This is a genomic window from Sphingomicrobium sp., from assembly GCA_036563485.1.
Taxonomy (GTDB): Bacteria; Pseudomonadota; Alphaproteobacteria; order Sphingomonadales; family Sphingomonadaceae; genus Sphingomicrobium.
Window position 1 is genome coordinate 500,259 of the sequence record DATCMI010000001.1, and the last position, 109,886, is coordinate 610,144.

The following is a 109,886-nucleotide window of genomic DNA, read 5'->3' on the forward strand; positions in this document are numbered from 1 at the left end:
GAGAATTCTTCAACGACGGAAAGGTCAAGCGCCATGGCACAGCACGGCTATTTGCACGACGAGTACGACAGCAACGATTTCGGCCGCGGAGACGACCGCGACGACCGTGAGCGTAACTGGCGAGACCGCGACCAGGAACGCAGCTGGCGCAGCCGGGACGACGATCAGAATTGGCGCAGCCGCGACGAGGATCAGAATTGGCGCAGCCGCGAATCCGGCTGGGGCAGCGGACGCGACCGCAGCTCGATGTTCGGCTGGGGTGGCGGCGATCGCGACTCGAGCCGGAGCCGTGAGCGTGGCGGCGACCAGGACCGCGGCTTCTTCGACCGCATGGGCGACCAGATGGGTTCGTGGTTCGGCAGCGACGATGACAATGACCGCAGCCACTACGAGCGCCAAGGCGGCGCCGGCCGCGAGCAGTGGGGCAGCCAGAGCCGAAGCGGCAGCAGCTACGGCCGCGAGGGCCGCAATTACGGCGGCTATCAGAGCGGTTGGGGCCAGCAGAATTTCGGCGGCGAGCAGAGCGGTCAACGCTACAGCGCCCACCCGGACGATCATTATCGCAGCTGGCGCGACAAGCAGATGCAGGCGCTCGATCGCGATTATCAGGACTATTGCCGCGAGCGCGAGCAACAGTTCCACAGCGACTTCGACACGTGGCGCCAGAGTCGCCAGGGCCAGAGCCAGAGCCAGAGCCAGAGCCAAGGCGAAAGCGGCGGCAGCAGCAGCCAGTCGCAGCAGAGCGGCTCGTCGAGCAGCACGATGGATCTCGACAACCCCGTTGCGCAGGGCGGCGAAATTCCAGGCGCGACGACTAGCGCAATGGGCGCCGCGACCATGGGCACCAACAATAGCGAAAATACCGACAGCGCTCCTTCGGCTACCGGCCGCGGCAGGCGCTAACTGACGGGCGGGCGGGGCTTCGGTCCCGCCCCTACCCTTCGACGATTACCTTCGAGCCGACCTTCGTCAGGCCGAACAGCTTCTCCGCGAATTTCATCGGCAGACGGATGCAACCGTGGCTCGCCGGATAGCCCGGGTTCGGCCCGCCATGGAGCGCAATGCCGTAGTCGTCGATGCGCTGCATGAACGGCATGGGCGCATTGTTATATTTGCGCGACCTGTGGAACTTGCGCTTGTCGAGCACCTTCCACTCGCCAAGCGGCGTAATCCGTCCCTTGCTTGCCGTCGACACGGATGCCGCCCCGACAAGCACGTCGCCGCGATAGGCGTAGGTCATCTGGGTCAGCCGATCGACCACGACGCGCGGTTCGCCCTCGGCCGGCACTTTTGCCGCCCAGACAAATTCGTTCGGCTTCAACCCGGCCCGGCCGAAGGTCGCGACCATGTCCTTGTGCGCTTTGGGCGCATTGCCGAGGGTCCACAGGTAGGGAGCGCCGGCCGGCTGCGGCGTGGGCGCACTCGCCACTTTTGCGGCCGGGACGGTCGAACAGCTGCTGGCGAACATGGCCGCGGCGACGATTGCGGCAGGAGCGAGAATCTTCATCGGCAACGAAACAGCCGAACCGCGATCCATCGTCAATCCATTGGTAAACAACAGTTTAGCGGTTAACCGCCGAACCTCATTCCCACTCGATCGTGCCGGGCGGTTTCGACGTATAATCGTACACGACGCGGTTGATGCCGTTGACCTCGTTGACGATGCGCGTCGCCACGCGGCTCAGGAACTCGGAGTCGAACGGGTAGACGTCGGCGGTCATGCCATCGACGCTGGTCACCGCGCGCAGGCCGCAGACATAATCGTAGGTGCGATAATCGCCCATGACGCCGACCGTGCGCACCGGCAGCAGCACCGCGAAGGCCTGCCAGATGGCGTCATACAGCCCGGCGTTGCGGATCTCTTCGAGATAGATGACGTCCGCCTTGCGCAGGATGTCGCACTTCTCGCGCGTGACCTCGCCGGGGATGCGGATTGCGAGGCCGGGGCCGGGGAACGGGTGCCGCCCGACGAAGGCTTCCGGCAGCCCGAGCTCCCGGCCGAGCTCGCGCACCTCGTCCTTGAACAGTTCGCGAAGCGGCTCGACGAGCTTCATGTTCATCCGCTCAGGCAGGCCGCCGACATTGTGGTGGCTCTTGATCGTCACCGAGGGGCCGCCCGTGAAGCTGACGCTTTCGATCACGTCGGGGTAGAGCGTGCCCTGCGCGAGGAAATCGGCGCCGCCGATCTTTTTCGCTTCTTCCTCGAAGACGTTGATGAATTCGGCGCCGATGAACTTCCGCTTCTTTTCCGGATCGTCGACGCCGGCGAGGCCGCCCAGGAAATCCTCGCTCGCATCCACGTGGACCAAGGGAATGTTGTAGCTGTTGCGGAACAGGCTCACGACCTGCTCGGCCTCGTTCGCGCGCATCAGGCCGTGGTCGACGAAAACGCAGGTCAGCTGCTCGCCGATGGCTTCGTGGATCAGCACCGCGGCGACGGCGCTGTCGACGCCGCCGGACAGGCCGCAGATCACGCGCCCATTGCCGACCTGCTCACGGATGTCCGCGATCTTGGCGTCCTTGAACCGCTCCATCGTCCAATCGCCGGCGCAGCCGCAGACGTGACGCACGAAGTTGGCGAGCAGCTTGCCGCCGTCCGGCGTGTGCACCACCTCCGGATGGAACATCAGGCTGTAGCGCTTCGCCTCTTCATTAGTGGCGATCGCGTAAGGCGCGCCTTCCGACCTAGCGACGACCTCGAACCCCGGCGCGAGCGTCTCGACGCGGTCGCCGTGGCTCATCCACACCTGGTGCCGCTCGCCGACTTCCCACAGGCCATCAAAAAGGGCGCTCGGCGCGACAACTTCGATGAAGGCACGTCCGAACTCGCGTTGGTCGGAGGAAACCACACGCCCGCCGAGTTGCTGGTGCAGCGTTTGCTGGCCGTAGCAGATGCCGAGCAGCGGAAGCCCGCTGTCGAACAGCACCTGCGGCGCACGCGGACTTTCCGCTTCGGTGACCGAAGCCGGTCCGCCGGAGAAGATTATGCCCATCGGCTGCAGCCGCTCGAAGGCCTCTTCGGCGGCGTTGAACGGGGCGATTTCACAATAGACCCCGGCCTCGCGGACCCGCCGCGCGATCAGCTGGGTGACCTGGCTGCCGAAGTCGACGACGAGGATGGCTTGGGTAGGCTGGACCGTCATGGCGGGCGGATAGGAAGGCCGCGCCGAAGAGTAAAGTTAGGCAGCCCGGAATCAAATGCGCCGGCCCCTTCCGGGGCCGGCGCACTCTTCAACGCTTGTAGCGCGTATCGCTTAGTAGCGGCGGTAGCCGTACTGCGAATAATCAGTGCCCCACGGCGTGTAGTTGTTCGTGTTGAACGTATAGCCGTAGTTCGACTGGACGGGATCGACGTCGATATCGATGATGCGACCCGCGTAGTCGGTGTTGCACTTCCAAACCAGGTCGACCTGGCTCTGGTTGTAGCCATAAGCGACGTTGCGGCCGCTGGTGGCGACGCCACGAACCTTGAGGCCGCCCGACGAACGGTTTTCGACCCGGCTGATGCCGAGCACGCGCCCGCCGGCGTAGCTGTTGTTGTAGCCGTAAGCGCCGTAGCCGTTGTAGCCGCCGCCGAGGCGAGCCTGCACGGCGTTGGCGCACTGGTTCACAACCGCCTGGCTGTTCACATTATAGCCGTAGGGCGCGTAGCCGTTGTAGCCATAGCCGCCGTTGCCGATCACACTATTGATGATCGCTCCGACGACGGCACCGCTGCCGTAAGGCGAGCCGTAGCCGTAGCCGTAGCCCGGATAATATTGCGCCGCTGCGGGCGCGGCGCTGGCAAGTGCGGCAACGGCGACGCCGCCCGCCAGAAACTTCGTGATGACCTTCATGGCCTAACTCCTCACAAACCGACTCGCCGACACAACGCACGGCGGCCCATGTCGGGTTATGTAGTTACGGCCGTGCACCGGTTCTGAACGCGCCGTTTGCTGCCGTTCAGGCAATCAGTCGAACTTGAGGCCCGTGAAATAACCGAGGAACGCCATGACGTCGGCGGCTTCCTCGATGACCTTGCTAGTCGGCTTGCCGGAGCCGTGGCCGGCACGGGTTTCGATCCTGATCAGGTGCGGCGCGCCTTTCGGGTCGGCGGCCTGGAGCGCGGCGGCATATTTGAAGCTGTGCCCCGGCACCACCCGGTCGTCGGTGTCGGCCGTCGTCACCAGGACCGGCGGATAATGAACGCCGGTCTTGATGTTATGGTAGGGCGAATAGGCAAGCAGGGTTTTGAAATCCGCTTCCTTGTTCGGATAGCCATAATCGTCGACCCAGCTGTGACCCTCGGTGAAGCGGTCGAAGCGCAGCATGTCCATCACGCCGACGGCCGGATGAGCGGCGTCGAACAAGTCCGGCCGCTGGTTGACGACCGCGCCGACGAGCAAGCCGCCGTTCGAGCCGCCCTCGATCGACAGGCCCTTGGGCGACGTGATCCCCTGCGCTTTCAGATATTCGCCGGCCGCGATGAAGTCGTCGAAGACGTTCTGCTTCTTGTCCAACCGCCCGGCATCGTGCCACGCCTTCCCATATTCGCCGCCGCCGCGGATGTTGGCGAGCACATAGACGCCACCCTTTTCGAGCCACGCCAGGCGGCTTGAGGAGAATGACGGCGGCATCGAGATGTCGAACCCGCCATAGCCGTACAGCAAGGTCGGCGCCGGGCCGGTGACGCTCTTCTTCTTGACGATGAACATCGGCACGCGCGTGCCGTCCTTGGACGCGAAGAAGCGCTGCTCGACCGAATAATCTTCAGGGTTGAACATCAGCTTCGGCTGCGCCCAGATGCTCTCCGCGCCCGTCACCACATTGTAGCGGTAAAGCGTCGTCGGCCGGTTGAAGCTGGTGAAGGCGAAGAAGGTCTCCGGATCGTCATCGTCGCCGGAAAATCCCAGCACGCTTCCGATACCCGGCAGATCCACGTTGCGGACGAGCGAGCCGTCCAGGTTCAGGATCCGGACCTCGCTCTTCACGTCGGCGAGGTAGCGCGCCGCGATCCGCCCGCCGACGACGTCGGCGCCTTGCAGGGTCGCTTCCGATTCCGGCACGACTGTTTTCTGGACGGGCTTGGCCGCCGACGTGTCGATGCTGACGATCTTCTGCTTCGGCGCACCCTTGTTGGTCGCGAGGTAGATCACCGGACCAACGCTGCCGACGTAATAATAATTGTCGGTCAGGGTCGGCACGAGCACCCGCGGCTTCGACCCTGGCTTGGCCAAGTCCACGACTGCGACCTGATAGCCGACGCCGGTCTCGCTCGAGGTGATGATCAGCCTTTTGCCGTCATCGCTGACCGCGGTGCCGTGATACAGGCCCGGCTGCGCTGGCGTCGAATAGACCAGCCGGTCAGCCGATTGCTTGGTGCCGAGCCGGTGAAAGTAGATCTGCTGGTCCTTGCTCGAGCCCTGGTATTGCTGGCCCGCGGCCGGCTCGGCGTAGCGGGCATAATAAAAGCCGCGGCCATCCTTTGCCCAAGTCAGGTCTGTGAACTTGGCCCATTTGATCTCGTCGGCATCATCCTTGCCGCTGGCGACATCCAGCACCATCAGCGTCCGCCAGTCGGTGCCGCCGTCCTGGACGGCGTAGAGCAGCTTCGTGCCCTGATCGTTCGCATTCCACTCGGCGAGCGCAGTGGCGCCGTCGGCCGACCAGCCGTTGGGGTCGATCAGCTGGCGCTCCTGCCCGTTCGCGCCGTCGCGGACGTACAGCACCGCCTGGTTCTGCAAACCGCTGTTGCGGGCGTAGAACAAGCGCTCGCCCTTCTTCTGGATGCCGGCATAGCGTTCGTAATTATAGAGTTCGGTCAGCCGGGCCTTGAGCACTTCGCGGCCGGGAAGCCTGGCAAGGAAGGCGCTGGTCACCGCATTCTGCCGGCTGACCCAATCGGCCACTTCCTTGTCGGTGCGGACGTCGTTCTCGAGCCAGCGGTAGGGATCGGCGATGCGGGTGCCGAACTGCGTTTCGACGAGGTCGACGCGGCGCGTGTCCGGATAGGCGACTTGCGTGGCAGCGGCGGCAGCAGGTTGTGCAGGAACGGGAGAAGACATCAGCGCCGAAGTGGCGAGCAACGGGACCAGGAACAAGCTCGGGCGCATGGAATACCTCTCAACAACGAAAAAGCGCGGCTGCTTGGTAGCAGCCGCGCCTCATTGTTCTCAAGGACGGTTCGGCAGCGCTTAGGCGGCCTCGAACTCTTCCTCGTTCATCACAGGTCCGCTGTCCTGGCCCTTCGCCGACACGTCCCGGTCAACCAGTTCGATGATCGCGATCGGCGCCGCGTCCGACATGCGGATGCCGGCCTTGATCACGCGGCAATAGCCGCCGTCGCGGTTCGCGTAGCGCGGGGCAAGCACGTCGAACAGCTTCACCAGCTGCGCGTCGTCCATCAGCCGCGCTTGGGCGAGGCGGCGGTTCGACAGGCCTCCACGCTTTGCGAGCGTGATCAGCTTCTCGACATAGGGCCGAAGCTCCTTCGCCTTCGCAACCGTGGTCGTGATCTGCTCATGCTTGATGAGCGCGGCAGCCATGTTCCGGAACAGGGCCGCGCGGTGGCTGGAGGTGCGCTGAAGCTTACGGCCGCCAACACGATGGCGCATGAGATCTTCCTTTCGTTCGTCTGGGCCCCGTATCAGGTAAGCCCGGCCACGCAGCACTTCGGGCGGCTGCGCTTTGCCCCTATACAGCAACGGCGAGCTGTTCAGCCCGCCGGACGCGCTGCCCTCAAGCGGAAATTCGGCCTTTCGTCAAGGTGCTGCGGCCCAGCCGCACGACCAGCGCCGACAGGTGACGGTGCGAGCTGTCGTGATAGACCGAGCCTTGCTCCAGCTCGCGGCACAGGCGGCGGTGCGCCTCTCCGAGGTTGTGATAGGGCAGGCCAGGCAGCAGGTGGTGGAGCGCGTGGTAGCGCAGGCCGACCGGCGCCCACAGCGCCGGCAGCGTCGCCGGCGGGGGCACGTTGACGCTGTCGAGGAACTGAGCGGTGACGCTCATCGCCTCGCCGTCATTCTCCCACAAGTGCGCGACCAAGGTGCGGACCTGGTTCAGGAACATCACGCCCGACGCGACCGCCAGGAAGACGAGGAACGCCTTGAGCGGGACCACGCCCGTTGCAACCATCGCCAGCAGCGCGATCGCCCAGATGCTGCACGCAGCCTCCTGCCATGCCCAATCGCGCGCGAACTCGCCTTCGGGCTTCGGCCGGACGAACTTGGGATTGATCTGCAGGCCGGAATAGCGGCCCACGACAATGCTCCGCAGCTTGGGCGACAGCATCGACAGCGGCGCCAGGATGCCGAAGCGGATCAGCATCCCGACCGGCGCAAGCGCCGCGGCGATCAGGAACACCGGCAGGGTCCAGGGCTGCATCAGCGCAAGCGGCAGATATTCGGGATCGTCGACGGTCCCATAATAGCGCTTCGCGTGGTGCTGATTGTGGACGCCTTCATAAAGGAAGCTCGGGACAAGCAGGGGGACGCCGACGACTAGGTTCCAGGTGAACCGAAAGCCCTTCACCGCGCCCTTCTTGATGTGCGTCAGCTCATGGATGAACGAACCGGCACGGTAGAGGGCGAGCACCGCCACAACAGCAGCCGCAACGGCCAGCCAGGTCGGCTGCACCAGCATCGCCGCGAACAGCCCCGCATAGCCGAGCAGCGCCGAACCGAGCATGTCGGTCCAGTAGATGGCCGCCTTCGGCACGTTGAGGTCGCGCGTCAGGTTCGCAGCCGCCTTCAGCATCGCCGCGTCATCCTTCGGACGGACGGGCGCGTGCTTGGCGGCGGCAGCCGGGATGCTGCGCTCGAGAGTCGCGGTCTGGGTCATAAGCTCTGCGATTGTCTGGGGTTACACGCAGATAATGGCCCCATCGTGGCGCTTCAATGGATAGGGAAAGCACCGTAGCTGGCGCTCGTCCGCATCAGCCGCTAGCCCTTGCGCATGAGCAGCAGCCCTGTCGCGATCCGTCCGGTCGAAAGCAAGAAGGACCGGCAGGCGTTCGTCGACTTGGCGTGGAAGGTCTACAAGGACGATCCGCACTGGGTTCCGCCGCTGAAGGACGAGGTCCACGGACTGATCACGCCCGGCAAGAACCCATGGTTCGAACATGCGCGGGCCCAGCTATGGCTTGCGGAACGCGGCGGCGAGACGGTCGGGCGGATCAGTGCCCAGGTCGACGATCTGGTCCAGGAGCATATGGGCGCCGGCACCGGCCAATGGGGCATGTTCGAGGCGCTCGACGAAGAGGCCGCGAAGGCGCTGATCGGAACCGCCGAAGACTGGCTGCGGGCGCAAGGGATGACGCGGGCGCTCGGACCCATCAGTCTCTCGATCTGGGACGAGCCGGGGCTCGAGGTCGAAGGGTTCGGCCAGGATCCCGCCGCGATGATGGGCCATCATCGTCCTGAATATCAGGGGTGGATCGAGGCAGCTCGTTTTTCCAAGGCCAAGGACCTGCTGACCTACGAAGTCGACATCGCGCACTGGAACGACCTCAAGATCGACCGGCTGATCGCGATGGGCGAGCGCAATCCGCGCATCCGCATCCGCAAGGTCGACAAATCGCGGTTCGACGAGGAAGCGCGGATCATCCTCAACATCCTCAACGACGCCTGGTCCGAAAATTGGGGTTATGTGCCGCTAACGCCCGCGGAGATCGCTTATGCCGGCAAGAAGCTGAAGCCGATCATCTACGAGGAGCTGGTGCGGATCGCCGAGCTCGACGGCGAACCTGTCGCGTTCATGATCACCATCCCGGACATCAACGAACTGACCAAGGACCTGAACGGCAAGCTGTTCCCGTTCAACTTCGTGAAGCTGCTGTGGCGCCTGCGCAATCCGCGCGTCCAGCGCGTGCGCGTGCCGCTGATGGGGGTCGCCAAAAGGCTTCACCAGACGCGCATGGCCAGCATGCTCGCCTTCATGCTGATCGAATATATCCGGCGCGACTGCGTCGGTAAGTTCGGGGTCGAGCTAGGCGAGTTCGGCTGGATCCTGGAAGACAATAAAGGGATGTTGTCGATCGCGGAGCTGCCGAGCGCCCGGGTCAACCACAGATACCGGATCTACGAAAAGCGCCTTGAGCGCAGCAGAGGCTGATCTATGTTGGCGGGCGGAACGTTGCGGTGCGCGGCGCGCTGCCCGGCCATGCCGACCTATTCAATCACAATAATCAACGATGAGTTCGAGACGTCGACCAACGCAGAGGCGGCCGATGACGCTCTTGCCATCCGCGACGCCCTGCAAGGCGCGCTGCAGATCGGTGTCGAACAAGTCGTCGGCGGAGCCTCGCTGTTTGCCGCCGAATTGACGGTCGCCATTGAAGAACGGCGGCGGCGCTTCGTCGTGAATGTCAGCGCGAGCGCCTTGAAGTGGTGATCGACAAGCACCTGATGAAGCTGCGCGCGCGCGACACGATCAGCGCCGCCGAGGAAGCCTTCATCCGCAGCGGCGTTCGGGAGATCATGAAGGTACGCGCCGGATCGACTGCGGTGCGCGAGGGCCAAAGGGTGAACTATTCGACCATCCTCATCTCGGGGATCGCTGCTCGAGTTCAGTCGATGCCCGACGGCACCAGCCAGATCCTCGAGCTGCACGTGCCGGGCGACTTCACCGACCTGCATAGCTTTACGCTGAAATATCTCGACCACGATGTCGTCGCGATCAGCGACTGCAGCCTGGCGGTTGTGCCGCATGCACATCTGCAGGAGATGACGGAGCGCTTTCCGCATCTGACGCGGGTCTATTGGTTCGGAACGAACCTCGACGCCTCGATCAACCGAGAATGGGAAGTTTCGCTGGGCAGCCGCGACGCGCTCAGCCGAATGGCCCACGTCTTTTGCGAATTGTACATCCGCTTCGATCTGGTGGACCTAGTGCGCGGCGGAACTTTTGATTTTCCCGTCACGCAACAGCAACTCGCCGAGATGGTCGGAATCACCCCTGTTCACGCCAACCGCACGCTTCAGCAACTGCGCGGCAAGGGCCTAGTCGAGTTTGCACGCGGGCTGGCGACGATCCCCGACCTTGATCGACTGATGGATGTCGCACGCTTCAACCCCGCTTATCTGTACCTTGAGCGGCACACGCGCGGTGAGTCTTAATTCAGTTCGATCCAGGTCGGCGCGTGGTCGGACGCCTTCTCTTCTCCCCGGGCCCACCTGTCGACACCGGCGCCCGCCAGGCGATCGGCCGCTTCGGGCGAGCAAAGCAGGTGATCGAGGCGGAAACCGAGATCCCGCTGCCAGCAGCCGGCCGTATAATCCCAGAACGTGTAGAGCTTGTCCTCATTCGGGTGCAGCGAACGGAGGGCATCGGTCCAGCCCTGGTGCATGATCCGTCGCCACAGCTGGCGCGTCTCTGGCCGGCATACCGCATCATTGGCGGTGGCCCGGATCGAAAACACGTCGCGGTCTTCGGGAACGACGTTCCAGTCCCCGCATAGCACCGTTGGACGTTCGTCCTTCAGCAGCTCGGCGGCGTGCGCTTCGAGGCGCTCCATCCAGCTTAGCTTGTAGGTGAACTTCTCGGTGCCGATCGGATTGCCGTTCGGCAGGTAAAGCGACCCGACAATGAAGTCGCCGACCTCAGCCTCGATATAACGGCTGTGGGTGTCGTCGGGATCGCCGGGCAAGCCAACTCGGCGGAGCTGCGGCGTGTCGCCGCGCACGAGGATCGCGACGCCATTGAAGCCCTTCTGCCCATGCCAGACGGCGCCATATCCGGCCGCTTCGATATCGGCGATCGGCAGCGATTCGTCGGCGCATTTGAGTTCCTGGAGGCAGGCGACGTCCGGCTTTTCACGGTCGAGCCATTCGATCAGCCGCGGAAGGCGCGCGCGAATGCCGTTGAGATTGTAGGTGGCGAGCTTCATCGCGCCCGCCCTACCCGCTGCAGGCTAGACGGAAAAGCTGCTGCCGCAGCCGCAGCCGGACTGGGCGTTGGGATTGAGCACCTTGAATGCCGCACCGCCAAGGTCTTCGACGAAATCTACCGCCGAGCCGCGCACCAGGTCGAGGCTCACCGGATCGACGACCAGCTTGACGCCGGCGGTCTCCGCCACCGAGTCATCGTCGCCGGCCTGGTCGGCAAGCTCGAACTTGTAGGTGAAGCCCGCGCAGCCGCCGCCGTCCACCGCAAGGCGCAGGATCGCCGGCTTGGACTGCCGCTCGGCAATCCATGCGACCCGCTTGGCCGCACTTTCTGTCAGGGTGACGTGGCTCACGAGAGCGAGATAGGAAGTGCCGCGCTAAGCGGCAACCGGCTTACTGCTGGCCCTTCGGTCCGCCGAGCGCAACCGCATCCATCGACGGCGAGCCCTGGCGCTTCTGCATGGCGAGGACATAGTCGGTCGACTTCATGAAGGGGATCGGGTTGACCGCGCGGCCGTCGATCCGGACTTCATAGTGGAGGTGGCTGCCGGTCGAACGGCCGGTCGAGCCCATGCGGCCGATCAGCTGGCCGCGGGTGATCTTGTCGCCCGGGCGGACAAGGATCGCGGAAAGGTGTCCGAAACGGGTCGTAATGCCGCGGCCGTGCTCGATTTCGACAAGATTGCCGTAGCCGCCGCTGTTCCAGCCAGAGCGCAGAACCTTCCCGTCGGCGGTCGCGTAGATCGGGGTGCCGAGCGGACCGGCGAGATCGATGCCCGGGTGCATGGCGGCGCTGCCCTTGAAGGGGTCGGAGCGGACGCCGAACGAGCTGGTGAAGGCGGCGGTGCGGACCGGCTTGTCGGACGGGATCGCAATGACGTCGTTCTGAAGCTGGTCGAGCTTTTTCCAGCTGTTGAACAGCGCCTTGAAGGTCGGGTTGCCGACGCTCTCGAACGGGCCCCCGACGGCGCCGGTCGCGCCCTTGGCCGGGTAGAAGCCGAGCTTGCGCAGCGAGGCAGCGTCGACGTTCACGTCTTCAAGCGCGGCGGCGAGCGCAAGCTGGCGCTGCTCGATCGCTTGCACGCGGCGCTCTGTCTCGGCGGCGAGCTGGGCGACTTCGGCCGAATAGCCCTTGGCCGGCATGACAACCGCGGCGGCCAATGTCTGCTGGGGACGGTTGAGGAGGCTGACGGTCGCGTAGCTGGCCCAGGCAAGGACCGCGAACAGAAGCGCGAACAAGACGCCCTGGGCCGAGGCGGTGACGCGGAAACGGCGGAGCTTCTTCCCATCATGGATGAAGAAGTCGCGGTCGCGGAACAATCCCGTCGTCGCTCCGGCCAGTGCTTGCGTCATGCGTTCCCGCTCCAAAAATCGTCACATCCGTCCCGAAGGGCGGCGCTGTTTCACCAATCCAAGGAGCTCCCCAGCCCCGAAGCCGAATGCACGCATTGCCCATCGCGCATCGGCAGGACTGACACTGCTTCTGGTTGGTTAATGAATTCAACCGCGACCCGCCTGAAGCGGGATGAACTGCAATGATGCCGCGATGAACCGTTGAAATGAGGGCAACGAATAAGGATTCGAAGAAAATCAACCTGTTGTGCAGTGCAACATCGGCCAGTCCGGCCCGGCGAATTGATTCTTGTCCTCGAGCTGTTGCCACAGCCCGAACAGTCGTTACACCCGGCTTCGGGCCACGCCGTCCCAACGCGGCGCGAGCTCTCTGTGAGGAGAGTGACATTGACTGACGCAACTGCCGCGACGCCACAGGTGCGCGCGGACAAACCTCCTACCAAACCCAGTCGCCCGTACTTCTCGTCCGGCCCCTGCGCGAAGCCGCCGGGCTGGAGCGCAGAACTTCTGGACACGTCGGCACTCGGCCGCTCGCATCGCGGCGCGATCGGCAAGGCGAAGCTCCAGGACGCGATCGACCGCACGCACGCACTGCTGCGCCTTCCCGCCGACTACCGGCTCGGGATCGTTCCCGCGTCCGACACCGGCGCGGTCGAGATGGCCTTGTGGTCGCTGCTCGGCACGCGCCCCGTCACCATGCTGGCGTGGGAAAGCTTCGGCGCCGGCTGGGTCACCGACGTCGCCAAGCAGCTGAAACTCGACGCGGACGTGCGCACCGCCGCTTACGGCGAGCTCCCCGACCTCGGCGGCATCGACGCGGGCAGCGACATCGTCTTCACCTGGAACGGAACCACGAGCGGAGTGCGGGTGCCGAATGCGGACTGGATCGCTGCGGACCGCACCGGCCTGACGATCTGCGACGGGACGTCGGCGGCCTTTGCGCAGGACATCGACTGGAAGAAGATCGATGTCGGCACCTTCAGCTGGCAGAAGGCTCTCGGCGGGGAGGCCGCCCATGGCATGCTGGTCCTCAGCCCCCGCGCGGTCGAGCGGCTGGAAAGCGAACCCGCGCCGCGCCCGCTCCCCAAGATCTTCCGCCTGACGAAAGGCGGCAAGCTGATCGACGGCGTCTTCAAAGGCGAGACGATCAACACGCCCTCGATGCTTGCGGTCGAAGATTGGCTGTTCGCGCTCGACTGGGCCGAGCGGATCGGCGGCCTCGACGCGTTGATCGCGCGCGCGGACGCCAACGCTGCTGCACTGCAGCAGTGGGTCGCGTCGGCCGGCTGGATCGAAAACTTGGCGGCGGACCAGGCAATCCGCTCGAATACCTCCGTCTGCCTGCAATTCGCCGACCGTTCGGACGAGGAGGCGAACCGCGCCCGCCAGAAAGCGGTCGCCAAGCTCCTCGAGCAGGAAGATGCCGCCTACGACATCGGCGCTTATCGCGACGCTCCGCCGGGGCTGCGCATCTGGTGCGGCGCAACCGTCGAGACGGCGGATATCGAGGCACTCGGGCCCTGGCTCAATTATGCGTGGGAGAAGACCGCATGAGCGTGCGCGTCCTGATTTCCGACAAGATGGATCCGAAAGCCGCCGCAATCTTCCGCGACCGCGGGATCGAGGTCGACGAGAGGCCGGGCTTGGCTCCCGACGAACTGGCCTCGATCATCGGCGACTATGACGGGCTGGCCATCCGGTCGGCGACGAAAGTCACCAAGGCGATCCTCGACGCCGGCGACCGGCTGAAGGTCGTCGGCCGCGCCGGCATAGGTGTCGACAATGTCGACATTCCCGCCGCCACCGCGCGCGGCGTGGTCGTCATGAACACGCCGTTCGGCAATTCGATCACGACCGCCGAGCATGCGATCGCACTGATGTTCGCACTCGCCCGCCAGCTGCCCGAAGCCGATGCTTCGACCCAGGCGGGCAAGTGGGAAAAGAACCGCTTCATGGGCGTCGAGGTGACCGGCAAGACGCTCGGCCTGATCGGCGCCGGTAACATCGGTTCGATAGTAGCTAGCCGCGCACTCGGCCTCCGGATGAAGGTTGTCGCTTACGATCCATTCCTGACGCCGGAGCGCGCGGTCGAGCTTGGCATTGAGAAGGTTGAGCTGGACGAACTGCTCGCCCGCGCCGACTTCATTACCCTCCACACGCCGCTGACCGACCAGACCCGCAACATCTTGAGCCGCGACAATCTCGCCAAGGCCAAGAAGGGCGTCCGAATCGTCAATTGTGCGCGCGGCGGGCTGATCGACGAGGCGGCGTTAAAGGACATGCTCGACAGCGGCCATGTCGCCGGCGCTGCGCTGGACGTATTCGAAAGCGAGCCCGCCAAGGACTCGCCTCTGTTCGGAACGCCCGGCTTCATTTCGACGCCTCACCTCGGCGCGTCGACCAGCGAAGCGCAGGTCAATGTCGCCATCCAGGTCGCCGAGCAGATGAGCGACTTCCTGCTTCTTGGCGGTGTCAGCAATGCGATCAACATGCCGTCCCTGTCCGCCGAGGAAGCACCGCGGCTCAGGCCCTACATGGCCTTGGCAGAAAAGCTCGGGCGGCTGGTCGGCCAGATCGTCGGCGAGGACGTGCGCTCGGTGGATGTCGAGGTCGAAGGCGCGGCTGCGGAGCTCAACATCAAGCCGATTACCGGCGCGGTGCTCGCCGGGCTGATGGGCACCTATTCGCAAAGCGTGAACATGGTGAACGCGCCCGTGCTGGCGAAGGAGCGCGGGCTCGACCTGCGCGAGATCCGCCACGACCGCGAAGGCGACTATCACACGCTCGTCGCGGTCGCGGTCGGCACGCCCGGCGGCAAGCGGCGCGTCGAAGGCACGCTCTTCGGGAACCGCGCGCCACGTCTCGTCAAGATTTTCGACGTGCCCGTCGAAGCGGAACTTGCCGGCCAGATGATCTACATCGTCAACACCGACGCACCCGGCTTCATCGGCGCTCTCGGTACCCAGCTCGGCGAGAACGGAATCAACATCGCGACGTTCAACCTCGGCCGCCGCAAGGAAAAGGGCGAGGCCATTGCCCTGGTTGCTGTCGACGATCCGATCACCTCAGAAATTGCGCGGCAGCTGCGCGAGCTGCCCGGCGTGCTCGAAGTCGTGCCGCTCAGCTTCTGAGCGATGGAGCTGATCTACGATGTCGGGGTCGAGAACGGCGACGACAGCGCATACTATCTGCACAAGGGCTTTCGCGTCGTCGGCGTCGAAGCGAGCCCCGTAGCCGTTGAAAAACTGCGCTCGCGATTTGCGGCGGAAATCGTCGATGGACGGTACGTGCTGCTCGCCGTCGCAATAGCTTCGGAGACTGGCCAAGCGCCTTTCTGGGTGTGCGACGATCATCCGCCCTGGAGCAGTTTCGACCGAGACATCGCCGCCCGCAACGGCTGCGGCCACCACGAAGTTCAAGTCGAGACCCGCACCTTCGCTTCGATCCTCCAGGAGTTCGGTCGCGCCGCCTATTGCAAGATCGACATCGAAGGGAACGACGATCTCTGCCTCGCCGCCTTCTCCGAAAACACGCGGGCGCGCTATGTGTCAGTCGAGCTGATCGACGGTGACGAGCAGCTCCGGTTGCTCCGCGACAACGGCTATTGCGACTTCAAGCTGATCTCTCAACGATCGTTTCGTCAGCCGTCGCCGGCGCTCCTGAGGCTCAAGGCGAAGCTGCCGCAGCTTGCGCGCCTGCCGATCTCCAAGGCTGAAGCGCTCGTGCGCCACCAGCCGGAGCCGGATTGGCGATTTCGCGGCGGCTCGTCGGGGCCGTTCGGCGAAGCAACAGCGGGACCATGGCAAGGCTTTGACGAGGCGCTCGACATGTGGCGCGCAATCGCGGATCTCGGGAACGACCTAAGCGACTGGCATGACATCCATGCCCGCCTCGGCGGCTAGGCATCTTCCTCAAGACGCGTGAACCGGACGGGCATGACCGCGCGCATCGACACGCTGCCATCTGCGGCTTTCTCAACGACGCTGAGCTGCTGCATGTCGGCGCCGCCGAGCGGGATCACCATACGCCCGCCGTTCGCCAGTTGATCGACCAGTGCGGTCGGAGGTTCGGCGGCAGCGGCGGTCACGAGGATGAGGTCGAACGGCGCATGCTCGGCCCAGCCGCGTGAGCCGTCGCCGACCCGCACCTGCACCGGATATCCAAGCGCGGCGAACCGCGCTTGGGCCGCTTCGGCGAATTCCTCCACCACTTCGACGCTCCACACCAGCGCGCCCATCTCGGCCATGACGGCAGCCTGGTAGCCGTAACCCGTGCCGATCTCGAGCACTCGGCTGCCCTCCTCGATGTCGAGCAATTCGATCATCACCGCGCCGATGAACGGCTGCGAGATCGTCTTGTCGAAGCCGATCGGAAGCGGCGTGTCCTGATAAGCAGCGAGGATCAGCTCCTGCGGCACGAACAGGTGGCGCGGAACTTCACTCAGCGCGCGTCGCAACTGCACGCCCAACTCGCTCATGCCCAACTCGTCGCTGGCAAGGTCGAAATGCATGTCGACGATCTCGACCATGTGGCGGCGAAAGATCGCCAGATGCTCTTCGGTCATCGGCTTCATGGGCCTGCGAACGGGCGCGCGGCTCCGCGCGTTCCCGCGGAGGTCAAAGAAAAGGGCGCCTTCCGTTCGGAAGGCACCCTTCGGCGATCCACCTGGGTGCGAGCGGTGGTCGAAACTTGAACGATCGTGGCTCGGCCTAGACGCGTGGCGGCTTGGCCCGTAACAGCCGCGAGGCCGCTCACAGCAAGGATATCATCGTGGCAAACGTCACCGTCATCGGCGCCCAATGGGGCGACGAAGGCAAGGGCAAGATCGTCGATTGGCTCGCTAGCCGGGCGGACATGGTCGTTCGCTTTCAGGGCGGCCACAATGCCGGGCACACGCTCGTCGTGCAGGGCAAGACCTACAAGCTGTCGCTGCTTCCGAGCGGGATCGTCACCGGCACACCGTCTATCATCGGCAATGGCGTCGTCCTCGACCCATGGGCGCTGAAGGCAGAGATCGAGCGCTTGTCCGAGCAGGGGGTGACCATCACGCCCGACCTGTTGATGATCGCCGACAATTGCCCGCTGATCCTGCCAATCCACCGCGATCTCGATGCCTTGCGGGAAGACGCTAGCGGCGCCGGCAAGATCGGCACGACCCGCCGCGGCATCGGCCCCGCTTACGAGGATAAGGTCGGCCGCCGCGCGATCCGCCTGTGCGACCTTGCGCACTTGGACCAGCTCGACCCGATGCTCGACCGCCTGTGCGCCCACCACGATGCGCTTCGTGCCGGGTTCAGCGAGCCGCCGGTCGACCGCGAACGCCTTCGCGGCGACCTGGCCGACATCGCCGAGTTCGTGCTGCCGTTTGCGAAGCCGGTCTGGCGTGCGCTCGACGAGGCGCGCGGCGCCGGCAAGCGGATCCTGTTCGAAGGCGCTCAGGGCGTGCTGCTAGACGTCGACCACGGCACCTATCCGTTCGTCACTTCGTCCAACAGCGTGTCCGGCACCGTGGCGTCGGGTAGCGGCACCGGACCGTCCGCGGCGGGGTTCGTCCTCGGCATCACCAAGGCTTACACCACCCGCGTCGGCTCGGGCCCCTTCCCGACCGAGCAGGACAATGACATCGGCCAGACGCTGGGAGAGCGGGGACGCGAGTTCGGAACCGTGACGGGACGCAAGCGCCGCTGCGGCTGGTTCGATGCCGTGCTGGTCCGCCAGGCCGTTGCAGTCGGCGGCGTTACCGGCATCGCGCTCACCAAGCTCGATGTGCTCGACACGGTGGAAACGGTGAAAGTTTGCACCGGATACCGCTTGGACGGGGCGGAGATCGACTATCTGCCGGCGCACGCCGCCGATCAGGCCCGGGTCGAGCCGATCTACGAAGAGATAAAGGGCTGGTGCGAATCGACCGAGGGCGCGCGCAGCTGGGCCGACCTGCCGGCGCGGGCAATCAAATACGTCCGCCGCATCGAGGAACTGATCCGCTGTCCGGTCGCGTTGGTCAGCACCTCGCCGGAGCGCGACGACACCATTCTCGTTCGGGATCCATTCGCCGGCTGATCGGCCGCAAGTTCGCATTGATCCGGTACCGATGAATGCGACAGGGCCTGTTCCCGGGTTTCGGCTCGGGATCGCCCGCCACGCATGCTAGCCAGACGTTGCCCACAGGGCGGCGCGGCTCGATTCATGTCCAGATGCCGAGGGCATCAGCGCGCGGAAATCGTCGGTGAAGTGCCCGTCGACGCGGATGCTCCACGCCAGCTCGCCGGTCGCATCTCCGCCATGATATTGGTTCACGGTATCGAACCACGCCGAGTGCCCGGCGACGTAAAGCTTCTCGCCCGTCACCGGGTCAAGCATGTAGAATGGCTTGGCCAGATTCGTGCGCAGCCAGATGAATTCGTGGCAGAGGTCGATGCTGTCGTGGTCGCGGTGCGGGGTGACCGCGCGACCTTCGGGATCGTACATGATCAGCATGCGCCCGGTCGCCTGGAACGGCAGCGTGGCGATGAAGTCCATCAGTTCCGCGAATCCTCGCGCTTCCTCGCTCGCGCTCCAAAGGTCCGGCCGGTCTAGCTCGTAATAATTATCCGGCCCGTCCGATCGCGACAAATAAACCATGCGCGAGCCGGGCAGCGTTGGTGCGTCCGCCTCAAGTGTGAACGGCCCGGTATAGAAATGCAGGTCCTCCTCGGCCGCGACGCGCCGTTCGAGCCGCTCGCGGATGTAGTGGTCGAGCCCGCGCAGCCGCGCGACATCGAGGAACGCGTCGAGGTCCTTGTACGACGGATAAATCGCGCCGCCGCTCACAGCTGCAGCAGCTCAGTGGAACCAGCTACGCCGATGGGGGTTCTTTTAATTAATAATCCCAATGATTTAACCTAGGTTAAGCACGTCAGTGCCGCCGGGGCGCGACACCTCCGCTTAACCACAGAAGTCCTTTTCCTGACAACAAATGGGTCGAAGCCTTGGCGCCGATCCCTCGGATCGGAGTGGCATGAAAGTATATGTGAGCGGGCTATATTCCGGCGGGAACCCCCAGCCGGGAGTGGGTATCGTCCGGTCCGTCCGGCAGGGCTTCCCGTTCGCGACAATCGTCGGCGTCGAATATTCGAACCGGGTCTCGGGCATCCATTGGGAGGATCTCGACGAGCTATGGATTCAGCGCCCGTGGAGCGAGCTCGATCTCGATGCGTACGGCGCGCAGGTCCGCGGCGTGCTCGACGAGGGTGGGCTTTGGATTTCCGGCAGCGACCTCGAAGCGATGTGGCTGGCCAGCATCTTCCCCGACGGACACCGCAACCTGCTTGCCCCGCCGAACGGCGCATTCAAGCGGATTACCAAACCCAGCGTGGAGGCCGCCGACAAGCTCCCGGTCGAGGTGCCGACCTTCATTTCGACCGACCTCCCAGATTGGGAGCTCCACGCCTTCTGCCGCGCCCACAATTGGCGCGTGTGGCTCAAGGGGCCTTATTATGACGCGGCGCGCACGCCGACCTGGGACAGGTTCATCGCGGCGCGCGACGCGCTGACCAAAGTCTGGTCGACCGATCGCCTGTTCCTCCAGGCGCACGTCAGCGGTTACGAAGAGTCGGTGATGCTCGCCGCTTACCAGGGCGAGCTGCTCGGCTGCGTCAGCATGCGCAAGCGCGACATCACGCCCGAAGGCAAAACCTGGGCCGGGGACGTCTCGCCTGTGGACCCGAAGTTCGAAGAACCGCTGCGCGAGATGGTGCGGGACCTGAACTGGACCGGCGGCGGCGAGCTCGAGATGGTCCGCGATGCGGCCGGCCAGCGCTGGCTGCTCGAGATGAACCCGCGCTTCCCCGCCTGGGTGCATGGCGCGACGATCGCGGGGCACAACCTGCCGGCGCTGCTGGTCCAGGCCGCCGCCGGCGTGAACGCGCGCAGGGCCAAGCCGCTCGCCAGCGAGTTCACCCGGGTGGTGCTCGAAGTGCCCGTGCGAGACGAATTCCCGCTGCCGGCGCTGCCAGAGCCCTTCGCGGGCGCCATTGGCCATTCGATGAAGCATCCGTCTGGTCTGACGTCGCTCGCGGAGCGACTGCACAAGGCAGACGCCGAACTGATCGGGATCGCGGAGGAGGAAGCGGTCGCCGACGGCATCCCTCAGGTGCCCGAGACCTTCCTGGACGACATCGCCGCCTACGACCTCGAGCGCCTGCAGACGCCGGAATTCCTCTACATGGGTTCGACTGCGGAACAGCTGTTCAGGCGTGCCGGCGAGCGGGCGCACCGGCTCAGCACCAATGAAGTGCAGGTGGTCAGCGGCTATTCGATCAAGACGAACCCCGACGAGCGGCTCATCGGCCTGGCGCTGGAAAACGGCTTCCTCGCCGAAGCGATCAGCCTGCTTGAGGTGCAAAAGGCGCTGAAGGTCGGCTTCCGCCCCGACCAGGTGATCCTCAACGGCCCCGGGAAATGGTGGCCGGAGGGGATGATGCCCAAGGAGCGGCTCCACGCCGTCTTCTGCGACAGCGTTGCGGACCTCGACCGCTGTGTCGACGCTCTTGCAACGGGCGAGATGGACTCGCGCCACGTCGGCATTCGCATCAGGACCCCTAATGTGGTGTCCCGCTTTGGCATCCCGCTCGACAGCCCGGGCACGTTCCGCGCGCTTGTGGAAGCTGTCGAGCGCCTCCCGGCGCACGTCGCGTTCGGCGTCCATTTCCACATGGCCAGCTCGAACATCGGCGTCGCGCAATGGTGGCACCTGTTCGAATCGATGCTCAAATGGTGCCGTGCGATCGAACAGCTCACGGGCAGGACGATCGAAATCCTCGACATGGGCGGCGGCTGGTTCCCCGACGATTGGCACTCGAGCGACGAAAGCAGGTTCGTTCGCGCTGTCGAACGCGTGAAAGCGGTGCTGCCGCGCGTCACGCAGATCGTGTCGGAGCCGGGCAAAGCCATGGCGCAGCCCTCGATGGCACTCGCCATGCGGATTTTAGAAATTCAGGAACACGAGGATGATTCGATCGAAGCGGTTGTCGACGGATCGATCGCGGAGCTGCCGATGTACGCTTTCCAGCCGCACCGGATCTTGCGGCAGTGCGGGGAATCCGGTGCGCTGCAGCCGCTCGGGCGCGGCAAGACGCATCTCATGGGCCGGCTCTGCATGGAGCATGACATCGTAGCCACCAACGTCGCTCTGCCCGAAGGCACGCGCGCCGGCGACGTTCTCATTTTCTGCGATGCCGGCGGCTACGACAGGAGCATGTCTTATGTATTTGGTAGAGGTTGAGTCCGCCGCGAAGGACCAGGCGGCGGAGGTCGTAGCCCCGGGCGCCCCGAGCGACCGTTGGGAGGAGTTCCCGTACAGCCGCTTGTCGCATCACGGTGATCGCTGCTGCGAAATGGCGCGTCAGTGGGTGGTCGCGATGGACTTCGCGCAGCTGAACGGCGCGTCGGTCGAAAGCGGCCCGCGCTGGTTGCGCGAGAAGTATAAGTGGGGCCCGTCGCCCTGGCCGATGCATTGGTGCGACGTCGTCGAGCGCGATACGATCGACTGCGGGGCGCACGCCGCGCTCGCACTCGAAGTGTTCGCCGCGCGCGGCCTGGCCGCGTTCCCCGCCCAGCTCGTGCAGAAGTACAGCAAGGAGGCGACGGACCAGTGGCGCGGCAGCTGGGAAGCCGAAGAGGTTTCCTGCCACTGGCTCGATGGCGAGCACATCTACCATGAGGCAACCGCGGTGCTGGTCGGCACCGGCGAGCTGAAGGTCTGGGACGGCAGCGCGGGCAGCTGGGTCAACCCGCGCCAGCGCGGCGGCTATGGCAGCGTCCTGTCGATTCGGGTGTTCGCCGACAGCCCGGAGGCGATCTCGAATGGGTTCCGCTGGGGTGAGCAGCGCATCGCCGCCAACCGCTGGCAGCAGATCGGCTAGGCGGCCCAGCGCTTCATCAGGAAATAGCGGGCACCGCCGAGCGGGTGGTCGGGAATCTGCCCGGCAATTGAATACCCGAGCCGCTCGTAAAAGCCTCGCGCCTGGAAGCTGAAGGTGTCTAGCCACGCGCCGATGCAGCCCCGCGCCCGCGACTCTTCCTCCGCGCGGCTTAGGAGGCGGGCGCCGAGGCCGTGCCGGCGATGTGCATCCGGCACGAACAGGAGCTCGATGGCCAGCCAGTCATAAAGCGTGTTGCCCCACAGGCCGCCCAGGCAGGCGCCGGCTTGGTCGCGGAGGGCGATGCAAAGCGGCCGAGCGACCGCCGGCGCCGCATTGTCCGAGTTGAATTCTATGAGGCCGCTGAGGATTGCTTGGCGAAGGTCTTGGCTCGGAGCGTCGACGATCTCGATCGTGCCGCTCCAGTAAGGCGTGGTGGGCGGTGCTCCAGCGGTCACACGGTTGCGATGTCGGGCGCGTCTTCGGCTTTCATGCCGACGACATTGTAGCCGGCGTCGACGTGGTGGATCTCGCCCGTGACTCCGCTGGCGAGATCGCTCAGCAGGTAGAGCCCGGCACCGCCGACATCCTCGATCGTGACATTGCGGCGGAGCGGTGAGTTAAACTCGTTCCACTTCATGATGTAGCGGAAGTCGCCGATGCCGCTCGCCGCCAGAGTTTTGATCGGGCCGGCAGAGATCGCGTTGACGCGGATGTTCTCGGGGCCGAGGTCCATGGCCAGATATTTGACGCTCGCCTCCAGGCCCGCCTTGGCGACGCCCATCACATTGTAGTGCGGGATCACCTTTTCGGCGCCGTAGTAGGTCAGCGTCAGGATCGAGCCGCCGTCGGCCATCAGCTTGCGTGCGCGCTGCGCGACCGCGACGAAGCTGTAGACCGAGATGTTCATGCTCATCAGGAAATTGTCCATCGACGTGTCGACGAACTTCCCGCGCAGCTCATTCTTGTCGGAAAAGCCGATTGCATGGACGACGAAGTCGAGCCTGCCCCAACGGTCGCGGATTTCGTCGAACGCCTTGTCGAGCGCGTCCATGCTGCTGACGTCGCAATCGATCAGGAAATCGGAGCCAAGCTCCGAAGCGAGCGGCCGCACCCGCTTTTCCAGCGCTTCGCCCTGGTAGGAGAATGCGAGTTCGGCACCCTGGCCGGCGAGCGCCCGCGCAATACCCCAGGCGAGCGATCGGTCGTTCGCCAGGCCCATGATCAGCCCACGCTTGCCTTCCATCAACTGGCTCAAAGTTGCGGTCCCTCTCTTTGCGGCTCGGCCTGCACATCTTCACCCGGCTGCGGCTCTTCGACCTCGAGCTGGTCGCTGTACGGGCCGGTGTAGATTTCGCCCTTTAGCGCCGTGGCGCCGCTTTCGGCTAGCGCCGCGTTCAACTCCGCGCCGATGACGACGCCCAGCCCGACGATGAAGAAGAACAGCAAGGCGATCATCACGCCCGCGAGGCTGCCATAGGTCAGGCTGTAGCCGCCGACGAGACCGATCGCGGCCGGCAGCAGCTCGACGGTTCCGATCCACCACAAGGTCACGAACAGCGCGCCTGGCCATTTCCGGCATCCGCGCCTGCGGTAGCGCTTCGGGGTGAGCGCCAGAAACAGCACGTAGAAGGTGAAGAAGAGCGTCAGCGCCGGGACCAGCCGGTAAAGTCCCAGGCTGTGGCCGACGTCCTGTGCGAGCGGGAATTTGACGATGATCACATGATGGATCGAGCTGAGCGCCAGGCTTGCCGCGAAAGCGATCATCAACAGCACGACCGCGGCGAGGATGATCAGCATCGACGCAAGCCGATATTCCCAGAAGGGAGCCGAGAATTTGACGCCGAACGCGCGCCGCAGGATGTCGCGGATGGTTTCGATGAAGCTCGCCGCCGTCCAGAGTCCGACCAGCGCACCGAACCACAGGAGCGGACCGGTGCGCGCGTCGAGCACTTCGGTGATTGGTTCGCGGAGTGTCTCGGCGACGCCCCGCGGCAGGCGCATGAGGATGTTGGCGACGGTCAGCTGCGCGTCCTGGCTTTGACCAAACAGGTGGGCGATCGCCGCCGCGAGGATGAAGAAGGGGAAAAGCGCTAGGATCGACAGATAAGCGAGATTCCCCGCGTGGATGAACCCGTCGTTGTAGACGCCGATCGAGACCCGCTTCACCACTTCCCACGCCGTGAGCCGCGGCTTGAGCTTCTCCTCGACTTCCGCGCCGAACGCCGCGCGAACGCTGGCGAGCCTTTTGCGCCTGGCTTCAGGAGATTGGGGAGACGGACCTGTCATCAGCGGAAGGGCTAAACCCCAAGCGATGCTCGCGGGTTGCCGCCGCCGTTCCAGTTCTCGGCAAAACGCTGAAGCTCGGCGTCGTCGGCCGGCAGCTCAATTTCGAGGCTAACCAACTGGTCGCCGCGCTTGCCATCCTTGGCCGTGAAGCCGCGGCCTTTAAGGCGGAGGACCTTGCCGGAACTGGTGCCTTTGGGAACGGTCAGCATCACCGGACCTTCGGGCGTCGGCACCTTCACCTTGGCGCCGAGCACGGCTTCCTTGAGAGTCACGGGCAAGTTCAGGCGAATGTTGGTTCCGTCGCGGGTGAAGAAGCGGTGAGGCGCAATTTCGATCGTGACGATTGCGTCGCCGCGTCCGCCGGGCCCGTCCTGCCCTTTGCCCGACAGCCGGATCTTGGTGCCGTCCTCCAGCCCCTGCGGAAGCTTCAGGTCGATCGTCTTGCCGTCGCCGAGCGTGATCCGCTGCGGCTTGAGGGCCACGGCATCCTCGAACGGCACGCGCAGGCGATAAGCGATGTCGGCGCCCTTTTGCGGCGGCTGCGCGCGCTGCCGGAACCCGCTGAACGGTCCGCCGCGGCTTCGTCCACCAGCGCCGCCGCCGCCGCCGAACAGGCCCTCGAAGAGGTCACTGAGGTCTGCGGTCTCGGCACCGCCGAAGTTGAAATTCTCGAACCCTTCAGGCGCCGCCCCGGGCCGCTGTCCGCCACCCGGGGAATAGCCGCCGAAGCCGCCGCCGAACGGCATCTTGGGATTGCCGTCCTCGTCGATTTCGCCCCGATCGTAGCGCGCGCGTTTATCCTTGTCGGACAGCAGGTCGTAGGCGGCGGTCACTTCGCCAAACCGCTTGGCGGCGTCGGGATTATCTTTGTTGCGGTCGGGGTGAAGCTGCTTGGCGAGGTTCCGGTAAGCCTTCTTGATCTCCGCCTCGCTGGCGCCGCGCTTCAGCCCCAAACGCTGGTAGAGGTCTAGTGCCATGCTGCTCCCATGCCGTAAGCTTTCCCTGCTGACCAGATGGGTTGCGGCACCGAGCGCTCCAAGCCTAAGCGGCGGTCGACATGGCTACCGACCCTTTCCAGCTGTTCGACGAGTGGTTCGCGGAAGCGCGCACAAGCGAGCCGAACGACCCAGAAGCCATGGCTTTCGCGACCGCCGACGAACGCGGCCGCCCCTCGGTGCGAATGGTCCTCCTCCGCCACGTCGGCGCCGACGGCTTCGGCTTTTTCACCAACCTCGACAGCCGCAAGGGGCGCGAGCTCGACGCCAACCCCTACGGTGCGCTCGCGCTCCACTGGAAATCCCTACGCCGGCAGGTGCGCGCGGAAGGCCCGGTGCGCCAGGTCTCAGACGAAGAAGCCGACGCATATTTCGCGTCGCGCAGCCGGGATTCGCGCATCGGCTCGTGGGCCTCGGACCAGTCCCGCCCGCTCGACAGCCGCGACACGTTCGAGCGGCGCATCTCCGAAGTCCAGCAGCGTTTCGAAGGCGCCGACGTGCCGCGGCCGCCGCGCTGGTCGGGCTTCCTGCTGATGCCGGAGAAGATCGAGTTCTGGAGCGACCGCGCGCATCGCCTGCATGAGCGCCGGCTGTTCACCCGCCATGGCGACGGCTGGTCGGAAGGCTTGCTCTACCCGTGACCGCGCTCACTGCCGAACAACGGTCGCGGCTGACGACGCGCGCAGCGCTGGCGTCGAGCGCGCTTGCGATCACCCTCATTGCGCTCAAGGCCTATGCCGCGCTCAAGACCTCGTCCATGGCGATGCTGGGTTCGCTCGCCGACAGCAGCCTCGACCTGGTCGCGAGCCTGATCGTTCTCTTCGCCGTCCGGATCGCCGCGGCGCCGGCGGACCGGGAGCATCGCTTCGGCCACGGCAAGGCCGAAGCGCTCGCCGCCCTCGTCCAGGTGATCATCATCACCATGTCGGCGGTCTTCATCGGCTATCGAGCGGTCCAGCGGCTGCTGAGCGGCGCCGAGACTGCCCAGGCCGAACTCGGCATCGGCGTTTCGCTGATCGCCATCGTGCTCACGGCCGCGCTGATCACCTACCAGCGCCACGTCGTTCGCCAGACCGGATCGGTCGCGATCGGCACCGACCGGCTGCATTATTCGTCCGATCTGCTGCTCAACGGCTCGGTCATCATTGCCCTAGCGCTCGAGCAATATGCCGGGCTGACCGGGGCCGATGCGGTGTTCGGCGTTCTGATCGCCGGCTGGCTGCTGTGGGGCGCATGGCGTGCATCGACGGACGCGCTTCACCAGCTGATGGACCGCGAATGGCCCGACGAGCTCCGCGACCAGTTCCTCGCCGCTACCAAGGAATATCCGGAGCTCGCCGGGCTCCACGATTTCCGCACACGGAGCAGCGGCACTCATAATTTCGCGCAATTCCACGTCTGGGTCCCTGGCCATTGGACGGTCCAGGAAGCGCACGATCGCCTGGACGCCGCCGAAGAGGCCCTTCAGGCGCGCTTCCCCGGCACCGAAATCCTCATTCACGTTGACCCCGAGGGGCAGACCGACCGCGAGACGATGCTGCCGTCGGAGATCACGGAGCGCCCGCTTTGACCACCTTGCCCTTCTTCCAAGTCGACGCCTTCGCCGAGACGCCGCTGACCGGCAATCCAGCGGCGGTCCTGCCGCTCGACCGCTGGCTTGACGACGCGCTGATGCAGGCCATCGCCGCCGAGAATAACCTCAGCGAGACCGCGTTCACGGTGCCGAGCGAAGGCGGTGACGCGGACTACGACCTTCGCTGGTTCACCCCGACGACCGAGGTCGACCTTTGCGGCCACGCGACCATGGCGACGGGCCATGTCCTCATCACCGGCGAGCGCGTCCGCTTCTCGACCCGCTCAGGCGTGCTCGCCGTCAGCCGCGCGGGCGACCTGCTCCAGCTCGACTTGCCGGCTTACGAAGTGCGGTCTGGCCGCTTGCCGGGCGTCCAGGAGGCGCTCGGCACCAGTGGCGAGCTGTTCCTCAGCGAAGGCGGCAACAACAGCGCGATCATCTTACTCGAAGACGAAGCTGCGGTTCGCGCGGTCAGCCCCGACTTCACGGCGCTGCGACAGTTCGACCGGCTGGTCATCGTCACTGCCCCCGGCGACGAGCATGCCGTCGCCAGCCGGGTCTTCGCCGCCTATCACGGCATCGACGAGGACCCGGTCACCGGCTCTGCCCATGCATCGCTGGTGCCCTTCTGGGCCCAGCGGCTCGGCCGGGACGATTTCACCGCGCTGCAGGCGAGCAAGCGGACCGGGCTTCTCCATTGCCGTGTGCACGGCGACCAGGTCCTGCTCGGCGGCCGCTGCCACACGGTGATCGCAGGCCAGTTCCAGCTTTAGCGGTTCAGCTTCTGCTCCAGCGCGTCGAGCAGCGGCAGCTGGCTGGGCAACATCATGGTCCGCGCTTCGTCGATGCTCATCCAGCGGGCTTCCGAGACCTCGGGGAAACGCTGGCGGCGGCCGCTCTTGGGTGGCCACTCCATCTCATAGTCGTTCGACCGCACGGCGGCAGCGTCCAGCTCGCCCTCGATGGCGAATGCCTCGACCTGCTTGCCGCCAGCCTGGCGGATACGCGCAAGTGGGATCGGCTCGGCGGTGAGCTTGGTGCCGGTTTCCTCTTCGAATTCCCGCAGGGCGGCTTCGGCGGAGCTTTCCCCCTCCTCCAGCCCGCCTTTCGGGATCATCCACGCGCCGGCGTCCTTGTTGCGCCAGAAGGGGCCGCCAGGCTTGATCAGCAAGACTTCGGTCCCGCTTCCGCGCGACCGGAACAGAAGCACGCCGGCGCTACGCGGCGACGGCATTCACCGCGCCCTCGCCGACCGGGTTCGTCTCGGCAATCCACCCGCCGCCGAGCAATCTCGTGCCTTCATAAGCCACCGCCGCCTGGCCCGGGGCCACGCCAAATTCCGGCTGGGCGAAGCGGATCCAGTCGCCGTCCCGCTCCGCTTCTACTGCCGGTGCAAGCGAGCGCACTTTCACGCTGACATCGCGCTGATCCTCGGCGATCCAGTTCCAATCGGCGACCCGCATCGTGCCGACCGCAAGCGCAAGGCGGGGGCCGACGACAATCCGCGCCTGATCCGGATCGATCCTGACGACGTACAGCGGCTCCTTCTGCCCGCCGATCTCGATCCCGCGGCGCTGGCCGACGGTGAAGTGAATGACCCCGCGGTGCTGGCCAAGGATTCGCCCCTCGATGTCCACGATCTCGCCGGGCGCCGAGGTCTCCGGGCGGAGGCGCTTCACTAGGCCCGCATAATCGCCGTCGGGCACGAAGCAGATGTCCTGGCTGTCAGGCTTGGCGGCGACCTCGAGCTCGAGCTCGGCCGCGATCTTGCGCACTTCGTCCTTCGGAAGGTCGCCGAGCGGGAAGCGGACGAAGTCGAGCTGCTCGCGCGTCGTGCCGTACAGGAAATAGCTTTGATCGCGGCGCGGGTCGGCGCCCTTGTGCAGCTCGACGCGGCCGTCGTTGACCACCCGCCGCACATAATGGCCGGTCGCGAGGCAGTCGGCGCCGAGTTCCCGGGCAAAAGCGACGAGGTCGACGAACTTCACGCCCTGGTTGCAGCTTGCGCAGGGCACCGGGGTGCGGCCCTGCGCATATTCATCGGCGAAGCGGTCGATCACGCCTTCGCGGAAGCGGCTTTCATAATCGAGAACGTAATGAGCGATGCCGAGCCGGTCGGCGACCTGCTTGGCGTCGTAGATGTCCTGCCCTGCGCAACAGGCCCCGGATCGGCGGACGGCTTCACCATGGTCGTAGAGCTGGAGCGTGACGCCGATCACTTCCGCGCCCGTCCGCGCGGCAAGCGCGGCCGTGACGGAGCTGTCGACGCCGCCGGACATGGCAACGACGATACGGGCGCCGTCCGCTGGACGGGCGAGCTGAAAATCGATCCGCATTGGAGTGTCTCTTTCGCGGGTCTTTACCCGAATTTCACTCATCACGCCTAGAGCGAAGGCAGGACTGACGAACAGGGAAGCAAGGGTTGGCGCGTCACGAACGGGATTTCGAAGCTGGCGCGGAAGCGCCGCTGAGCCTCGAAGAGCTGCTTGCGCTGCTCGGCTCCGGCGGCACCACCGACCAGCGCTCTCGAGAGGACGCCATCGCTTGCTATTTGTCGGGCAGCGACGGGTGGCGTGATGCTGTGAAAATGATCGGCGGCGCGTTCGCCGGTGAAGGGACAGGGTTAAAGGAACGTAAGGCTGATTAACCGTCAGGTTAACCACCGCGTTTCAGAAAGTTTTCAATCGGGCCCGGTTAAACCCGGCTCACGGCAATGATTAAGCAGGTGTGACGGAATGCTCGAGAACCAGAAGATTCGTCCGGCCCAGGTGATCGGTCCGCTCGGCGAGCCGCTGACGCTCGATTCGCTGCCGCCTGCGTCGACCACGCGCTGGGTCGTTCGCCGCAAGGCCGAGGTCGTCGCCGCTGTCGCCGGCGGGCTCCTGAGCGTCGACGAAGCGTGCAAGCGTTATTCGCTAAGTCTCGAGGAATTCACCAGCTGGCAGCGTGCTGTCGACCGTAGCGGAATGCCGGGACTTCGAGTCACGCGAATCAAGCAATATCGCGACCAGTACGAGCGGCAGCAGCGCTATTGAGGCTCGTTACGGCGGAGCATCCTTCCTGCTTTCCTGCCGATAATTACGTCTAGTTCTGGACAGACCCTTCCGATTCCGGAACAATCACCGCGCATCACGCGTCTGTGGTGACGGAACGCCGGTGCGGCAGCACGCGGCGAATAACGGAGGGAACGCTCATGGGAATCATCATTTGGCTGATCGTCGGCGGTATCTGCGGCTGGCTGGCCAGCATGATCATGCGGACCGACGCCCAGCAGGGCATCATTCTCAACATCGTCGTCGGCATCGTCGGCGCCGTCATTGCGGGGCTTCTGTTCGGCCAGAACATCAACTCCGGAATCACCATCGAGAGCTTTCTTTACTCTCTGATCGGTGCCGTCATCCTGCTTGCGATCGTCAACCTGATCCGCAGGGGTTCGGTGCGCTAAAGCGCTCGATCCACTAAAAGCATCGAAGGCCGCGCGGGGAGATCCGCGCGGCCTTTTTCATTCATTCACTGCAGCTCGAACGTCATTGCCAGATTGACCTCGAGCCGCTGCTCGCCCGCATCAATCTTGCTGTCGGCAGCCTCGCCGCGCGCCTGGGCCATCACCGCCATCGGACGCGGCGGCACCGGATAGCTGCCGCCACTTTCGCTGACCGCGACCACACGCACGACCCGCAGTCCCATTGATCGCGCGTAAAGCTCGGCACGTGCGCGGCCGGCGGCCACTGCGCGGGAGCGGGCTTCGTCGAGCGCCGCCTCGGGCTTGTCGATCGTCAGTGTCGGCCCGTTGATCTGGTTCGCGCCCTCGGCGACCAGCGCGTCGATGACTTTCCCAGCATTGGCGATGTTGCGGAACCGCACGTTCACTGTGTTGGACGCGGTATAGCCGGTCAGCCGCGGCGGCTGGTTGTTATCGTAGCGATATTCCGGGTTGAGGCTGATGTTGCTGGTCTGGATGTCGCGGTCCTCGATCCCGGCCGCCTTCAGCGCCGAGCGGACACGCGCCATCTTCGTCGATGCCTGCTGCAGCGCCGCACCGGCGGTCGCAGCACGCGTCACCACCCCGGCGCTGACGACCGCAATGTCCGGAACGCGAGTCACTTCTCCAGTCGCGGTGACATCGAGCCGAGTGCCGGCGATTGCCTGGGTGATCGTCGCCTGCTGAGCGGTTGCCGGCGTGGCGACGCCTGCCGCAAGCGCCAGCGCCGCGGCAATGACTGCCTTGTTCATCCTTGATACCTCGCTGTTCATTACAGGGGCGAGTCTTGGCCTCGCGCCATGGCTCTTCCCTGAACGGCCGCTCAGCGGCGCCGGGCCACCAAGCGATAGATGAAGAGCAGGATGAACGCGCCGATGATCGCCGCGATGAAACCCGCGCCCTCACCCGTGTCGTACCAGCCAATTGCCTTTCCGAGCCAGCCGGCGACCAGCGCACCGGCGATCCCGAGCAGAACGGTGATGATGCAGCCCCCCGGGTCCTTCCCCGGCATCAACAGCTTGGCGATCGCTCCGGCGAGGCCGCCGATCACGATCCACCCGATGATGCCATAACTTTCCATGTTGCTTCCCCTTTTTTGCTCTGAACCAGTGTCCAACCACGCTCGGTTGCCTTATGGCAACGCGCGCTCGTCCAACTTGTGCCGCCTTTGGTCGAAAAGGCCTAGCGCCAGCATATCGGCGCGCGTCTGTTGCTTCGGGTGAGTTATTAGTCTAATACAGCACGTGAAAGCGCGCAGGGAATAGCGTCCGTGAGGGCCAGCAGGCAGGGCAATATGAATATCGAATCGTCGATCCATTCTTCGGACAATCTCGTTGTCATCGATCGTTCGCGGTCACGGCGGCGGATGGTCATCATCGCGGCAATTGCCGCCGTGGTGCTTGCGGTGGTCGCCCTTGCGATCTTCATGGGCCGCGGTGCCGACGAAAAAGGCGCTGGCGCTGCCGGAGCTCGCGGTGGGGCAGGCCAGGCGCCAGCGGTCAGCGTGATGGTGCCGGGCCGCAGCCAGGTCGGCCGTGCCGTTACCGCGAGCGGTCCGCTCGCGGCGCGCCGCGACCAGCCTGTCGGCATTGCCGGCCAGGGCGGCCGCGTCGTGCGCGTGCTTGTCGACGCCGGCAGCTGGGTTCGCGCGGGACAGGTGCTTGCAGTCGTCGACCGCTCGGTCCAGGCGCAGCAGGCAGCGCAGCTTGCGGCCCAAGTCGACGCGGCGCGCGCTCAGGCCGGCCTTGCCCAAGCGAACTACGAACGTGCGGTCGCCCTCCAGGGGCGCGGCTTCATCTCGAAGGCGGAAATCGATGCCAAGCGCTCGGCACGCGATGCCGCCAACGCGCAGGTCCGTGTCGCCCAGGCTCAGCTCGGCGCGACGCGGGCGCAGATCGGCCAGCTCAATGTGACGGCGCCCGCTTCCGGGCTCGTGCTCGAGCGCAACGTAGAGCTCGGCCAGATCGTCTCCCCGGGTTCGGGCGCGCTGTTCCGTCTTGCCGAAGGCGGCGCGATGGAGATGCGGGCCCAGATCGCCCAGCAGGACCTCGCCAACGTTCACGTCGGCATGCCCGTGCAGGTGACCCCGATCGGCTCGGACCGTAGCTATTCGGGCTCGGTATGGCAGGTTGCGCCCGTGATCGACCCGCAGTCGCGCTTGGGTGAGGTGCGGATTTCGGTGCCTTACGATTCGACCATGCGTCCGGGGGGCTTCGCCGAAGCGCGGATCACCGCCGGCACCACGACCGCGCCGCTCCTTCCGCAAAGCGCGGTGCTCAGCGACGCCAAGGGCAATTATGTCTATGTCGTCAACGGCAAGAACCAGGTCGAACGCCGCGATATCAAGGTGGGCACCGTCAACGACGAAGGCGTGACCATCGCGTCGGGTCTTTCCGGCCAGGAAGCGGTGGTCGTCTCGGCCGGACCGTTCCTCAACCCGGGCCAGAAGGTAAACCCCAAGCGCCAGGCCGCCCGCTGATCTCCTTCTCTGGAAGCTGAACCGATATGAATTTCCGCAACATCTCCGCCTGGTGCATCCGCAACCCGGTTCCGCCGATCGTGCTGTTCGTGGCGCTGCTGCTCGCCGGCATCGTCTCGTTCATGCGGATGGACGTGACGGGCAATCCGGACATCGACTTCCCGGCGGCGGTTGTAGTCGTGTCGCAGCCCGGCGCCGCCCCGGCGGAGATGGAAAACCAGATCACCCAGCGGGTCGAATCGGCGATCCGCGGCGTCGACGGCGTCGATGAGATCAACAGCAGCGTTCGCGAAGGCAATAGTGAGACGTTCGTCCAGTTCCGGATCGGCACGCCGACCGACCGGGCAGTGACCGACGTGCGGGATGCGGTGGCGCAGATCCGCAGCGACCTTCCCGACGGCATCCTTGAGCCGCAGGTTCAGCGGGCGAACATCGGCGGCTCCGAAATCATGTTCGCGGCCGCTGAAACGACCGACATGACGCTGGAGCAGCTCAGCTGGTACATCGACGACACGGTGGCTCGCCGCCTGCTCGCGGTGGCCGGTGTCGCTGCCGTCACACGCGAAGGCGGCGTCGATCGCCAGATCCGCGTAATCCTCAACCCGGCCGCGCTTCAGGCACAGGGCATCACCGCCGCGCAGGTCAATCAGCAGCTTCGCCAGACGAACCTCAACGCGCCGGGCGGCCGCGCCGAAATCGCCGGTTCCGAACAATCGGTGCGCGTGCTCGGCAATGCTCAAAGTGCCTACGATCTGTCGCAGACCCAGATCTCGGTCGCCGGCGGCCGCGTCGTTCGTCTGGCCGACCTCGGCCAGGTGCAGGACAGCTATGGTGAGACCCGCTCCGCGGCGATCCTCGGCGACCGCCAGGTCGTCAGCTTCAACGTGCAGCGCGCGAAGGGCGAATCCGACCTCGTCGTCTATGACGCCGTCTGGAAAGAACTGAAGAAGATCCAGGAAGGCGACGACCGGATCAAGTTCACCGAGATCGACAACAATGTCGATTACATGAAGGCGCAGTACGATTCGTCGATGCATGCGCTGATCGAAGGCGCGGTGCTGGCCGTCCTCGTCGTGCTCCTGTTCCTCCGCGACATCCGCGCGACGGTGATCTCGGCCGTCGCCATCCCGCTCTCGGCCATTCCCGCATTCTGGTTCATGGACCTGATGTCCATCAACCTGAACTTTCTGTCGCTGCTCGCGCTTGCGCTGGTGGCCGGCGTGCTCGTCGACGACGCGATCGTGGAAATCGAGAACATCGTCAGGCACATGCGCATGGGCAAGAGCGCCTACCAGGCGTCGATCGACGCCGCGGACGAGATCGGCCTCGCCGTGCTTGCGACGACCATGTCGATCGTGGCGGTGTTCCTGCCCGTCGCTTTGATGCCCGGCATCTCGGGCCAGTTCTTCAAGAACTTCGGCTACACGGTTGTGGTCGCGGTGCTGATGAGCTTGCTGGTCGCGCGAATGATCACGCCATTGATGGCCGCCTACCTGCTCAAGTCGCATGGTGAGCAGGAGCATGCGTCCGGCAAGTGGATGATGCGCTATCTGGCGGTGCTGAAATGGACGCTCTCGACCGGCAAGGTCCGGGGCCTTCTGGATGCAATCCCGAACCGCCCGGGCCTGCGCCGCTATTATCTCGTCGAGGCGGGCTTTGCCGTCGCCCTCGTCGCCCTGTTCGTGGTGGTCATGAGCGCCCTCAAGGCGGGCCTGACGACGGCCGGCCTGCCTGGCCTCGCCGTCCTGTTGCTCGCGATCATTCTTGCCGCGGTTGTGGTCTTCTTCGCCGGCAAGCTGCTCAACGGCATACTGGCAAACCGCGACGGCGACTTCACGCAATGGCACACGACGTTCGTTGCCCGGATGAAGGCGCGGTTGCGCGACCACCGCCTGGTCATGGTCGGCGCCGGCTTCGGCATCCTCGCACTTACCGGCGTGCTCTTCAGCACCCTGTCGATGACCTTCGAACCGCAGCAGGACGTCGACAGCAGCCGCGTGCGGATCGGCATGGCTCCGGGCACCACTCTCGCGCAGACCCGCGAGGTCGCGCAGCGCGCGTCGGAGATCATCAAGCAGAACCCGAACGTGAAGGGCGTCTTCCAGCGCGTCTTCACGTCGACCGGCTACCTCCAGGTCATGTACAATGATGACCGCGAGAAGCCGAGCTATGAGATCGAGCGGGACATCTCGCCGAAGCTGGCGCAGATCGCCGACGCCCAGGTCAACTTCCTCAGCCAGAACGGCGGCGGCCCGGGCGGCGTGAGCCGCGACATCATGATCTTCCTGGGCAGCTCGGACCCGGTGAAGCTCAACAAGTTCGCCAATGATCTGGCCGAACAGATGGGCACGCTTCCCGAGCTCGTCGCGCCGCGCGTCCAGGGTGACAACGTTCGGCCGGAAATCGTTATCAAGCCGCGCTTCGACCTTGCCGCCGACCTCGGCGTCACGACCGCGGCGCTGTCCCAGACGATCCGCATCGCAACCATCGGCGATATCGCCCAGAACAGCGCGAAATTCTCGCTGTCGGACCGCCAGGTCCCGATCGCCGTCAGCCTGTCGGAGAACAGCCGCCGCGATCTTGCGACGCTCGAGAACCTGCCGGTGCCGACCACTGGCGGCGGATCGGTACCGCTGAAGGCGGTTGCCGACATCGGCTTCGGATCAGGCCCGGTCACCGTGCAGCGCACCAATCAGGTCCGCCGCATCGCGGTGGGCGCCGACCTCGCCCCAGGCCTCGTTACTGGCGACGCCTACAAGAAGATCGATCAGCTGCCGGCGATGAAAAACATGCCCGATGGCGTGTCGCGCCTGAACCTCGGTTCGCAAAAGTGGCAGGGGGAGCTGATCCAGAACTTCATCGTCGCGGTGATCGCCGGCGTGCTTCTGGTGTTCGCGGTGCTGGTGCTGCTCTATCGCCGCTTCCTGGCGCCGCTGGTCAACATGGGCTCGCTGCTGCTGGCGCCATTCGGTGCGGCAATCGCACTGCATGTGGTCGGCCAGCCGGTCTCGCTGCCGGTGTTCATCGGTCTTCTCATGCTGCTGGGCATCGTCGCCAAGAACTCGATCCTTCTGGTCGATTTCGCGGTCGAGATGATGAACCACGGCATGGACAAGGATGAAGCGATCTACGAGGCCGGTCACAAGCGCGCCCAGCCGATCGTCATGACCACCGTGGCGATGGTCGCCGGCATGCTTCCGACTGCATTGTCGCTGTCGGGTGACGGCAGCTGGCGCGCGCCGATGGGCGTGACCGTGATCGGCGGCCTGATCTTCTCGACCATCCTGACGCTGCTGCTTGTTCCCGCTTACTTCTCGATCGCCATCGACATCGAAAGCTGGCTCGGGCGGGGCGCGAGGAAGCTCATCATCACTGAAGACACCCCGCTGGCTGGCGCTCATCCGGTTCCTGCGGAGTAAGCCCGGCGGAGTGAACCCGAACGCCGGCTCGTCTATTGAGCCGGTATGAGGGTGGCGAACGGCGCATTGTCTCGCTTCAATCCTGCGCAACCCGGCGCACGCGGGATGAAGATCGTGGCGACCGGCCTATTGGTCGTGATGGCGGCGGTATTCGTCGCGGCCCGCGGGCTCGAGGCACAGCATCCGTGGCTCGGCTATGTGAAGGCCTTTGCCGAGGCGGCGATGGTCGGCGGGCTTGCCGACTGGTTCGCGGTGACGGCCTTGTTCCGCCACCCGCTCGGCCTGCCGATCCCCCATACGGCCATCATCCCGCGTAACAAGGACCGGATCGGCGAGACTCTCGCCTCCTTCATCCGTGACAATTTCCTGATCCCGCGCGTGGTCGCGCGGCGCATGCAGCGGCTCGATGTCGCCGCCGCCGCAGGGCGCTTCCTGCAGACACCTGCGGGTGAAGGCACCCGCATCCGCGCCGGCGCATCGCGGCTGATCGGCGACGTGTTCGAAAGCCTCGACGACGAACGCCTCGGCGGCATCGTCAAAAGCGCGGTCAGCACGCGCCTGCGCAATACCGAAGTGTCGCCGCTACTCGGCCATGCGCTCGCTTCTGCGATCAACGATGACCGCCATGTGCCGATGCTAGAGGCCGGCATTCGCTGGATGGCGCGGGCGCTCGAGGCCAATGAGCAGCTGATCCGGGAGATGGTGCACAAGAAGGCCAATTGGGTGCTCAAGCTCGCGGCGCTCGACACCAAGCTCGCCGACGCGATCATCGATGGGCTGCGCAAGCTCACGGCCGAAATGTCGACCGATCCTGCTCATCCTGTGCGGATCAAGGTCGAAGAAGCGCTCGCGCAGCTCGCTAACGACCTTCAGACCAAGCCGGAGACCCAGGCCAAGGTCGAGGCGATGAAAGAGCAGCTGCTCGACAACCGTTCGGTCGGCCTGTGGATCGACGCGATCTGGCAGCGCGGCCGCGAGGCGATCGTGCGCGCCGCCCGCAATCCCGACGCGGTGCTCGCCGGCAAGTTGGGCGAAGTGCTGAAGTCGATGGGCACCACGCTCGAGAAAGATCCCGGCATTCGCCGCGCGATCAACCAGTTCGCCCGCCGCGCGATCGTCGGCATGGCGGCCAGCTATGGCGGGTCGATCGTGAAGCTGGTGTCGGAAACCATCCGCAGCTGGGATGCCCGGACCGTAACCGCGCGGCTCGAAGCCGCAGTCGGCCGCGACCTCCAGTACATCCGCATCAACGGTACCCTGGTCGGCGGCCTGGTCGGCTTGATCCTGCACTTGCTCGACAGCCTATGAGCGACACCGACGACCTTGCCGATGCCGCGCGCAACCGTGGCCTGAAGCTCGTCCGCTCCCGTGTCCGCACCCCCACCAAGCGCCGCTTCGGCAAAGTCGGGCTAACCGACAGAACCGACAAGCCGGTGTTCGGCATGGATGCGAAGGGTCCGACCGCGAAGCCGGAAGAGGTCGAAGCCTACTTACGCAAGCTCAACATGCAGGACTGGGGCGCGTCGCTCGACGTTGCCGCGCCGCAGCGGAAACGCACGGGCAAGAAGCCGGCGCGTGTTCGCGAAGCGGCGAACGACGAGCCAGTCGTCGAGCCGAAGCCGAAGCCGAAACCCAAGCCGCCGCCAACACCGGAAGTGCGCGCCGCCAAGCCGGCGGATGCGAAAGCACTTGTCGAGCTCATCGGCCTCCTCGGTCATGACGTCGACGAGAGCGCTGTTCGCAAGAACGTCGCCGCTCTGTCGAAACTGGGCGAAGCGCCGCTAGTGGCCACTTTAGAACGCAAGGTGGTCGGTCTCTGCGGCGTTCACCGCATGGTCGTGCCCCACCGCTCGGCGCCGGTCGGCCGCATCACGATCCTGGTCGTCGCCGAGCATGTTCGCGAAAAGAAGATCGGCCGAATGCTCGTCGAAGCGGCCGAAGCGTGGATGCGCGATCAGGGCTGCAGCCTTGCCGAAGTCACCAGCAACGACCGCCTGAGCGCGGCCCACAGCTTCTACCGGCACATGGGTTACGAGCGGACCAGCATCCGCATGAAAAAAGAGCTCTAGCCGGTCGAGCGCCGCTCGATCGTAGCGCCGACCGCGGAAAGCTTCTCTTCGAGCCGTTCGTAGCCGCGGTCGAGGTGATAGACCCGCAGCACTTCAGTCTCGCCCTCCGCGGCAAGCCCGGCAAGCACCAGGCTCATCGAGGCGCGAAGGTCGGTGGCCATGACGGTGGCGCCGGTCAGCTTGTCGACTCCGTGGACGATGGCCGAGCGGCCGTGGATGTCGACGTCGGCGCCCATGCGTCGCAGCTCCGGTACGTGCATGTAGCGGTTCTCGAAGATCGTCTCCTCAAGGAAGCTGTCGCCGCGCGCGAGGCACAGCATGGCCATGAACTGCGCCTGCATGTCGGTCGCAAAGCCAGGAAAGGGCGAGGTCGAAAGCGCCAGCGGCTTGAGGCCGCCGTCGGCGCTGACCTTGATCCCTCGATTATGGAACTCGAAGATCAGCCCGCATTGCGCGAGCGCGTTCACCGTCGCGCGCATGTCGTCGGGCCGAGCGCCGATAAGGTCGATCGAACCGCCGGTGATCCCGGCCGCGCAGGCATAGCTGCCGGCCTCGATCCGATCGGGCATCACCGCATATTCGCAGCCATGAAGACCCTCGACCCCGTCGATGATCAGGTGGGACGAACCGATGCCCTGGATCTTCGCGCCCATCGCCACGAGCAGGTTGCACAGATCGACGATCTCCGGCTCGCGCGCCGCATTGAACAGCTGCGAACGGCCGGTTGCGAGCACTGCCGCCATCAATGCATTTTCGGTCGCGCCTACCGACACGACGGGAAAGCTGAAATCGCCGCCCGAGATGCGGCCCTTGGGCGCGCTCGCCTTCACATAGCCGGCGGCAAGCTCGATCTCGGCGCCCATGCATTCCAGGGCCCTCAGGTGCAGGTCGATGGGGCGATCGCCGATCGCGCAGCCGCCCGGCAGCGATACGGTCGACTCGCCCATCCGCGCCAGCATCGGGCCGAGCACCAGCACCGAGGCGCGCATCTTGCGGACCATGTCGTACGGGGCGACCGTCGAGACGACCTCGTCGGCGCACAAAGTCATCCGCCGGCCGTATTCGCCTTTCTTGACGCCTGCGACGCTGGTCGAAACGCCGAGCTGGTTCAGCAAATGGCTGAAGGTGTCGACGTCGGCGAGCCGCGGCAAATTGGTGAGTGTCAGCTGCTCCTCGGTTAGGAGCGCGCAGGGCATGAGCGTAAGCGCGGCATTCTTCGCGCCGCTGATCGGGATTTCGCCTTCAAGCCGGGCCCCGCCCTTGATCCAGATGCTGTCCACCGGCGCCGTTTAGCGTGTGCCACCCGGCAGGCAAGCAGCAGCCGCTACGCCTTCTCCAGCGTGCACTGCAGCGGGTGCTGGTTCTCCCGAGCGAAGTCGATGACCTGGCTGACCTTCGTCTCGGCGACTTCATAGGTGTAGACGCCGCATACGGCCACGCCCTGCTGGTGAACCTGAAGCATCACCCGCGTCGCATCCTCGATCCCCATCGAGAAGAATCGCTGCAGCACGAGCACGACGAACTCCATCGGCGTGTAGTCGTCGTTGAGCATCAGCACCTTGTAGTTCGACGGCTTCTTGGTCTTCGGGCGCGTGCGCGTCGCGACTCCGGTCTGGAGATCGTCGTGGCCATCGTCGTTGGGGCCCGTGGCCATGCTGATCGGTTCGAAGCTCATCTGGCTCTAAAATATGGCAAGCCGCCGAACAGCGGCAAGCCCGTGCGCTAACGCCAGAGCGTTAAAAAAGAGGCGGCCGCCCCACAAAATGGAGCGGCCGCCCGAGTCCGTTACCTAATCCGAGGAGGGGAGAGGGTCAGGCAACGAAGCTGTTGAAGCGCTCGGCGTTCGCCGTGGCGCGGTTGGAAAGCGGCTGGAACGCTTCGCCGGCGAGCTTGACCATCGATTCGGTCAGCTTCGAGGTCTCGGCGACCATGCGGTCGAACGACGAGCGGGCGAAATCGCTCTGCAGCTGCAGATATTCGGTCGGCGACTTGGCTTCGGCGAGAAGGCGGATCGCATCAGCGGTCTGCTCGACACCGTCGCGGCTCGACGCAACCACGTCCTGGCCGAGCGAGCGGGCGCCTTCAGCGGCAACGCGGCCGGCTTCGACGATCGCTTCGACGTTCGAACGGGCGAGGTCGGCGAACTCTTCCGCGACCTTCTGGCTGCGCTTGGCAAGTTCCTGGCTGCGCTCGTTCGCGTCGGCGAACAGCGACTGGAAGGGCGCGAACGCCGGCACGGCCTGGAAGCCGTTGAAGAAGTTGTTGTTGTTCACGGTTTCGATTCCTTCATTGGCGACGCGAGCCGTCTTGCGGGCCGCAGTCTTGGTCTTGCGCGCGGTGCGACGCGCAGCGGTCTTCTGCTCGGCGGCCGCACGCTTTACGCGGCGGGTCGTCTTGGCGCGCTCGCGCTTGGCGACCTTCGCGCTTTCGCTGGCGACGGTCTTCGCCGTTGCGGCGACAGCCTCGGCAACCTTCGCCGGAGCTTCGGCGGCGGCCTTCGCCTCGTTGTTGGTCGTGTTGTTGGTGTCTGCCACGTCTTCCTCCAAATTTGTTGCACTGCACAATATACATTGCGCCGCACCATTTCAAGGGCTGATTTGTGCACCGCAGCATCTCGTCGCTTGACGGCCACCGCTTGCCCGAAGCAAGAGCGGCCATGGACCTTGTCGACCTGCCGACCCGCCAGCGCCGCGGGCTCCTGATCGTCCTCTCCTCGCCGTCTGGCGCGGGCAAGACCACCATCTCGCGGATGCTGCTCGAGGCCGACCCTGAAGTGTCGATGTCGATTTCAGCAACGACCCGCCCGATGCGCCCGCGCGAGCAGCAGAACGTCGACTATCATTTCGTCGACGACGCCGAGTTCGACCGCCTGATCAGGGACCAGGAATTGGTGGAATGGGCGACGGTGTTCGGACACCGCTACGGCACGCCCAAGGCGCCCGTGAAAGCGGCGCTGAAGGCCGGGCGCGACATCATGTTCGACATCGACTGGCAGGGCGCACGGCAGCTCGAGCCCGACTTCGGCGAGCATTTGGTCACCATCTTCCTGTTGCCGCCGTCGATGGACGAACTCGAGCGCCGGCTGCGAGCCCGCGGCACCGACTCGGCGGAAGTGATCGCCGACCGCATGCGCCGCGCCGCCGACGAGATCAGCCATTGGGCCGAATATGAATATGTGCTCGTGAATGACGACATGGACCGCTGCCTCGAGCGCGTCCGCGCGATCGTCACCGCAGAGCGGGCGAAACGAACGAGCCAGGCTGGACTAGTCGGCTTCGTGCGGGACCTGATCGGCCCCCAGCATTAGCCGCATGCCAGGATGCCCCGGGGGGATGCTGGACCGGCTAATCAAGGAGTTCAAGGAACCTCGCTGCGGCCATGAAGTCGCGGCGGCGGTTTTCCAGCGCGGCTTCCGCCTCAGCGTCCGCCCCCCATTGTTCTAGCTGCCAGCGGTCGTCCACCGTGACGGCTTCCCACGCCGCTTCGGCGCTCATCGCTTTCTCGACGACGGCAAGCGCTGCGACCAGCGACCCGCCGATCGTCACCAGCGGCGAGAGCGCAGCCAGCCGAAAGCCGTCGAGCGTGCCGATGGCACGACTCAGCCGCGTTACCGTCGCGCTCGGCTGCGCGACGTGGACAATGCCGCAGGTGGTCGCGAAATCGATGTCGTAGCGCCGCCGAGCCCAGCCGAGCAGCGCGTCCCAGCTTTCCTCCTGCCGGCTCACGAGTCCGCGCGGCCCTTCGGCCCGGTAGCAGGCGAGATCGGCTTCGGCATAGCGCGCGAGCCCGGCAGCGAACGCATCCCTGTCCGGCGCCACGCGGTCGATGGCGGCATTGGCGAGGCCGGTCAGCGGCATGGCGCGCGGATCGACCGTCTCCTCGACACCGCGCCACTCGTCGGCAATCGCTCCAGCCAAGCCCTCGGTCGGCGCGAGCAACGGCGCGCGTGCGGGCGTCCGTACAGGACGGCCATCGAGGTGAACGGCCCAGCCGCCGTCCTCACGCTCAACGCCGACATCTTTCCAGAATCGCTTCATCGACGGCGTGCGTCTTCCTGATCCCATGCGCGCTTGAGCAGCCGCGGCGCGAACAAGGCGTCGATCACGCCAAGGATGGCGACGATCGCCCCGACCTGTGGCCAGCCGCCTTCGCGGACCAGGTCCGTGTAGATGATCGCGATTCCCAGCATGAACACGGCAAGCCCGCCCGCGCGCACCAGCGAGTAGAGCAGCAGCCGTTTGCGCCAGAGCGCGTCGTCTTCAGCCATCGACATGTTCCTTGACCAGCGTGAGCACTTCGATCGGCCGCTGAGCGACGGCAACGGCGCCCGCCGCGAGCAATTCATCCGCCGGATGATAGCCCCAGCCGGCGCCGATGCCCCTGGCCCCGGCATTCACCGCCATCGCCATGTCGAAGCTGGTGTCGCCGACGACGATGCTTGTCTCCGGCGACGCGCCGGCATCCGCGATCGCCTGGTCGACCATCGACCGGTGGGGTTTCGACGGGTGCCGGTCGCTGGTCTGCAGCGACACGAAGCGCGCGTGGATGTCGTGGCTTTCAAGGCAATGCTTGAGCCCGCGATCCGACTTGCCCGTTGCCACCGCCAGCAGCCAGCCGTCGCTCTCCAGCGCATCGAGGAGGTCGAGGACGCCCTCGTAAAGCGGCTCCTCCACCTGCCCGGCTGCCCGCAGGTTCCAGAAGGCCCGTTTATAGTCTTCGGCCAAAGCGACGTGCTGCGCCGCGCTCGCATCCGGCAGCAAGGCTGCCATCGCCTCGTTGAGGCTGAGACCGATGATCCGGCTGGACACCTCGGGCGGCGGAAGCTCCAGCCCATTTTCTTCGAACGCGGTCTTGAGAGCGCGGTAGATGGTGCGGCCGCTGTCGACGAGCGTGCCGTCGCAGTCGAAGATGGCGACGCGGTTCATCGCCGCTTCGGCTTCGACTTCGATTGTGGCTGAGCCCCACGCGAGCGCCGCTCGCCCCGGCGCTCTCGCCTCTTGTCCTTGGCGATGGCCACCGCCTTGCGCTTCTTTGCCTCGCGCGTCGGCTCCGGCTTCTGGTCCAGGGGCATGAAGTCGCCGGTCATCTGGCTGAAACCCAGAGTCTCGAGACTTTCTGCAAAATGGGGTGGAAGGTCGGCGGTGACGTCGATCTTGCCGCCTTCGACGGCATCGATGCGGATGCTCCGCGCATGGAGGTGAAGCTTGCGGCTGACGCCGCCGGTCAGGAACGCGTCCTGGCCGCCATATTTGGCGTCGCCCACGATCGGGTGGCCCATCGCCGCCATGTGCGCGCGAAGCTGGTGCGTGCGGCCGGTCAGCGGCTGCAGCTCGACCCAAGCCGTGCGGTTGCCCGCGCGATCGATCACGCGCCAGCGGGTCTTGGCGGGCAGCCCATGTTCCTCGCTGATGTGCATCTTCTCGCCGCCGGTGCCCGGCTGCTTGGCGAGCGGCGCATCGATCAGCCCCTCTTCCCCTGACACGTCGCCGACCACCAGCGCCCAATAGACCTTGCGCGCCGTGCGCCCCGAAAAAGCTCGGGAGAAATGGGCCGCCGCACGCGCGCTGCGGGCGACCAGCAAGGCGCCGGACGTGTCCTTGTCGAGCCGGTGCACGAGCTTCGGCCGCGCGCCCTCATCGTCGGCAAGCCCGTCGAGCAGTCGGTCGAGGTGCTGCGTTGTCTTGGTGCCGCCCTGCGTCGCAAGGCCCGGAGGCTTGTTGAGCACGAAAGCATGGCGGTCGCGGTAGATCACCATGTCGCGGACGAGCTGCTCTTCCTCGGCCGTCAGCACTTCGCGCTGCCGCTGCGGACGCGCCGTTCGCGCGGGCTGCGCCTCGGGCGGCGGCACCCGGATCTCCTGCCCGGCCTCGAGCCGGTCGCCCGGCAGGGCCCGCTTGCCGGCCACCCGCAACTGCCCCGTCCGTGCCCAGCGCGAGACGATGTTGAAGCTGACGTCCGGCATGTGCCGCTTGAACCAGCGGTCGAGGCGAATGCCGTCGTCGTCCTCGCTGACGGTGAAAGTGCGTCCTTCGCTCACGCGGCGCCGATTAGCCGAAGCTAAGCCTCTCGTCCCGCCCAATATTTGAACGCCCGCCCCTGGATCTTGCGGATCAGCTTGGCGGCCGCGGGACCTTCCCACAGCCCCTTGTAATCATGCTTCTTCGCGCCGCCGATCCACCAGCCCTGCCCCGGCAGGCCGTCGGACTGGCGCACGACCAGTACCGCTAGCTCCGGCTCGCCGCGCGCTTCCGCTTCATCATCAACATAGGTGAGCACCTTGCACAGCGCCCGCATCTTGGGCCGCGTGAATGCGTGGCCGAGTAGCCCGAGCACTTCGGAATAGCTGATCGCCTCGCCGGCGCGCGCCGAGGCAATGAGGATTGCCCGCACCTCGGCCGGGTCGGCGAGCAGCCCTGCTTCGCTCACGCTTACTCGCTCACTGGGGCTGCTGGGCGAAGTCCACCGGCGTCAGCTCGAAAACCTGGAGCTTCGATGTGGCTTGCGGCCACGGGATGACGAGGCGCCAGCGGAAGGCGCCGATCCGCTCGACGACGCCGGCCATGTCGCGCTTCGGATTGTCGCCATAGGCAAGGGGCTGCTCCTCGTCGCCGAGCGCAAGGCTGCCGAGGAAGATCATCCGCGTTTCGTCGTCATCTTCCCAAAGACGGCCGACCGGGCGCTGGCTGCCGGTCTGCTTGACGATGGTTAGCTGCCCGCTTTCGACCTCGACATAGCAGAAGAAGGGCTTGAAGCTTTCGAATGCCCTGCCCTTTGCGGTCGCCTTGCCGAGCGTGATCAGCCGGCAATTGTAGCTGCCGGGCGTTGGGTCGGGCTTGGCCAGCGCGCCACGCGGAAGGAGCAATTTTCCTTCCTTGCGAACCTCGCCGGGATTGCTCCGTTTCGCCTCGGCGAGCGCTTCCTGCCAGGCGAGTCCAAGCCGATCGAGCCGGTTCTCGTCCTGCGTGGTCGCAACGCTTTTCCAGACTTCCGCCTTGAGCGGCGCGCCGACCTCGACGCTGGGACTGACGCCCGGCGGAAGCTTCTTACCCGCGCAGCCTGCGAGGAGTGCAAGCGCCACCAGGGCGCTCAGCCTCATTGCTCCGCTTCCCTGCCTCGCCAATGAGATGATCGACCTCCCCGTTCCGCTTGCGTCACTAACTGACACCTGGCTCATTCGGTTTCAACCAAGCGGCCGGTCACCACGATCTTTCACCCGGCGCTCACCGCCGCTAGGCGGGCGCGCGATGAACAAGCCCGCCGAAGCAGCCGAAGCAGCCGCAGCCGACCGTCACGCCCGCGGCGGCTTTGCGCTCGGACTGAGCGCCTACGCTTTGTGGGGCGTGCTTCCGTTCTATTTCAAAGCGCTCGGCGGCATCCCGGCCGTCGACATCGTCGCTCATCGCATCCTGTGGTCCCTCCCGGTGCTTGCCGCTTTGCTTGCCGTTGGCTCAGGCTGGAGCAACGTGCGTGCCGCACTCGCTCGCCCGGCTACCCTGGCCCTGCTCTTCGTCACCGCTATCCTGATCGGGGCCAACTGGCTGCTTTACGTTTATGCGGTGACCAGCGGCCACATCCTGGCGGCAAGCTTCGGCTATTATCTGAACCCGCTCGCCAACGTGCTCCTCGGCCGCTTCGTGTTGGGTGAGAGACTTTCGCGCATGCAGTGGGCGGCCGTTGCGATCGCCGCGGCGGGCATCAGCGTCCTCGCCGCGGGCGCGCTTGCGCAGCTGTGGCTCAGCCTCTCGATGTGCGTCAGCTTCGCGCTGTACGGCCTGATTCGGAAGATCGTCCCGACCGATGCGGTCACCGGCCTCGCGATTGAAACGACAATGCTGCTTCCGCTCGCCGCCGCCTGGCTCGGCTGGATGGCCATATTCTCGCATCCGGTGTTCGGCGCCAGCTGGGAAGACACCGCCTTGCTGCTGATCGCCGGCGTGGTTTCCACGACCCCGCTTCTCCTGTTCACCGCGGCGGCCAAGCGCCTCCCTTATTCGACTTTGGGCATGCTCCAGTTCCTCGCGCCGACGCTCCAGTTCCTGATGGCCGTGCTTCTCTATGGCGAGCCCTTCACCACCGCTCACGCAATCGCTTTCCCGGCTATCTGGACCGCGCTCGTGCTGTACGTCATCGCGCTGGTCCGTGCGCCGCGCCTCCCGCAAGCGCCGGAGTGATGGTAAGGCGCGCGCATGTTCAACCTCGTCTCGATCATCATCGGCGTCGTCGCGCTCCTCTGTGCGCTCGTCGCCTTCATCCCGCTGCTCGGCTGGGCCAACTGGCTGATCATCCCGCTGGCAGTGGTCGGTGGCGCCATCGGCATCATCTCGCGCGGGACAACCGGGCGGAACCTCAACTTGTTCGTGATCCTGATCGCGGTCGTGCGCCTGTCGCTCGGCGGTGGGATCTTCTGACTTCGCTTGATTTGATGGCGGCACTTTGCCACCTGCAGCGGCGATGACCGTAGCCCGCATTTCCGAGCAGGAGCGCAAGAGCACTCAGTCCGGCCGCGCCAATGCCGGCAAGTGGGTGCTCGAGTTCGAACGGCAGGAGCCGCTTCGCCCCGATCCGCTGACCGGCTGGAACGGGTCGGGCGATACCAACCCTCAAGTGCGGCTCGCCTTTTCGACGAAGGAAGCGGCGGTCGCCTACTGCGAGAAGCACGGGCTCCACTATCACCTCGTGCCCGCCGCGCCGGTGCGGCTGAAACTGCAGGCCTACGCCGACAACTTCCGCTGAGGCGCGCAGCCCGGCTTGAACTCACTCCATAGTGGAGGCAAACTGCCCCTGCCGAGCTAGGGGGACGTCTGCGTGTCGCGGATATACGGCTAGTCATCGGCACCAGGCCCGAGGCGATCAAGCTCGAGCCGCTCGCCAAGGCGTTGGCGGCCGCCGGCCTCCCGCCGTCGATCATCTTCACCGGCCAGCACGCAACGTTGCGGGCGGAAGATCATGGTCTCGAGGCGTTCGCGAGCATCCATCTCGGCTGCTCGGGCCAGCGGGACCCGCATCGTCATGTGCGCGCGGTCACGGCGGCAATGCTGGCGAAATTCGCGCCGCGCCCAGATCTCGTCATCGTCCAAGGCGACACCTCGACTGCTCTTGGCGGGGCCCTTGCGGCGTTCACAGCGGGCGTTCCGGTGGCGCATGTCGAGGCCGGACTTCGCACACACGACCCGCAGCTGCCTTGGCCTGAGGAAGAATATCGGGTTGCGATCGACGCTAAGGCGCACCTGCTGTTCGCCCCGACCGCCGGATCGGCCGCCAACCTCCGGGCTGAAGGCGTTCCGGGATCAATCCATGAAACCGGCAATATTGGGATCGACGCCCTGCTAGCCGCGGAAAGACGCCTGCCGCCGCTCGGCCTTTGCGAGCGCACGAAGCCGCGTCTTCTCGTCACCTGCCACCGCCGGGAAAGCTGGGGCGAGGGCCTGCAGTCGATCGCCGCGGCCGTGGTTGCCCTCACCTCGGACGGCGGCTGCGACGCACAGTTCATCCTTCACCCGAACCCCGCGGTTCGGGCGCGCATGGAGGCACTGCTTCGCGACCGCTCCGGAATCGAGCTCCTTGAGCCATGCGCCCATCTTGAGCTGCTCCGCCTCCTTCGCGATGCCGACCTGGTGCTCAGCGATTCCGGCGGCATCCAGGAGGAAGCGCCGGCGCTCGGCGTCCCCTTGCTGGTGCTTCGCGACAAGACCGAGCGGCCGGAAGGTGTCGCGTCGGGCAATTGCCGGCTTGTCGGCACCTCGACTGAGCGGATAGTCGGGGAAGCGCGCACGCTGCTCCGCGATCCGCTCGTCCGCGCCGCCATGAGCCGCCGCGCCCTCCCCTACGGCGACGGCCGAGCCGCGCCCCGCATAGCGGCGATCATTCGCGAATGGCTGACCGCCGGCAGTCCCGCCCAGGCCTATGTCGGAGCGTTGATCGAGAAAATGAATGCCGCGAAGCGGTGGTGACCCCTACGGGACTCGAACCCGTGTTTTCGCCGTGAGAGGGCGACGTCCTAGACCGCTAGACGAAGGGGCCACTTGCGCGGAAGGGCGGCCATATGTGGGCTGATCGACCGCTAGTCAATCGCGCCGTCGCCGCCCCTCCGCTGCTTGATCAATGCAGCTTGAGCCTCACGAAGGCCATCGCGCCGGTCGGATTGTGGCCGCCATAGGCAGGGGCCAATGCGTCGGGCACGAAGTTTACCGAGAACAGCCCGCCGGCACCGATCGACAGATGGTCGGCAATGCGGAAGTCGCGGACCGCGCCCAGCGACACCTTGCCGACGCGATAGGCAGGGCCGTGCTCGTCGGCGGCGACCAACTCGCGATTCTCCGTGACCTCGCCGCGGCCGAACATTGTCCATGGTCCGTGCTTGACCGACGCTTCCGCGACGAAGGCATCGTCCTTCAGCGCCTCACCATGGTGCTCGATGGTCTTGCGGCCCCAGGCGAGCGTACCCGCCAGCTTCCAGCCGGGCGCCACCTCGCGCGCATAGAGCAGGCTGGCCGACCACCGCTTTTGGTCGACCCCCGGCTCCAGCTGTTCCGGGTCGACGAACTTGCCCCAGCTTCCTTGCAGCGACAGCTCGTTGGTCGGGTTCCACGACAGCCGCACCGCGGTCGAGTCGAGCTTGCCGGTCTCGATGTCGTAGCGATGCTCGTCGGGCTCGCGGCCATTGAAGCGGCTCACTTCCAGCTTCACCCTATCCACCACGATGCCGGCGGTCAGGACGCCGAAACTGATGTGCGTCGAATCGAGCCAGTGGTGGCTGATCGGCGCTTCCGGCGAATCCATGATCGCCTCGCGGTGCATGAATGCCGGCGGCCCGAAGGCCGACTCGCCGGGGAGTCCGCCGTAAAGGAAGATGCTGCTCTTGCGCCCGATGTTCTGCGACACGGATGCGGACAGCTCCATAAATAGGTCGTGCGGGTGCTGGCGGTCGATCAGCCGGTCCTCGCCATTCGCCGTCTCGCCGCTGGCAAGGAGCAGCGGATAGCCGCTCTTCCCCATCAAGGGATCGGGGCTGAGGCTCGCCCGCAGCTGCAGTGTTCCATTGCCGAGCGGCCGCCGGGCCATGCCCATCAGCATGCCGCTGGCGAACAGCTTCTCGTCACCACGCGGACCGGACTGACGGTCGGCGACCAGGTTGAGGACGCCGTGTCCCATCAGCGTCCAGTCGCCGGACGTGGTCATCGCGCCCATGTGCTCGCTGTTGTCAGGCTGCCAGGCAGTGCCCGAAGCTTCGCGCTCCATTGGGTAGCCGCCAAGCGCGCCGCTCATCTGGTGAGAGGCATGAGCTCCTTCGGCCGTGCCATGGTTCATCTTGTGATGGTCCATTGGGGTGGCGGGGGTTTGCTGCTGCGGCTGCGGCTGCGGGGCAGCTTGGGGCGGCATGGTCATGTCAGGCGTTTGCTGGTGCTGGTGCTGGTGCTGCGCCAGCGCGGGCGCGGCGGTCACCAGCGCGACAGCGCTGACCGCCGTACGGAATACGGTTTTCACGGTTTCTTCTCCGGGGATCGCCGGCGCCGCGGTTAAGGGCGGCGCCGGCGCGAGATTCAGCTAGTGGGCGCCGTGTTCGGCATGCTCGTCATGGCCGGCTTCATGCTTGGCCATGTCCTTGCAGCAGGCGCAGCAATCCATCTTCTTCTGCTCGCCTTTGCCGTCCACCGGCTTGTGCTGCATGTGCTGCATGTGGCCCTGCGGCTGCGGAGCCGGTGCCGGCGCCGCCTGCGGTGCTGCGGCGGCAAGGGCGACGGATGCGATCATGATGATCATTTTGAATTCTCCTGAAAGTGCGTGGATCCTGGTCGACGGTCAGGAGCGCTTCGGAGGTGGCGTGGCGGTTTCAGGCGCGAGGCTTGGCAGCTGTTCGGCAGTTTCCGGCCGCTCGGGCGTGCAGACCAGCGCCATGCCGGCGCTCGGCCGGGCATCTGCGGCAGGCAACGCCGCGGCGCAGGCCATGGTGCATTCGGCGAAGCCGCGATGCTGGTCCTTGGGTGCCTTGCGGTCCGGGCAATGCTCCATCGGCATCGCCGAAGCATTGTCCGCATGGTGCGGCACCGCGGCCGGTGCCGCTGACATCCCGAGGGGCATCAGCAGCACCGAAACCAGCAGCAGCAGTTGCGCCAGAACGGCTTTCATTTGAACAGCATAGCCGTTCACATCGACACCATCCAGAAGGCCATGGCGATCATCGCCAGATTTTCCGTCAGCGAGATGAAGCCCAAGGGCACGTTGCTCGATCCGCCGACGCACGCGCATTTGAGCTCGCGCTTGTCGATGTAGACGGCCTTGATCACGGACACTGCGCCGATCGTCCCGATGAATAAGGCGATCGCCGACGACAGCCAGTGAAGCACGTCGGCAATCATCAGGATGCCGGCGGCCGCTTCGGCGAACGCGTAGACGTAACCGTACGGGACCCAGCGCTTGGCGAGCAGGTCGTAGTTCAGGAACATGGTCGAGAAAGTCTCGATGTTCTGGAGCTTGAGCATCGCCAAGACGGTCATGCCGAAGGCGACGAACCACTGGAGCGTCCGCCGATTGAACAGCTGTCCGTCGACCGCAAAGGTGCCGGCGATCGCCATCAGCGCGCTGAGCCCGAACAGCACCAGCACCGGCGTGTAGCTGGTCGCCTTGGGATCGGCGACGCGCTTGCCAAGGAAGCGGCGGAGGTCGTCATAGCCGCCGACCCGCTGGCCGGCGATGAACACCTGGGGCGTCGTCGCGACCCCGTGCTCGGCCTTGAACGCGTCGGTTTCCTCACGCGTGCGGAGATGATGGTCTTCGACTTCGTAGCCGGATCGGCGCAGCAGGTCGCGCGCCTTCAGTCCGTACGGGCAGACATGGTGATCCATCACCATGCGATAGAGGACCGCCTTCTTCACTGCGGTCGGATGATTGGTCATGTCCGACATCTCACAACTCCTGGTGAACTCGTCGGAAGGCCATATAGGTTCCGTACCATGGTACGGTGTCAAGAGCCCCGTTTTCGGATCAGCCGTCCCGGTCGCGTTCGCTCAAGAAACGCATCAGCTCGGCAAGGGTCGATTCCATCTGGTCCTGCATCTGGCTGACCAGTTCGTTCTCGCGCATGCCGACATGGTCGAGCGGCTTTGAATAGCTGTCCGAAAAGGCGTGAAGGTCGTCGCGGTCGAACACGCCGCGGGCGACCAGCTTGGCGAGGATCACCAACAAGCCATTCGTATTCGCGATGGTGCCGGCGACCAGCGCCTCGTCGACCATGGACAGCCTCTTGTCGCTGTCCTCGACCTCTTCTTCAGGAGTAATCATCGGTTCGATCATGCATCCCTCTACGCGCCGCGCAAGCTTAAGCTCCTATGGCGCGACATATTCGCTGAGCACCGCCCACGCCGAGGATTTCTCGGCCAGCGGCCGGGTGTTCGCGGCGCTCGAAGACGGGAGGTCGATGAGCCGCAATCCGCTCGGCGGGACGCCGATCAGGCGCCGCCCCGCAGTGGCCGCCGTCGTCCCGTTGAAGGCGATTGCGCGCAGGTCCGGATAATCGCGGAGCAGATGGTCCACCCGGTTGTGCTCGGCTTCGCGGATCGCCTGGTCGAGGCTGCCCGGCCGCTTGGCGGCGGCGATCACGTCCCACAGGCCGATCCGGCGCCGGGCGAGCACCGCCAGCCGCTCGTCATAGCGAAGGCCGTGAAGTTCCTCCCCGATCGCATTGCCGAGGAGCCGCCAGAACTGGTTGGTCAGATGCGCGTAGTAGCGCTGGGCGTTGAGGGAGGCATCGCCCGGCAAGCTGCCGAGGATGAACAGGCGCGCGTCGCTCCGAGCGATCGGCGGCAACCCCACTTTGACGCTCAACCAGAACCTCCTAATAGGTCGCCGTGCAGCCGAGCGACCTCCGCGTGGCCCTCTTTTCGGGCAATTACAATTATGTGCGCGACGGCGCCAACCAGGCGCTCAACCGCCTTGTCGGCTACCTGCTCCGCCAGGGCGTGCACGTCCGGGTTTATTCTCCGACGGTCGACGAGCCCGCATTCCCCGCGACGGGCGATCTCGTCAGCGTGCCGTCGGTCCCGATCCCCGGCCGCGGCGAGTACCGTCTTCCGCTCGCGATCCCGTCGCGACTGAAACGCGACCTTGCTGCGTTCAACCCGAACGTGGTTCATGTCGCCAGCCCGGATATCGTGTCGCACCGCGCAATCAGCTGGGCGCGCAACCACAAGGTTGCCGCGGTCGCCTCCGTCCACACGCGCTTCGAAACCTATCTGTCCTACTACCGACTGCAATGGCTGGAGCCCGAGGTTCGCGCGATCCTGCGCCGCTTCTACTCACGCTGCGAAGTGGTGCTGGCGCCGGCGGAATCGACCGCTGCCATCCTCCGCGACCAGCGGATGAACCGCGACATCGAAATCTGGGCGCGCGGCATCGACCGCGAGCAGTTCAATCCCGGCCGCCGGGACATAGAGTGGCGGCGCTCGCTCGGTCTTGCCGACGGCGAGCTGGCAGTCGCCTTCCTCGGTCGGCTGGTGATGGAAAAAGGCCTCGACGTGTTCGCGGAGGCGATCCACTCGCTCGCCGCGCGCGGGATCAACCACAAGGTCGTGGTCATCGGCGAAGGGCCTGCCCGCTCCTGGTTCGAGGAGCAGCTGCCGGCCGCAATATTCACCGGTGAGCTGACCGGAGCGGAGCTTGCGCATGCGCTGGCAAGCACCGACGTGCTGCTCAACCCGTCGGTGACGGAGACCTTCGGCAACGTCACGCTCGAAGCCATGGCCTGCGGGCTGCCGGTCGTCGCCGCCGAGGCGAGCGGAACCACGAACATTGTCCGCGACGGCGTCACCGGCACGCTCGTTGATGAATATGAGCCCGACGCCTTTGCGGATGCCCTGGCTGCTTATGCCAAGGATCCCGACCTTCGCCGCCGGCATGGCGAAGCAGGCCTCGCCTTTGCCGAAACCATGGATTGGGACAGGATCAATTCGGCGGTGATCCGCGCCTACAAGCACGCGATCGTCAAGCGCGAACGCCTTGCGCGGATCACCGGCCGCTAAGCGACTTACTTGACGCGCTCGATCCGCTGCGCGGCCTCGTCGAGGATCGCGGCAATCTCGTGCAGCAGATCGTCGTCGAGCCCGTCGCGACCGACGCGATGGCTGAGCGCGGTCATCAGGTTCTTCACGGCCCGTCCGATTGCCGGGCCCGCGGTCGGCCGCTCTCCGGGATCGAGCTCTTCGAGGCGGCCAATCAACTCCTCGACGTCAGCCTGATTTTCCTCGAGGTGCGCGCGGCCGGCATCGGTTACCTGGAAGGGCCTCCGGGCGCCTTCCCCTTCCGCTTCCTCGATCAGCCCCATGTCCTGGAGCAGCGTCAGCGTCGGGTAAACGACGCCGGGGCTGGGCCCATATTCGCCGCCGGTCAGCTCCTCGACGGCGCGGATCAGGTCGTATCCGTGGCGCGGCTGGTCGGCGATCAGCTTGAGGAGCACGAGCCGCAGCTCGCCGCTTTCGAACATCCGGCGGCGGCCCCGCCGGCCACGTCCGCCGCCGCCCGGCCCGTCGCCGATGTCGAAGTGGAACGGACCCCAATTTCCCTGCCACCCGCGGCCGCCGCGCATGGCCATCAGCCCTTCCGGAAAGCTGAAGTGGATGCGCCCGCGCGGCCCGCAGCTATGATCTCTTTGTCGCATAAAGACTCCTTCGTGATGCGTCTTAGATATATCTTAGAGCAGTCGCCAGCAAGCCTCCCCGTGCATTTTCCTGATCCGCGATTAAGGATCGCCCCCGCGATGGCCGACCTGTTTGCCGATCAGCCGATGTCCGATCCTGCCGATGAGGCACGTGCCGAGGCAGCGCCGCTCGCCGACCGGCTACGGCCGACATCTCTCGCCGAGGTGGTGGGACAGGAGCACTTGACCGGCCCCGAGGGTGCGATCGGCCGCATGGTGGCCGCCGGGCGCCTCGCGTCCATGATCCTGTGGGGCCCGCCGGGGACCGGCAAGACCAGCATCGCCCGCCTTCTCGCCGATGCCGTCGGCCTGCGCTTCGTCGCCGTGTCAGCGGTTTTCTCCGGAGTCGCCGACCTCAAGAAGATTTTCGCCGAGGCGAAGACCGCTGCGCGCGCCGGCCAGAAGACCTTGCTCTTCGTGGACGAGATCCACCGCTTCAACCGCGCCCAGCAGGACGGCTTCCTCCCTTATGTCGAGGACGGCACCGTCACGCTCGTCGGCGCCACCACCGAGAACCCGAGCTTCGAGATCAACGCCGCGCTGCTGTCACGCTGCCAGGTGCTGATTCTCCGCCGCCTCGACCACGCGGCGCTCGACGAGTTGGTCCGCCGAGCCGAAGCGCTCATCGAGCGGGACCTTCCCGTCACTCCGGAAGCGCGAGAAGCGCTGATCGCCAGCGCGGACGGCGACGGCCGCTTTCTGCTCAACCAGGTCGAGACATTGTTCTCGATCGCCATCGAACAGCCGCTCGGGCCTGCCGAGCTCAGCGAGCTCCTGAACCGCCGCGTCCCGGTCTACGACAAGGACCGGGAGGGTCACTACAACCTCATCTCGGCGCTTCACAAAAGCATCCGCGGCTCGGACCCGCAGGCAGCGCTCTATTATCTCGCGCGGATGATCGTCGCCGGGGAGGAGCCGCTGTACCTGCTGCGGCGGCTCACGCGTGCCGCCGTCGAGGACATCGGCATGGCCGACCCAAATGCGCTGCTGCAGTGCCTCGCGGCCAAGGAGATGTACGACTTCCTTGGCTCGCCGGAAGGCGAGATCGGCATCGCGCAGGCCTGCCTGTATCTCGCGACCGCTCCCAAATCGAATGCCGTCTATGCCGCGCAGAAGGCGGCGTGGCGCTCGGCGCAAGAGACCGGCTCGCTGATGCCGCCGATGCACATCCTCAACGCGCCGACCAAGCTGATGAAGAATGTCGGCTATGGCAAAGGCTATGCCTACGACCATGCGTCGGAAGAGGGCTTTTCAGGCCAGGACTATTGGCCGCAGGAGATGGAGGCGCAGACCTTCTACGAACCGACCGACCGCGGCTTCGAAGCGCGCGTGCGCGAGCGGCTCGCTTATTGGGAGCAGCGCCGAAAGGACCTGCAACAAAGTGCGCAGCAAAACGGTTAACCGCCAAGAGCCAAACAGGGAGCAACCGGCAGAATGTACCAGGTGAACCAAGACGCCTATTGGCAGGCGCAGGCGATGCATTGGGGTCCGAAGATCCTGATCGCCATCCTCATCCTCGTTGCGACATGGCTGGTCGCCCGCGCCGTCAAATGGGCGCTTCAGAAGGCGATCTCGCGCACCCCGGCGCTCCAGAAGAACACGCCGGGCAACCAGCATGAGACGATCGGGCACCAGCTCGGCACCATCGCCAAGCTGATCATCTGGCTTGTCGGCATCATGGCCGCGCTCCAGTTCCTCGGCATTGGCCAGATCCTCGCGCCGATCAACGAACTGGTCACCGACATCTTTGCCTTCCTGCCGCGCCTGATCGGCGCCGGGCTGATCTTCTTCATCGGCCTCATCGTCGCACGCATCGTTCGGCAGCTCGTCGAAACCTTGATCTCCGCGGCCAATGTCGAAGGTTTGCTTGCGCGCACCGGTGTCGTTTCGAACGCTGCCGCCACGTCGACCGAAGCCGCGGCCACCGGTCGCACGGTGCCGACCTCCTATCGCGCCAGCATTGCCCGCGCGGCAGGCATCGTCGTCTTCGCCCTGATCATCATCCCGGTCGCCATCGCGGCCCTGCAGGTGCTCGGCATCGAGGCGATTTCGGGTCCCGCCATCGCCATGCTCAACCAGATCCTGGCGGCCATCCCGCGGATCATTAGCGCGGCGCTTTGGATCGGCATCGCCTTCATCGCGGCGCGCTTCGTCAAGACGATCATCGAGGCGGTGCTTCCGCCGACCGGCTTCGACGATGCGATCCGCTCAACGGGAGTCGTCCCGGCGACGACCAGCCCGTCGCGAGTGGTCGGCACGGTCGCCATGATTGCGATCATCCTCGCCGCATCGATCGAAGCTGCCAAGCAGCTCGGCGGCGGCACGATCGCCATCTTCCTCGCCCAGGTGACGGAGCTTGGCGGCAAGGTGATCTTCGGCACATTGATCATCGTTGCCGGTATCTTCCTGGCGCGGATGGTCTCGCGCCTGGTCGCCAGCGGTACCGGCGAGGGCAGCTTCGCATCGACGATCCTGCGCTACGCGATCATCGCCTTGTTCACCGCCATCGGTCTGACCTTCATGGGCCTTGCCGACACCATCGTGCAGATGGCGTTCGGGCTGATCCTCGGTGCCGCCGCGGTTGCGACCGCCCTCGCCTTCGGGCTTGGCGGACGCGACGCCGCTGCGAAGGTCCTCAACCGGTACGCCGACGCCGTGCCGCCTCCCAGCGCGGTCACGCCGCAACCCCGGCGGACACGTTCGCCGGCCGAGCCTGACGACGGGCAGCCGCCGCTGGTGTGACCGAGCGCTTCGCTGCCTACGTCGCGATCGATTGGTCGGGCGCTAAAGGCAGCCGGCACAAGGGTATCGCAATCGCCGAGGCGCGGGGTCAGTCAGCCCCGCGCCTCGTGCGTTCCGGCCACGTCTGGTCGCGCGAGGAAGTGCTCGACTGGCTGATCGCCCGCGCCGCGAAGGAGCCGACCTTGTTCGGCTTCGACTTCAGCTTCGCGCCGCCCCTGATCGAGAAAGGCGAATATCTGGTCGGCGAGCCTGGCGTGCCGGGCACCGCGCGCCAATTCTGGGCCTATGTCGACAGCAAGTGCAACGACCCGGACTTCGGCGCCGCCAGCTTCCTGGAGCAGGTCCACCGCCGCCATTTCTACTTCGGCATCGCCGACGGCGTGAAATCCGACTTCGTTCGCTTCCGCCAGTGCGACGCGCGCCTCAACGCCCAGGGCGGCCGCAAGACCGCCAGCGCCTATGACGCGATCGGCGCAGCGCAGGTCGCCAAGGCGAGCTTCGCCGGCATGCGCTTCCTTCACGCGCTCGACGGCAAAGTCGCGATCTGGCCGATGGACCCGCTGCCGGACCACGGCAGCGCGGTCGTCGAAATCTACACGCGCATCTACCTGCGCCGAGCGGGGCTCAGCGGCCTGAAGCTACGTTCGCGCGCCGACCTCAACCTCGCGCTCCGGGGGCTCGGCAGTCCGCCTGCACGCCTTCGCTTCGAACCGAACGACCATCAGACGGACGCGCTCGTGACGGCGGCGGGCATGCGCCAGCTGGTGACGAGCGAACCGCGCGCCTTCGACCCGCAAGGCCTGACCAGCGAAATCGCGCGCACCGAAGGCTGGACGTTCGGCGTCCTTTGACCCATTTGGGCCGCGGGCCGGCTTAGCACAGTGGTAGTGCAGCGGTTTTGTAAACCGAAGGTCGGGGGTTCAAATCCCTCAGCCGGCACCATCTTCGCGAAGTCAGGCCGCGATGGTCCTCAACGGCGCGCTAACGGTGCAGCTTAGCCCCTTGGCGTCGAACTGCATCTCGACATCGCCGCCCATGTCGGAGGCAACCACCCGCTTGATCATCCGCGTGCCGAAGCCCTGACCGGCGGGAGCGGCGACGGGCGGGCCGTCATTCTCCTTCCACGTCAGGCGCAGCATCGGCTCTGGACCGCTGTCGATGACCCACGACAGGTCGACGTGCCCGCCGTCGTTCGACAGGGCTCCATATTTGGACGCGTTGGTCGCGAGCTCGTGGAGCGCCATCGACAGGCTTACCGCCGCCTGCGGACGCATGCGGATCGAATCTCCGCTGATGCTGACCCGCTTGGGCAGGTCCGCGGCAAGCGGGGTCAGCGCGCCGACAGCGATGTCCTGAAGATCGGCGCCTTCCCAGCTCTCCCTGGTCAGGATCTCGTGCGCCGAAGAAAGCGCCTTGAGCCGGCCTGAGAATGCTTCCGACACATGCTCCGGCACCGCTTCCCCGCGCATCGTCTGGAAAGCCAACGCCTGGACCACCGCAAGCATGTTCTTCACGCGGTGGTTGAGCTCGGCGACCATGATCTGCTGCTGCCGCTCGGCGGTCTTGCGTGCGTTGATGTCCTGGATGGTGCCGACGTAGCGGATCGCCTTTTCGGCACCCGGCGGACCGGCGAACACGGCTTCGCCATAGGCGAGCACCCAACGCTCCTCGCCGTTCGGCCAGACCACCCGATATTCATAGCTGCTGCGGTCCCGGATCGCCGGGTCCAGCGCCCGCTCCAGCAACGGCAGCGTGTACTTGATGTCTTCCTGGTGAGTCGCGGCGCGGACCTTGTCCAGGGTCACCGGCTCGCCGGGGGGCAGGCCATAAATTTGCTTCGCCCGTTCCGAATAGACCATCTCGTTGGTGACCAGGTCCCAGTCCCAGACTCCCTGGTCGGCCGCGGAAATGGCGATCTCCAAGCGCTGCTGGATCGACTGCTCGCGCGCCCGGGCGGCGCGCTCGTCGCTGATGTCGCTGACGAAGACGATCAGCTTGCCCGGGTAACCGCTGACGACCGCGCTGCTGATGCGCACCGGCACCCGGCTCCCGTCCGGGCGCAGATATTCCTTTTCGAACGGGTCGGAATGCCCGCGCTCGAGCACCTGCTGCATGCCGCGCTGGTCGAGTTCGTGATACTCGGGCGGCGTCATTTCCAGCCACACGTGCGGGATGTCGACGATCTCGTCACGGCTGCGGCCGAGGATCTCGAGAAGCACTTCGTTGATGTCGATCAGGCACGCGGTTTCGAGGTCCGCCACCGCAATCCCGCCAAGCTGCGAGTGAAAAAGCGCCCTGAAGAACGCATCGTCGAGCTGGTCGGCCACGACTTCAGCCTAGCAGGCGCAAGGCGGATGAAAAGCGTCCCTTTCGGTCAGATCTCGACCTCGATCCAGGTCGGCGCATGGTCGCTGGTCTTCTCCCAGCCGCGAGGCGTCCGGTCGACGCCCGCAGCCTTCAAGCTCTTGGCGAGCTTGGGACTGAGCAGCAGGTGATCAATACGAATGCCGGCGTCTCGCTGGAACGCGTTCCGCCAATAATGCCAGAATGTGTAGATCCGCTCGTCTGGGTGAAGGTGGCGGATGGCGTCGGTCCAGCCCTGCCCGACGAGCGCCTTGTACCGCTGCTTCGCCTCCGGCGCATACAAGGCGTCCTTCGCCCAGCGCTCCGGCTTGTAGACGTCCTCGTCGGTCGGGATGACGTTATAATCGCCCATCAGCAGCGCCGGCGCGCCGCTGTCGAGCAGCGCCTGCGCGTGGCCGTACAGCGCGTCCATCCACGCGAGCTTGTAGTCGAACTTCGGCCCGGGATGGGGATTACCGTTCGGCGCGTACATATTGCCGATCAGGATGCCGCAGACCGCCGCCTCGATGTAGCGGCTCTGCTCCAGGTTCGGGTCGTTCGGCAGCGCGCGGCGGGTCTCGACCGGCGCGCCGACCCGGCTCAGCAGCGCGACGCCGTTCCAGCTCTTCTGGCCGTGCCAGATCGCCTGGTAGCCGAGTTCCTCGAGCTCCTTGGCTGGGAACTTCTCGTCGGTGCACTTGAGCTCCTGCAAGCCGGCGACGTCCGGCTGGAACTCTTCCAGCCATCGCCTCAGCACCTCCAGGCGCGAGTTGATGCCGTTGATGTTGTAGGTCGCGATGCGAAGCCGCCGTTTGCCTGCCATGCGGCACGAACCCGCGAACTGCCGATCCGTTCTACGGCCTCAGCAACAGTCGGCATCCTCGAGGTGTCTGCTCTCGATCTGCAAGGTGCAATGCTCGATGTGGAAGCGGTCGTGAAGCATCTTGCGCGCGGCCAGCAGCAGCTCGTCGGTCGATGCGACCGAAGGCGCCACAAGGTGGGCGGTCAGCGCCGTCTCGGTCGTGCTCAACGGCCATACGTGAAGGTCGTGCACCGTCTCGACACCGGGAAGCTCGCCGAGCGCCGCCTCGACCCGCTCCAGTTCGATCCCGCTCGGCACCCCGGCCAGCGACATGCCTGTCGACTCCCTGAGCAGGCCAAAGCTGCCCCACAGGATGACGACCGCGACCGCGATGCTCATCGCAGGGTCGATCCACTGCTGCCCCGTCCAAACGATGACCAGGCCGGACAGGACCACTGCGACCGAGACGAGCGCGTCGGCGGCCATGTGCAGGAAGGCGCCGCGGACATTGATGTCGCCCTTGCGGCCGCGCGCGAACAGCAGCGCCGTCGCGCCATTAATCACGATGCCCACCGCCGCGACGATGATGACCGTCGTTCCGTCGGTCGGCGCCGGGTTGAACAGCCGCCGCACCGCTTCGGCGAGGATCGCGCCGACCGCGACGAGCAGGAACAGCGAATTGAACAAAGCCGCGAGGATCGGCGCCTTCTTGAGCCCGTAGGTGAAGCGCGCCGATGCGCCACGCCGCGCCATTGCCGCGCCCGCCCAGGCAATCACCAGGCCGAGCACGTCCGACAGATTGTGCCCGGCGTCTGACAGCAGCGCCATGGAATTAGCGGCGATTCCGAACACCGCCTCGACGATGACGAAGCCGAGGTTGAGGAGGATGCCGATGGCGAAGGCGCGCGTGTAGTCGGGTGAATGGTGGTGATGATGGGAATGGCCGGCGGACATGGCGGCGGCCCCTAGCCGACCGGCGTGCCAAGGCCAAACTACCGGCGCGGGCGCGTCCCGTCGAACGATACCCCGCGTTCGTAGACTGTTCAGCTTGCGACAATATATCATGCCGCTAAAGCGCCGGTCACAGGCGAGGGTAGGAACAAGCGTGAAGTTTCAGCTGATCTCAGCGGCCGCCGCCGCTGCCGCACTCCCCGTTTCCACCGCTGCGGCACAGGGGCCCGAGGACGTCGCCCCTGCCGCAGCGCCCGAGACAAGCCAGCCGGCGCCGGGGTCGGCTGCAGACGCGCACCCGCACAACGACCAGGCAATTGTCGTCACCGGCGTGCGTCGCCTGGCGTCCGACGTGCTCGGCGGCATTTCGGTTGTCGACGAAGCCCAGCTCAACCGTTCGCTTCGCCCGAGCCTTGGCGAAACGCTCGCCAAGCTCCCCGGCGTTTCGGCGACCAGCTTCGGCCCCGCCGCGTCGGCGCCGGTCCTGCGCGGCCTTTCCGGCGATCGCGTCCGCGTTCTCACCGACGGCATCGGTACGCTCGACCTCGCGTCGGCCGGACCCGACCATGCGCTGTCGATCAATCCGATCACCGCCGAACGTATCGAGGTCCTTCGCGGCCCCGCCGCCTTGTTGTTCGGGTCCTCCGCGATCGGCGGCGTGGTCAACGTTATCGACACGCGCATCCCGCGCCATTCGCCGAGCGGCCGCGTCGGGCTCGACGCCATCGCTCAATATGGAAGCGCCGCCGACGAACGTTCGGCCAACGCCTCGCTCAACCTACCGCTCGGCGGCCATTTCGTGCTGCACGCGGATGGCAACATCTCGAAGACGAACGACCTCGAAATAGGCAGCTATGTGCTCTCGCCGATCTTGCGGAAGCAGGCGCTGGCGAGCCCCGACGCCGATGTGCGTGCGCTCGCCGACCGCAAGGGTACCCTCCCCAACTCGGCCTCCAAGGCGAAGGAAGGCGCGCTCGGCTTCGGCTATGTCGATGGCCCGCTCAACGTCGGCGTCTCGGTCACGCGCCACACCTCCACCTACGAAGTGCCGATCCGCTACTCGCTTGATCCGGGCATCGAGGCCGAAGCGCCGACCATCGACCTCGCGCAGACCCGCTACGACGCTCGCGCCGAAATCCCGATCGGCGGCTTCTTCAGCCAGGTCCGCGCGCGTGCCGGCTATTCCAACTATCGCCACGCGGAGATCGAGGAGAATGGCGAAATCGGTTCTCGCTTCTTCAGCAAGGGTGCCGAAGGCCGGGTCGAGCTGGTTCAGCGCGACCGCTCAGGCTGGGGCGGCACCAGCGGCGTTCAATATCTCAACCGCAATGCGCGCATCCGCGGCGAAGAGAAGTTCCTGCCCGACAGCCGCGAGCGCCAGGCCGGCCTGTTCACGCTGCAGACGCTGGTCAATGGACCGCTGCGCATCGAAGGTGGCGTCCGCGTCGAGTTTAGCAAGCTGACGGCCGACGCCGACGACCAGATCGCTACCGCGGCTCGCGCCGAGGATTTCACCACCGTGTCCGCTTCGCTCGGCGGCCAATATGAGTTCGCGCCGGGCTGGCGCGCTGGCCTGTCGGCGACGCACAGCGAGCGCGCTCCGTCGGTCGAGGAGCTGTTCGCCCAAGGTCCGCACGGCGGCAGCCAATCCTTCATCATCGGCAATCCGGCCCTCAGCCCGGAAAAGAGCAATTCGGTCGAGCTGACCCTGCATCGCTCGGCGGGGCTGCTGCACCTGACCGGCAACCTCTATTACAGCCGCTTTTCCAACTTCATCTTCGAAGCGCCGGTCAATCAGATCACCGACGACCTGCCGGTCTTCCAGTTCGCGCAGGGCAAAGCGGATTATTATGGCTTCGAGCTGTCGGGCGATGCGAAGCTCGGCCACGCCTTCGGCATCAATTGGGGCACGGAGTTCCAGGCCGATGCGGTGCGGGCCACGATCAAGGGCTTCGGTCCCGCGCCGCTGATCCCGCCGCTCCGGCTGCTCGGCGCCGTCACCGGCACCCGCGGCCAGCTCGACGGCCGGGTCGAGGTCGAGCATGCCTTCGCTCACAACCGCACCGCGCCGAACGAGACTCCGACGCCCGCCTATACGCTCGTTAACGCCTCTCTCGACTGGCATCCGTTCCAGGCCAAGCCGGAGCTGACGCTGTCGCTGATCGCCAACAATATCTTCGACGTCGACGCGCGCCGCAGCACCAGCCTGCTCAAGGATTTCGCCCCCCTCGCCGGCCGCGACATCCGCATCAGCGCGCGCCTGAAGTTCTAAAGAAAAGAGGCCCGGCGGAAGGGATCGCCGGGCCTCTTGGTGGGCCCCATCGAAGTACCACTTCCATGGGTACCCTTGGCAGCGCGTTACGGGGAGAGAGAGAACGCGCTTTCCTGTCTCTGTGGCCGCCTAGAGGTCGATGCCGGCGGCGATCGCCTCGAGCTTGCGGACGCGCTCGCGAAGGTCGGCGATCTCGATTCGGCCGCTCGCCGGCGGAAGTCCGCGGTCCCCGGCGACCTGCGCCAGCTCCATTTTCTTGAGCTCGAGCCATCCGCCCCAGGCCTTGAGGCCGGCCACGCTTGCTCCACCGAGCCCGGCAATGATGCTCGCGCTCAACACTCCAATCGTCAGCGGGTCCATCACTTCTCCTCCTGCCGGAGCGCTTCGATCTCGCGCGCCAGCTCATCGTTCTGGCTGTTGATGTGGTGGTCGATCGCCATCAGGCGGCGGTCGGTCTCGTCGAGCTCGGTGCGCATCGCGTGCACCGAGGAGTTGCGCCGTGCGGCGACGTCCATCCGCTCGAAGTCACTCATCCGGCGTTCGCCGCGCATCGACTTCTTCTTTTGCACCGCAAGGTAGATGCCGATGGCGGCATAAGCGATCAGCGTAAGCTTGAAGCTGATGAAGATCGCGGCCGCGACGAAGCCCAGGCGGACGAAAGTCGGGTCGACGCCCACCATGCCGCCGATCGTCGAGCAGACACCCGCGACCTTCTTGTCGTGGCGGTCGAGTGAGTACGGATAAATTTTGCGTGCCATCGTCATTGTCCCCTTCCTTTCGGTTCAGTTGTTGCGCGCCTTCAGCGCGGCTTTCATTTCTTCGAGCTGGGCGTCGATCGCGTCCGACGCTTTCAGCTGGTCGATCTCGTCTTCGAGGCTGGTGATCCCGAGCGCTTCGGCGCGGCCTTCCGCAAAGTCGGCGCGGCGCTCGAGCACTTCAAACTTGGCGAAGGCGTCCGCCGTGCGGCTGCCATGCATCACCTCGCGGGCCTTTGCCCTGCTGACGGCGCTTTCGAGCCGGGCGGCGATCGCATTCTGGCGCGCCCGCGCTTCGCGGAGCTTCGCCTGAAGCTTGGCGATGTCGGCTTCGTAGCCGCGCAGCACCTGCTCCATCTGCTGGAGCTCGTCGCGAAGGCCGTCCGCCATGTCGGCAGCCTTCTGCTTTTCGACGAGCGCCGCCTTGGCAAGGTCGTCCCGGTCCTTCGACAGCGCCAGCTCAGCCTTGGCGTTCCAGTCGGCCTGCAGCCCGTCGAGGCGACCGATTGCGCGCCGCATTTCCTTGACGTCGGCAATCGATCGGGCAGCGCTGGCGCGGATTTCGACCAAAGTCTCTTCCATCTCCAGGATGATCATGCGGATCATCCGGGCCGGATCCTCGGCGCGGTCCAGAAGCTCGGTCATGTTCGCTGCGAAAATGTCGCGAGCGCGGCTGAACACGGGACCGCTGAGCCAGCCGGCGACGGGAGCGAAGCGCCCGCTCTTCGGCTCGGTTTCCACCTCGACCATGCGAGGCGTGCGGACCGGGACCTTGGCTTCGAGGATCTCCAGTTCAGGCATTGATGCTGACCTCTCCGCTGTTGGCGACTGCCTGCGCCGGTCCCACAGCGGCACCGACGGTAACCGTGCTCATCGCAAGGGCCGCGGCGATCGCGACCAGCGTGCGGGTGAAAGGCGACTGCGACATTGAAACTCTCCTTTTTGCTCGGCCCCTTTGCCCACGGGCCGATGCAACTAGCTAATCAAGGAGCGTGCCAATCCCGGAAAACCGCCAAATACGACTGGATCGGAGGCAATGTCGTGGGATTTACCAACCAAGAATTGGCGGGATTCGCCACGCTTCGGTTGGGAACATTCGCCAGCCGCGGTGCGTCGAAGCGGCAACGGACAAGCAGGAGACTTTACGATGCTAGGGAAGCTTGCAGGCGCATGGCTCGGCAGCCGCGTGGCAGGGCGCCACTCGGGCGCGAAGGGCGCAATCCTCGGCTATGGTGCGGCCGCCCTCGCGCGGCGCAGCGTTCCCGCGCTAGCGGCAGTGGCGCTCGGAAGCTGGGCGTTCAACAAGTGGCGCGACAAGCAGCGCGCACACCCGAGCTATCCTTCGGACGCGACGCCCGCTTCGCCCTCGGCCTGAGGCGGGTTTTCGAAATAGGGCTCGACCTGGCCCTTTAGCTTGACCGTCATCGGCTGGCCGAAGCGGTCGCGGCTCTTGCCGGCGGCAACGCGGATCCATCCTTCGCTGATCGAATATTCGATCACGTTGGTCTTCTCGTTGCCGTTGAACTTGATGCCGACGCCGCGGCTCAGGACGTCCTCGTCATAATATTCGCTGCGCGGGTCCAGCGACAGGCGGTCGGGTAGGTTGTCGGTCTTGCTATCGGCCACTTCTCGTCACTTCTTCCGGGTGAAATCGACACTGACGACGTTGGAGCCGTCCTCGCGCTGCTGGGCGGCTTCACCGTCCGGCTCATCATTCTCCGCTTCCTCATGCTCGTCGGCAGGCGCTTCGCCGGCGTCGGCGTGGAAGGTCAGGGCGAATTCGACCGCGGGGTCGTGGAACTGGGTGACCGCGGCGAACGGCACGTAGAGCGTCGCGGGGACGCCGCCGAACGACAGGCCGACCGAAAATGCGTCCGCCTCGACCTTGAGGTCCCAGAAGCGGTGCTGGATGACGATCGTCATCTCGTCCGGGAAGCGCTCCATCAGGTGCTTCGGGATCGCGACGCCCGGCATCCTGGTGTTGAAGGTGATATAGAAATGGTGCTCGCCCGGCAGTCCGCCCGACTGCTCCACTTCGCGAAGCACCCGTCCGACCACCGCCCGAAGCGCGTCCTGCACGATCTCGTCGTACGGGATCAGGCTTTCCGGGGTCTCGTCGCTCATGGCTTTCGTGGTAGCGGGCGAGCAATTCGGGTCAAGCGGAGTCATGCCCATGCCGATCGATGCCACCCAGCCCTATGACGACAGCAACATCTTCGCGCGCATCCTTCGCGGCGAGTTGCCGTGCCGGAAAGTCTTCGAAGACGATCATGTGCTGGCCTTCGAGGACATCGCCCCTGCCGCACCGACCCACATCCTGGTCATTCCCAAGGGCAGATACGTCTCATGGGACGACTTTTCCGCGACCGCCTCGGACGAGGAAATCGCCGCCTTCGTGCGCGCCGCGGGCCGCATCGCGCGGGAAGCCGGACTGGTCGAAAGCGGCTACCGGCTGCTCGCCAACGCCGGGCTCGACGCCGGCCAGGAAGTGCCGCACCTCCACCTCCACATCTTTGCCGGGCGGCCGCTCGGGCCGATGCTGGCGCATTAGGGCCGGCTACTAACGCTATTGCCCTCGCTTAAACAGCCGCTAGGCTCCCCCGCCTGAGGCGCGAGGGAGCGCCAATCAAGGGGACGGACATGATCTTCGGGCGCGTAAAGCCACTCGACGCTATCCTGGCCACCGCTGAAAAGAAATCGCTGCACCGCTCGCTGGGCGCGCTGCAGCTGACCTTGTTCGGCATCGGCTGCATTATCGGTACTGGTATTTTCGTCCTGACCGCCGCCGGCGCTCAGAAAGCAGGCCCGGGCCTTATGGTCGCCTTCGTGATCGCCGGCCTGGTCTGCATCGTTGCCGCGCTCTGCTATGCGGAGATCGCCGCGATGGTTCCGGTCGCAGGGTCGGCCTACACCTATACCTATGCGACAATGGGCGAGTTCCTCGCCTGGACCGTCGGCTGGGCGCTCGTCCTTGAATATGCGATCGCCGCATCGGCGGTGTCGGTCGGCTGGTCCGGCTTCTTCACAGGAACGATCCTTCAAGAGACGTTCGGGATAGCGTTGCCGCCGTTCCTGACGGCGGGTCCGCTTGCGCTCGGCGGCGCTCCGGGCGGGTTCATCAACCTGCCGGCACTCATCATCGCCCTTCTCGTCACATGGCTGCTGATGATCGGCACCAGCGAGAGCGCGAAGGTCAATGCGGTCCTCGTCGCCATCAAGCTGACGGCGCTCACCGCCTTCCTGGTGCTCACCTTGCCGCGCATCAATCCGGAGCATTTCAACCCGTTCCTGCCGGCCGGCGTCTTCGGCGGCTTCGGCACGGGTGTCGGCGCCGTCGGCGCTGCCGCGACGATCTTCTTCGCCTATGTCGGCTTCGACGCGGTCTCGACCGCGGCCGAGGAAACCAAGAACCCTCAGCGCAACGTGCCGATCGGCCTGATCGGGTCGCTCCTGTTCTGCACGGTCTTCTACATCCTCGTTGCAGCCGGCGCGATCGGCGCCATGCCGACGGGCGGCCAGCCGATCATGGGCCCGAACGGCGTGCCGTTCCCCGCCGGGTCGGAAGAGCTGGCCCGCCAGTGCGCGATGCCGCAGTACAAGGAGGCGCTCGTCTGCTCGAATGAAGCGCTGGCCCACGTGCTGCGCACGATCGGCTTCGGCGCCATCGGCAATGCGGTCGGCTATGCCGCCATCCTGGCGCTTCCGTCGGTCATCCTGATCCTGCTGTTCGGCCAGACCCGCATCTTCTTCGTGATGGCGCGCGACGGCCTGCTTCCGGAAAGCTGGAGCAAGGTCCACCCGAAGTGGAAGACGCCCTACGTGATCACCGCCATCACCGGCGTGCTGGTTGCGGTCGCCGCGGCCTTCCTCCCGGTCGGCCAGCTCGCCGATATCGCGAATGCCGGAACGCTCTACGCCTTCCTGATGGTGGCGATCGCGGTGATGATGCTTCGCCGGACGGACCCGTCGCGCCAGCGCGTGTTCCGCGTGCCGGGGCTGATGATCATCGGCCCGCTGACGATTGCCGGCTGCCTGTTCCTGTTCTTCAACCTGCCGACGGCAGCGATGCTGGTGCTCCCCATCTGGGGCGCCATCGGCCTGCTCTTCTACTTCGGCTACGGACGCCGGAAGAGCCATGTCGGCCGCGGCATCATCGATGTCCCCGAAAGCGAGGTCGACCGCCTCGAACCGAAGGTGGCAGGGGTCGGCGGCGAAGACTGATCGCCGCGAACCGATCGAAAGCGAGGGCGGTGCCGAAAGGCGCCGCCCTTTCTTTTTAGGCGACGAGTTCGCCGGCCAGCTGGCGCAGGTCGGCCTCGGGCCGGGCGCCATAATGCTGGATCACTTCCGCGGCGCAGATCGCGCCAAGCCGCAGCGATTGCTCGAGGCTGAGCTCGCGCGCGACGCCGGCAAGGAAGCCGGCCGCGAACAGGTCGCCCGCGCCGGTCGTGTCGACCAGCTTCTCGATCTTTTCGGCAGGCACTTGCGCCCGCTCACTGCCGCGCGTTGCAAGGGCCCCCTGCTCGCTGCGGGTGACCACGAGCGTCGGCACCTTGTCGGCGAACTTGGCAACCGCCGCATCGACGTCGCTTTCCTCGGCCAGCTCCAGGATCTCCGCTTCGTTGGCGAACAGGATGTCGAGCTTACCCTCCGCGATCAGGCGCAGGATATCCGGCCCGTGCCGGCCGATCAGGAATGAATCGGACAGCGTGAACGCGACCAAAGTGCCCGCTTCCCGCGCCATGTCGATCGCCTGCTCCATCGCCTGGCGCGGCACGTCGGCGTCCCACAAATAGCCTTCGAGGTAGAGGATCTTCGCCGCCCCGATCAGCTCCGGCGTCACGGCGCTGCTGTCCAGCATCTGCGCCGCGCCCAGAAAGGTATTCATCGTCCGCTGCGCATCGCCGGTGACCAGGATCAGCGAGCTCGCCGTCGCCCCAACATCGTCGCGCGCAGGCGTATCGAACTCGACGCCGAGGCTGCGGATGTCGTGGCGGAAAATGCGCCCCAACTGGTCGTCCGCGACCTGCCCGATGAACCCGGCCTTCAGCCCAAGAGCCGCGACGCCCGAGGCCGTATTGCCGGCCGAACCGCCGGACAGCTCGCGTCCCGGTCCCATCGCCTCATAGAGCCGCGCCGATTCCGCTTCGTCGATCAGCCGCATCGATCCCTTCGCCAGCCCCTGCGCGTCGAGGAAGGCATCGTCCGCGTCGGCGATCACGTCGACGATGGCATTGCCGATTGCGAGCACGTCGAGGCGGCGGTCGGTCATGAAGTCACTTTCGAAATCTGTGGAGAAGCGGGCCGCCTAGCCGCCGGTGGACCCCATCGCAACATTGCCTCGCGGACGAGGCACGGGCATTCGATCATCCATGCGCCTAATCGTCCTCGCCTCGACCCTCATCCTCGCCGGTTGCGCCACCCGCCCCCAGCAGGCACCGACGCCCATCCCGCAGCAGCCTCAGCCCGTGCCGGTCGAGCGCAGCGGCCTCAACGGGCTCACGCCGAATGAGCTGGTCACGCGCCTCGGCACCCCGGCACTTCAGATCCGCGAAGGAACGAGCCTCAAGCTCCAGTTCCGCAGCCCCAGCTGCGTGCTCGACGCTTACCTATATCCCACCGCCGGCGGCCAGATGCGCGTCACCCACGTCGACACGCGCCTGCCCGCGGGAACCTCGACCAATCAGGCGGCCTGCATCGCCGCGATCGAAAACCCGATCTGACGAAGCGCCCAGTCGGCGGCTTCGGCCACCACCGGGTCTGGGTCGCCAAGGTGCGGCCGGACATGATCGACAAGCGCTGAGTCCCCGCTGTTCCCCGCTGCGATCAGGCAGTTGCGGATCATTTTGTTGCGGCCGATCCGCTTGATCGGCGATCCGGCGAACATCTCGCGAAAACCAGCGTCGTCGAGCGCCAGCAGATCCGCGAGCCGAGGGGCGGCGAGTTCGGCTCGTGCCAGGAACGCCCGGTTCGCCGCCGCCGCATCGGCAAAGCGATTCCACGGACATACCGCCAGGCAATCGTCGCAGCCGTAGATCCGGTTGCCCATCGGGGCGCGGAACTCTTCGGGGATCGCCCCGTCATGCTCGATGGTCAGGTAGGAAATGCACCGCCGGGCATCGATCCGGTGCGGCCCCATGAAGGCCTGCGTCGGGCATGCATCGAGGCAGCGGCTGCAGCTTCCGCAATGCCGCCCCGAGCCAGCCGATTCGTCTGGCTCCAGCTCAAGGCTGGTCAGGATCACGCCCAGGAACATCCAGCTCCCATGCTCGCGGCTGACCAGGTTCGTATGCTTGCCCTGCCAGCCGATCCCTGCGGCCTGCGCCAAGGGTTTTTCCATCACCGGCGCGGTGTCGACGAACACCTTCAGCTCCGAAGGAACGGCATCGACGATGAACCGCGCGAGCGCCTTGAGCGCCTTCTTGACCGTCTTGTGATAGTCGCCGCCCTGCGCATAGACGGAGATGCGCCCGAGTTCCGGGTGCTCCGCCAGCCGCATCGGGTCGCCCGCCGGCGCGTAGCTCATCCCGAGCGCGATTGCCGATTTGGCTTCGGGCCAAAGCGCCAGCGGCGACACGCGCTGGTGCCCGCGCTCCTCCATCCAGCCCATCGTCCCGTGGTGGCCGGCTTCGATCCAGCGCTTGATCTCCAGACCGGCGCCATCCGCAGCGTCGGCGCGCGTAAAGCCGCACGCCGCGAAGCCCAGCTCCGCCGCTTTCGCCCTTATTGCTTCACCAAGCCTTTGCGCTTTATCCACCCGACACGACTACACCGTTCGGCCTGAGCTTGTCGAAGGCCTGCTTTAATTTGTTTAGGAAAAACAGTGCTTCGACAGGCTCAGCACGAACGGACGGAGTTCGAGTTCGCCGTTGAAGCGCACGACCTCGTCAAGCAATTCGGCGACACCCGGGCGGTCGACGGCGTCAACCTGGCGGTCCCAACGGGCTCGATCTACGGCCTGCTCGGGCCGAACGGCGCCGGCAAGACCACCACCTTGCGCATGCTCATTGGGATCATCGATCCGTCTAGCGGCACACGGCGCCTGCTCGGTCGCGCCAAGCCGCTCGAGGCGGCATCGCAAGTCGGCTACCTTCCCGAGGAGCGCGGCCTCTACCCCGCCATGCACGCACGCGATGCCATCGCCTTCATGGGCGCGCTTCGCGGACTTCCGCTCGGCGAAGGACGCCGCCGCGCCGATGATCTTCTGGCGGAACACGGCCTCGCCGAGTGGGCAAGGAAGCCGATCCGCACCTTGTCGAAGGGCATGGCGCAGACCGTGCAGCTGCTCGGCACCATCGTTCACCGGCCGCGCCTGATCGTCCTCGACGAGCCCTTTTCGGGCCTCGACGCGATCAACCAGGGCAAGCTCGAAGCCCTGATCCGCCGCGAGGCGGAAGCCGGTGCCACCATCATCTTTTCGACCCACGTCATCGCCCATGCCGAGCGGCTGTGCGAACGCGTCGCGATCATCGCCAAGGGCAAGGTGGCCTTCGACGGCGGTGTCGACGAAGCCCGCTCGCGCCTGCGCTCGACGGTCCGGCTGCGGACCCGCGAAATGGACGGGCCGTGGCGCTCCGCCCTCCCTCAATCGGCGCGTCAGGAGGGCGGCGATTGGGTGTTCGAACTGCCGGAAAGCGGTCCCGAACCCTTGCTCAAGGCGCTGATCGACGGCGGCGCCGGGATCGAAACGCTGGCGATCGAACGCCCCGGCCTTCACGACGCCTTCGTCGCCATTGCCGGCAATGCGGCAGCCGCGGAGATGCAGGGAGCCGGCAAATGATGCGCCTGCTCCACGCGAGCTTCGTGATAGCCCGGCGCGACTTCGGTGCGACGGTGCTCTCGAAAGCCTTCATCTTCTTCCTGCTTGGCCCGCTGTTCCCGCTGCTCCTCGGCGGCGTATTCGGCGGCATCGGCGCCCGCGTCGCCAGCCAGGCTGAACGGCCCGTCGTCGCGGTGATCGCCAGCAAGACCGACTTCGACCGCCTTGCCGCCGCGCGCGACCAGTTCGCCCGCGCCCTGCCGGATCCGGCCGGGGCCGTCGCCCTCACCCACCACCAGCCCGAACCGGACCTGCTCGCGCAACAGAAGCGCCTGCTTGCAAGCCGCAGCCCGCCGGTGCGCGCCGTCTTCTTCGGCGGTCTCGACCATCCGCATGTCACCGGCGCCGTGTCCGGCGACGGCGCCATGGCTGCTCAGCTGCGCCTGATCATCGCCAATGCGCGCGCCAACCCGGAAGCATCCGCGCCCGCGGTCGCCGTCCGTCCGGTCCAGAGCACCACGGGCGCTCTCGCACAGCAGCAGGCGATTACGGCTCAAATCGGCCAGATGCTCCTCTTCTTCCTGACCCTGTTCCTCGCCGGCATGGTGATGAGCCAGCTGATCGAGGAGAAATCGAACAAGATCATCGAGATCATCGCGGCGGCGGTTCCCATCGACGCGATGTTCATCGGCAAATTGTTCGCGATGCTCGCGGCGTCGGTCATCGGCATTCTCGTGTGGGTCGCAGCCGGGGCCTTCGCCATCGAGACGATCAGCAAAGGCGGCCTTCAGACGCTGGCGCCGCCTGCGGTCGGCTGGCCCGCCTTCCTGACCTTGAGCGTCGTCTATTTCGCGATGAACTATCTGCTGATCGGCGCGGTGATGCTGACCATCGGCGCGCAGGCCTCGAGCGCCCGCGAAGTGCAGATCCTGGCCATGCCCGCGACCTTCGGCCAGTTCCTCGTCTTCGGCCTCGCCGCCGTCGCTGTCGGCAGCCCCAATTCGACCGAAGCCATCGCCGCGGCGATCTTTCCTTTGTCCTCGCCGCTGACGATGCTTGCCCGCGCCGCCGAAGATCCGGCGCTCTGGCCCCACCTCGCCGCGATCGCCTGGCAGGGCTTGTGGGTCGTCATCATCCTCAAGCTTGCGGCGCAGCTGTTCCGCAAGACGGTGCTGAAGTCGGGACCGCGCATGAAATGGTGGAAACGCGCCCAAGCCTGACACGAGGCCGTTGCCGGGAGCGATGTTGCCGATATGCTGCCCGGCAAGACAAGCGCACCGTCTGTATTGGTGCGCGGCGGAAGGTCGACTTTCAAACGTGAACCAAGCGCAACACAGCTTCCGCCCCAACTTCCGTGACGCCGCGGACGGGGAGCGCCTGCGCGAGATCGAACGGGGTTTGCGGGCGCTAAGCCCGGAAGTGCCGTGGACCCATCTCATCGACTTCGGCGGGCACTCGACGATCTCGCCGCATGAGGACGGTAAGTGGCTGAGGAAGGCACAAGGGCTGCGGCAGTTCGGAGATCGCGCTTCAGCTCGTGCGATCCGTCGTCTCCGGGCAGACGATCGACGGGAAGTCCGTTCTCGACCTCGGCTGCGGTGAAGGCGGACACGCCATCGTCGGATTGAGCTGAATGACTGCCATCGGAAACACCAGTTAACGCGCGGCGCGCCGCTGGAGAAACCGTGGCACAGCCGCTTAAGTAGACAAGCCGAATTGCGACGCCCCAGCCTCGCGCGCCTCGGAGCCCCCTACCATTTGCCTCATTCGTTAGTAGCGCCGGTAAGTGGTCGTATGGCGCTCGACGTGCATGCTGCTGACAAGTCCGGCGCGGTCGAGGTTGCAGCGAAACGCGAGATCGTTGTTGCTCGGGTTCCGGCTGGCATAGGCCTCCCCGCCGGGGCCCGGTCCTTGATAGGCGGTGCCGCGGTAACCGCCGCGATAAAGGACGCCACTGTCGATTAGACCTTTGACGCGCATCCCGTCGGATCGGCGCTGCACATCGGTGATGGCGCTTACCCGCATGGTCGCAGTGACGCCCGGAAAGCCAGCTACGCCTGCCTCGCCCGGGCGAAATGCACCGACGTAAGCGGCGTAGCCCTCCGTCCCGGCATAGCCATTCACGCCATACATGATCGCACCCTGGGCGAGCGCCGCCGTGGCGCAGCGGGCTACCGCCTCACGCACGCTGGCTGTGTATTTGTCTCCGAACTGCCGGTCGATCACGTCGCGGATTGGGGCTGGCGCAATAAACGGTGCCGCTTTTGTGCTTAGCGCCGCGGGCTTCGCAAGCGTCTGGTTCATCGCCTGAGAGGAGCCGGAAGCAGACAGGCTGATGAGCGCGGTCGCCGCCGCGACGATCGAACCTGTTCTATGAGGTGTTCGCCTCGAGCTCAGCCGAGGTTGGTTCGCGACCAATAGGTTGCTGCCCACTAGGTCCGCTGCTTGTCTGGCAACTCGCCTCTACGGATCACCAGGGAATCTTCCGCGTGATCAGCAGCGCCGGCCTTTTGATTCGCTGCGGCAACCACGAGCGAAATATTGTCTCGCACGAAGCGGCGCCTCTCATCTGCAGATAGCGCAGCGCCCTCGTTCCCGGGCAGCCCGAGATGCTCAGCGATCGCCTCAGGCGTAACTACGACGAGCCGGCTCTCGCCGCCGATCCAGGCTTCCATCTCCGTGTCCTGGCCGCGTGTCCATACACCGTCCCTCATGCAGCAGGCCGTCCCTTATCTGCCTTGCCGCTGTCCGGGTTCTCAGTCGGCGCGCTGAGCTGTTGGCGCTGCACATCCTTTGCCAAGGCAGCTTCGAGCTCGCCGGCGCGGATCTGGACCGCTCGGCTACCTGAAGCCGTTCGTACGATGAGCATACAAGATGTGCGGACAAAGGCTGAATGCCCGTTGCGCTCATGGACGTCTTCGGCGGTTTCGACCGTGTAAGTGCCGGGTGGATACAGCTCCTCTGACCCGCCGAGGGTAAACTCGTGAAGGAACACGACCTGCTGATCTGAATATCGGGTTGTATCACCGCTTCCCGCACCGGAGCCATTTCGCCGCGCTATGAGTGAAGCTGCCATCGCTGTGCGGTCGGACATTATGTTCTCCGGGCAAGCGGGAACACTCCGGTCCTCAGTTACGCACGGCTTGCTGCCAGGGTAGCGTAATGAAGGATGATATGGGGCCGCAGCTCAAATGAACAAGGCCGAACGTGCAGCGACAGCATGCTCGAGCCATGCTAGGCCTGCCGAATGACGACGGATGACAGCAAGCGTAAGTCTCGGGCCAAGGAGAGCGCGGCGAAGCGCTCGCAGCGTCTCGACAAGGCAGAGCAGGGCCGCGAGGCAGGGACTAAGGCGGACGATGCGAACGTCCAAAGAATGATCGAGCGCAGCATCAAAGATCACGGCGCCTAGTCGGCGGCTAATTAGATTTGGAGAGCTTTTGCTCAACAAGGTTGGCCAGGCGCTCGGGCGAGTAGGGTTTGGGCAGGAAAGTGCCGTCATCCGGCAGCTGCTCGTTGTCCACGTGAACTGCGCCTGAGGTCACGATCAACTCGACTTCCGGCCTGCGGACGCTCACTTCCTTTGCAAGGCCGAGGCCGTCCGGCTCACCCGGCATGTTGATGTCCGTGAAGACGACGCCGATGTCGGGATGCTTATCGAGGACGTGCAAGGCCTCGGCCGCATCTCCCGCTTCCCACGCCATGATTCCGCGGTCGACCAACGCATCCGCAGCCGCCATCCGGACGAGCGGCTCGTCCTCTACGACCAGCACTTCTTTGGGCAATGACTGCGTCATCTGTCTGAAACGGTAAGCAAGAGCCTCCGTTCCTGTCATTTCGGGGGTGAACGATCAGCTGCAATATCTCGCGTCGAGCGGACGTCCGCCGCACTGGTGTCGGCCGATGCGCGAGCAAAGTAGGTCTCCTGTACCAACCGACCGTACTTTCGACCGGCGGCAACTGCCTTTATCGATTCAGCAATGGACGACAGCGATTCCCTTTCGAGATTGACGGAGGGCGAGAAGGTCTGCCTGCGGCAATGGCTGCAGCATAAGTCTGCCAAGGAGATCGCCGCCGACCTCGGAATTTCGCATCATGCAGTCGAGAAGCGCCTTAAGATGGCGCGCACCAAGCTTCGCGCGACATCGTCCCTGGAAGCCGCTCGGATGCTTGGGGGGGCGGAAGGGTACGGTCCAACCGTAGCCCAATCGCCGGACCTAGTTCGAAATGCTGTCCCGCTGCACTCAAGCACCACTCGTCTACTACTTGTCGGAGTGGCTATTATGATCCTGACCGGAGCGATCGTCCTCGGCTTGCTGTTGCAGCCCGCTGCCTCCTCGCAAGCAGCTAATAATCAACCGGTTGAATCCTCCCGAGCACAGGGGTCCTCCCGCGGCTCTGGCCCGACGGCCGGAACGGAGGCTGCACTGCGAATGCTTGTCGCCGGACTGGCGAGCGGCTCGCCAGACTACAAGAACCTCTCGCCGGAGTTCGCCGAAGTCGTGCGCCGGGACCTGCCCACTACCCATCCGATGTTTCGCTCGATGGGCGAGCTGAAGTCGGTGACGTTCGAAGGCCGCGGAGCCATGGGCGACGACGTCTACAATCTGGCTTTCGCGAAGGGCGGGATGACAATGTCGGTCCTGCTCGACTTCCAGGGCAGGATGGCCGGCGGCGTTCTCCGACCCGCTGGAGAACGGACCTTCAGTCCAGCTTCTGAGCCGAGTGCCGGAACCGAGGCTGCCTTACGGAGGCTCGTCGCCGGGCTGGCGAGCGGCTCGCCCGAGTACGGCAAACTCTCTCCGCAGTTCGCCGAAGTCGTCCGTCGAGACCTGCCCATGACGCACCCCCTGTTCAGCTCGATGGGGCAACTGCAGTCGGTCAATTTCCGCGGACGCGGTTCGATGGGCGACGACGTTTACGACCTGGTCTTTGCTAAGGGCGGGATGACCATGTCCGTGGTGCTCGACTCCGAAGGCAGGATGGCCGGCGGCCTTCTCCGACCAGCGCGCGCGCCGGAGCGTTAACGACCCGGCCTGGAGTCTCTAGCGAGGAAGTCCGCTTCCCGCCCGAAGCGGACAGCACCAAGCGACTGCTTTAGCTAGCCGATCGCCTGGCGGGCGTTCTCTGTAAGCTGCTTCATCAGTGCCATGTGCGGGAACGGGCCGTGGCTGATCCGCGCCACACCGGCTTCCGCCCAGACCTTTTTGTCCGGCGCGCCGGGGAAGGCTATGACGTTGAGCGGCAGCGGCACTTCGGCAACGATGCGCTCGATCTGCTTCGGATCCGACAGGCGCGGGACGAAGAAGCCGCTGGCGCCCGCATCGGCAAAAGCCTTGCCGCGCTCAATCGCCTGGTCGACCAGCGCATCGTCATAGTCGCGCGTCTTCAGGAACAGGTCGGTACGCGCGTTGATGAAGAAGTCGGCGCCGACAGCGCTGCGGATGGCGCCAATGCGCCGGACCTGGAGCTCGACCGGGTGCAGCCCCTCGCCGCCAATCACCTGGTCTTCGAAATTGCAGCCGACCGCGCCCGTTTCCTTCAGCCGCGCGGCATTGGCACCGCCTTGCTCCGGCTCATCCGAATAAGCGCCTTCGAAGTCGACCGTGACCGGCACCTCGACGGCTTCGATAATCCGCCGCGCATTGGCGAGTGCGAAGTCGATCGGGACCTGCTGCCCGTCGGGCCAGCCGTGCGCATCGGCGACGGGATGGCTGCCGGTCGCCAGCGCCTTGGCGCCCGCATCGACCACGGCGCGAGCGCTACCAACGTCCCAGATGTTGTAGAGGACCACCGGGTCGCCCGGCACGTGAAGCGCAGCGAAGGTTTCGAACTTGCTTGCCATGGTCACCCCAGCAGTCGGGCCAGCGCCTCTTCGACCTGGCCCATCGTATATGGTTTCTGCAGCCGTGGGACGGCCTCCCACTTTTCCGGCAGCTGCCAGTCCGCATAACCGCTCGTGAAAACGAACGGCACGTTTTTGGCGTCGAGGATGTCGCAAATGGCATAGCTGCGGTCGCCGCGGATCCGTACGTCCATCAGCGCCGCATCGAACTCTTCGCCTTCGGCAAGCTCCCGCGCCGCGGCCATGTTCGGGGCCGGCCCGATCACTTCGCAGCCGAGCTCTTCGAGGATGTCGACCGTGAACGGCGCGACCACGGGCGAATCCTCGACCACGAGGATGCGCTTGCCCTTCAGTGATGCCCCGCCTTCGTCGTGAGCCATCCTAATGGACGAACCTCGCGACCACATCGCGATAGGAACGCGACACCTTCACCTGCGCCCCTGAATCGAGGACCAGGAAGCATTCGCCATTGGTATGCGGCTTCACTTGGCGGACCAGGTCGAGATTGACGATGGTCGAGCGATGGACGCGCTGGAAGCGGCGCGGGTCCAGCCGCTTTTCAAGGTCCTTCATTGTTTCGCGGAGGATCAAGGTATTCTCGCCCGTCTGGATGCACATGTAATCGCCGGCGGCGTCGATCCGCTCGATCGTGTCGACGTCTACGCGGAAGATCTGCCCCTGGTCCTTGATGTTGATCATCTTCTCGTAGCGGTTGGCGGCGGGGGCGTTGTCGGGCGTGGCGTCAGCCAGTTCCTCCGCGGCTTCCGGCGCATGTTCTGCCAGCGCTTCCTTCAGGCGCTCCGCTTCTTCGGCGCTGCGCTTTTCCAGAAGCCGCTGGCGCACCCGGTCCATGGTCCCGGCGAGCCGGTCCTCGTCGACCGGCTTCATCAGATAATCGACTGCCTGCGCGTCGAAGGCGCGGAGCGCATGGTCGCCGTACGCGGTGACGAAGACGAACAAGGGCAGCTCGACGTCCATCAGCCCCTGGATGACCGAAAAGCCGTCGAAGCCCGGCATCTGGATGTCGAGGAATACCAGGTCGGGCTTGTGGGTCTTGATCTGGCGGATCGCCTCGCGCCCGTTCGCCGCGGTCGCAACGACTTCGATGTCGTCAAAGGCCTGCAGCCGCAGCTGCAAACCCTGGGTCGCCAGGGGCTCGTCATCGACCAGAATGGTCCGGATTGTCATTGAACATTGTCTCCGGTGTCGAAGGGAATCTCCAGCACAACGCTGAAACCCCCTCGGTCGTTCTTTTTCGTCTCGAAACGATGCGCGGGGCCATAGGCTTGCGCCAGCCGGTCGCGGATATTCGCCAGGCCGACGCCCGTCGAAGGACTCGCGGCGATCTCGGTCGCGCTGCCGTCGCCATTGTCGGCAACCTCGATCCTGACCGCCTGCCCTTCCCGCTTGGCGGTTAGCCAGATGTCGGCGCCGTTCTCGGCCGGCGTCACCGCATATTTGATCGCATTTTCGATCAGCGGCTGGAGCAGCAGCGACGGCAGCCGAGCGCCGATCGTCTCCGATTCGATCTTGAAATGCGGCCGCAGGCGGTCCTCGAAGCGCATCTTCTCGATCTCGAGATACAGCTTCAGCGTCTCCACCTCCTGCGCGAGGGTCACCTGCGCCGTCGGCTCGTTCGCCAGCGTGTAGCGGAGAAAGGACGACAGCCGCGCCAGCATCGCGTTCGCCCGCTCGGTCTGCTTGAGCAGCACCAAGGTCGAGATCGAATTGAGCGTGTTGAACAGGAAATGCGGGTTCAGCTGGTAGCGGAGCATCGCCAGCTGTGCGCTCGACGCCTGGCTCTCCAGCCGCTCGCGCTGGTCGATCTGCTCTTCCAGCAGAAGGAAGTAGTTGATGCCGTAGTAAAGCGCCGACCAGGCCGCGAGCAGCGCGAAGTCGAGCAGGATCGCGCCCAGATATTGAGCGCCTTCCGGCTTCACGTCGGGCTTCAGGAAGGTCGCATAGCTCCACGTCTCGATCACCGAAAAGGCGCTCGCCGCGAGCGCGACGGCGGCCAGCGACACCACAAGCGTCCACACCGGCCGCATCTTGATCAGCCGCCGGAACAGCGACGCCATCAGCAGCGTCAGGGAATAGCCGGTCATCGTCAGCAGCAAGGTGTGGACCAGCCACATCCAGCCCATGCTGTTGGCGAAGCCGTTGAGGATACGCAGCGAGAAATATCCGCTCCAGCCGATCGACTGGAGCACCCAGAAGGCGCGGTTCTTGTCGTCGAAGAAGGGCCGGTCGAGACCCATGCCGCGCGCGATCGGGTCGGCCGGCGACTGGATCTTGGGTGCCGGGGCCGTCCGCCGCGGCGCATTCACACGGTCGATCGTCGCGCTGTCGGTCGCCATCAGCGCTAGCCTATAGAGCCGCTTTCGCGCCTTTGCGAGGCGCCCCGGCGCGCCAGCAATGCGAAACGGCCTTAACTCCGCTTCAACTCTCTTTGGCTAAGCCGATCCCGCAAGTTGAACGGCGGGCGGATGTACGAAGCTCCTGACAGGTATAAGCGCTTGGTTTCGGCCCGCCTTCCCGGCGGCGAATCGGCTGGGCTGACCGCCGCCGCGGAGGGCGAAAGCTCGCCGCTCCGCGACGTGCAGCTGATTTCCCGGGCCCATCTTGCGACCTTCTTCGCCGCGGCCAACATCGTCGCCGCCCTGATCATGACCGGCAGCCTGTGGGGCTCCGTGCCGACGCCTTGGCTGATGGGCTGGGCCGGCGCGGTCGCGATCGTCAACATCGGCGCCATGCAGCTGGCTCGAACCCAGGCCATCACCTGCGTCGGCCGCTCGGGCAAGAGGGTGCCGCTGTGGACGATGGTCGGCGACGTCGCCGCCCGCGCCGCCGTCTGGCTGAGCCTGCCGCTCTACGTCTTCGCGACCCTCCAGCCTGAAACGCAGATCATCGCCGCGTCGGTGATGGCCGGTCTCGGCGTCGGCGCTTTGGGCCTGGTCGTCATCCCCGCCTGCGCCACTGCCTGGATGACCGCCTTTACCGCGGGCGTTGCCGGAGCGCTGTTGCTCGGCCGCCACTCGCTTCCCTTCCCGCACATGGTCTCAATCGTCTTCACGCTCGGCGTGTCGATCTTCGGCGTCCTCACCGTCGCTCGCTGGGCCTTCCACCAGCTCAAGACCAATGCCGACGTCGGCAGCCAGAGCGAGAGCGCCAGCCTCCTCCTCCAGGAATATGAGCAGCGCGGCGTCGGCTGGCTGTGGCAGGTCGATGGCGAGAACCGCGTCACCTACATCAGCTCGCGGATGAGCGCGGTGCTTGGCCGCCCCGCCAACCAGCTCCTCGGCCATTCGCTTCCGGCCCTGCTCGGCGGCAATGCCGAGCTTGGGCGCGTTCTTCTCGCCAAGCAGCCGTTCAACGCGCTCGAAATGGAGCTCAGCACGCCGCGAGGACCGCGCTGGATTTCGATGGCGGGCGACCCGATCGTCGATACTGCAGGCCGCTTCGAAGGCTTCCGCGGCGTCGGCTCCGACATCACCGACATCCGGCAAACGCAGGAGCGCCTCACTCACCTCGCCAATGTCGACGTGCTGTCCGGCCTGCCTAACCGCGGCCGCGTCCGCCAGCTGCTCGGCGAAGCGCTGCGCTCGGCGACCACCGGCAATGTCCCCTGCGCGATCATGTTCCTCGACCTCGACGGCTTCAAGCCGGTCAACGACACCTTCGGCCACCCGAAGGGCGATGCCGTGCTTCGCGCCGTGGCCAAGCGCCTGGTCGACGAAGTCGGCGCCGACGGCACCGTCGGCCGCATGGGCGGCGACGAATTCGCGATCGTCATCGCCGACGCCCAGAGCCGCCGCAAGGTCGAGAAGCTCGCCGACCGCATCATCGCGGCGATCAAGGAACCCTATCTCATCGACCAGACCGAGATCCGGATCGGCGTGTCGGTCGGCTGCGCCTTCGGCCCGATCGACGGCGCCACCGTCGACGACCTCATCCTCAAGGCCGACCTTGCGCTCTACCAAGCCAAGGACGCCGGCCGCGGCTGCGCGCGCTATTTCTCGTCGGAGCTGCAGTCGGAACAGGAGGACCGCGTCCGCCTGGAATCCGACCTGCGCAGCGCCATCGCGTCGAAGCAGTTCCACCTCGTGTTCCAGCCGCTGATCAACGCCAAGTCGCAGCGGCTGATCGGCTTCGAAGCGTTGATCCGCTGGAACCACCCGAAGCGCGGGCTGGTGCCGCCGAACGTCTTCATCCCCGTCGCCGAGGAAACCGGCCTGATGCCGGCAATCGGCGAATGGGTGATCGAGGAAGCGTGCCGCGCCGCTGCAAGCTGGCCGGAGCCGATCACCGTCGCGCTGAACATCAGCCCGAAACAGATCATCATGCCGGCGCTGCCGAACATCGTCAGCTCTGCGCTCAGCCGTTACAAGCTGGCCGGCAACCGCATCGAACTGGAAGTCACCGAAGGCGTGTTCCTGGGCGACAATGGTTCGACCCTCGACGTCCTGAAGCGCCTGCGCCAGCTCGGCGTCGGCATCGCGCTCGACGATTTCGGCACCGGCTATTCGTCGATCGGCTATTTGAACAAGGCCGTCTTCCACAAGCTGAAGATCGACGGCAGCTTCGTCCGCGAAGCCGGCACCCGGCCGGAAAACGTCGCGATCATCCAGTCGATCGTCCAGCTGGCGAAGAGCTTCCGGATGTCGGTGACCGCCGAAGGCGTCGAGACCGCCGAGGATTTCGAGCGGATGCGCGATCTCGGCTGCGACATCATCCAGGGCTATCTGTTCGGCAAGCCGCTTGCCTACGACCGCGCCAACCAGATGGTCCTGGGCCTGGGCGCCCGGAAGATGGCCAGCTAGCCCAGCCTCAAGGGCAGCTTTGACTGCCACCCGCACCTGTCTAAGCTCGTTCCAACTTGCGGCAGGATGCGCATTTGAACTTCTCGGGTCCTCAAAGCCTTTTCCAGCACCAGAGCGGCCGAGTCATTGCGCTCGGCCGGACGATGCTCGCGGCCCTGTTCCTCGTTTCGATCTGGCTGGACCACAGCCAGCCGGCGGTGGCGCCGGAGCAGAGCTATCTCTTGCTCCTCTTCTATGTCCTGTTCGCGGTCGGCATCGCCGTCCTCACCTGGCGCAACTGGTGGCTCGACGCCCGGCTCGCCGCCCCCGCGCACCTTCTCGACATGGCGGTGTTCACCACCATCGTCTTTTCGACCAACGGCTACACCAGTCCCTTCTTCCTGTTCTTCATCCTGCCGCTCCTGTCGGCGGCGATCCGCTGGGGCTGGCGTGAAACCGCGCTGACCGCCGCCGCGCTCGTCATCCTTTACCTGACGGCAGGCCTGCTGGTGGCCGGAAGCGAGCGTTTCGAGGTGCAGCGGTTCATCGTCCGCAGCGGACATTTGCTGATCCTGTCGCTGCTGTTGATCTGGTTCGGCATCCATCAGCGCCGGCCGGAGCTCTTCTCGGCAGTCGACGGGCTGGGCCCTTCGCCCGATCGCACCGACGATCCGCTCATGCAGGCTTTGCGCCTGGCGATGACGGCAACGGGCGCACGATCGGGAGCGCTGCTCCTCGATCGGGAGGGCGGCGACCAGTTCAACGGCACGATGGTGTCTGGCGGCGTGCCCGCGCCGGTGACGGCCGATCGGCCGCTCATTCGCCACGAGCAGACGAATGTCGCACTGTTCGCATTGCCGCGGCTGCGGACCTTAAGCAGGCGCGCCGAGGGCTGGTACCGGTTTCGAAACGCCGCTCGCCTCCTCGAAACCGGCTTCTTCGAAGCGCACGGGATCGACGAGGGACTTGTCGCCAGGGTGAACACCGGCACCCAGGCCGGGTGGCTCGTCCTTTGGGACCTCACCGATTCCTCGGTCGATTATCTTGAGCTTGGCCAGGAAGCAGGGCGCGCCGTCGGCGCCTTGCTTGACCGGGAGGCGCTGCTTTCCGCCATCGAGCAGGGCGCGGCGGCGCGCACCCGCCTGTCGCTCGCTCGCGATGTCCACGACAGCGTCGTCCAGTTCCTCGCAGGCGCCGCCTTTCGCGTCGAGGCCATGATGCGGGGATCCCGCTCCGGCCAACAGGTGGAAGCCCAGCTCGGCGAACTGAAACGCCTGCTGATCGAGGAGCAGGGGGAAATCCGCGCCTTCATCTCCGCGCTTCGCCGCGACCGCGAACTGGAGCTCGAGGAAGCGGTCGACGAGTTGCGTGCTCTCGCTGCCCGGCTTGCCCGGCAATGGAACATCGAATGCCGCGTGCAGGCGGCGCATGACCATGCTTCCGTCCCGATCCGCCTCGCCTTCGACCTCCAGCAGCTGCTCCGCGAGGCCGTCGCCAATGCCGTCCGCCATGGCGGGGCGAAGCGTGTCGATGTCGCCATTCGTGCAGCCCAGGATCAGCTGGCGCTCGAAGTGAAAGACGACGGATCCGGCTTCGGCCCGGCAACGGGCGGCAAGCTGATCGAACCATGGTCGCTGAAGGAGCGTGTCGACCGTGCGCGCGGTTCGCTATCACTCGTGTCCGAACCCGGCTGTACGAACCTCCTGATCACCTTGCCACTCGACGGAGCCCCTGCATGACCCGCGTCCTGATTGCCGACGACCACCCGATGATCGCCGCGGCGATGGACGTGCTGCTGCGCGGGACGAAGTACGACCTCGTCGGCCGCGCCCGGACCGGCGCCGAAGCGCTCGCCCAGGTCCGGCAGCACCGTCCCGACATCCTGCTGCTGGACGTCAACATGCCAGACGGCAACGGCATCGACGTGCTTCGCCAGCTTCGGGAAGGCGGGGAAAAGGCGCGGGTCATTCTCCTGACCGCGGGCATGACCGACGCGGAACTGCTCAAGGCCGACAAGCTCACACCCGAGGGCATGATCCTAAAAACGTCCGACCCTGCATTGCTTCTCGACTGCATGGAGAAGGTCTCCGGCGGCGACAATTTCATCGATCCCGAGATCGCCGAGCAGCTGCGCCAGGCGAAGGAGCGAGCGGCGCGGACGCCATCGCTGACGCCGCGCGAGCGGGAACTGGTCGACCTTGTCCGGCAGGGGCTTCGCAACCGCGACATCGCCGCGCAGCTCGGTGTCACCGAAGGTACGGTGAAGGTCTATCTCCACGCCATCTTCGACAAGCTGGGCGTCGACAATCGCACGGAGCTGGCGATGCGCGCAGCGGACCTGCTGGGGGACTGAGCTTCAGTAGCGCGCTTTGATGAAGTCGCGCGCCTGGCGAAACTCGACGGGCGTGACCCGGCCGTCACTGTCGCCGTCGGCGATCCTTCGGAACTCCGCAGCGGCCTTTTCGGCCTCCGAGGGGTTCAGCAAAATGTCGTCGTCCGCGTCGTAGAACTTCAGCGCCCAGTTCATCAGCACCCAGTCGCGCTCGAACAATTGCACCGCCGCGGGAGTCGCTCCGACCGTCGGGTTGCCGGGCGCATCAGCAGTTCCGGGTGCGGCGGCGGCGAGTGCAAGGGCGAGGACTGGGCCGATCATGCGCTTCTAAACGCACGAACGGCGATGGCGTTCAGCCGTGGGGGGCCATTGCCGCGCGCACCGCCTTGTGGAGCGCGTCGGACCGAAACGGTTTGGCGAGGAGCGGCGCGTCGGGCGCGGTCCGCTTGACCGCTTCGGTCTCGCTATAGCCGGACACGAACAGGATCGGCTGCTCGGGCAACTTCTCGCGGATGCGGCTCGCGACCTCCGCGCCGGACATGCCGGGCATGATGAAGTCGACGATGACCAAGTCGGGCCTTTCGCGATCCAGGAGCTGGAGGCCCTCGGCGCCGTCGCCCGCCTCACGCACGCGATAGCCCTGTTCCTCGAGCGCATGGACGACGAAGCCGCGGACATCGGGATCGTCGTCGATCACCAGCACGGACGCCGCCGGCCGAACCGCTTCGTCGGCGTCGCTCTCGGTGACGTCCGCGGCCGCATCCCGAACCACTGCGCCATCCGCCTTGCGGAACAGCAATTTGACGGTCGTGCCGTCGCCTGGACGGCTTTCGATCCGTGCGGTGCCGCCCGATTGCCGCGCCATTCCATAGACCATCGACAGGCCGAGCCCGGTGCCCTTGCCGACCTCCTTGGTCGTGAAGAAAGGTTCGAAGGCGCGTTCGACCACCTCCGGCGGCATGCCGAGGCCGGTGTCGCCGATGCATAATTCGAGATAGTCGCCGTCCTCCAGTTCGGGATCGCCCGATATGGCCACGGGCTTGGTCGCGAAGGTCAGGACGCCGCCTTCGGGCATCGCGTCGCGCGCATTGATCGCCAGGTTGAGGATCGCGACTTCCAGCTGCGTGGGGTCGGCCATCACCGGCAGTCCGCCGTCGTCGAGCTTGAATTCCTTGCTGACGCCCGGGCCCAGCACGTTGCGCAGCAGCGGGCGCATGTTGGTGATCAGCGGGGCCACCTGGGTCGGCCGCACCTCGAGCCGCTGGACGCGGCTGAAGGCCAGCAGCTGCGCGGTCAGCCGGGCGCCCCTGTCGGCGGCGGCGAGCGCATTTTCGGCATAGCGCTTGAGCTTGGCATCCTCGGTGCGCTTGGCGACCAGGTCGAGGCCGCCGACGACGACGGTCAGCAGATTGTTGAAGTCGTGGGCGATGCCGCCGGTGAGCTGGCCGAGCGCCTCCATCTTCTGGCTCTGGCGGAGCTGCTCCTGCGCCGCCTTCAGCTCGGTGATGTCGCGGGCTTCGAACAGCAGGTACATGACCGCGCCGTCGCGGCCGCGCACCGGCTGCACCGAAACGTCGAGATGGGCGGTCGCGGCGCCTTCCCGCTCGAGCGCGAGTTCCTGGTTGAACAGCTTGCCCGACGCCGCGGTCCGCACCGCCTTCTTCATCATCGGCACGAGCTGTGGATAGGGCTTCAGCGTCGGCGAATCCCAGATCTTCACGCCCAGCTTCTCGCTATGGTTCGGCGCCCGCCACGCCGCTTCCTTGCGGTTTAGCTCGACGATCGTACCGTCCGGCTCCATCAGGACGAGCACTTCGAGGACGGTGTCGAAGACGGCGCGGAATCGGGCTTCGGAAACCGCCAGCTCGCGCGTCTGCCGCTCCACCTCGGCCTTGAGCTCGAGCTCCGCTTCCTTGGTCAAGGTGATGTCGGTCGCGGCGCCGATGAAGCCGACATGTTCGCCGTCCGGGCCGAAGCGCGGGCTGCTGGTGCTGCGCAGCCAGACGTAGCGGCCGTCGCCGCGGCGGAACCGCCCCTCGAGCGTGAAGGGCTTGAGGCTCGCTTCGCCGGCGATGCTTTCCGCCGTGACCCGCTCGATGTCGTCGGGGTGGATCCCCGAGCGCCAGTCGTACAGCCGCGCGACCTCGCGATCATCGGTGCCGAGGAATTCCATGTAGGCGTCGTTGACGAAGTCGCGGGTGCGGTCGAGCCGGGTCACCCACATGATCACCGGCGCCTGGTTGGCGATCCGCCGGAACCGCGCCTCGCTTTCGCGGAGCGCGCGCTCCGCGGTCCGCTGCTCGGTCACGTCCTGGATGATGAAGACGACGCCTTCAACTTCGCCCGACGGCGCCACCCACGGCCGATATTCGGTCTGGATCGCCAGCAGGCCGCGCAGCGGATGGTCGAAGTCGGCGATGAAGAACTGCTGCTCGCCGGCAAGCGCAGCCTCCAGCATCGGCCGCCGCCGCTCGAAGCCCTTCTCGCCCATGATCGCGCGCGCATGCTGCCCCAGCATGTCCTTGCGCGGCCGCTCCATGAATTCGGACAAAGCCTTGTTGCAGAATTGCATGACGAGGTTGGAGTCGAAGAAGCCGGTCATGATCGGCAGCAGGTCGGCAAGCGCGAACAGCCCCGGCCCGCTGAACATCTCGCTCGGAAGGCCCGGCACCACGCGGTTGGGGTCGACGGTCGGCGCCGCCGCCTCGCTCCGCTGTTTCTCGCCCCCGTCCGCCATGATGCGTCAGATAAGCGCGTTCCGCCGCACAAGTCGATGCACCTTTGCTGCTGCTGCCTTAACCTTTCGCTGCACAGTCCTTCGTCCAGCTTCCGGCAAAGGCGCGCGAGGCCGATAGCCGCGGCCATGATCCAGCAGCTGGTCTACATCTCCACCATGCGCTCGCCGATGATCGACGCGCAGTGCGACGAGATCCTGCGCGTCTCGCGGCGCAACAATGCGCGCGACGGAATCACCGGCCTGCTGGTCGTCGGCCGCACCCGCTTCCTGCAATTGCTCGAAGGGCCGCCGGTGCTGGTCACCGCCGCTTATTCGCGCATCCGCAGGGACCCGCGCCATTTCGCCGCGGTGGTCATCGACGGCCGCGAGGCCGAGCAGCGCGCCTGCGCCGACTGGACCATGGGCTGCCTGCGCGGCGGTGACGCGCCCGAGCACGGCAGCCTCGCCGACATCGTCGCCAAGCTCGCCGCGCCGATCGAAGACGCCAACCTGCGCGCGCAGTTCGTCGGCTTCGCAGACATCCAAAGCGGAGCGCGGGCGGCTTAGGCCGCGAGTCCACGCGTCCGCTCCTCCCGGTGGTTCGAAAACACTTTCCTATTGCGAACCGATTTGGTTCATCATCGCGGATGAGCGACTCCAAGGGGCATGCCGCGCCCGACAGCGGCGACGAGGATCCCGGCATCGACGAGCTGATGGCCGATCCGGACATTGCCGCCTTGCTCGACTTCGATCCCGTGCCCATGCGCAAGCGCGTCAACGGCTGGAGCGCGGATGCCCAGCGCGCCTTCGTCGCCGCCGTCGCCGCCACCGGCTCGAAGGACCATGCCGTCAATATTCTCGGCCGCAGCCGCGCCGGCATGGACCGCATCCTCGACCGCGACGACGCGGATTCCTTGCGCGCCGCCGTCGACGCCGCCTTCGCCCACTATGAAGCGAAGCACGGCGCCGCCCTCGCCCGCAACGTCGCCCACGCCGCACAGGCGGCCGCCGCCGCCCCGCGCCCTCGCCGCGGCGTCAAGGAACAGGTCCAGCTGCTTCCCGAGCCCGGCCAGGTGATGAACGAGCAAGGCGAATGGGAGGACGAGGAGAGCTTCCAGCGCCGCGGCGCCGACGCGGCGACCAGCATCGCCCGCAAGCTCCTGCTCTGCCGCCGCGCCTTCCTCGCCGAGATCAGCACCAGCCCCGGCAAGCGCGCCGCGTTCGAGATCCTGACCGAGCTGCCCGTCGACTGGGAAAAGGCCGACCGGATGGAGGCCCAGGACGACGAGCCCGCGAACATCGCCAACCAGCGCCAGCCGGACATGGTTCTGACCGCGGAAAGCGGCTGGAGCTTCGGCGAGATCGGCTACGGCGAGGACAAGAAAGCCGAGCTGCGCAAGCAGATCGACGAGCACCGCGCTGAGGAGGGGCTTGAGCCGGTGGATTGGAGCGAGAGCGCCGAGGATAGCGAACAGGCGCGCAGCGCCAAGTGAGCTATCCGAGAGCAGCCGCGTGGCCGCCATGCCGGGGGCACGGTGGAACGGCTGCTCAAAGCCAGCACGGGCCGCGGGGCGGCGAGCCTCAAGCGAGCCCGATCGAAGAGAACGAACGCAGTGAGGACAACCCGTCCGACGGCGCGGCGACTTGGCGCCTCAGCCTAAGATCCTGACCCAGTTAAGTCCGCGTCACCGATCCGCTTCAAGTTGGTTGCTGTCCGAATGTTTTCGAGAAAAGCGCTTTTGCTCGCGCTTCCAAGCTCCAAACGCTCCTCGATCGCATCTGCGATCGAATTGACCCTTTTGCTCTGATCTTGATCAAGAGCGCGGCGAGAAACAATTGCCCAAAGTCGATCCATGAATGCTTCGACGACGAACCCAGATGATGTTCGATCGACTATCATGTCTCGCCAGCGGGTCTGCCAGCCTTTATACCGCGCATCTTCTAGGATGAATGAGCCTAAGATTTTTTCTCCGGTGCATGGATCACATTCGTCTATAATCCCCGCAATAGTGTCGGCGATAGTCGGAGAAGAAAGCTGGTCGACTACCGTCTGTCCAGCCATTGCCATCAAAACCCTGGCAAGCAAGTAGTTCATTATTTCGAGGTCTTTTTCTTCGACGCAAGAACCATCTGGCCACTTGATCTTGCTGACGATCTCCCGGATCTCTTCGAGCATCAAAATGATTATCTTGACCCAGCTCTTGAGCACTAAAGCAGCAGCGGGTCCTTTCACATCGAAGTCGGTGAAATCAGAGTTTCGAACAATTTTGGCGAGAAGATCGATACTGGCCATGTGAGTGCTTGGACGAAGTGGTTCACCCACACTAGCGCTGTCTGCGTCAATTGCCTCGGCCTCTCTCGCCAAAGCAGCCTTGTAGATATCGCCCTCTGCCTCTTCTAGGCTAGCTGAAACCGGCCGCTCACCTCGCGCAACCGCGCGGCGGTCAGCCTCGTCCATTATCTGATCGACTTGATCGTCCGTCAGTCGAGTACGCCTAATCTCATTCAGCTTGGCCTTTGTTGTGCCGGCACCGACGCCCTTGCTGGTTAATCGATCGATTTCCTCCGCCTCGCATTTAACAAAACGATCAGGCACACGCGATGTGAGCACCTTCGTGATAACATGTATGAGATCGTCGTTTTTCTGTCGGAGACCGGACAAGAGCTCCAGTTCTCGGCGGAACTTCAAGAATTCTAAGTCTGACAAGGCATCATTGAGGCTTGTGCGTTCACCCTGAAGGCGGAGTGCAACGAAGTATTCCTGAAAGGCCTTATATTTGAATGCTACCAACCCCTCGGAGCGGCTAAGGATTCCGCAATCTAGCAACTTGGTCAGCACATCGGCAGCGGAGAATGGCAGTCTCTTGCGACCGAAATATGCCGCTAAGTGAGCGACAAGCTCATTTTCGTCGACAAATCCGGCCTTTTCACGCAGCAACCAAGCAATTTCTTGCAGGGTCAGCTCTTTAGAGGTTGGATTGAATGATGCACGCGTTGACAGAGTGAAGTCTGCTCGACCGAGCAAGTGCTCAATCACGTTCCGCAGAAGAAGAGCCTCGTTTAAGCGCTCCCCGGCCTTCCTTTGCTCGAGAGCCCACAGTACTAGCGCCACCATGTATGGCGTTTTGGGTAGCCCATCTCGGTTCAGCTGATTGATGACGGCTTCGAAAGCGTCTTTGTCGTCGGACGAGCGGTCTTCAGCCCAGTAACGCGCCATCCGACGAATGAGCTTCCGGGGAAGGCTCCCGACATGGACGCGTCGGAAAGAAGGCAAGGCCTCAGATAACAGGCGATCACGAACCACCCCTTCAGCCGAGGGGCTCGCTATAACAATCCAACGGCAGTTCTCAAAGACTTCAACGTGTTCTGCAAACTTCTTCAACAAAGCTTCGTCATAAACATCAAGATTATCAACAATAAAGGTGTATAGTCCTTTTTCAAAGGACTTTTCCAACGCAAATCCTTTCGGCGCTGGCCCATAAAAAGAAAGGACCGCCCTTCTAAGATCGTAAAAGTTAAATTTATAAGTTCTTATATCCACGAAAACGGGAATTGACGTCGTGTTTGTTCTCCCACTAGCCAGCTCTAGTGCAAGATGAAAGGCGAGGCTTGTTCGACCGCTCTTTCTGTCTCCAATTATTACAAAGTTGTCGCCGCTGTTGAGCAGATCGCCTACGCTGACTTCTTCGCGTTCTGCTGGAGCATCTTCCGTAGCACTTGGGTCAGGGACCAGCCGTTCGTATAACGGAGGCGCAACAAATTCGTCGAGAAGGCGCTCGGTGTATGTGTCTGAAAAGTTAACTAAGTCAATGTGTTCCTTCGCTCGTTCACGAAGGATCTGGCGATACTGGCGAAGAAAAAGCTCGATTTGCCCCCGGTCATCTTGACTGATCGATCGAGGGTTATCGAAACTAATAACGCCTCCCGAAATCAAAGCTTCAGCAGGTCCGAACCGACGAGACCGATCATTGTATTCTCTAAGGTTGAATGAAAACTCTCCAGAGAGAAGGTCTACATCAATTATTTGATATCCGTTGTGCCAAGACCGGCTTGCGTACATGGAACCAGATTGGCTGATCACACACGTTCCGCTTGTTGAAGCTACCGATTTAGGTGAGATTTCATGAAGATGCCCAAAGCAAAATAAGTGGAATCCCCCCAAGATTAATGGTTCGACCGATGCACGATCAAACGGTGCGAGCCAGTCCAGGGGGTGATGCGCGACTGCAATGGCTAGATCGCAACCATCAAGCGCCTTGAGTGCATAATCTACTTGCCGCTCACCTATAAGTAGACGACCTTGATCAACGTCGTCGCTCTCGCCGGTTGCTCTCCAGGCTGAGTTGAGTAGGGAAATTCCGACTTTTCGGTCCTCGGCCACAAATGTTCCAATAGAACATAATGGATGACTAACATCATGGTGCGGCAGCCGAGCCGACACGAACCCTTGGAAGTTTTCGACACGCTTGATACCGAGCAGCTCTTCTGCACCTCCGCCTACCAAGTGGTCTTGGAACTGGTTCACAGCTTCTGTTGAGTTCAGCCGATCAGCAAGCCCCTCTTGCAGTGCAGGAAACGCGCGAACCGTTTCGCGGCAGATATCATGATTGCCCGGCGCCAGAAATATGCGATCGAGCGGGACACCGATTTCGCGCGCAACCTTCTCAACCGTGTTTGTGAAGGCACTCTCGAAATCTTCTAACGAACATCCGGAAAATGCGAGGTCGCCGCTGAAGATGATCGCGTCAATCGCCTTTCCCGTTTCCTCCGACACTTGCCGCAAATCATCTACAAGCGCGTTAACGACAACCGCTGTATCAGTTGCCTTGTCGACCCGAAAATGGACGTCCGACAAATGTAACAGACGAATACAGGACACAATTCCCCCAAGTCACCGCAGAACACGGCCCAATGTATGCCCGAGCAGGGGCAGCATACCTATTGCGCTAGAAAGGGGAACGCTTCGCGTGGGAAAAAGCACGGCGGTTCGCTCGTCGTAGACTGGTTCGGGTCGAGCTCGTACCCGGGTCTCCAGCCGTGCTTCCAGCGCCCTATGGCCAGCGCGCATCGGCCGCGCCGCACTGAAGGTCTCCTAAGGGATGCTCAAACTTCCAATGCTGCGCTAGATCAGTCCCCACGCTTACGCGTGCTCCTGCTTTGCGCCTCAACAGCGCCTCACGCTGTTGCTGCTCAAACATCCCGCATCCGCTGACGACGACGTTAGGCGTCGTCGCCCATCCGCAATGCGGCGATGAACGCCTCCTGGGGGATTGAGACGTTCCCATATTCCCGCATCCGCGCCTTGCCCTTCTTCTGCTTCTCCAGAAGCTTCCGCTTGCGCGTCGCATCGCCGCCGTAGCATTTCGCCGTCACGTCCTTGCGCATGGCGCTGATCGTTTCCCGGGCGATGACCTTGCCGCCGATCGCGGCCTGGATCGGGATCTTGAACAGGTGGCGGGGGATGAGTTCCTTCAGGCGCTCGCACATGCCGCGGCCGCGGGCCTCGGCGGTGCCGCGGTGGGTGATCATGGAGAGGGCGTCGACCGGCTCTTCGTTGACCAGGATGCTCATCTTCACGAGGTCGCCTTCGCGGTGGCCGATCTGCTCATAATCGAATGAGGCATAGCCGCGGCTGATCGATTTCAGGCGATCGTAGAAGTCGAACACGACCTCGTTGAGCGGCAGCTCATAGGTGAGCTGGGCGCGCTGGTGGGCGCCGCTGCCGACATAGGTCAGCCCTTTCTGGATGCCGCGGCGGTCCTGGCAGAGCTTCAGGATCGCGCCGACATATTCGTCGGGCGTGTAGATGGTGGCGAGGATCCACGGCTCCTCGATGCTCTCGATCCGATTGGGGTCGGGCATGTCGGCCGGGTTGTGGAGCTCGATCGTCTTCGCATCCTCATTCTTCGAATGGGTGAGGTGCATCTTGTAGACCACCGAGGGCGCGGTGGTGATGAGGTCGAGATCGTATTCGCGGGTCAGCCGTTCCTGGATGATCTCGAGGTGGAGGAGGCCGAGGAAGCCGCAGCGGAAGCCGAAGCCCAATGCGGCGCTGCTTTCGGTTTCGAAGCTGAACGAGGCGTCGTTGAGGCGCAGCTTGTAGAGGCTTTCGCGCAACTTCTCGAAGTCGGCGGCGTCGACCGGAAACAGGCCGCAGAAGACGACGGGCTGGACTTCCTTGAAGCCGGCGAGCGCCTGGGCCGCCGGCCGCTTGGCATCGGTGATGGTGTCGCCGACGCGGGTTTCGGCGACTTCCTTGATCTGCGCGGTGATGAAACCGATCTCGCCGACGCCCAGCTCCTGCAGCTGCTCGATCTTGGGGCGGAAGCAGCCGACGCGGTCGACCAAATGGGTGGTGCCGGCCTGCATGAACTTGATCTGCTGGCCCTTCTTCAGGCAGCCGTCGATCACGCGGACGAGGATTACGACGCCGAGATAGGGGTCGTACCAGCTGTCGACGAGCATGGCCTTCAAGGGTGCGTCGCGGTCGCCCTTGGGCGGCGGGATCTTCTCGACTATGGCGTCGAGAACTTCGCGGATGCCGATGCCGGTCTTGGCGCTGGCCAGCACCGCGCCGGACGCGTCGAGGCCGATGATCTCCTCGATCTCCTGCTTCACGCCCTCGGGGTCGGCGGCGGGGAGGTCGATCTTGTTGATGACGGGGACGATTTCGTGGTCGTGCTCGATCGACTGGTAGACGTTGGCCAGCGTCTGCGCCTCGACGCCTTGCGCAGCGTCGACGACCAGCAAAGCGCCTTCGCAGGCGGCGAGGCTGCGGCTGACTTCATAGGCGAAGTCGACGTGGCCGGGCGTGTCCATCAGGTTCAGCTCATAGCCCTGCCATTCGAGGCGGACGGTCTGCGCCTTGATGGTGATTCCGCGCTCGCGCTCGATGTCCATATTGTCGAGCACCTGCTGGTTGCCCGTCATTTCGCGCTCGGACAGGCCGCCCGTCGCCTGGATCAGCCGGTCGGCAAGCGTCGACTTGCCGTGGTCGATGTGGGCGATGATCGAGAAGTTACGGATGCGGCTAAGGTCAGTCATCGCGCGCGCTATACCGGCTGCGGATGCAGGGGCAATCGCGGCGCGGATTGAACCGGCGGCGGTTGGCGCGTAATCCTGAGATATCCGGCGGCGCGGGGGCGCGGCCTTGATGGGGTGGATAAAGACATGAACAAGCTTGGCGTATTGGCCGCGGGCGTGAGCGCGGCTGTCCTGGTTGGCGCGGCTCCGGCCGGGAAGCCCGCGGCACCGACCGCGACCTACTGGATGGACGTGACGACCCAGAGCGGCATGGGCGCAGGCATGGGCCAGCACATGAACGCTGCGCAGATGATGCGGATGATGAACGGCGGCGGCGGCGCGATCCGCAGCCTCGACCTGCGGCTGGCGTCGAAGACCAAACCAGCCGCAGCGCCCCAGGCCGACCACCTGATCCCGCAGGCGCTGATGATGGGGGCGAGCCTGCCTTTGCTGACGCCGGTGCGCACGGCGCCCGAGCCGGCGCCGACCAGCATGCCGACCGGATGGACCCAGCCCAAGGGCCGGATGCTGATCTATTGGGGCTGCGGCGAGCATGCCGGAGCCAACCAGCCGACGATCATCGACTTCGCAAAGATGCAGCCGGGCAAGATGCCGCCGGGCATGGCGGCGATGGCGAGCATGGCCAAGACCGTCAGCGCGCCGACCAGCGCCGCCGGCTTCGGACAATGGCCGAACGAGCGCGACAGCCGCCAGGTGCCGGTCCAGGGGTCGCTGATCGGCGCCCACAAGATCCAGGCCAATTATTCGCCGCCGATCGCCTTCTCGCTTGGCGCTGGGCAGGACTTCATGCCGGCGCTTGGGCTTCGCGAAGCAGGCGCCCTGCCGTCCGGCGCGATGCGGCTGACGTGGAACCCGGCGCCGACCGCGACCGGCTACGCGCTGGCGATGTTCGGCGCCAATGCGGCCGGCGAGGTCATCATGTGGAGCTCCGCCAACAAGGCGCAGATGGCGGCGATGGACTATCTGAGCCCGAGCGAGGTCAAGCGGCAGATCGCCGCGGGCACCGTGCTGCCGCCGTCGACGACGCAGTGCATCCTGCCCGCCGAAGTCGCAGCGGCATCGCCGCAGGGCATGGTGCAAGGGATCGGCTACGGACCCGAAGCCAATTTCAGCGATGATCCCAAAGCGCCGAAATGGGCGACCAAGGTGCGGTTCAAGACCAGCGCCTCGCTAATCCGCGGCATGGGCGACATGATGCAAGGCAGCGCCATGGGCGAGCAGGGCCAGCCGCAACAGCAGCCGGCGAAGAAGAAGCGCCGCGGGCTCGGCATCGGCGACCTGATCAACGCCATTCCGCGCTAGGCTCCGGGGCAAGGCAGCGCCGATGGTGCGGTGCGCTGGCGCTGAGCGCTTGCCCAACGGCGCCGGGCACGACGGCTGCGCCTCTGTGCGGAAGAGCCTGAAGCTCCGACCGGAAGCCGGGGGGTTCCTGCCGTCGTTCGCGCTCGCCCCGGCTAGACCGCGTCGGGCTGAGTTGCCGCTCCTGTCCGGCGGGCTTTCGATCCGGCCAGTTCCTCGATCCGCCGAATGAGCTCGACCGCGCGGAAGGGCTTTTCGATGCGGGGCACGTCGGCAGGCACGTCGGTGGTCGCGCTGGCATAGCCGGTGACGAGCAGCGCCGGGATCGTCGGCGCAAGCTCCTTGATGCCGCGGATGAGCGCCGCGCCCGACATCAGGGGCATCGCATAGTCGGTCACCAGCAGATCGTAGGTCGGGTCGCTGCTGAAGATGTTCAGCGCGGTCGGGCCGCTATGAGCCTGGTGCACGGTATGCCCGACTTCGACGAGCATGTCGGCGGTCGCGGCCCGCACCAGATCCTCGTCATCGACCAGCAGGATCTTGAGCGGCGTCACTTCGCCGAGCGGCTCGTCCGAGCGTTCCTGCTCGGTGTCGGGCGCTCCTGAGCCAAGCGGCAGCCATAGCTCGATGCGGGTGCCCTTCCCGACCTCGCTGCTGATGTGCAGCGCGCCTTCCGACTGGGCCGCAAGCCCGTGGACCATCGACAGGCCAAGGCCGGTGCCGCGCCCAAGCTCCTTCGTCGTATAGAAGGGTTCGATCGCCAGGCGCAGCGTGTCGGCGTCCATGCCGTGGCCATCGTCTTCGACAAGGATGCGCGCATAGTCGCCCGGCCCGAGCGATGCCCTGTCCCCAGCGCCGATGCTTTCCTTGCTGCCGCGGATGGTGAGCGTGCCGCCATCCTCCATCGCGTCGCGCGCGTTCACCGCGAGGTTAAGCAGCGCAAGCTCGAGCTGGTTGGGATCGACCCGGACGCACAGATCGCCGTCGGGCAAGTCGAGGTCGAGCCGGACCTTGGGGCCGATCGCGCGCTTGAGCATGTCGACGGTACCGAGCATCAGCCGCGTCAGCGAAATGTCGCGCGCTTCGAGCCGCTGCCGGCGAGCGAAGCTGAGCAGGCGCGCGATCAAGGTGCGGGCGCGCTCGGCGCTGGTCAGGGCGCCGTCGATGAGCCTGAGCGACCGCTCCTCATCGGCCTTGCGCCGGAGCAGGTCGAGCGCGCCGACGATCGGCGTCAGCAAATTGTTGAAGTCGTGGGCGATGCCGCCGGTGAGCTGGCCGAGCGCTTCCATCTTCTGGCTCTGGCGCAAGGCCTCGCGCGCGACTTCGAGCTCTTCCTCCTGCTGCTTGCCATCGGTCAGGTCGCGGCCGACGGCGATGAAATTCGCGCCGCCGGGTTCCGGCGCCACGGTCCACTCGATATGTTTCCAGCCACCGTCGCTGGTCGCGATCCGGTTCTGGAACCGGGCCGGCCTCCCCGTCTCCGCCATCCGCGCGATCGCATCGAGGGTGGGCCGTACGTCATCCGGGTGCATGAAGTCCGCATAGGGACGCGAAAGGAGCGCGCCCTCGTCCCAGCCCAGCACCCGCTCCCAAGCGGGACTGACTGCGGACATCATGCCGCCGAAGTCGGCACGCGCGAGCATGTCCTGCGACAGGTTCCACAGCCGGTCGCGCTCGGCGGAGCGGGCCGCGACCTGCTCCTCCAGCGTGTCGTTGAGCCGCCGCAGCGCCGCCTCAGCCATCTTGCGGTCGTGAATGTCGACCGACGCCCCGAACCAGCGCGTGATCCTGCCGGTCTGCGGATCATGGTAGGGCTCGCCGCGAACCAGGAACCAGCGATAGTCCCCACTTTTCGACCGGATCCGGTGCTCGACGAGGAAGGTGGCGCCGGTGCGCCGCGAATCCTCATAGGCTTTCATCGTCGGCGCGATGTCGTCCGGGTGGACATGACTGGCGGCGACTTCGGCGGCGGTCCCCGGATGGTAGTCGCTGCCCGTGTAATCCGCCCATTGCTTGTTGAAGAATTCGGCCTTGCCGTCAGCGTCGGTGATCCAGACGATCTGCGGCACCGCGTCCGCCATCAGCCGGAAGCGCGCTTCGCTTTCCCGCAGCGCCGCTTCGGCCTTGGTCCGCTCGGTAATGTCTTCGACCGAGACAATGACCTTGCCGGGATAGCCGGGCAGCGGCGCCGATGAGAGGCGCACCGGGAACAGGCGCCCGTCCAATGCGCGATAATATTTCTCGTACGGGTCCCACCAGCCACGCTCCTGCGCCTGGGCGATCGCCGCTTCGTCGAGCGGCAGATATTCGGACACCGTGAAATCGCGCCAGTCCCACCGGCCTTCTTCGAAGTCGGCGCGGCTGTGGCCGGTCATCTTCAGAAAGCGATCATTGATCGTTTCCGTGACGCGCGTGCCCGTGTCGAAAATGGTCAGTCCGACCAGGTCGGAGTTGAAGACGGCGCGGAACCGCTCCTCGCTGTCCCGGTGCTCTTGTTCCGCCGCCCGGCGGGCAATCGCGGCGTGGGTCCGCTCCGCAATGTCACGGACGAAGGCAATCTCCTCGGCGGTCCAAATACGCGGCACGGCGGAGTGCACGAACATTTCAGCGACGGCGCGGCCGTCCTCGACTACCGGCACGTCGAGGTGCGCACCGATCCCGAGTGCGCGGAACGCCGCCATGTTCGCGCTAGTGCGCGGATCCACCTCGACGTCCGCATTGGCAACGGGAGTGCCGGATAGCAGCTCGTCGATATAGTCACCGTAGTCCTGGAACCGGTGGACACCGGCGACATCGGCGAAGCCCGGCGCGCTCCAGTTGCGCTCGACCGCGATCGTATGCTCCGCCCCATCGATCACGCCGTAACCGACACGCTGGACGCCGAGCGCACGGCCGAGGAGCTCCGACGCCGCAAAGGACAGGTCGCCCGTCGCGGCGACGTCGCGCAGGATCGAGTCCAGCGTCAGCAGCGCATCGCGCCGACGCTCGCCAACCACCTGCTTGGTCGTTTCCGTGCAGGCGCAGAACATGCCGGCGATGGCACCGCTCTCGTCGCGAACGGGGGAATAGCTGAACGTGAAGAAGGTCTGTTCGTCGAACCCCTTGCGGCGCATGACGAGCGGCAAATTTTCGTGATAGCTCGCCTCGCCAGCCATGGCGGCGTCGATCAGGGGCGAAATTTCAGGCCAGATCTCGTCCCATATGTCGTGGAAACGCGCGCCGAGCGCGGCTGGATGCTTGACGCCAAGAATTTCGGCATAGGGATCGTTGTAGACGAAGCCCAGCTCCTGCCCCCAGGCAACGAACATCGGGAATTTGGAATGGAGCAGCAGGTCGACGACCGACCGCAGCGATTGAGGCCAGCGGTCCGGCGGGCCGAGGGGGGAATGGCTCCAATCGTGCTGGCGAATCAGCGCGCCCATGGCGCCCCCGCCGGTCAGGAAGTCGGGGACATTGGGCCGGTCAGCAACGTCGATCGAAGCCATTGAAGAGCAGGTCACCTACCGGGTCGAATCCGCAGGTTCGCGGCTCACCAGACGCCTCCATAATTGGAGGCGGGCAGGTGCGAAAGCCGTTCGAAAGGCTTATCCGTTCCTGAGATCGACACGGCGCAGCTTGCCGGTCGCGGTCTTCGGCAGCGAGTCCACGAACTCGATCTCCCGAGGATATTTGTAGGGCGCGATCTGCTCCTTCGCGAAGGCCTGCAGCTTCTCGCGAAGCTCGTCCGACGCTTCGGCAAAATCGGCGAGGACGACGAAGGCTTTCACCTTCTGGCCGCGCTCCGGACAGGGCACCCCGATGACCGCGCACTCGGTGACCGCGGGGTGGGCGAGAAGCGCATTTTCGACTTCCGGAGCGCCGATATTGTAGCCGGAGCTGACGATCATGTCGTCGCTGCGCGCGAGGTACCAGAAATAGCCGTCGGCATCCTTGCGGTATGTGTCGCCCGTAACGTTCCAGCCGCTGTCGACATAGTTCTTCTGCCGGTCGTCATCGAGATAGCGGCAGCCGGTCGGGCCCTTGATGGCGAGGCGGCCGGTGCCTTCGTCCAGCGGTTTGCCGTCGTCGCCGAGCACGGTCGCGATGTAGCCGGGCACGGCCTTGCCCGTTGAACCCGGCCGGATGTCGTCGCCCGCGGCAGAGATGAAGATGTGCATCATCTCGGTCGAGCCGATGCCGTCGATGATCGAGATGCCGGTGCGCTCCTTCCACGAGCGCCAGGTCGCTTCGGGCAAATGTTCGCCGGCGGAAATGCAGCAGCGCAGGGTCTTGAGCGCTTTTTCTAATCCCGTTCGTGCTGAGCTTGTCGAAGCACTGTCCTTGTCTCGGATCGAGGAGAAGGACAGCCCTTCGACAGGCTCAGGGCGAACGGTTTGAGCCTGCGACTCTGTGGCAAGCATCGCCTTGTAGGCGGTCGGCGCTGTGCCGAGGTGGGTGACGCCGAATTGGCCGATCGCTTCGAGCATGGCCGGCGGGCTCGCTTGTTCGAGGGTCGCGGCGGCGGCGCCGAAGCGCAGCGGGAACAGCAAGGTGATGCCGAGGCCGAAGGTGAAGGCCATCGGCGCGCTGGTCATGAAGATGTCGCCGGGCGCCGGCGCGATGAGATGTCGGGCAAAGCTGTCGCAGGGGGCGAGAATGTCGCCGTGGAATTGCACGCAGCCCTTGGGCTCGCCGGTGGTGCCGCTGGTGAAGGCGATCAGCGCCGGATCGTCCCGGTGCGTGTCGACCGGCGGCAGCGGATCGAGTGATGCGGTGCGGGTCTCGAGGTCGCCGCGGCCATAGTCGCCGTCATATTTGATCACGTGCTTTATGAAGCGCGTCTGGTCCTGCGCTTCGCGGAAGTCGCCGATGAAGCGGCTGTCGACGATCGCATGGCTGATCTGTGCGCGGTCGATGACGGTCGCGATTTCGCCCGGCCGGAGAAGCGGCATGGTCGCGACCACGACACCGCCGGCCTTGATGACGCCGAACCAGGCCGCGAACATCGTGTAGCTGTTCGGCCCGCGCAGGAGCACGCGATTGCCGGGAACGAGGCCATATTCCTCGACCAGCAGGCGCGCGATGCGGCCGCTGAAGTGGTCGAGCTCTGCAAAAGTCCAGCGGCCATGCTGGTTGAGGATCACAAGCGCTTCTGGCACGCCGCCTTTGAGCAACTCGGCGGCGGCGTTGAGGCGCTCGGCATATTGAAGCTCGGGCAGGTCGAAGCGGAATTCGGGCAGCAGCTCCGGCGGCGGGAGGCGGTCGCGGACGAAGCCGTCGTACGTCACTCGTCCTCCACCACGGCCGTGGCTTCGATCTCGACCACTGCCGCCGGCTCGACGAGGTTCTTCACTTCGACCAGCGCCATGGCGGGGAAGCTGCGGCCCATGATCGCCTTCCACGCCTGGCCGATCTGGCCGAGGTGGGCGCGATAGTGTTCGATGCCGACGACATAGACGGTCATGCGGACGATATGCTCGGGCCCGGCGCCGTCCTCGGCAAGGATGGCGGTGACGTTGCGCAGCGCCTGTGCGAACTGCTCGACCATGTCTGGCGAATAGAAATTCTGGCCTTCGTCCCAGCCGACGACCCCGGCGGTGAAGATCATCCGCCCGCGTGCGCTGATGCCGTTTGAATAGCCTTTCGGGCGCGGCCAGGTCGGCGGCTGCAGGATCTTCATCGGCGGAATTCCTTGAGCAAGTCGCGGGCGATGATCTGGCGCTGCACTTCGCTTGCGCCTTCGTAGATGCGCAAGCTGCGGATATCGCGGTAGAGTTCCTCGACCTTGACGCCGCGGGTGACGCCCGCGCCGCCGTGCATCTGCACCGCCATGTCGATCACCTGCTGGGCGGTTTCGGTGGCGTGGAGTTTGGCCATCGCCGCCGCGCGGCGGTTGTCGATCCCGCCTTCGTCCTGCTGCCAGGCGGCGCGGTAGATGAGGAGCGCGGAGGCATCGACCGCCAGCGCCATTTCCGCGAGCTTCTCCTGCGTCACGGCATTGTCGGCGAGGGTTCCGCTGCCGAGGCGGCGCGTCAGCGACCTGGCCAGCGCCTCGTCGAGCGCACGGCGGGCGAGCCCGAGGGCCGCGGCACCGACCGTCACGCGGAACAGGTTCAGTACTTCCATGCCGATGCGAAAGCCCTCGCCTGGCTCGCCGACGATCGCATCGGCGGGGATGCGGACCCCGTCATAGCTGAGGCGGGCGAGCGGATGCGGTGCGATCACCTCGATGCGCTCGGCGACGGTGACCTGATCGGCGGGGACGATGAATGCGGACAGCCCCTTCGCGCCGTCTCCCCCGGTCCGCGCGAAGGTCAAATAGAAGTCCGCGATTCCGCCGTTGGAGATGTAGGTCTTGTCGCCGGTGATCACCCATTCGTCGCCGTCGCGGCGCGCGGCCGTGCGCATGTTCGCGGCGTCGGAGCCGCATTCCGGCTCGGTCATCGCGAAGGCCGCCACCGCTTCGCCAGATGCGACGCGCGGCAGCCATTCGCGCTTCTGCTCAACAGTGCCGAACAGGGAAATGGCGCCGGAACCGAGGCCCTGCATGGCGAAGGCGAAGTCGGCGAGCGCGCTGTGGTAAGCGAGCGTTTCGCGGGCGAGCGCTAGGCTGCGCACGTCGGGGCGTGTGTCGCCGTCCGAGACGCAGAGCTTGAGAATGCCGGCTTCGCCCATGCGGCTGACCAGGGAGCGGCACTCGGCGTCGAGATCGGGTCCGGGTTCGGCGAGCAAGGCGGACCAGCCGAGCAGCTCTTCGGCAAGCTCCCGGTGCCGCGGCTCGAAGAAGGGCCAGCTGAGGAACGTCCGGTCCATCAGTCGCCCTGGAACTCCGGCTGGCGCTTGTTCGCGAAGGCTTCGTAGGCGCGCTTGAAATCGTTGGTCTGCATGCACCGGGCCTGGACCTCCGCTTCCATCTCGATCGCTTCCTCGATCCCCATGTCCCATTCGGCATCGAGCTGGCGCTTGGTGACCGCGTGGGCAGCGGTTGGCCCCCGCGCGAGCTGGTCGGCGATCGCCGCGGCTTCAGCCGTCGCATCGTCGACGACGCGATTGTAGAATCCCCAGGCGAGGCCTTCTTCGCTGCTCATGGTCCGGCCAGTGAACAAAAGTTCGGCGGCGCGTCCGTGGCCGATCAGGCGCGGCAGGATCGCACAAGCGCCCATGTCCGCACCCGACAGGCCGACGCGGGTGAACAGGAATGCTGTCTTCGCATTCGGCGACGCAATGCGCAGGTCGCTGGCCATCGCCATGATCGCGCCGGCACCGGCGCAGACCCCTTCGACCGCGGCAATGATCGGCTGCGGGCACTGGCGCATCGCGCGGACGAGGTCGCCGGTCATGCGGGTAAACTGGAGCAGCCCGTCGAAGTCCATCCTGGTGAGCGGACCGATGATCTCGTGCACGTCGCCGCCGGAGCAGAAATTGCCGCCCGCGCCGGTGAGGACGACGACTTTGACATCTCGCGCGTCGTTCAGCGCCCGGAAGCTGTTGCGAAGCTCGTCATAGCTTTCGAAGGTGAGCGGGTTCTTCCGCTCAGGCCTATTCAGCGTGACCGTCGCGACGCCCTTGTCAAAGCTCCACAGGAAGTGCTTCGGCTGGAACGTCGCGGCGTGGAAGCTCATGCGTTGGTACCGCCGTCCAGCGTAATCTCAGCCCCGTTGATGTCGCGACTCAAGGGCAGGCAAAGCATCGCAATCGCGTTGCCGATCGCCGCCGGATCGACCAGCCGGCCGCTCGCATTCATGTTGGTGATGGCGCCGCGAGACTCTTGCTCGCTTCGGCCCGTGATCGCGGAGACGCGTGCGACCGACTGATCGGTCATCGGCGTGTCGACATAGCCGGGGCAGACCGCGTTCACCGTCAGGTTGGTCTTCGCATATTCGCCGGCGAGGCTGCGCATCAGGCCGAGCAGGCCGTGCTTCGATGCGGCATAATGGGCGGCGTAGGGCACGCCGCGGAGCGACGCGACCGACGCGACGTAGACGATACGGCCGCTCTCGCTTTTCAGCAGGTCGCCGATCGCGGCGTGGGTGCATTCGAACGCGGCGGTCAGGTTCGTGGCGATGATGCGGTCCCAGCTTTCGCGCGTCATTTTGTGGAACGGCGCGCTCTCCGCGATCCCGGCGTTGACGATCAGCAGGTCGATCGGCCCGTTGACCTCGCGCGCCTCGTTGAATGCCGCGCGGATGCGGTCGGCGTCGGTGACGTCGCACTGGATCGCCTGGCCGCCTAGCTCCGCCTTTACCGCTTCGAGCGGCTCCATCCGGCGGCCGAGCAGCGACAGGTTCGCCCCTTCCGCGGCCAGTGAGCGTGCCGCAGCAGCCCCGATCCCGGTGCCGCCACCGGTAATCAGCGCGTGACGTCCTTCGAGCGCTTTCCCCATGGCTGAAGCATTGGCGCAACGCATTTCCGGTGGCAAGGCGGCGGCCATGAAGATCGCAGCGCTCGAGACCGGAGTTCCCCCTGCCCCGCTCGCCGACCAGTTCGGAAGCTATACCGACATGTTCGCCGAGCTCCTGGGCGACGGTTTCGAGATCGACACCTTCGATGTGACCAAAGGCGAGTATCCGGCGCGCGGCGACTATCCCGCTTTTCTCGTCACCGGGTCGCCCGCCGGCGTTTACGAAGAGCTGCCTTGGATCGCGCCTTTATTGCAGTTCATCCGCGACACTCGCGACGAGAAGATGATCGGCGTCTGCTTCGGCCACCAGGCGATGGCGCAGGCGCTCGGCGGCACCGTCATCAAGTCGGAAAAAGGCTGGGGAGCCGGGCTCCACCGCTACTGGGTCACGCACGAAGCGCCGTGGATCCACAAGACCGACACGATCGACATTCCCGCGTCGCACCAGGACCAGGTGGTGGTGCAGCCGCCCGGTACCGACGTAGTCGCGGCATCGCCGTTCACGCCCTACGCCTCGCTGGCGTGGAAGGAACGACCGGCGATCAGCTTCCAGTTTCACCCGGAATTCTCGCCCGCTTACGCCAAGGCGCTGATCGAAAAGCGCTATGACCGGGTCAACGATCCCGATGCGGCGCTCGCGTCGCTCGACCAACCCAACGACAATGAGCGCGTCGCCAAGTGGATGCGCCGATTCTTGAACGGAGAAGATGCATGAAGACCCGCGCCGCCGTCGCGTTCGAAGCCAAGAAGCCGCTGGAGATCGTCGAGGTCGACCTCGAAGGTCCCAAGGCCGGCGAAGTGCTGGTCGAGATCATGGCGACGGGCATCTGCCACACCGACGCCTACACGCTCGACGGGCTGGACAGCGAAGGGCTGTTCCCGTCGATCCTCGGCCATGAGGGCGCCGGCATCGTGCGCGAAGTCGGGCCGGGGGTCACCAACGTGAAGGCCGGCGACCATGTGATTCCGCTGTACACGCCGGAATGCCGCCAGTGTAAGTCGTGCCTGTCCGGCAAGACCAACCTGTGCACCGCGATCCGCGCGACCCAGGGCAAGGGCGTGATGCCCGACGGCACCAGCCGCTTCAGCTACAAGGGTCAGCAGATCTTCCATTACATGGGCTGCTCGACATTCTCGAACTTCACCGTGCTGCCGGAAATCGCCGTCGCGAAGATCCGCGAGGACGCGCCGTTCAAGACCAGCTGCTACATCGGCTGCGGCGTCACGACCGGTGTCGGGGCGGTCACGAAGACGGCCAAGGTGGAGCCAGGCGACAATGTCGTGGTGTTCGGCCTGGGCGGTATCGGCCTCAACGTCATCCAGGGCGCGAAGCTCGTCGGCGCCAACAAGATCATCGGCGTCGACATCAATCCCGACCGCGAGGAATGGGGCCGGAAGTTCGGCATGACCGACTTCCTCAACACGCGTGGCATGAGCCGCGAGGACATCGTCGCCAAGGTGGTCGAGATGACCGACGGCGGCGCCGACTACACGTTCGACGCCACCGGCAATACCGAAGTGATGCGCACCGCGCTGGAATGCTGCCACCGTGGCTGGGGCACCAGCATCATCATCGGCGTCGCCGAAGCCGGCAAGGAGATCGCGACGCGGCCGTTCCAGCTGGTGACCGGGCGCAACTGGCGCGGGACCGCGTTCGGCGGCGCTAAGGGCCGCACCGACGTGCCGAAGATCGTCGACTGGTACATGGACGGGAAGATCGCCATCGACCCGATGATCACCCACGTGCTGAGCCTCGAGGAAATCAACAGGGGCTTCGACCTGATGCATGCGGGCGAGAGCATCAGGAGCGTTGTCGTTTACTGACGTTCCGCTATGAAGGCACCGGGCTGCTGAGGGAGATGTCAAGGAGACTTGCCATGTCCGACGTTCGCGCCCCTACCCACGTCAACCTTGCCGACAAGCTCGATGCCTTTTCGGACCATTGGGCGCCCAAAATCATCGCCCGCTACAACGACAATGAAGTCCGGCTGGTGAAGACCCATGGCGAATGGGTGTGGCACAAGCACGACGAAACCGACGAACTGTTCTTCATAATTGAGGGGGAGTTCGACATGGACTTTCGCGATAGGACGGTCACCGTGCGCCCTGGTGAGTTGCTGGTCGTCCCGGCCGGGACGGAGCATCGGCCGGCAGCCCGTCACGGCGAAGTGAAGCTGCTGCTGATCGACCCGAACGGCACGCCGAACACCGGGGACAATGCGACCGCCACGCATGCGGTCGAGCTATAGGAGGGATCGGAAATGTTCAGTCACGTGATGGTCGGGTCGAACGACACGGCGCGAGCGAAGAGCTTCTATGACCAGTTGATCGGCAAGGAAGGCCATCAGGACGACAAGGGCCGGCTCGCTTACCGGAACAAGGGGTCGGTGTTCATGGTCTCCCGACCGATCGACGGCCAGCCGGCGCACCACGCGAATGGCGGCACGATCGGCTTCAACTTCGACAGCCCCGAAGAGGTGGACGCCTGGTACCAGCGGGGGATCGCCGCGGGCGGCAGCGAATGCGAAGGCTGCGACCCGCCCGGCTATCGCGAGAATGCATTCGGCAAGCTCTACCTCGCCTATCTGCGGGACCCCGACGGCAACAAGCTGTGCGGCTTGCACAGGCCGGCGCAGTGACGATCGAGGTCATCTCCGAAAACAAAGCGCACGGCGGGCAGCAGCTCGTCGTTCGCCATGCGAGCGCCGCGACCGGCACCGACATGACCTTCTCCATCTACCTGCCGCCGCAGGTTGACAGTGGCGGCAAGGTGCCGGTCGTCTGGTATTTGTCGGGGCTGACCTGCACCCACGCCAATGTCACCGACAAGGGCGAGTATCGCGCCGCTTGCGCCGAGCTGGGGCTGGCGTTCGTCGCGCCGGACACGAGCCCGCGCGGCGATGATGTGCCCGATGCCGAGGGCTATGACTTCGGCAAGGGCGCCGGCTTCTACGTCGATGCGACCGAGGAGCCCTGGGCGAAGCACTTTCGCATGTGGTCCTATGTGACTGAGGAGCTGCCGCAGCTGGTCGCCGCCGAGTTCCCAGTCGACCTGGATCGGCAGGCAATTACCGGGCACTCAATGGGCGGCCACGGCGCGCTGACGGTCGCGCTTCGCAATCCGGAGCGGTTCCGCAGCGTCTCCGCCTTTGCGCCGATCGTCGCGCCGGGGCAGGTGCCGTGGGGCGAAAAAGCGCTCAGTGGCTATCTCGGCGAGGACCGCGCGCGCTGGCGCAAGCATGACGCGGTCGCGCTGATCGAGGATGGGGCGCGGGTGCCGGAGCTGCTGGTCGACATCGGCACCGCCGACCAGTTCCTGAGCCAGGAGCTTCGCCCTGAGCTGCTCGAACGCGCCTGCGCCGATGCCGGTATTGCCCTGACGCTGCGGCGCCAGGAGGGATACGACCACAGCTATTATTTCATCTCGACCTTCATGGCCGAGCATCTGCGCTGGCACGCGGAGCGGCTGACGAGGTGACGCACTGCCCCTCACGGGAGTGAATCCCGTGCCGTCAGACGTGTCGCGCTGCGCGCGCACGCTGGCGGGGTATCCGCCTCTCTTGCGCAAGCTTGGCTGCTTTGCAGCCTCCGCTTGCGCGCGGGCCTTCAGCCCTTCTGCATTTGCAGGTTCATCATCTCCGGCGTCGGCCCGGTGTTGTGCGCCAGGTGCGCCATGATCCAGATCGTGCCGACCATCACCAGAAAGACGATGAGCACGCCGAAGGCGAGCGCAAGGACGTTGTTGGTGTTGTCCGGACCGCTGGTGATGTGGAGGAAGAAGACCAGGTGCACGCCCATCTGCGCGATGGCGAGCACGATGAGGCCGACCGCGACGCCCGGACCCCAAATCGACGAGGTCGACGCGACCCAGAACGAGACTGCAGTCAGCAGCAGCGCAAAGCCGAGGCCGATCACATAAGCTGCGGTTTCGCTGAGGATGCTGTCGTGCGGGGCGCCGGGCGCGACGTCCAGCATCTCCTGATGTTCGTGCTCGCTCATGCCGGCAATGTCCCGATCAGATAGACGATGGTGAAAATGGCGACCCAGACGATGTCCAAGGCATGCCAGAATATGCTGAAGCACAGCAGGCGGCGCATGATGTGCTCGCGGAACCCTTTGGCGAAGATCTGCGCCATCGTCGTCCCGAGCCACAGCAGGCCGGCAAAGACGTGAAGGCCGTGGGTGCCGACCAACGTGAAGAAGCTCGACAGGAAGGCGCTGCGCTGCGGCCCCGCGCCTTCGCCGATCATGTGCGCGAACTCGTAAAGTTCGAGCCCGAGGAAGATCAGGCCGAGGAAGCCGGTGACGGCCAGCCAGATCTGCGTCCACAGCATGTTGCCGCGCTTGGCGACGATGACCGCGAGACCGCAGGTGAAGCTGGAGAACAGCAGCGCCATGGTTTCGACGGCGACCAGCGTGCGGTCGTACAGCTCGTGGGTCGTGGGCCCGCCGTCGGTCGCATTCACCAGGCTCGCGTACGTGGCGAACAAGGTCGAAAAGAGGATCATGTCCGACAGGACGAACAGCCAGAAGCCGTACGGGACGACGATGCTCTTCGATTCCGGGCCGCGATGGCCGAGGCCCGTGTCCTGCGACGCGCCGTGGGTCAGGCCGATAGTGGCCGCATGTTGTCCGCTCATACCGATTGACTCAGGTTCTGAAGGTTCTGCTGGCGGATGCGGCGACGCTCCCGCGAGTTCTTGATGACTTCCTCGACGGGGATGACGTGCTCATGCTCGTCCTGCCACGCGTACCAGACGGTCACGGCGAAGGCGCCGACGAGGCCGAGGATCGCGAGCCACCAGATGTACCAGATCATCGCGAAGCCGCAGATCGTCGCGAAGAAGGCGACGACGACGCCGGTCGGCGTGTTCAGCGGCATTTCGATCGGCTTGTAGGCCGGTTCCGGAAGCAAGGTGGCGCGTTCGATCGCCAGCTGCTTGCGGTGCCAATAGGCCTCTTCGCCGTGGACGTCGGGAAGCACCGCGAAATTATAGTGCGGCGGCGGCGACAGGGTCAGCCATTCGAGCGTGCGGCCGTCCCACGGATCGCCGGTGACGTCGCGGCGCTGGTCGCGGGTCTTGATCGACCAGAACAGCTGCGCCGCAAGGAAGAAGATGCCCGCCGCAATGAAGAAGGCGCCGATCAGCTCGAGGCCCAGCCACGGCTTCCACGTCGGGTCGGAGATGTGCTGCATCCGGCGCGTGCCGCCCCAGAAGCCGAGCAGATAGCTCGGCATGAAGGCGAGGTTGAAGCCGATGAACCAGCCCCAGAAAGCGAGCTTGCCGAGCCGCTCGTCGAGCGTGAAGCCGAACGCCTTTGGGAACCAGTAGGTGTAGCCGGCGAGGATCGCGAACACGACGCCCGGGATGATTACGTGGTGGAAGTGCGCGACCAGGAACAGGCTGTTGTGCGTCACGAAATCGACCGGCGGGATCGCCAGCAGGACGCCGGTCAGGCCGCCGCCGACGAACAGCAGCATGAAGCCGATCAGATAGTGCATCGCCACCGTGAACCGGACGCGTCCCCCGTACATGGTGAACAGCCAGTTGAAGATCTTCACGCCTGTCGGAATGCCGATCAGCATCGAGGCGATGCCGAAGATGGCGTTGACGTTTGCGCCCGCCCCCATGGTGAAGAAGTGGTGCAGCCAGACGGTGAAGGACAGGACGCAGATCACCATCGTCGCAAAGACCATCGAGCGGTAGCCGAACAGCGGCTTGCCGGAGAAGGTGGCCGC

General features: G+C 65.2%; 116 protein-coding genes and 2 tRNA genes (1 of these 118 only partly in view). 50 read left to right on the forward strand and 68 right to left on the reverse strand.

The features are described 5' to 3' along the window. Window positions 1-33 precede the first annotated feature (33 nt). Window positions 34-903 (forward strand): hypothetical protein, encoded by an 870-nt coding sequence (locus VIL42_02645; protein ID HEY8591746.1) that lies wholly within the window; start codon window positions 34-36, stop codon window positions 901-903. 31 nt (window positions 904-934) lie between these two features. Here VIL42_02645 and VIL42_02650 read toward each other — a convergent pair whose 3' ends face one another. The 6 genes from VIL42_02650 to VIL42_02675 all read right to left on the reverse strand — a co-directional run bounded on the left by VIL42_02650 (window position 935) and on the right by VIL42_02675 (window position 7,818). Further along, window positions 935-1,537: a L,D-transpeptidase family protein gene (locus VIL42_02650; GenBank protein HEY8591747.1), complete on the reverse strand. Its 603-nt coding sequence runs from the start codon at window positions 1,535-1,537 to the stop codon at window positions 935-937. A 46-nt stretch (window positions 1,538-1,583) separates the two neighbouring features. Further along, window positions 1,584-3,143, reverse strand: a complete 1,560-nt coding sequence (gene guaA / locus VIL42_02655) for a glutamine-hydrolyzing GMP synthase (protein HEY8591748.1) — start codon at window positions 3,141-3,143, stop codon at window positions 1,584-1,586. Between the two features lie 111 nt (window positions 3,144-3,254). After that, window positions 3,255-3,836 (reverse strand): hypothetical protein, encoded by a 582-nt coding sequence (locus VIL42_02660; protein HEY8591749.1) that lies wholly within the window; start codon window positions 3,834-3,836, stop codon window positions 3,255-3,257. A gap of 114 nt (window positions 3,837-3,950) precedes the next feature. After that, the gene (locus VIL42_02665; protein HEY8591750.1) at window positions 3,951-6,092 is read right to left on the reverse strand and encodes a prolyl oligopeptidase family serine peptidase; all 2,142 of its coding nucleotides are present in this window, start codon (window positions 6,090-6,092) and stop codon (window positions 3,951-3,953) included. Between the two features lie 81 nt (window positions 6,093-6,173). Next, entirely contained in the window at window positions 6,174-6,593 is a 420-nt protein-coding gene (gene rplQ / locus VIL42_02670) for a 50S ribosomal protein L17 (GenBank protein HEY8591751.1), read from the reverse strand. A gap of 124 nt (window positions 6,594-6,717) precedes the next feature. After that, entirely contained in the window at window positions 6,718-7,818 is a 1,101-nt protein-coding gene (locus VIL42_02675) for a fatty acid desaturase (GenBank protein ID HEY8591752.1), read from the reverse strand. A 114-nt stretch (window positions 7,819-7,932) separates the two neighbouring features. Here VIL42_02675 and VIL42_02680 point away from each other — a divergent pair, with 114 nt between their 5' ends. Genes VIL42_02680 through VIL42_02690 form a run of 3 tightly spaced genes read left to right on the forward strand, consistent with a single transcriptional unit; the run spans window position 7,933 to window position 10,094 of the window. Beyond that, window positions 7,933-9,090, forward strand: coding sequence for an N-acetyltransferase (locus VIL42_02680; protein ID HEY8591753.1), 1,158 nt, complete (start codon window positions 7,933-7,935; stop codon window positions 9,088-9,090). A gap of 48 nt (window positions 9,091-9,138) precedes the next feature. Beyond that, complete coding sequence (locus VIL42_02685; protein ID HEY8591754.1) at window positions 9,139-9,369, forward strand: hypothetical protein; 231 nt, start codon at window positions 9,139-9,141, stop codon at window positions 9,367-9,369. After that, window positions 9,363-10,094, forward strand: coding sequence for a Crp/Fnr family transcriptional regulator (locus tag VIL42_02690; protein ID HEY8591755.1), 732 nt, complete (start codon window positions 9,363-9,365; stop codon window positions 10,092-10,094). The genes VIL42_02685 and VIL42_02690 overlap by 7 nt, the downstream gene beginning before the upstream one ends. Here the strand turns inward: VIL42_02690 and xth (VIL42_02695) are convergent. From xth (VIL42_02695) to VIL42_02705, 3 genes are read right to left on the reverse strand one after another with little or no spacing between them, the layout of a single operon-like run. Further along, window positions 10,091-10,864, reverse strand: a complete 774-nt coding sequence (gene xth / locus VIL42_02695) for an exodeoxyribonuclease III (GenBank protein ID HEY8591756.1) — start codon at window positions 10,862-10,864, stop codon at window positions 10,091-10,093. The two genes, VIL42_02690 and xth (VIL42_02695), sit on opposite strands and share 4 nt — an antisense overlap. 24 nt (window positions 10,865-10,888) lie before the next feature. Continuing rightward, entirely contained in the window at window positions 10,889-11,215 is a 327-nt protein-coding gene (gene erpA / locus VIL42_02700; protein HEY8591757.1) for an iron-sulfur cluster insertion protein ErpA, read from the reverse strand. Window positions 11,216-11,255: 40 nt separating this feature from the next. Further along, window positions 11,256-12,215: a M23 family metallopeptidase gene (locus VIL42_02705; protein ID HEY8591758.1), complete on the reverse strand. Its 960-nt coding sequence runs from the start codon at window positions 12,213-12,215 to the stop codon at window positions 11,256-11,258. A gap of 387 nt (window positions 12,216-12,602) precedes the next feature. On the opposite strand from VIL42_02705, the gene VIL42_02710 reads away from it, so the two are divergent. The 3 genes from VIL42_02710 to VIL42_02720 are packed head-to-tail and all read left to right on the forward strand — an operon-like array spanning window position 12,603 to window position 16,117. Then, on the forward strand, window positions 12,603-13,769 hold the full coding sequence (locus VIL42_02710; GenBank protein HEY8591759.1) for a phosphoserine transaminase: 1,167 nt from the start codon (window positions 12,603-12,605) through the stop codon (window positions 13,767-13,769). Further along, window positions 13,766-15,346: a phosphoglycerate dehydrogenase gene (gene serA, locus VIL42_02715; protein ID HEY8591760.1), complete on the forward strand. Its 1,581-nt coding sequence runs from the start codon at window positions 13,766-13,768 to the stop codon at window positions 15,344-15,346. The genes VIL42_02710 and serA overlap by 4 nt, the downstream gene beginning before the upstream one ends. Before the next feature lie 3 nt (window positions 15,347-15,349). Beyond that, window positions 15,350-16,117 carry an FkbM family methyltransferase gene (locus tag VIL42_02720; protein HEY8591761.1) on the forward strand — a complete coding sequence of 256 codons (768 nt, stop codon included), beginning with the start codon at window positions 15,350-15,352 and terminating at the stop codon, window positions 16,115-16,117. Here the strand turns inward: VIL42_02720 and VIL42_02725 are convergent. Further along, entirely contained in the window at window positions 16,114-16,788 is a 675-nt protein-coding gene (locus VIL42_02725) for a protein-L-isoaspartate(D-aspartate) O-methyltransferase (protein HEY8591762.1), read from the reverse strand. The two genes, VIL42_02720 and VIL42_02725, sit on opposite strands and share 4 nt — an antisense overlap. Window positions 16,789-16,985: 197 nt before the next feature. Between VIL42_02725 and VIL42_02730 the strand changes: the two genes are divergently transcribed. Continuing rightward, on the forward strand, window positions 16,986-18,275 hold the full coding sequence (locus tag VIL42_02730; protein HEY8591763.1) for an adenylosuccinate synthase: 1,290 nt from the start codon (window positions 16,986-16,988) through the stop codon (window positions 18,273-18,275). Window positions 18,276-18,362: 87 nt separating this feature from the next. Here the strand turns inward: VIL42_02730 and VIL42_02735 are convergent, their stop codons facing one another. Further along, entirely contained in the window at window positions 18,363-19,025 is a 663-nt protein-coding gene (locus VIL42_02735) for a hypothetical protein (GenBank protein HEY8591764.1), read from the reverse strand. Window positions 19,026-19,212: 187 nt separating this feature from the next. On the opposite strand from VIL42_02735, the gene VIL42_02740 reads away from it, so the two are divergent. Both VIL42_02740 and VIL42_02745 read left to right on the forward strand, forming a co-directional pair. Then, the gene (locus tag VIL42_02740; protein HEY8591765.1) at window positions 19,213-21,477 is read left to right on the forward strand and encodes an ATP-grasp domain-containing protein; all 2,265 of its coding nucleotides are present in this window, start codon (window positions 19,213-19,215) and stop codon (window positions 21,475-21,477) included. Continuing rightward, window positions 21,458-22,117 carry a hypothetical protein gene (locus VIL42_02745; protein ID HEY8591766.1) on the forward strand — a complete coding sequence of 220 codons (660 nt, stop codon included), beginning with the start codon at window positions 21,458-21,460 and terminating at the stop codon, window positions 22,115-22,117. Before VIL42_02740 ends, VIL42_02745 begins: the two co-directional genes overlap by 20 nt. Here VIL42_02745 and VIL42_02750 read toward each other — a convergent pair. From VIL42_02750 to VIL42_02765, 4 genes are read right to left on the reverse strand one after another with little or no spacing between them, the layout of a single operon-like run. Next, window positions 22,114-22,572, reverse strand: coding sequence for a GNAT family N-acetyltransferase (locus tag VIL42_02750; protein ID HEY8591767.1), 459 nt, complete (start codon window positions 22,570-22,572; stop codon window positions 22,114-22,116). The genes VIL42_02745 and VIL42_02750 overlap by 4 nt on opposite strands. Further along, the gene (fabI, locus tag VIL42_02755; protein HEY8591768.1) at window positions 22,569-23,372 is read right to left on the reverse strand and encodes an enoyl-ACP reductase FabI; all 804 of its coding nucleotides are present in this window, start codon (window positions 23,370-23,372) and stop codon (window positions 22,569-22,571) included. Before fabI ends, VIL42_02750 begins: the two co-directional genes overlap by 4 nt. Then, window positions 23,369-24,403 carry a YihY/virulence factor BrkB family protein gene (locus VIL42_02760; protein HEY8591769.1) on the reverse strand — a complete coding sequence of 345 codons (1,035 nt, stop codon included), beginning with the start codon at window positions 24,401-24,403 and terminating at the stop codon, window positions 23,369-23,371. Before VIL42_02760 ends, fabI begins: the two co-directional genes overlap by 4 nt. An 11-nt stretch (window positions 24,404-24,414) precedes the next feature. After that, the gene (locus tag VIL42_02765) at window positions 24,415-25,380 is read right to left on the reverse strand and encodes a J domain-containing protein (protein HEY8591770.1); all 966 of its coding nucleotides are present in this window, start codon (window positions 25,378-25,380) and stop codon (window positions 24,415-24,417) included. Window positions 25,381-25,460: 80 nt separating this feature from the next. On the opposite strand from VIL42_02765, the gene pdxH reads away from it, so the two are divergent. From pdxH to VIL42_02780, 3 genes are read left to right on the forward strand one after another with little or no spacing between them, the layout of a single operon-like run. Continuing rightward, window positions 25,461-26,039 (forward strand): pyridoxamine 5'-phosphate oxidase, encoded by a 579-nt coding sequence (pdxH, locus tag VIL42_02770; protein ID HEY8591771.1) that lies wholly within the window; start codon window positions 25,461-25,463, stop codon window positions 26,037-26,039. Further along, a complete protein-coding gene (locus tag VIL42_02775; GenBank protein ID HEY8591772.1) occupies window positions 26,036-26,968 on the forward strand; it encodes a cation diffusion facilitator family transporter in 933 nt (310 codons plus the stop codon). The genes pdxH and VIL42_02775 overlap by 4 nt, the downstream gene beginning before the upstream one ends. Beyond that, window positions 26,965-27,744 (forward strand): PhzF family phenazine biosynthesis protein, encoded by a 780-nt coding sequence (locus VIL42_02780; protein ID HEY8591773.1) that lies wholly within the window; start codon window positions 26,965-26,967, stop codon window positions 27,742-27,744. Before VIL42_02775 ends, VIL42_02780 begins: the two co-directional genes overlap by 4 nt. Here the strand turns inward: VIL42_02780 and VIL42_02785 are convergent. Further along, window positions 27,741-28,205, reverse strand: coding sequence for an NUDIX domain-containing protein (locus VIL42_02785; protein HEY8591774.1), 465 nt, complete (start codon window positions 28,203-28,205; stop codon window positions 27,741-27,743). The two genes, VIL42_02780 and VIL42_02785, sit on opposite strands and share 4 nt — an antisense overlap. Beyond that, window positions 28,189-29,307, reverse strand: coding sequence for a tRNA 2-thiouridine(34) synthase MnmA (gene mnmA / locus VIL42_02790; protein HEY8591775.1), 1,119 nt, complete (start codon window positions 29,305-29,307; stop codon window positions 28,189-28,191). The genes VIL42_02785 and mnmA overlap by 17 nt, the downstream gene beginning before the upstream one ends. Window positions 29,308-29,393: 86 nt before the next feature. Here mnmA and VIL42_02795 point away from each other — a divergent pair, with 86 nt between their 5' ends. The 3 genes from VIL42_02795 (at window position 29,394) to VIL42_02805 (ending at window position 30,416) form a co-directional block, all read left to right on the forward strand. Then, window positions 29,394-29,618, forward strand: a complete 225-nt coding sequence (locus tag VIL42_02795; protein ID HEY8591776.1) for a hypothetical protein — start codon at window positions 29,394-29,396, stop codon at window positions 29,616-29,618. Between the two features lie 88 nt (window positions 29,619-29,706). Continuing rightward, a complete protein-coding gene (locus VIL42_02800; protein HEY8591777.1) occupies window positions 29,707-30,006 on the forward strand; it encodes a DUF1153 domain-containing protein in 300 nt (99 codons plus the stop codon). A gap of 158 nt (window positions 30,007-30,164) precedes the next feature. Then, window positions 30,165-30,416: a GlsB/YeaQ/YmgE family stress response membrane protein gene (locus VIL42_02805; GenBank protein HEY8591778.1), complete on the forward strand. Its 252-nt coding sequence runs from the start codon at window positions 30,165-30,167 to the stop codon at window positions 30,414-30,416. 65 nt (window positions 30,417-30,481) lie between these two features. Here the strand turns inward: VIL42_02805 and VIL42_02810 are convergent, their stop codons facing one another. Further along, window positions 30,482-31,204, reverse strand: coding sequence for an SIMPL domain-containing protein (locus tag VIL42_02810; protein HEY8591779.1), 723 nt, complete (start codon window positions 31,202-31,204; stop codon window positions 30,482-30,484). Between the two features lie 71 nt (window positions 31,205-31,275). Beyond that, window positions 31,276-31,533, reverse strand: coding sequence for a GlsB/YeaQ/YmgE family stress response membrane protein (locus tag VIL42_02815; protein HEY8591780.1), 258 nt, complete (start codon window positions 31,531-31,533; stop codon window positions 31,276-31,278). A 213-nt stretch (window positions 31,534-31,746) separates the two neighbouring features. On the opposite strand from VIL42_02815, the gene VIL42_02820 reads away from it, so the two are divergent. From VIL42_02820 to VIL42_02835, 4 genes are read left to right on the forward strand one after another with little or no spacing between them, the layout of a single operon-like run. Then, window positions 31,747-32,931 (forward strand): efflux RND transporter periplasmic adaptor subunit, encoded by a 1,185-nt coding sequence (locus VIL42_02820; protein HEY8591781.1) that lies wholly within the window; start codon window positions 31,747-31,749, stop codon window positions 32,929-32,931. A 26-nt stretch (window positions 32,932-32,957) separates the two neighbouring features. After that, window positions 32,958-36,350, forward strand: a complete 3,393-nt coding sequence (locus VIL42_02825; protein ID HEY8591782.1) for an efflux RND transporter permease subunit — start codon at window positions 32,958-32,960, stop codon at window positions 36,348-36,350. 45 nt (window positions 36,351-36,395) lie between these two features. After that, complete coding sequence (locus tag VIL42_02830; GenBank protein ID HEY8591783.1) at window positions 36,396-37,658, forward strand: DUF445 domain-containing protein; 1,263 nt, start codon at window positions 36,396-36,398, stop codon at window positions 37,656-37,658. Then, window positions 37,655-38,419 (forward strand): GNAT family N-acetyltransferase, encoded by a 765-nt coding sequence (locus VIL42_02835; protein ID HEY8591784.1) that lies wholly within the window; start codon window positions 37,655-37,657, stop codon window positions 38,417-38,419. Before VIL42_02830 ends, VIL42_02835 begins: the two co-directional genes overlap by 4 nt. On the opposite strand, the gene murA is transcribed toward VIL42_02835, so the two are convergent. The 3 genes from murA to VIL42_02850 form a co-directional block, all read right to left on the reverse strand. Beyond that, window positions 38,416-39,699: a UDP-N-acetylglucosamine 1-carboxyvinyltransferase gene (gene murA / locus VIL42_02840; protein ID HEY8591785.1), complete on the reverse strand. Its 1,284-nt coding sequence runs from the start codon at window positions 39,697-39,699 to the stop codon at window positions 38,416-38,418. The genes VIL42_02835 and murA overlap by 4 nt on opposite strands. A gap of 44 nt (window positions 39,700-39,743) precedes the next feature. After that, complete coding sequence (gene clpS / locus VIL42_02845) at window positions 39,744-40,073, reverse strand: ATP-dependent Clp protease adapter ClpS (protein HEY8591786.1); 330 nt, start codon at window positions 40,071-40,073, stop codon at window positions 39,744-39,746. 157 nt (window positions 40,074-40,230) lie between these two features. After that, the gene (locus VIL42_02850; protein ID HEY8591787.1) at window positions 40,231-40,953 is read right to left on the reverse strand and encodes a phasin family protein; all 723 of its coding nucleotides are present in this window, start codon (window positions 40,951-40,953) and stop codon (window positions 40,231-40,233) included. A 122-nt stretch (window positions 40,954-41,075) separates the two neighbouring features. On the opposite strand from VIL42_02850, the gene gmk reads away from it, so the two are divergent. Beyond that, the gene (gene gmk / locus VIL42_02855) at window positions 41,076-41,726 is read left to right on the forward strand and encodes a guanylate kinase (GenBank protein ID HEY8591788.1); all 651 of its coding nucleotides are present in this window, start codon (window positions 41,076-41,078) and stop codon (window positions 41,724-41,726) included. 37 nt (window positions 41,727-41,763) lie between these two features. Here the strand turns inward: gmk and VIL42_02860 are convergent, their stop codons facing one another. The 6 genes from VIL42_02860 to VIL42_02885 are packed head-to-tail and all read right to left on the reverse strand — an operon-like array spanning window position 41,764 to window position 45,515. Next, window positions 41,764-42,456 (reverse strand): ATP12 family protein, encoded by a 693-nt coding sequence (locus VIL42_02860; protein ID HEY8591789.1) that lies wholly within the window; start codon window positions 42,454-42,456, stop codon window positions 41,764-41,766. Further along, the gene (locus tag VIL42_02865) at window positions 42,453-42,686 is read right to left on the reverse strand and encodes a hypothetical protein (GenBank protein HEY8591790.1); all 234 of its coding nucleotides are present in this window, start codon (window positions 42,684-42,686) and stop codon (window positions 42,453-42,455) included. Before VIL42_02865 ends, VIL42_02860 begins: the two co-directional genes overlap by 4 nt. Beyond that, window positions 42,679-43,344, reverse strand: a complete 666-nt coding sequence (locus VIL42_02870; protein ID HEY8591791.1) for an HAD-IA family hydrolase — start codon at window positions 43,342-43,344, stop codon at window positions 42,679-42,681. The genes VIL42_02865 and VIL42_02870 overlap by 8 nt, the downstream gene beginning before the upstream one ends. Continuing rightward, on the reverse strand, window positions 43,341-44,456 hold the full coding sequence (locus VIL42_02875) for an RluA family pseudouridine synthase (GenBank protein ID HEY8591792.1): 1,116 nt from the start codon (window positions 44,454-44,456) through the stop codon (window positions 43,341-43,343). The genes VIL42_02870 and VIL42_02875 overlap by 4 nt, the downstream gene beginning before the upstream one ends. Window positions 44,457-44,476: 20 nt before the next feature. Next, on the reverse strand, window positions 44,477-44,845 hold the full coding sequence (locus VIL42_02880; GenBank protein ID HEY8591793.1) for a ribose-phosphate pyrophosphokinase: 369 nt from the start codon (window positions 44,843-44,845) through the stop codon (window positions 44,477-44,479). Window positions 44,846-44,855: 10 nt separating this feature from the next. Then, the gene (locus VIL42_02885; protein ID HEY8591794.1) at window positions 44,856-45,515 is read right to left on the reverse strand and encodes a DUF4893 domain-containing protein; all 660 of its coding nucleotides are present in this window, start codon (window positions 45,513-45,515) and stop codon (window positions 44,856-44,858) included. Between the two features lie 148 nt (window positions 45,516-45,663). Here VIL42_02885 and rarD point away from each other — a divergent pair, with 148 nt between their 5' ends. From rarD to wecB, 4 genes are all read left to right on the forward strand, one after another. After that, complete coding sequence (rarD, locus tag VIL42_02890; protein ID HEY8591795.1) at window positions 45,664-46,590, forward strand: EamA family transporter RarD; 927 nt, start codon at window positions 45,664-45,666, stop codon at window positions 46,588-46,590. Window positions 46,591-46,605: 15 nt separating this feature from the next. Then, entirely contained in the window at window positions 46,606-46,827 is a 222-nt protein-coding gene (locus VIL42_02895; GenBank protein HEY8591796.1) for a hypothetical protein, read from the forward strand. Between the two features lie 43 nt (window positions 46,828-46,870). Next, complete coding sequence (locus VIL42_02900) at window positions 46,871-47,152, forward strand: ETC complex I subunit (protein HEY8591797.1); 282 nt, start codon at window positions 46,871-46,873, stop codon at window positions 47,150-47,152. 95 nt (window positions 47,153-47,247) lie between these two features. Further along, the gene (gene wecB / locus VIL42_02905; protein HEY8591798.1) at window positions 47,248-48,369 is read left to right on the forward strand and encodes a UDP-N-acetylglucosamine 2-epimerase (non-hydrolyzing); all 1,122 of its coding nucleotides are present in this window, start codon (window positions 47,248-47,250) and stop codon (window positions 48,367-48,369) included. On the opposite strand, the gene VIL42_02910 is transcribed toward wecB, so the two are convergent. The 7 genes from VIL42_02910 to VIL42_02940 form a co-directional block, all read right to left on the reverse strand. Then, window positions 48,364-48,439 (reverse strand) — tRNA-Glu (locus tag VIL42_02910). The two genes, wecB and VIL42_02910, sit on opposite strands and share 6 nt — an antisense overlap. A gap of 78 nt (window positions 48,440-48,517) precedes the next feature. Beyond that, window positions 48,518-49,903, reverse strand: a complete 1,386-nt coding sequence (locus VIL42_02915) for a hypothetical protein (GenBank protein HEY8591799.1) — start codon at window positions 49,901-49,903, stop codon at window positions 48,518-48,520. A 60-nt stretch (window positions 49,904-49,963) separates the two neighbouring features. Then, window positions 49,964-50,179, reverse strand: coding sequence for a hypothetical protein (locus VIL42_02920; protein ID HEY8591800.1), 216 nt, complete (start codon window positions 50,177-50,179; stop codon window positions 49,964-49,966). Between the two features lie 39 nt (window positions 50,180-50,218). Continuing rightward, complete coding sequence (locus VIL42_02925) at window positions 50,219-50,545, reverse strand: hypothetical protein (GenBank protein ID HEY8591801.1); 327 nt, start codon at window positions 50,543-50,545, stop codon at window positions 50,219-50,221. A gap of 17 nt (window positions 50,546-50,562) precedes the next feature. After that, window positions 50,563-51,312, reverse strand: coding sequence for a glutaredoxin (locus VIL42_02930; GenBank protein HEY8591802.1), 750 nt, complete (start codon window positions 51,310-51,312; stop codon window positions 50,563-50,565). 88 nt (window positions 51,313-51,400) lie between these two features. After that, complete coding sequence (locus VIL42_02935; protein ID HEY8591803.1) at window positions 51,401-51,709, reverse strand: hypothetical protein; 309 nt, start codon at window positions 51,707-51,709, stop codon at window positions 51,401-51,403. Between the two features lie 33 nt (window positions 51,710-51,742). Continuing rightward, entirely contained in the window at window positions 51,743-52,240 is a 498-nt protein-coding gene (locus VIL42_02940) for a DNA-deoxyinosine glycosylase (protein ID HEY8591804.1), read from the reverse strand. A 23-nt stretch (window positions 52,241-52,263) separates the two neighbouring features. Here VIL42_02940 and VIL42_02945 point away from each other — a divergent pair, with 23 nt between their 5' ends. After that, window positions 52,264-53,433, forward strand: a complete 1,170-nt coding sequence (locus VIL42_02945) for a glycosyltransferase family 1 protein (GenBank protein ID HEY8591805.1) — start codon at window positions 52,264-52,266, stop codon at window positions 53,431-53,433. Window positions 53,434-53,438: 5 nt separating this feature from the next. On the opposite strand, the gene VIL42_02950 is transcribed toward VIL42_02945, so the two are convergent. Beyond that, the gene (locus VIL42_02950; protein HEY8591806.1) at window positions 53,439-54,068 is read right to left on the reverse strand and encodes a PadR family transcriptional regulator; all 630 of its coding nucleotides are present in this window, start codon (window positions 54,066-54,068) and stop codon (window positions 53,439-53,441) included. 99 nt (window positions 54,069-54,167) lie between these two features. Between VIL42_02950 and VIL42_02955 the strand changes: the two genes are divergently transcribed. The 4 genes from VIL42_02955 (at window position 54,168) to VIL42_02970 (ending at window position 57,791) form a co-directional block, all read left to right on the forward strand. After that, window positions 54,168-55,508 (forward strand): replication-associated recombination protein A, encoded by a 1,341-nt coding sequence (locus tag VIL42_02955; protein ID HEY8591807.1) that lies wholly within the window; start codon window positions 54,168-54,170, stop codon window positions 55,506-55,508. Window positions 55,509-55,541: 33 nt separating this feature from the next. Further along, complete coding sequence (locus VIL42_02960) at window positions 55,542-56,849, forward strand: mechanosensitive ion channel (protein HEY8591808.1); 1,308 nt, start codon at window positions 55,542-55,544, stop codon at window positions 56,847-56,849. Next, window positions 56,846-57,700 carry a hypothetical protein gene (locus tag VIL42_02965; protein ID HEY8591809.1) on the forward strand — a complete coding sequence of 285 codons (855 nt, stop codon included), beginning with the start codon at window positions 56,846-56,848 and terminating at the stop codon, window positions 57,698-57,700. The genes VIL42_02960 and VIL42_02965 overlap by 4 nt, the downstream gene beginning before the upstream one ends. Window positions 57,701-57,716: 16 nt before the next feature. Next, window positions 57,717-57,791 (forward strand) — tRNA-Thr (locus tag VIL42_02970). Between the two features lie 11 nt (window positions 57,792-57,802). Here VIL42_02970 and VIL42_02975 read toward each other — a convergent pair. From VIL42_02975 to VIL42_02985, 3 genes are read right to left on the reverse strand one after another with little or no spacing between them, the layout of a single operon-like run. Continuing rightward, window positions 57,803-59,176: an HWE histidine kinase domain-containing protein gene (locus VIL42_02975; protein HEY8591810.1), complete on the reverse strand. Its 1,374-nt coding sequence runs from the start codon at window positions 59,174-59,176 to the stop codon at window positions 57,803-57,805. 47 nt (window positions 59,177-59,223) lie between these two features. Beyond that, the gene (gene xth, locus VIL42_02980) at window positions 59,224-60,015 is read right to left on the reverse strand and encodes an exodeoxyribonuclease III (protein HEY8591811.1); all 792 of its coding nucleotides are present in this window, start codon (window positions 60,013-60,015) and stop codon (window positions 59,224-59,226) included. Window positions 60,016-60,054: 39 nt separating this feature from the next. Further along, a complete protein-coding gene (locus VIL42_02985; protein ID HEY8591812.1) occupies window positions 60,055-60,948 on the reverse strand; it encodes a cation diffusion facilitator family transporter in 894 nt (297 codons plus the stop codon). Window positions 60,949-61,099: 151 nt separating this feature from the next. Here VIL42_02985 and VIL42_02990 point away from each other — a divergent pair, with 151 nt between their 5' ends. Next, window positions 61,100-63,217, forward strand: a complete 2,118-nt coding sequence (locus tag VIL42_02990) for a TonB-dependent receptor (GenBank protein HEY8591813.1) — start codon at window positions 61,100-61,102, stop codon at window positions 63,215-63,217. A gap of 129 nt (window positions 63,218-63,346) precedes the next feature. On the opposite strand, the gene VIL42_02995 is transcribed toward VIL42_02990, so the two are convergent. Genes VIL42_02995 through VIL42_03010 form a run of 4 tightly spaced genes read right to left on the reverse strand, consistent with a single transcriptional unit; the run spans window position 63,347 to window position 64,900 of the window. Next, on the reverse strand, window positions 63,347-63,577 hold the full coding sequence (locus VIL42_02995) for a hypothetical protein (GenBank protein HEY8591814.1): 231 nt from the start codon (window positions 63,575-63,577) through the stop codon (window positions 63,347-63,349). Continuing rightward, window positions 63,577-63,975: a PspC domain-containing protein gene (locus tag VIL42_03000; protein HEY8591815.1), complete on the reverse strand. Its 399-nt coding sequence runs from the start codon at window positions 63,973-63,975 to the stop codon at window positions 63,577-63,579. Before VIL42_03000 ends, VIL42_02995 begins: the two co-directional genes overlap by 1 nt. A gap of 24 nt (window positions 63,976-63,999) precedes the next feature. Continuing rightward, window positions 64,000-64,773: a PspA/IM30 family protein gene (locus VIL42_03005; GenBank protein ID HEY8591816.1), complete on the reverse strand. Its 774-nt coding sequence runs from the start codon at window positions 64,771-64,773 to the stop codon at window positions 64,000-64,002. Further along, a complete protein-coding gene (locus VIL42_03010) occupies window positions 64,766-64,900 on the reverse strand; it encodes a hypothetical protein (GenBank protein ID HEY8591817.1) in 135 nt (44 codons plus the stop codon). The genes VIL42_03005 and VIL42_03010 overlap by 8 nt, the downstream gene beginning before the upstream one ends. A 219-nt stretch (window positions 64,901-65,119) precedes the next feature. On the opposite strand from VIL42_03010, the gene VIL42_03015 reads away from it, so the two are divergent. Further along, window positions 65,120-65,347, forward strand: coding sequence for a hypothetical protein (locus tag VIL42_03015; protein ID HEY8591818.1), 228 nt, complete (start codon window positions 65,120-65,122; stop codon window positions 65,345-65,347). On the opposite strand, the gene VIL42_03020 is transcribed toward VIL42_03015, so the two are convergent. Together VIL42_03020 and VIL42_03025 are read right to left on the reverse strand one after the other, a co-directional pair. Beyond that, window positions 65,308-65,598, reverse strand: a complete 291-nt coding sequence (locus VIL42_03020) for a DUF3297 family protein (protein HEY8591819.1) — start codon at window positions 65,596-65,598, stop codon at window positions 65,308-65,310. The two genes, VIL42_03015 and VIL42_03020, sit on opposite strands and share 40 nt — an antisense overlap. Before the next feature lie 6 nt (window positions 65,599-65,604). Continuing rightward, the gene (locus VIL42_03025; GenBank protein ID HEY8591820.1) at window positions 65,605-66,096 is read right to left on the reverse strand and encodes a ClpXP protease specificity-enhancing factor SspB; all 492 of its coding nucleotides are present in this window, start codon (window positions 66,094-66,096) and stop codon (window positions 65,605-65,607) included. A gap of 49 nt (window positions 66,097-66,145) precedes the next feature. Here VIL42_03025 and VIL42_03030 point away from each other — a divergent pair, with 49 nt between their 5' ends. Beyond that, window positions 66,146-66,523, forward strand: coding sequence for a histidine triad nucleotide-binding protein (locus VIL42_03030; protein HEY8591821.1), 378 nt, complete (start codon window positions 66,146-66,148; stop codon window positions 66,521-66,523). A gap of 89 nt (window positions 66,524-66,612) precedes the next feature. After that, entirely contained in the window at window positions 66,613-68,193 is a 1,581-nt protein-coding gene (locus tag VIL42_03035; protein ID HEY8591822.1) for an amino acid permease, read from the forward strand. A gap of 55 nt (window positions 68,194-68,248) precedes the next feature. Here VIL42_03035 and VIL42_03040 read toward each other — a convergent pair whose 3' ends face one another. After that, window positions 68,249-69,244 carry an adenosine kinase gene (locus VIL42_03040; GenBank protein HEY8591823.1) on the reverse strand — a complete coding sequence of 332 codons (996 nt, stop codon included), beginning with the start codon at window positions 69,242-69,244 and terminating at the stop codon, window positions 68,249-68,251. Window positions 69,245-69,344: 100 nt separating this feature from the next. Between VIL42_03040 and VIL42_03045 the strand changes: the two genes are divergently transcribed. Beyond that, complete coding sequence (locus tag VIL42_03045) at window positions 69,345-69,695, forward strand: hypothetical protein (protein HEY8591824.1); 351 nt, start codon at window positions 69,345-69,347, stop codon at window positions 69,693-69,695. Here the strand turns inward: VIL42_03045 and queG are convergent. Then, window positions 69,656-70,729: a tRNA epoxyqueuosine(34) reductase QueG gene (gene queG / locus VIL42_03050; protein HEY8591825.1), complete on the reverse strand. Its 1,074-nt coding sequence runs from the start codon at window positions 70,727-70,729 to the stop codon at window positions 69,656-69,658. The genes VIL42_03045 and queG overlap by 40 nt on opposite strands. Window positions 70,730-70,795: 66 nt before the next feature. Between queG and VIL42_03055 the strand changes: the two genes are divergently transcribed. Both VIL42_03055 and VIL42_03060 read left to right on the forward strand, forming a co-directional pair. Continuing rightward, window positions 70,796-71,752 carry an ATP-binding cassette domain-containing protein gene (locus VIL42_03055; GenBank protein HEY8591826.1) on the forward strand — a complete coding sequence of 319 codons (957 nt, stop codon included), beginning with the start codon at window positions 70,796-70,798 and terminating at the stop codon, window positions 71,750-71,752. Then, on the forward strand, window positions 71,749-72,951 hold the full coding sequence (locus VIL42_03060) for an ABC transporter permease (protein ID HEY8591827.1): 1,203 nt from the start codon (window positions 71,749-71,751) through the stop codon (window positions 72,949-72,951). The genes VIL42_03055 and VIL42_03060 overlap by 4 nt, the downstream gene beginning before the upstream one ends. A 550-nt stretch (window positions 72,952-73,501) precedes the next feature. Here the strand turns inward: VIL42_03060 and VIL42_03065 are convergent. From VIL42_03065 to VIL42_03075, 3 genes are all read right to left on the reverse strand, one after another. Further along, window positions 73,502-73,918 (reverse strand): hypothetical protein, encoded by a 417-nt coding sequence (locus VIL42_03065; protein ID HEY8591828.1) that lies wholly within the window; start codon window positions 73,916-73,918, stop codon window positions 73,502-73,504. A 245-nt stretch (window positions 73,919-74,163) separates the two neighbouring features. Further along, complete coding sequence (locus VIL42_03070) at window positions 74,164-74,406, reverse strand: hypothetical protein (protein ID HEY8591829.1); 243 nt, start codon at window positions 74,404-74,406, stop codon at window positions 74,164-74,166. A gap of 35 nt (window positions 74,407-74,441) precedes the next feature. After that, on the reverse strand, window positions 74,442-74,825 hold the full coding sequence (locus VIL42_03075) for a hypothetical protein (GenBank protein ID HEY8591830.1): 384 nt from the start codon (window positions 74,823-74,825) through the stop codon (window positions 74,442-74,444). A 153-nt stretch (window positions 74,826-74,978) separates the two neighbouring features. On the opposite strand from VIL42_03075, the gene VIL42_03080 reads away from it, so the two are divergent. Beyond that, window positions 74,979-75,143 (forward strand): hypothetical protein, encoded by a 165-nt coding sequence (locus VIL42_03080; protein ID HEY8591831.1) that lies wholly within the window; start codon window positions 74,979-74,981, stop codon window positions 75,141-75,143. A 7-nt stretch (window positions 75,144-75,150) separates the two neighbouring features. Here the strand turns inward: VIL42_03080 and VIL42_03085 are convergent, their stop codons facing one another. Then, window positions 75,151-75,528 (reverse strand): response regulator, encoded by a 378-nt coding sequence (locus VIL42_03085; GenBank protein ID HEY8591832.1) that lies wholly within the window; start codon window positions 75,526-75,528, stop codon window positions 75,151-75,153. A 183-nt stretch (window positions 75,529-75,711) separates the two neighbouring features. Here VIL42_03085 and VIL42_03090 point away from each other — a divergent pair, with 183 nt between their 5' ends. Further along, window positions 75,712-76,758 carry a helix-turn-helix transcriptional regulator gene (locus tag VIL42_03090; GenBank protein ID HEY8591833.1) on the forward strand — a complete coding sequence of 349 codons (1,047 nt, stop codon included), beginning with the start codon at window positions 75,712-75,714 and terminating at the stop codon, window positions 76,756-76,758. Between the two features lie 74 nt (window positions 76,759-76,832). On the opposite strand, the gene VIL42_03095 is transcribed toward VIL42_03090, so the two are convergent. The 4 genes from VIL42_03095 to VIL42_03110 are packed head-to-tail and all read right to left on the reverse strand — an operon-like array spanning window position 76,833 to window position 79,834. Continuing rightward, entirely contained in the window at window positions 76,833-77,576 is a 744-nt protein-coding gene (locus VIL42_03095; GenBank protein HEY8591834.1) for an isocitrate lyase/phosphoenolpyruvate mutase family protein, read from the reverse strand. Between the two features lie 2 nt (window positions 77,577-77,578). Continuing rightward, window positions 77,579-77,956, reverse strand: a complete 378-nt coding sequence (locus VIL42_03100) for a response regulator (GenBank protein HEY8591835.1) — start codon at window positions 77,954-77,956, stop codon at window positions 77,579-77,581. Between the two features lies 1 nt (window position 77,957). Beyond that, window positions 77,958-78,764, reverse strand: coding sequence for a LytTR family DNA-binding domain-containing protein (locus VIL42_03105; GenBank protein ID HEY8591836.1), 807 nt, complete (start codon window positions 78,762-78,764; stop codon window positions 77,958-77,960). Then, window positions 78,761-79,834: a histidine kinase gene (locus VIL42_03110; GenBank protein HEY8591837.1), complete on the reverse strand. Its 1,074-nt coding sequence runs from the start codon at window positions 79,832-79,834 to the stop codon at window positions 78,761-78,763. Before VIL42_03110 ends, VIL42_03105 begins: the two co-directional genes overlap by 4 nt. 228 nt (window positions 79,835-80,062) lie before the next feature. Between VIL42_03110 and VIL42_03115 the strand changes: the two genes are divergently transcribed. Genes VIL42_03115 through VIL42_03125 form a run of 3 tightly spaced genes read left to right on the forward strand, consistent with a single transcriptional unit; the run spans window position 80,063 to window position 84,728 of the window. After that, complete coding sequence (locus VIL42_03115) at window positions 80,063-82,396, forward strand: EAL domain-containing protein (protein ID HEY8591838.1); 2,334 nt, start codon at window positions 80,063-80,065, stop codon at window positions 82,394-82,396. A gap of 56 nt (window positions 82,397-82,452) precedes the next feature. Continuing rightward, window positions 82,453-84,114 (forward strand): ATP-binding protein, encoded by a 1,662-nt coding sequence (locus VIL42_03120; GenBank protein ID HEY8591839.1) that lies wholly within the window; start codon window positions 82,453-82,455, stop codon window positions 84,112-84,114. Continuing rightward, window positions 84,111-84,728 (forward strand): response regulator transcription factor, encoded by a 618-nt coding sequence (locus VIL42_03125; GenBank protein HEY8591840.1) that lies wholly within the window; start codon window positions 84,111-84,113, stop codon window positions 84,726-84,728. Before VIL42_03120 ends, VIL42_03125 begins: the two co-directional genes overlap by 4 nt. Before the next feature lie 3 nt (window positions 84,729-84,731). On the opposite strand, the gene VIL42_03130 is transcribed toward VIL42_03125, so the two are convergent. Further along, on the reverse strand, window positions 84,732-85,028 hold the full coding sequence (locus tag VIL42_03130; protein HEY8591841.1) for a hypothetical protein: 297 nt from the start codon (window positions 85,026-85,028) through the stop codon (window positions 84,732-84,734). 31 nt (window positions 85,029-85,059) lie between these two features. Then, a complete protein-coding gene (locus VIL42_03135; protein ID HEY8591842.1) occupies window positions 85,060-87,444 on the reverse strand; it encodes a PAS domain S-box protein in 2,385 nt (794 codons plus the stop codon). 126 nt (window positions 87,445-87,570) lie between these two features. On the opposite strand from VIL42_03135, the gene VIL42_03140 reads away from it, so the two are divergent. Both VIL42_03140 and VIL42_03145 read left to right on the forward strand, forming a co-directional pair. Further along, window positions 87,571-87,990, forward strand: a complete 420-nt coding sequence (locus VIL42_03140; GenBank protein HEY8591843.1) for a BLUF domain-containing protein — start codon at window positions 87,571-87,573, stop codon at window positions 87,988-87,990. Window positions 87,991-88,070: 80 nt separating this feature from the next. Beyond that, window positions 88,071-88,916, forward strand: a complete 846-nt coding sequence (locus VIL42_03145) for a hypothetical protein (GenBank protein ID HEY8591844.1) — start codon at window positions 88,071-88,073, stop codon at window positions 88,914-88,916. A 164-nt stretch (window positions 88,917-89,080) separates the two neighbouring features. Here VIL42_03145 and VIL42_03150 read toward each other — a convergent pair whose 3' ends face one another. Further along, the gene (locus VIL42_03150) at window positions 89,081-92,302 is read right to left on the reverse strand and encodes a metallophosphoesterase (protein ID HEY8591845.1); all 3,222 of its coding nucleotides are present in this window, start codon (window positions 92,300-92,302) and stop codon (window positions 89,081-89,083) included. Between the two features lie 341 nt (window positions 92,303-92,643). Beyond that, window positions 92,644-94,467: a translation elongation factor 4 gene (gene lepA / locus VIL42_03155; GenBank protein HEY8591846.1), complete on the reverse strand. Its 1,824-nt coding sequence runs from the start codon at window positions 94,465-94,467 to the stop codon at window positions 92,644-92,646. A gap of 126 nt (window positions 94,468-94,593) precedes the next feature. Here lepA and VIL42_03160 point away from each other — a divergent pair, with 126 nt between their 5' ends. Continuing rightward, window positions 94,594-95,769, forward strand: coding sequence for a hypothetical protein (locus tag VIL42_03160; GenBank protein ID HEY8591847.1), 1,176 nt, complete (start codon window positions 94,594-94,596; stop codon window positions 95,767-95,769). Window positions 95,770-95,921: 152 nt separating this feature from the next. On the opposite strand, the gene VIL42_03165 is transcribed toward VIL42_03160, so the two are convergent. The 6 genes from VIL42_03165 to VIL42_03190 all read right to left on the reverse strand — a co-directional run bounded on the left by VIL42_03165 (window position 95,922) and on the right by VIL42_03190 (window position 104,128). Further along, a complete protein-coding gene (locus tag VIL42_03165) occupies window positions 95,922-99,251 on the reverse strand; it encodes a PAS domain S-box protein (protein HEY8591848.1) in 3,330 nt (1,109 codons plus the stop codon). A 99-nt stretch (window positions 99,252-99,350) separates the two neighbouring features. Further along, window positions 99,351-101,033 (reverse strand): AMP-binding protein, encoded by a 1,683-nt coding sequence (locus VIL42_03170; protein ID HEY8591849.1) that lies wholly within the window; start codon window positions 101,031-101,033, stop codon window positions 99,351-99,353. Next, complete coding sequence (locus tag VIL42_03175) at window positions 101,030-101,425, reverse strand: RidA family protein (GenBank protein ID HEY8591850.1); 396 nt, start codon at window positions 101,423-101,425, stop codon at window positions 101,030-101,032. The genes VIL42_03170 and VIL42_03175 overlap by 4 nt, the downstream gene beginning before the upstream one ends. Continuing rightward, complete coding sequence (locus VIL42_03180) at window positions 101,422-102,558, reverse strand: acyl-CoA dehydrogenase family protein (protein ID HEY8591851.1); 1,137 nt, start codon at window positions 102,556-102,558, stop codon at window positions 101,422-101,424. The genes VIL42_03175 and VIL42_03180 overlap by 4 nt, the downstream gene beginning before the upstream one ends. Then, the gene (locus VIL42_03185; GenBank protein ID HEY8591852.1) at window positions 102,558-103,367 is read right to left on the reverse strand and encodes an enoyl-CoA hydratase family protein; all 810 of its coding nucleotides are present in this window, start codon (window positions 103,365-103,367) and stop codon (window positions 102,558-102,560) included. Before VIL42_03185 ends, VIL42_03180 begins: the two co-directional genes overlap by 1 nt. Continuing rightward, entirely contained in the window at window positions 103,364-104,128 is a 765-nt protein-coding gene (locus tag VIL42_03190) for an SDR family oxidoreductase (GenBank protein HEY8591853.1), read from the reverse strand. The genes VIL42_03185 and VIL42_03190 overlap by 4 nt, the downstream gene beginning before the upstream one ends. 46 nt (window positions 104,129-104,174) lie before the next feature. On the opposite strand from VIL42_03190, the gene VIL42_03195 reads away from it, so the two are divergent. Genes VIL42_03195 through fghA form a run of 5 tightly spaced genes read left to right on the forward strand, consistent with a single transcriptional unit; the run spans window position 104,175 to window position 107,624 of the window. Further along, entirely contained in the window at window positions 104,175-104,861 is a 687-nt protein-coding gene (locus tag VIL42_03195; protein ID HEY8591854.1) for a type 1 glutamine amidotransferase, read from the forward strand. Continuing rightward, window positions 104,858-105,970, forward strand: a complete 1,113-nt coding sequence (locus VIL42_03200; GenBank protein HEY8591855.1) for an S-(hydroxymethyl)glutathione dehydrogenase/class III alcohol dehydrogenase — start codon at window positions 104,858-104,860, stop codon at window positions 105,968-105,970. Before VIL42_03195 ends, VIL42_03200 begins: the two co-directional genes overlap by 4 nt. Window positions 105,971-106,023: 53 nt before the next feature. Further along, window positions 106,024-106,395: a cupin domain-containing protein gene (locus VIL42_03205; GenBank protein ID HEY8591856.1), complete on the forward strand. Its 372-nt coding sequence runs from the start codon at window positions 106,024-106,026 to the stop codon at window positions 106,393-106,395. A gap of 12 nt (window positions 106,396-106,407) precedes the next feature. Next, window positions 106,408-106,785 (forward strand): VOC family protein, encoded by a 378-nt coding sequence (locus VIL42_03210; GenBank protein HEY8591857.1) that lies wholly within the window; start codon window positions 106,408-106,410, stop codon window positions 106,783-106,785. Between the two features lie 2 nt (window positions 106,786-106,787). Then, the gene (gene fghA, locus VIL42_03215) at window positions 106,788-107,624 is read left to right on the forward strand and encodes an S-formylglutathione hydrolase (GenBank protein ID HEY8591858.1); all 837 of its coding nucleotides are present in this window, start codon (window positions 106,788-106,790) and stop codon (window positions 107,622-107,624) included. A gap of 128 nt (window positions 107,625-107,752) precedes the next feature. On the opposite strand, the gene cyoD is transcribed toward fghA, so the two are convergent. The 3 genes in view from cyoD to VIL42_03230 are tightly spaced (each overlapping or abutting the next) and all read right to left on the reverse strand, a layout consistent with a single transcriptional unit that may run on beyond the window. Next, window positions 107,753-108,145, reverse strand: coding sequence for a cytochrome o ubiquinol oxidase subunit IV (cyoD, locus tag VIL42_03220; GenBank protein HEY8591859.1), 393 nt, complete (start codon window positions 108,143-108,145; stop codon window positions 107,753-107,755). After that, window positions 108,142-108,786, reverse strand: a complete 645-nt coding sequence (gene cyoC, locus VIL42_03225; GenBank protein HEY8591860.1) for a cytochrome o ubiquinol oxidase subunit III — start codon at window positions 108,784-108,786, stop codon at window positions 108,142-108,144. The genes cyoD and cyoC overlap by 4 nt, the downstream gene beginning before the upstream one ends. Further along, window positions 108,783-109,886 carry the 3' portion of a cbb3-type cytochrome c oxidase subunit I gene (locus tag VIL42_03230; GenBank protein HEY8591861.1) on the reverse strand. The gene runs 912 nt beyond the window's last position, so 1,104 of the gene's 2,016 nt are visible here — the last part of the coding sequence; the start codon falls outside the window, past its right edge; it ends in the stop codon at window positions 108,783-108,785. Before VIL42_03230 ends, cyoC begins: the two co-directional genes overlap by 4 nt.

Excerpts from the sequence above, each read along its gene's own strand:
- VIL42_02645 (HEY8591746.1), top strand. The coding sequence starts at position 34 with ATGGCACAGCACGGCTATTTGCACGACGAGTACGACAGCAACGATTTC.
- VIL42_02650 (HEY8591747.1), bottom strand. The coding sequence starts at position 1,537 with ATGGATCGCGGTTCGGCTGTTTCGTTGCCGATGAAGATTCTCGCTCCT.
- guaA (HEY8591748.1), bottom strand. The coding sequence starts at position 3,143 with ATGACGGTCCAGCCTACCCAAGCCATCCTCGTCGTCGACTTCGGCAGC.
- VIL42_02660 (HEY8591749.1), bottom strand. The coding sequence starts at position 3,836 with ATGAAGGTCATCACGAAGTTTCTGGCGGGCGGCGTCGCCGTTGCCGCA.
- VIL42_02665 (HEY8591750.1), bottom strand. The coding sequence starts at position 6,092 with ATGCGCCCGAGCTTGTTCCTGGTCCCGTTGCTCGCCACTTCGGCGCTG.
- rplQ (HEY8591751.1), bottom strand. The coding sequence starts at position 6,593 with ATGCGCCATCGTGTTGGCGGCCGTAAGCTTCAGCGCACCTCCAGCCAC.
- VIL42_02675 (HEY8591752.1), bottom strand. The coding sequence starts at position 7,818 with ATGACCCAGACCGCGACTCTCGAGCGCAGCATCCCGGCTGCCGCCGCC.
- VIL42_02680 (HEY8591753.1), top strand. The coding sequence starts at position 7,933 with ATGAGCAGCAGCCCTGTCGCGATCCGTCCGGTCGAAAGCAAGAAGGAC.
- VIL42_02685 (HEY8591754.1), top strand. The coding sequence starts at position 9,139 with ATGCCGACCTATTCAATCACAATAATCAACGATGAGTTCGAGACGTCG.
- xth (HEY8591756.1), bottom strand. The coding sequence starts at position 10,864 with ATGAAGCTCGCCACCTACAATCTCAACGGCATTCGCGCGCGCCTTCCG.
- VIL42_02705 (HEY8591758.1), bottom strand. The coding sequence starts at position 12,215 with ATGACGCAAGCACTGGCCGGAGCGACGACGGGATTGTTCCGCGACCGC.
- serA (HEY8591760.1), top strand. The coding sequence starts at position 13,766 with ATGAGCGTGCGCGTCCTGATTTCCGACAAGATGGATCCGAAAGCCGCC.
- VIL42_02720 (HEY8591761.1), top strand. The coding sequence starts at position 15,350 with ATGGAGCTGATCTACGATGTCGGGGTCGAGAACGGCGACGACAGCGCA.
- VIL42_02725 (HEY8591762.1), bottom strand. The coding sequence starts at position 16,788 with ATGAAGCCGATGACCGAAGAGCATCTGGCGATCTTTCGCCGCCACATG.
- VIL42_02740 (HEY8591765.1), top strand. The coding sequence starts at position 19,213 with ATGAAAGTATATGTGAGCGGGCTATATTCCGGCGGGAACCCCCAGCCG.
- VIL42_02745 (HEY8591766.1), top strand. The coding sequence starts at position 21,458 with ATGTATTTGGTAGAGGTTGAGTCCGCCGCGAAGGACCAGGCGGCGGAG.
- VIL42_02760 (HEY8591769.1), bottom strand. The coding sequence starts at position 24,403 with ATGACAGGTCCGTCTCCCCAATCTCCTGAAGCCAGGCGCAAAAGGCTC.
- VIL42_02765 (HEY8591770.1), bottom strand. The coding sequence starts at position 25,380 with ATGGCACTAGACCTCTACCAGCGTTTGGGGCTGAAGCGCGGCGCCAGC.
- pdxH (HEY8591771.1), top strand. The coding sequence starts at position 25,461 with ATGGCTACCGACCCTTTCCAGCTGTTCGACGAGTGGTTCGCGGAAGCG.
- VIL42_02785 (HEY8591774.1), bottom strand. The coding sequence starts at position 28,205 with ATGCCGTCGCCGCGTAGCGCCGGCGTGCTTCTGTTCCGGTCGCGCGGA.
- mnmA (HEY8591775.1), bottom strand. The coding sequence starts at position 29,307 with ATGCGGATCGATTTTCAGCTCGCCCGTCCAGCGGACGGCGCCCGTATC.
- VIL42_02800 (HEY8591777.1), top strand. The coding sequence starts at position 29,707 with ATGCTCGAGAACCAGAAGATTCGTCCGGCCCAGGTGATCGGTCCGCTC.
- VIL42_02805 (HEY8591778.1), top strand. The coding sequence starts at position 30,165 with ATGGGAATCATCATTTGGCTGATCGTCGGCGGTATCTGCGGCTGGCTG.
- VIL42_02810 (HEY8591779.1), bottom strand. The coding sequence starts at position 31,204 with ATGAACAAGGCAGTCATTGCCGCGGCGCTGGCGCTTGCGGCAGGCGTC.
- VIL42_02815 (HEY8591780.1), bottom strand. The coding sequence starts at position 31,533 with ATGGAAAGTTATGGCATCATCGGGTGGATCGTGATCGGCGGCCTCGCC.
- VIL42_02820 (HEY8591781.1), top strand. The coding sequence starts at position 31,747 with ATGAATATCGAATCGTCGATCCATTCTTCGGACAATCTCGTTGTCATC.
- VIL42_02825 (HEY8591782.1), top strand. The coding sequence starts at position 32,958 with ATGAATTTCCGCAACATCTCCGCCTGGTGCATCCGCAACCCGGTTCCG.
- VIL42_02830 (HEY8591783.1), top strand. The coding sequence starts at position 36,396 with ATGAGGGTGGCGAACGGCGCATTGTCTCGCTTCAATCCTGCGCAACCC.
- VIL42_02835 (HEY8591784.1), top strand. The coding sequence starts at position 37,655 with ATGAGCGACACCGACGACCTTGCCGATGCCGCGCGCAACCGTGGCCTG.
- clpS (HEY8591786.1), bottom strand. The coding sequence starts at position 40,073 with ATGGCCACGGGCCCCAACGACGATGGCCACGACGATCTCCAGACCGGA.
- gmk (HEY8591788.1), top strand. The coding sequence starts at position 41,076 with ATGGACCTTGTCGACCTGCCGACCCGCCAGCGCCGCGGGCTCCTGATC.
- VIL42_02860 (HEY8591789.1), bottom strand. The coding sequence starts at position 42,456 with ATGAAGCGATTCTGGAAAGATGTCGGCGTTGAGCGTGAGGACGGCGGC.
- VIL42_02865 (HEY8591790.1), bottom strand. The coding sequence starts at position 42,686 with ATGGCTGAAGACGACGCGCTCTGGCGCAAACGGCTGCTGCTCTACTCG.
- VIL42_02870 (HEY8591791.1), bottom strand. The coding sequence starts at position 43,344 with ATGAACCGCGTCGCCATCTTCGACTGCGACGGCACGCTCGTCGACAGC.
- VIL42_02885 (HEY8591794.1), bottom strand. The coding sequence starts at position 45,515 with ATGAGGCTGAGCGCCCTGGTGGCGCTTGCACTCCTCGCAGGCTGCGCG.
- rarD (HEY8591795.1), top strand. The coding sequence starts at position 45,664 with ATGAACAAGCCCGCCGAAGCAGCCGAAGCAGCCGCAGCCGACCGTCAC.
- VIL42_02895 (HEY8591796.1), top strand. The coding sequence starts at position 46,606 with ATGTTCAACCTCGTCTCGATCATCATCGGCGTCGTCGCGCTCCTCTGT.
- VIL42_02900 (HEY8591797.1), top strand. The coding sequence starts at position 46,871 with ATGACCGTAGCCCGCATTTCCGAGCAGGAGCGCAAGAGCACTCAGTCC.
- VIL42_02920 (HEY8591800.1), bottom strand. The coding sequence starts at position 50,179 with ATGATCATCATGATCGCATCCGTCGCCCTTGCCGCCGCAGCACCGCAG.
- VIL42_02925 (HEY8591801.1), bottom strand. The coding sequence starts at position 50,545 with ATGAAAGCCGTTCTGGCGCAACTGCTGCTGCTGGTTTCGGTGCTGCTG.
- VIL42_02930 (HEY8591802.1), bottom strand. The coding sequence starts at position 51,312 with ATGACCAATCATCCGACCGCAGTGAAGAAGGCGGTCCTCTATCGCATG.
- VIL42_02935 (HEY8591803.1), bottom strand. The coding sequence starts at position 51,709 with ATGATCGAACCGATGATTACTCCTGAAGAAGAGGTCGAGGACAGCGAC.
- VIL42_02950 (HEY8591806.1), bottom strand. The coding sequence starts at position 54,068 with ATGCGACAAAGAGATCATAGCTGCGGGCCGCGCGGGCGCATCCACTTC.
- VIL42_02955 (HEY8591807.1), top strand. The coding sequence starts at position 54,168 with ATGGCCGACCTGTTTGCCGATCAGCCGATGTCCGATCCTGCCGATGAG.
- VIL42_02960 (HEY8591808.1), top strand. The coding sequence starts at position 55,542 with ATGTACCAGGTGAACCAAGACGCCTATTGGCAGGCGCAGGCGATGCAT.
- xth (HEY8591811.1), bottom strand. The coding sequence starts at position 60,015 with ATGGCAGGCAAACGGCGGCTTCGCATCGCGACCTACAACATCAACGGC.
- VIL42_02985 (HEY8591812.1), bottom strand. The coding sequence starts at position 60,948 with ATGTCCGCCGGCCATTCCCATCATCACCACCATTCACCCGACTACACG.
- VIL42_02995 (HEY8591814.1), bottom strand. The coding sequence starts at position 63,577 with ATGGACCCGCTGACGATTGGAGTGTTGAGCGCGAGCATCATTGCCGGG.
- VIL42_03000 (HEY8591815.1), bottom strand. The coding sequence starts at position 63,975 with ATGGCACGCAAAATTTATCCGTACTCACTCGACCGCCACGACAAGAAG.
- VIL42_03005 (HEY8591816.1), bottom strand. The coding sequence starts at position 64,773 with ATGCCTGAACTGGAGATCCTCGAAGCCAAGGTCCCGGTCCGCACGCCT.
- VIL42_03010 (HEY8591817.1), bottom strand. The coding sequence starts at position 64,900 with ATGTCGCAGTCGCCTTTCACCCGCACGCTGGTCGCGATCGCCGCGGCC.
- VIL42_03015 (HEY8591818.1), top strand. The coding sequence starts at position 65,120 with ATGCTAGGGAAGCTTGCAGGCGCATGGCTCGGCAGCCGCGTGGCAGGG.
- VIL42_03025 (HEY8591820.1), bottom strand. The coding sequence starts at position 66,096 with ATGAGCGACGAGACCCCGGAAAGCCTGATCCCGTACGACGAGATCGTG.
- VIL42_03030 (HEY8591821.1), top strand. The coding sequence starts at position 66,146 with ATGCCGATCGATGCCACCCAGCCCTATGACGACAGCAACATCTTCGCG.
- VIL42_03035 (HEY8591822.1), top strand. The coding sequence starts at position 66,613 with ATGATCTTCGGGCGCGTAAAGCCACTCGACGCTATCCTGGCCACCGCT.
- VIL42_03040 (HEY8591823.1), bottom strand. The coding sequence starts at position 69,244 with ATGACCGACCGCCGCCTCGACGTGCTCGCAATCGGCAATGCCATCGTC.
- VIL42_03045 (HEY8591824.1), top strand. The coding sequence starts at position 69,345 with ATGCGCCTAATCGTCCTCGCCTCGACCCTCATCCTCGCCGGTTGCGCC.
- VIL42_03060 (HEY8591827.1), top strand. The coding sequence starts at position 71,749 with ATGATGCGCCTGCTCCACGCGAGCTTCGTGATAGCCCGGCGCGACTTC.
- VIL42_03070 (HEY8591829.1), bottom strand. The coding sequence starts at position 74,406 with ATGGAAGCCTGGATCGGCGGCGAGAGCCGGCTCGTCGTAGTTACGCCT.
- VIL42_03075 (HEY8591830.1), bottom strand. The coding sequence starts at position 74,825 with ATGTCCGACCGCACAGCGATGGCAGCTTCACTCATAGCGCGGCGAAAT.
- VIL42_03080 (HEY8591831.1), top strand. The coding sequence starts at position 74,979 with ATGACGACGGATGACAGCAAGCGTAAGTCTCGGGCCAAGGAGAGCGCG.
- VIL42_03085 (HEY8591832.1), bottom strand. The coding sequence starts at position 75,528 with ATGACGCAGTCATTGCCCAAAGAAGTGCTGGTCGTAGAGGACGAGCCG.
- VIL42_03090 (HEY8591833.1), top strand. The coding sequence starts at position 75,712 with ATGGACGACAGCGATTCCCTTTCGAGATTGACGGAGGGCGAGAAGGTC.
- VIL42_03095 (HEY8591834.1), bottom strand. The coding sequence starts at position 77,576 with ATGGCAAGCAAGTTCGAAACCTTCGCTGCGCTTCACGTGCCGGGCGAC.
- VIL42_03100 (HEY8591835.1), bottom strand. The coding sequence starts at position 77,956 with ATGGCTCACGACGAAGGCGGGGCATCACTGAAGGGCAAGCGCATCCTC.
- VIL42_03105 (HEY8591836.1), bottom strand. The coding sequence starts at position 78,764 with ATGACAATCCGGACCATTCTGGTCGATGACGAGCCCCTGGCGACCCAG.
- VIL42_03110 (HEY8591837.1), bottom strand. The coding sequence starts at position 79,834 with ATGGGTCTCGACCGGCCCTTCTTCGACGACAAGAACCGCGCCTTCTGG.
- VIL42_03115 (HEY8591838.1), top strand. The coding sequence starts at position 80,063 with ATGTACGAAGCTCCTGACAGGTATAAGCGCTTGGTTTCGGCCCGCCTT.
- VIL42_03125 (HEY8591840.1), top strand. The coding sequence starts at position 84,111 with ATGACCCGCGTCCTGATTGCCGACGACCACCCGATGATCGCCGCGGCG.
- VIL42_03130 (HEY8591841.1), bottom strand. The coding sequence starts at position 85,028 with ATGATCGGCCCAGTCCTCGCCCTTGCACTCGCCGCCGCCGCACCCGGA.
- VIL42_03135 (HEY8591842.1), bottom strand. The coding sequence starts at position 87,444 with ATGGCGGACGGGGGCGAGAAACAGCGGAGCGAGGCGGCGGCGCCGACC.
- VIL42_03140 (HEY8591843.1), top strand. The coding sequence starts at position 87,571 with ATGATCCAGCAGCTGGTCTACATCTCCACCATGCGCTCGCCGATGATC.
- VIL42_03145 (HEY8591844.1), top strand. The coding sequence starts at position 88,071 with ATGAGCGACTCCAAGGGGCATGCCGCGCCCGACAGCGGCGACGAGGAT.
- lepA (HEY8591846.1), bottom strand. The coding sequence starts at position 94,467 with ATGACTGACCTTAGCCGCATCCGTAACTTCTCGATCATCGCCCACATC.
- VIL42_03160 (HEY8591847.1), top strand. The coding sequence starts at position 94,594 with ATGAACAAGCTTGGCGTATTGGCCGCGGGCGTGAGCGCGGCTGTCCTG.
- VIL42_03165 (HEY8591848.1), bottom strand. The coding sequence starts at position 99,251 with ATGGCTTCGATCGACGTTGCTGACCGGCCCAATGTCCCCGACTTCCTG.
- VIL42_03175 (HEY8591850.1), bottom strand. The coding sequence starts at position 101,425 with ATGAAGATCCTGCAGCCGCCGACCTGGCCGCGCCCGAAAGGCTATTCA.
- VIL42_03180 (HEY8591851.1), bottom strand. The coding sequence starts at position 102,558 with ATGGACCGGACGTTCCTCAGCTGGCCCTTCTTCGAGCCGCGGCACCGG.
- VIL42_03185 (HEY8591852.1), bottom strand. The coding sequence starts at position 103,367 with ATGAGCTTCCACGCCGCGACGTTCCAGCCGAAGCACTTCCTGTGGAGC.
- VIL42_03190 (HEY8591853.1), bottom strand. The coding sequence starts at position 104,128 with ATGGGGAAAGCGCTCGAAGGACGTCACGCGCTGATTACCGGTGGCGGC.
- VIL42_03195 (HEY8591854.1), top strand. The coding sequence starts at position 104,175 with ATGAAGATCGCAGCGCTCGAGACCGGAGTTCCCCCTGCCCCGCTCGCC.
- VIL42_03200 (HEY8591855.1), top strand. The coding sequence starts at position 104,858 with ATGAAGACCCGCGCCGCCGTCGCGTTCGAAGCCAAGAAGCCGCTGGAG.
- VIL42_03205 (HEY8591856.1), top strand. The coding sequence starts at position 106,024 with ATGTCCGACGTTCGCGCCCCTACCCACGTCAACCTTGCCGACAAGCTC.
- VIL42_03210 (HEY8591857.1), top strand. The coding sequence starts at position 106,408 with ATGTTCAGTCACGTGATGGTCGGGTCGAACGACACGGCGCGAGCGAAG.
- cyoD (HEY8591859.1), bottom strand. The coding sequence starts at position 108,145 with ATGAGCGAGCACGAACATCAGGAGATGCTGGACGTCGCGCCCGGCGCC.
- cyoC (HEY8591860.1), bottom strand. The coding sequence starts at position 108,786 with ATGAGCGGACAACATGCGGCCACTATCGGCCTGACCCACGGCGCGTCG.